The sequence below is a fragment of the Agrobacterium leguminum genome (assembly GCF_005144435.2).
In the GTDB taxonomy this organism is placed as follows: Bacteria; Pseudomonadota; Alphaproteobacteria; order Rhizobiales; family Rhizobiaceae; genus Agrobacterium; species Agrobacterium leguminum.
The window spans coordinates 801363-914301 of sequence record NZ_CP120212.1; the positions used below are offsets into that span (position 1 = coordinate 801363).

Annotated in this window: 115 protein-coding genes, 2 tRNA genes, 1 other RNA gene and 1 pseudogene (2 of these 119 only partly in view); 54 read left to right on the plus strand and 65 right to left on the minus strand. The window is 59.6% G+C overall.

Annotated elements, in window-relative coordinates; all coding sequences use genetic code 11:
* The 8 genes from CFBP4996_RS18205 to CFBP4996_RS18240 form a co-directional block, all read right to left on the minus strand.
* A protein-coding gene (locus CFBP4996_RS18205; RefSeq protein ID WP_080838219.1) for a phosphoadenosine phosphosulfate reductase domain-containing protein crosses the window boundary here: on the minus strand, positions 1-234 show its start. The gene continues 978 nt to the left of window position 1, outside the view; the window shows 234 of its 1212 coding nt (coding positions 1-234); it begins with the start codon at positions 232-234; its stop codon lies beyond the left edge, outside the window.
* Positions 231-2417: a DNA cytosine methyltransferase gene (locus CFBP4996_RS18210; protein ID WP_269831167.1), complete on the minus strand. Its 2187-nt coding sequence runs from the start codon at positions 2415-2417 to the stop codon at positions 231-233. The genes CFBP4996_RS18205 and CFBP4996_RS18210 overlap by 4 nt, the downstream gene beginning before the upstream one ends.
* A gap of 209 nt (positions 2418-2626) precedes the next feature.
* Positions 2627-2995, minus strand: a complete 369-nt coding sequence (locus tag CFBP4996_RS18215) for a hypothetical protein (RefSeq protein ID WP_080854291.1) — start codon at positions 2993-2995, stop codon at positions 2627-2629.
* Entirely contained in the window at positions 2995-3573 is a 579-nt protein-coding gene (locus CFBP4996_RS18220) for a hypothetical protein (RefSeq protein WP_080854290.1), read from the minus strand. The genes CFBP4996_RS18215 and CFBP4996_RS18220 overlap by 1 nt, the downstream gene beginning before the upstream one ends.
* Positions 3570-3920: a hypothetical protein gene (locus CFBP4996_RS18225; RefSeq protein WP_080854289.1), complete on the minus strand. Its 351-nt coding sequence runs from the start codon at positions 3918-3920 to the stop codon at positions 3570-3572. The genes CFBP4996_RS18220 and CFBP4996_RS18225 overlap by 4 nt, the downstream gene beginning before the upstream one ends.
* The gene (locus CFBP4996_RS18230) at positions 3917-6577 is read right to left on the minus strand and encodes a DNA methyltransferase (RefSeq protein WP_245310961.1); all 2661 of its coding nucleotides are present in this window, start codon (positions 6575-6577) and stop codon (positions 3917-3919) included. The genes CFBP4996_RS18225 and CFBP4996_RS18230 overlap by 4 nt, the downstream gene beginning before the upstream one ends.
* Before the next feature lie 130 nt (positions 6578-6707).
* Positions 6708-7100, minus strand: a complete 393-nt coding sequence (locus CFBP4996_RS18235) for a GNAT family N-acetyltransferase (protein ID WP_162936071.1) — start codon at positions 7098-7100, stop codon at positions 6708-6710.
* 53 nt (positions 7101-7153) lie between these two features.
* Positions 7154-7654 carry a hypothetical protein gene (locus CFBP4996_RS18240; RefSeq protein WP_080838244.1) on the minus strand — a complete coding sequence of 167 codons (501 nt, stop codon included), beginning with the start codon at positions 7652-7654 and terminating at the stop codon, positions 7154-7156.
* 145 nt (positions 7655-7799) lie between these two features.
* Between CFBP4996_RS18240 and CFBP4996_RS18245 the strand changes: the two genes are divergently transcribed.
* Entirely contained in the window at positions 7800-8096 is a 297-nt protein-coding gene (locus CFBP4996_RS18245; protein ID WP_080854285.1) for a hypothetical protein, read from the plus strand.
* A gap of 176 nt (positions 8097-8272) precedes the next feature.
* On the opposite strand, the gene CFBP4996_RS18250 is transcribed toward CFBP4996_RS18245, so the two are convergent.
* Positions 8273-8349: transfer RNA gene (locus tag CFBP4996_RS18250), tRNA-Met, on the minus strand.
* 351 nt (positions 8350-8700) lie between these two features.
* Between CFBP4996_RS18250 and CFBP4996_RS18255 the strand changes: the two genes are divergently transcribed.
* From CFBP4996_RS18255 to CFBP4996_RS18325, 15 genes and pseudogenes are all read left to right on the plus strand, one after another.
* Positions 8701-9402, plus strand: coding sequence for a S24 family peptidase (locus tag CFBP4996_RS18255; protein ID WP_080854284.1), 702 nt, complete (start codon positions 8701-8703; stop codon positions 9400-9402).
* A 559-nt stretch (positions 9403-9961) separates the two neighbouring features.
* Positions 9962-10147, plus strand: coding sequence for a hypothetical protein (locus CFBP4996_RS18260; protein ID WP_080854282.1), 186 nt, complete (start codon positions 9962-9964; stop codon positions 10145-10147).
* Positions 10148-10214: 67 nt separating this feature from the next.
* The gene (locus tag CFBP4996_RS18265; protein ID WP_080854281.1) at positions 10215-10403 is read left to right on the plus strand and encodes a hypothetical protein; all 189 of its coding nucleotides are present in this window, start codon (positions 10215-10217) and stop codon (positions 10401-10403) included.
* Positions 10400-11107 (plus strand): hypothetical protein, encoded by a 708-nt coding sequence (locus tag CFBP4996_RS18270; protein WP_205529288.1) that lies wholly within the window; start codon positions 10400-10402, stop codon positions 11105-11107. The genes CFBP4996_RS18265 and CFBP4996_RS18270 overlap by 4 nt, the downstream gene beginning before the upstream one ends.
* Positions 11104-11394 (plus strand): helix-turn-helix domain-containing protein, encoded by a 291-nt coding sequence (locus CFBP4996_RS18275; protein ID WP_080854280.1) that lies wholly within the window; start codon positions 11104-11106, stop codon positions 11392-11394. Before CFBP4996_RS18270 ends, CFBP4996_RS18275 begins: the two co-directional genes overlap by 4 nt.
* Entirely contained in the window at positions 11387-12565 is a 1179-nt protein-coding gene (locus tag CFBP4996_RS18280) for a DUF5131 family protein (protein ID WP_080854279.1), read from the plus strand. Before CFBP4996_RS18275 ends, CFBP4996_RS18280 begins: the two co-directional genes overlap by 8 nt.
* Positions 12565-13056 (plus strand): single-stranded DNA-binding protein, encoded by a 492-nt coding sequence (gene ssb / locus CFBP4996_RS18285; RefSeq protein WP_080854278.1) that lies wholly within the window; start codon positions 12565-12567, stop codon positions 13054-13056. The genes CFBP4996_RS18280 and ssb overlap by 1 nt, the downstream gene beginning before the upstream one ends.
* A 35-nt stretch (positions 13057-13091) precedes the next feature.
* The gene (locus CFBP4996_RS18290; RefSeq protein WP_080854277.1) at positions 13092-13448 is read left to right on the plus strand and encodes a YfdP family phage-associated protein; all 357 of its coding nucleotides are present in this window, start codon (positions 13092-13094) and stop codon (positions 13446-13448) included.
* Positions 13449-13472: 24 nt separating this feature from the next.
* On the plus strand, positions 13473-14402 hold the full coding sequence (locus tag CFBP4996_RS18295) for a DUF2303 family protein (protein ID WP_233283569.1): 930 nt from the start codon (positions 13473-13475) through the stop codon (positions 14400-14402).
* A gap of 14 nt (positions 14403-14416) precedes the next feature.
* Positions 14417-14926, plus strand: a complete 510-nt coding sequence (locus tag CFBP4996_RS18300; RefSeq protein WP_080854275.1) for a hypothetical protein — start codon at positions 14417-14419, stop codon at positions 14924-14926.
* 2 nt (positions 14927-14928) lie between these two features.
* Positions 14929-16041, plus strand: a complete 1113-nt coding sequence (gene dnaN, locus CFBP4996_RS18305) for a DNA polymerase III subunit beta (protein ID WP_080854274.1) — start codon at positions 14929-14931, stop codon at positions 16039-16041.
* Between the two features lie 10 nt (positions 16042-16051).
* Positions 16052-16600: a DUF551 domain-containing protein gene (locus CFBP4996_RS18310; RefSeq protein ID WP_162936070.1), complete on the plus strand. Its 549-nt coding sequence runs from the start codon at positions 16052-16054 to the stop codon at positions 16598-16600.
* Between the two features lie 540 nt (positions 16601-17140).
* Entirely contained in the window at positions 17141-17551 is a 411-nt protein-coding gene (locus tag CFBP4996_RS18315; protein WP_080854272.1) for a DUF4031 domain-containing protein, read from the plus strand.
* Positions 17548-18054: an ASCH domain-containing protein gene (locus CFBP4996_RS18320; protein WP_080854271.1), complete on the plus strand. Its 507-nt coding sequence runs from the start codon at positions 17548-17550 to the stop codon at positions 18052-18054. The genes CFBP4996_RS18315 and CFBP4996_RS18320 overlap by 4 nt, the downstream gene beginning before the upstream one ends.
* Positions 18055-18188: 134 nt before the next feature.
* Positions 18189-19205, plus strand: a pseudogene (locus CFBP4996_RS18325) (recombinase family protein); the annotation flags it as partial.
* Here CFBP4996_RS18325 and CFBP4996_RS18330 read toward each other — a convergent pair.
* The 28 genes from CFBP4996_RS18330 to ruvC all read right to left on the minus strand — a co-directional run bounded on the left by CFBP4996_RS18330 (position 19095) and on the right by ruvC (position 44670).
* Positions 19095-19541, minus strand: a complete 447-nt coding sequence (locus CFBP4996_RS18330; protein ID WP_233283570.1) for a hypothetical protein — start codon at positions 19539-19541, stop codon at positions 19095-19097. The pseudogene CFBP4996_RS18325 and the gene CFBP4996_RS18330 overlap by 111 nt on opposite strands.
* A 27-nt stretch (positions 19542-19568) precedes the next feature.
* Positions 19569-19712, minus strand: coding sequence for a hypothetical protein (locus tag CFBP4996_RS18335; RefSeq protein ID WP_233283571.1), 144 nt, complete (start codon positions 19710-19712; stop codon positions 19569-19571).
* Between the two features lie 46 nt (positions 19713-19758).
* Positions 19759-19835, minus strand: a tRNA-Met gene (locus tag CFBP4996_RS18340).
* A gap of 135 nt (positions 19836-19970) precedes the next feature.
* Positions 19971-21167 carry a tRNA 2-thiouridine(34) synthase MnmA gene (gene mnmA / locus CFBP4996_RS18345; protein WP_080854270.1) on the minus strand — a complete coding sequence of 399 codons (1197 nt, stop codon included), beginning with the start codon at positions 21165-21167 and terminating at the stop codon, positions 19971-19973.
* Between the two features lie 207 nt (positions 21168-21374).
* Entirely contained in the window at positions 21375-22565 is a 1191-nt protein-coding gene (locus CFBP4996_RS18350; protein WP_080854269.1) for an OpgC family protein, read from the minus strand.
* Positions 22566-23038: 473 nt separating this feature from the next.
* Complete coding sequence (locus CFBP4996_RS18355; RefSeq protein WP_035264190.1) at positions 23039-24112, minus strand: Tim44 domain-containing protein; 1074 nt, start codon at positions 24110-24112, stop codon at positions 23039-23041.
* A 224-nt stretch (positions 24113-24336) separates the two neighbouring features.
* A complete protein-coding gene (gene serA, locus CFBP4996_RS18360; protein WP_080854268.1) occupies positions 24337-25932 on the minus strand; it encodes a phosphoglycerate dehydrogenase in 1596 nt (531 codons plus the stop codon).
* Between the two features lie 82 nt (positions 25933-26014).
* Positions 26015-27193 (minus strand): phosphoserine transaminase, encoded by a 1179-nt coding sequence (locus CFBP4996_RS18365; RefSeq protein WP_080854267.1) that lies wholly within the window; start codon positions 27191-27193, stop codon positions 26015-26017.
* A gap of 212 nt (positions 27194-27405) precedes the next feature.
* The gene (locus CFBP4996_RS18370) at positions 27406-28251 is read right to left on the minus strand and encodes an outer membrane protein (RefSeq protein WP_080854266.1); all 846 of its coding nucleotides are present in this window, start codon (positions 28249-28251) and stop codon (positions 27406-27408) included.
* 187 nt (positions 28252-28438) lie between these two features.
* Complete coding sequence (gene glmM, locus CFBP4996_RS18375) at positions 28439-29791, minus strand: phosphoglucosamine mutase (protein ID WP_003523248.1); 1353 nt, start codon at positions 29789-29791, stop codon at positions 28439-28441.
* Positions 29792-29981: 190 nt separating this feature from the next.
* Positions 29982-31928, minus strand: a complete 1947-nt coding sequence (ftsH, locus tag CFBP4996_RS18380) for an ATP-dependent zinc metalloprotease FtsH (protein ID WP_003523247.1) — start codon at positions 31926-31928, stop codon at positions 29982-29984.
* A gap of 154 nt (positions 31929-32082) precedes the next feature.
* Positions 32083-33420: a tRNA lysidine(34) synthetase TilS gene (tilS, locus tag CFBP4996_RS18385; RefSeq protein WP_080854265.1), complete on the minus strand. Its 1338-nt coding sequence runs from the start codon at positions 33418-33420 to the stop codon at positions 32083-32085.
* A 27-nt stretch (positions 33421-33447) separates the two neighbouring features.
* Positions 33448-34464: a tol-pal system protein YbgF gene (ybgF, locus tag CFBP4996_RS18390; protein WP_162936069.1), complete on the minus strand. Its 1017-nt coding sequence runs from the start codon at positions 34462-34464 to the stop codon at positions 33448-33450.
* Between the two features lie 158 nt (positions 34465-34622).
* Positions 34623-35156 carry a peptidoglycan-associated lipoprotein Pal gene (gene pal / locus CFBP4996_RS18395; RefSeq protein WP_003506243.1) on the minus strand — a complete coding sequence of 178 codons (534 nt, stop codon included), beginning with the start codon at positions 35154-35156 and terminating at the stop codon, positions 34623-34625.
* A gap of 210 nt (positions 35157-35366) precedes the next feature.
* Entirely contained in the window at positions 35367-36674 is a 1308-nt protein-coding gene (gene tolB / locus CFBP4996_RS18400) for a Tol-Pal system beta propeller repeat protein TolB (protein ID WP_003523242.1), read from the minus strand.
* Between the two features lie 20 nt (positions 36675-36694).
* Positions 36695-37864, minus strand: a complete 1170-nt coding sequence (locus tag CFBP4996_RS18405) for a cell envelope integrity protein TolA (protein ID WP_003523241.1) — start codon at positions 37862-37864, stop codon at positions 36695-36697.
* A gap of 9 nt (positions 37865-37873) precedes the next feature.
* Entirely contained in the window at positions 37874-38332 is a 459-nt protein-coding gene (tolR, locus tag CFBP4996_RS18410; protein WP_003523240.1) for a protein TolR, read from the minus strand.
* A gap of 52 nt (positions 38333-38384) precedes the next feature.
* On the minus strand, positions 38385-39104 hold the full coding sequence (tolQ, locus tag CFBP4996_RS18415) for a protein TolQ (RefSeq protein ID WP_003523238.1): 720 nt from the start codon (positions 39102-39104) through the stop codon (positions 38385-38387).
* A 261-nt stretch (positions 39105-39365) separates the two neighbouring features.
* Positions 39366-39806, minus strand: a complete 441-nt coding sequence (gene ybgC, locus CFBP4996_RS18420) for a tol-pal system-associated acyl-CoA thioesterase (protein ID WP_020812213.1) — start codon at positions 39804-39806, stop codon at positions 39366-39368.
* Complete coding sequence (locus CFBP4996_RS18425; protein WP_080854264.1) at positions 39803-40339, minus strand: NUDIX hydrolase; 537 nt, start codon at positions 40337-40339, stop codon at positions 39803-39805. Before CFBP4996_RS18425 ends, ybgC begins: the two co-directional genes overlap by 4 nt.
* The gene (locus CFBP4996_RS18430) at positions 40336-40860 is read right to left on the minus strand and encodes an NUDIX hydrolase (RefSeq protein WP_080854263.1); all 525 of its coding nucleotides are present in this window, start codon (positions 40858-40860) and stop codon (positions 40336-40338) included. The genes CFBP4996_RS18425 and CFBP4996_RS18430 overlap by 4 nt, the downstream gene beginning before the upstream one ends.
* Complete coding sequence (locus tag CFBP4996_RS18435) at positions 40857-41423, minus strand: DinB family protein (protein WP_341715518.1); 567 nt, start codon at positions 41421-41423, stop codon at positions 40857-40859. The genes CFBP4996_RS18430 and CFBP4996_RS18435 overlap by 4 nt, the downstream gene beginning before the upstream one ends.
* Positions 41318-41686, minus strand: a complete 369-nt coding sequence (locus tag CFBP4996_RS29485; protein WP_341715519.1) for a hypervirulence associated TUDOR domain-containing protein — start codon at positions 41684-41686, stop codon at positions 41318-41320. Before CFBP4996_RS29485 ends, CFBP4996_RS18435 begins: the two co-directional genes overlap by 106 nt.
* A 46-nt stretch (positions 41687-41732) precedes the next feature.
* A complete protein-coding gene (gene ruvB / locus CFBP4996_RS18445) occupies positions 41733-42773 on the minus strand; it encodes a Holliday junction branch migration DNA helicase RuvB (RefSeq protein ID WP_003523226.1) in 1041 nt (346 codons plus the stop codon).
* A complete protein-coding gene (locus tag CFBP4996_RS18450) occupies positions 42770-43177 on the minus strand; it encodes a type II toxin-antitoxin system VapC family toxin (RefSeq protein WP_065656484.1) in 408 nt (135 codons plus the stop codon). The genes ruvB and CFBP4996_RS18450 overlap by 4 nt, the downstream gene beginning before the upstream one ends.
* Complete coding sequence (locus tag CFBP4996_RS18455) at positions 43174-43452, minus strand: AbrB/MazE/SpoVT family DNA-binding domain-containing protein (protein ID WP_003523219.1); 279 nt, start codon at positions 43450-43452, stop codon at positions 43174-43176. The genes CFBP4996_RS18450 and CFBP4996_RS18455 overlap by 4 nt, the downstream gene beginning before the upstream one ends.
* A gap of 55 nt (positions 43453-43507) precedes the next feature.
* A complete protein-coding gene (gene ruvA / locus CFBP4996_RS18460) occupies positions 43508-44125 on the minus strand; it encodes a Holliday junction branch migration protein RuvA (RefSeq protein WP_080854261.1) in 618 nt (205 codons plus the stop codon).
* A 32-nt stretch (positions 44126-44157) separates the two neighbouring features.
* The gene (ruvC, locus tag CFBP4996_RS18465) at positions 44158-44670 is read right to left on the minus strand and encodes a crossover junction endodeoxyribonuclease RuvC (protein WP_003523217.1); all 513 of its coding nucleotides are present in this window, start codon (positions 44668-44670) and stop codon (positions 44158-44160) included.
* Between the two features lie 246 nt (positions 44671-44916).
* Here ruvC and CFBP4996_RS18470 point away from each other — a divergent pair, with 246 nt between their 5' ends.
* Positions 44917-47226 carry a methyl-accepting chemotaxis protein gene (locus CFBP4996_RS18470; protein ID WP_080854260.1) on the plus strand — a complete coding sequence of 770 codons (2310 nt, stop codon included), beginning with the start codon at positions 44917-44919 and terminating at the stop codon, positions 47224-47226.
* Positions 47227-47354: 128 nt separating this feature from the next.
* Positions 47355-48356 carry an LLM class flavin-dependent oxidoreductase gene (locus tag CFBP4996_RS18475; RefSeq protein ID WP_080854259.1) on the plus strand — a complete coding sequence of 334 codons (1002 nt, stop codon included), beginning with the start codon at positions 47355-47357 and terminating at the stop codon, positions 48354-48356.
* A gap of 52 nt (positions 48357-48408) precedes the next feature.
* On the opposite strand, the gene CFBP4996_RS18480 is transcribed toward CFBP4996_RS18475, so the two are convergent.
* Positions 48409-49155, minus strand: a complete 747-nt coding sequence (locus tag CFBP4996_RS18480; protein ID WP_003523214.1) for a YebC/PmpR family DNA-binding transcriptional regulator — start codon at positions 49153-49155, stop codon at positions 48409-48411.
* A gap of 194 nt (positions 49156-49349) precedes the next feature.
* Here CFBP4996_RS18480 and CFBP4996_RS18485 point away from each other — a divergent pair, with 194 nt between their 5' ends.
* Positions 49350-49853, plus strand: coding sequence for a pyridoxamine 5'-phosphate oxidase family protein (locus CFBP4996_RS18485; protein ID WP_031234299.1), 504 nt, complete (start codon positions 49350-49352; stop codon positions 49851-49853).
* Between the two features lie 38 nt (positions 49854-49891).
* Here CFBP4996_RS18485 and CFBP4996_RS18490 read toward each other — a convergent pair whose 3' ends face one another.
* From CFBP4996_RS18490 to CFBP4996_RS18520, 7 genes are all read right to left on the minus strand, one after another.
* A complete protein-coding gene (locus CFBP4996_RS18490) occupies positions 49892-50734 on the minus strand; it encodes an MBL fold metallo-hydrolase (RefSeq protein ID WP_121490329.1) in 843 nt (280 codons plus the stop codon).
* Between the two features lie 113 nt (positions 50735-50847).
* Complete coding sequence (locus CFBP4996_RS18495; RefSeq protein ID WP_003523211.1) at positions 50848-51672, minus strand: TIGR00282 family metallophosphoesterase; 825 nt, start codon at positions 51670-51672, stop codon at positions 50848-50850.
* Positions 51673-51742: 70 nt separating this feature from the next.
* Complete coding sequence (locus CFBP4996_RS18500; protein WP_080854258.1) at positions 51743-52360, minus strand: 5-formyltetrahydrofolate cyclo-ligase; 618 nt, start codon at positions 52358-52360, stop codon at positions 51743-51745.
* Positions 52360-53622 (minus strand): hemolysin family protein, encoded by a 1263-nt coding sequence (locus tag CFBP4996_RS18505; RefSeq protein WP_003523208.1) that lies wholly within the window; start codon positions 53620-53622, stop codon positions 52360-52362. Before CFBP4996_RS18505 ends, CFBP4996_RS18500 begins: the two co-directional genes overlap by 1 nt.
* A 230-nt stretch (positions 53623-53852) precedes the next feature.
* Positions 53853-54011: non-coding RNA, 6S RNA (gene ssrS, locus CFBP4996_RS18510), on the minus strand.
* Between the two features lie 79 nt (positions 54012-54090).
* Complete coding sequence (locus CFBP4996_RS18515; protein ID WP_003523207.1) at positions 54091-54468, minus strand: cell division protein ZapA; 378 nt, start codon at positions 54466-54468, stop codon at positions 54091-54093.
* Between the two features lie 10 nt (positions 54469-54478).
* Positions 54479-54751 carry a DUF4164 domain-containing protein gene (locus CFBP4996_RS18520; RefSeq protein WP_035263131.1) on the minus strand — a complete coding sequence of 91 codons (273 nt, stop codon included), beginning with the start codon at positions 54749-54751 and terminating at the stop codon, positions 54479-54481.
* Positions 54752-55076: 325 nt separating this feature from the next.
* Between CFBP4996_RS18520 and tkt the strand changes: the two genes are divergently transcribed.
* Both tkt and gap read left to right on the plus strand, forming a co-directional pair.
* Complete coding sequence (tkt, locus tag CFBP4996_RS18525) at positions 55077-57059, plus strand: transketolase (RefSeq protein WP_020812225.1); 1983 nt, start codon at positions 55077-55079, stop codon at positions 57057-57059.
* Positions 57060-57121: 62 nt separating this feature from the next.
* The gene (gap, locus tag CFBP4996_RS18530) at positions 57122-58132 is read left to right on the plus strand and encodes a type I glyceraldehyde-3-phosphate dehydrogenase (RefSeq protein WP_003506200.1); all 1011 of its coding nucleotides are present in this window, start codon (positions 57122-57124) and stop codon (positions 58130-58132) included.
* A gap of 149 nt (positions 58133-58281) precedes the next feature.
* Here the strand turns inward: gap and CFBP4996_RS18535 are convergent, their stop codons facing one another.
* Positions 58282-58524 (minus strand): hypothetical protein, encoded by a 243-nt coding sequence (locus tag CFBP4996_RS18535; RefSeq protein WP_020812226.1) that lies wholly within the window; start codon positions 58522-58524, stop codon positions 58282-58284.
* 409 nt (positions 58525-58933) lie between these two features.
* Here CFBP4996_RS18535 and CFBP4996_RS18540 point away from each other — a divergent pair, with 409 nt between their 5' ends.
* The 11 genes from CFBP4996_RS18540 to CFBP4996_RS18590 all read left to right on the plus strand — a co-directional run bounded on the left by CFBP4996_RS18540 (position 58934) and on the right by CFBP4996_RS18590 (position 73148).
* On the plus strand, positions 58934-60799 hold the full coding sequence (locus tag CFBP4996_RS18540) for a potassium/proton antiporter (RefSeq protein ID WP_080854863.1): 1866 nt from the start codon (positions 58934-58936) through the stop codon (positions 60797-60799).
* A gap of 67 nt (positions 60800-60866) precedes the next feature.
* Positions 60867-62069 (plus strand): phosphoglycerate kinase, encoded by a 1203-nt coding sequence (locus CFBP4996_RS18545; RefSeq protein ID WP_080854256.1) that lies wholly within the window; start codon positions 60867-60869, stop codon positions 62067-62069.
* 191 nt (positions 62070-62260) lie between these two features.
* Complete coding sequence (locus CFBP4996_RS18550) at positions 62261-63286, plus strand: class I fructose-bisphosphate aldolase (RefSeq protein ID WP_003523197.1); 1026 nt, start codon at positions 62261-62263, stop codon at positions 63284-63286.
* Positions 63287-63965: 679 nt separating this feature from the next.
* Positions 63966-65843, plus strand: coding sequence for a TRAP transporter large permease (locus CFBP4996_RS18555; protein ID WP_080854255.1), 1878 nt, complete (start codon positions 63966-63968; stop codon positions 65841-65843).
* A gap of 66 nt (positions 65844-65909) precedes the next feature.
* Positions 65910-66920: a TRAP transporter substrate-binding protein gene (locus CFBP4996_RS18560; RefSeq protein WP_003520342.1), complete on the plus strand. Its 1011-nt coding sequence runs from the start codon at positions 65910-65912 to the stop codon at positions 66918-66920.
* Between the two features lie 76 nt (positions 66921-66996).
* Positions 66997-67800 carry an SDR family NAD(P)-dependent oxidoreductase gene (locus CFBP4996_RS18565; RefSeq protein ID WP_162936068.1) on the plus strand — a complete coding sequence of 268 codons (804 nt, stop codon included), beginning with the start codon at positions 66997-66999 and terminating at the stop codon, positions 67798-67800.
* A 1-nt stretch (position 67801) separates the two neighbouring features.
* Positions 67802-68659: an IclR family transcriptional regulator gene (locus CFBP4996_RS18570; RefSeq protein WP_020812231.1), complete on the plus strand. Its 858-nt coding sequence runs from the start codon at positions 67802-67804 to the stop codon at positions 68657-68659.
* A complete protein-coding gene (locus CFBP4996_RS18575) occupies positions 68656-69825 on the plus strand; it encodes an acetyl-CoA acetyltransferase (RefSeq protein ID WP_080854253.1) in 1170 nt (389 codons plus the stop codon). The genes CFBP4996_RS18570 and CFBP4996_RS18575 overlap by 4 nt, the downstream gene beginning before the upstream one ends.
* Positions 69822-71447, plus strand: a complete 1626-nt coding sequence (locus CFBP4996_RS18580) for an acyl-CoA synthetase (protein ID WP_080854252.1) — start codon at positions 69822-69824, stop codon at positions 71445-71447. Before CFBP4996_RS18575 ends, CFBP4996_RS18580 begins: the two co-directional genes overlap by 4 nt.
* 31 nt (positions 71448-71478) lie before the next feature.
* A complete protein-coding gene (locus tag CFBP4996_RS18585; RefSeq protein ID WP_080854251.1) occupies positions 71479-72258 on the plus strand; it encodes an SDR family NAD(P)-dependent oxidoreductase in 780 nt (259 codons plus the stop codon).
* Positions 72255-73148 (plus strand): PCC domain-containing protein, encoded by an 894-nt coding sequence (locus tag CFBP4996_RS18590; protein WP_080854250.1) that lies wholly within the window; start codon positions 72255-72257, stop codon positions 73146-73148. Before CFBP4996_RS18585 ends, CFBP4996_RS18590 begins: the two co-directional genes overlap by 4 nt.
* Positions 73149-73186: 38 nt before the next feature.
* On the opposite strand, the gene CFBP4996_RS18595 is transcribed toward CFBP4996_RS18590, so the two are convergent.
* Both CFBP4996_RS18595 and CFBP4996_RS18600 read right to left on the minus strand, forming a co-directional pair.
* The gene (locus CFBP4996_RS18595) at positions 73187-73594 is read right to left on the minus strand and encodes a PPC domain-containing DNA-binding protein (protein ID WP_162936067.1); all 408 of its coding nucleotides are present in this window, start codon (positions 73592-73594) and stop codon (positions 73187-73189) included.
* A complete protein-coding gene (locus CFBP4996_RS18600; RefSeq protein ID WP_059755816.1) occupies positions 73581-74147 on the minus strand; it encodes a PCC domain-containing protein in 567 nt (188 codons plus the stop codon). The genes CFBP4996_RS18595 and CFBP4996_RS18600 overlap by 14 nt, the downstream gene beginning before the upstream one ends.
* A gap of 161 nt (positions 74148-74308) precedes the next feature.
* Here CFBP4996_RS18600 and CFBP4996_RS18605 point away from each other — a divergent pair, with 161 nt between their 5' ends.
* Positions 74309-74794, plus strand: a complete 486-nt coding sequence (locus CFBP4996_RS18605) for an Lrp/AsnC family transcriptional regulator (protein ID WP_059755818.1) — start codon at positions 74309-74311, stop codon at positions 74792-74794.
* Positions 74795-74883: 89 nt separating this feature from the next.
* Here CFBP4996_RS18605 and CFBP4996_RS18610 read toward each other — a convergent pair whose 3' ends face one another.
* A complete protein-coding gene (locus CFBP4996_RS18610) occupies positions 74884-75039 on the minus strand; it encodes a hypothetical protein (protein WP_003520354.1) in 156 nt (51 codons plus the stop codon).
* Between the two features lie 137 nt (positions 75040-75176).
* Between CFBP4996_RS18610 and CFBP4996_RS18615 the strand changes: the two genes are divergently transcribed.
* The 3 genes from CFBP4996_RS18615 to rcdA all read left to right on the plus strand — a co-directional run bounded on the left by CFBP4996_RS18615 (position 75177) and on the right by rcdA (position 77574).
* Positions 75177-76466 (plus strand): MFS transporter, encoded by a 1290-nt coding sequence (locus tag CFBP4996_RS18615; protein WP_035262904.1) that lies wholly within the window; start codon positions 75177-75179, stop codon positions 76464-76466.
* The gene (locus CFBP4996_RS18620) at positions 76463-76654 is read left to right on the plus strand and encodes a DUF1192 domain-containing protein (protein WP_003506186.1); all 192 of its coding nucleotides are present in this window, start codon (positions 76463-76465) and stop codon (positions 76652-76654) included. Before CFBP4996_RS18615 ends, CFBP4996_RS18620 begins: the two co-directional genes overlap by 4 nt.
* A 404-nt stretch (positions 76655-77058) precedes the next feature.
* Positions 77059-77574, plus strand: a complete 516-nt coding sequence (gene rcdA / locus CFBP4996_RS18625) for a protease adaptor protein RcdA (protein ID WP_035262902.1) — start codon at positions 77059-77061, stop codon at positions 77572-77574.
* A 446-nt stretch (positions 77575-78020) separates the two neighbouring features.
* Here rcdA and rpmE read toward each other — a convergent pair whose 3' ends face one another.
* A complete protein-coding gene (gene rpmE / locus CFBP4996_RS18630) occupies positions 78021-78242 on the minus strand; it encodes a 50S ribosomal protein L31 (RefSeq protein ID WP_003497640.1) in 222 nt (73 codons plus the stop codon).
* 261 nt (positions 78243-78503) lie between these two features.
* On the opposite strand from rpmE, the gene CFBP4996_RS18635 reads away from it, so the two are divergent.
* On the plus strand, positions 78504-80303 hold the full coding sequence (locus CFBP4996_RS18635; RefSeq protein WP_080854249.1) for an ABC transporter transmembrane domain-containing protein: 1800 nt from the start codon (positions 78504-78506) through the stop codon (positions 80301-80303).
* A gap of 1 nt (position 80304) precedes the next feature.
* Here CFBP4996_RS18635 and CFBP4996_RS18640 read toward each other — a convergent pair whose 3' ends face one another.
* The 6 genes from CFBP4996_RS18640 to CFBP4996_RS18665 all read right to left on the minus strand — a co-directional run bounded on the left by CFBP4996_RS18640 (position 80305) and on the right by CFBP4996_RS18665 (position 87020).
* On the minus strand, positions 80305-81951 hold the full coding sequence (locus CFBP4996_RS18640; RefSeq protein ID WP_080854248.1) for an FAD-binding dehydrogenase: 1647 nt from the start codon (positions 81949-81951) through the stop codon (positions 80305-80307).
* Positions 81952-82040: 89 nt separating this feature from the next.
* Positions 82041-83072 (minus strand): peptidoglycan -binding protein, encoded by a 1032-nt coding sequence (locus CFBP4996_RS18645; protein ID WP_035262896.1) that lies wholly within the window; start codon positions 83070-83072, stop codon positions 82041-82043.
* A 2-nt stretch (positions 83073-83074) separates the two neighbouring features.
* Positions 83075-84091, minus strand: coding sequence for a hypothetical protein (locus tag CFBP4996_RS18650; protein WP_003520359.1), 1017 nt, complete (start codon positions 84089-84091; stop codon positions 83075-83077).
* Positions 84092-84292: 201 nt separating this feature from the next.
* Complete coding sequence (locus CFBP4996_RS18655; RefSeq protein ID WP_035262908.1) at positions 84293-85093, minus strand: inositol monophosphatase family protein; 801 nt, start codon at positions 85091-85093, stop codon at positions 84293-84295.
* A gap of 164 nt (positions 85094-85257) precedes the next feature.
* On the minus strand, positions 85258-86358 hold the full coding sequence (locus CFBP4996_RS18660; RefSeq protein ID WP_162936066.1) for a tetratricopeptide repeat protein: 1101 nt from the start codon (positions 86356-86358) through the stop codon (positions 85258-85260).
* Positions 86359-86366: 8 nt separating this feature from the next.
* A complete protein-coding gene (locus CFBP4996_RS18665; RefSeq protein WP_080854861.1) occupies positions 86367-87020 on the minus strand; it encodes a thiamine phosphate synthase in 654 nt (217 codons plus the stop codon).
* Positions 87021-87124: 104 nt separating this feature from the next.
* On the opposite strand from CFBP4996_RS18665, the gene CFBP4996_RS18670 reads away from it, so the two are divergent.
* Positions 87125-87889, plus strand: coding sequence for a sulfite exporter TauE/SafE family protein (locus CFBP4996_RS18670; RefSeq protein WP_003520365.1), 765 nt, complete (start codon positions 87125-87127; stop codon positions 87887-87889).
* 103 nt (positions 87890-87992) lie between these two features.
* Here the strand turns inward: CFBP4996_RS18670 and CFBP4996_RS18675 are convergent, their stop codons facing one another.
* The gene (locus tag CFBP4996_RS18675) at positions 87993-88169 is read right to left on the minus strand and encodes a YdcH family protein (protein WP_003506164.1); all 177 of its coding nucleotides are present in this window, start codon (positions 88167-88169) and stop codon (positions 87993-87995) included.
* 235 nt (positions 88170-88404) lie between these two features.
* On the opposite strand from CFBP4996_RS18675, the gene CFBP4996_RS18680 reads away from it, so the two are divergent.
* The 5 genes from CFBP4996_RS18680 to CFBP4996_RS18700 all read left to right on the plus strand — a co-directional run bounded on the left by CFBP4996_RS18680 (position 88405) and on the right by CFBP4996_RS18700 (position 91207).
* Positions 88405-88608: a YdcH family protein gene (locus CFBP4996_RS18680; protein ID WP_003497661.1), complete on the plus strand. Its 204-nt coding sequence runs from the start codon at positions 88405-88407 to the stop codon at positions 88606-88608.
* Between the two features lie 48 nt (positions 88609-88656).
* Positions 88657-89124 carry a 5-(carboxyamino)imidazole ribonucleotide mutase gene (gene purE, locus CFBP4996_RS18685; RefSeq protein WP_035236741.1) on the plus strand — a complete coding sequence of 156 codons (468 nt, stop codon included), beginning with the start codon at positions 88657-88659 and terminating at the stop codon, positions 89122-89124.
* 11 nt (positions 89125-89135) lie between these two features.
* A complete protein-coding gene (locus CFBP4996_RS18690; protein ID WP_080854246.1) occupies positions 89136-90212 on the plus strand; it encodes a 5-(carboxyamino)imidazole ribonucleotide synthase in 1077 nt (358 codons plus the stop codon).
* 147 nt (positions 90213-90359) lie between these two features.
* Positions 90360-90485: a type B 50S ribosomal protein L36 gene (ykgO, locus tag CFBP4996_RS18695; RefSeq protein ID WP_003497670.1), complete on the plus strand. Its 126-nt coding sequence runs from the start codon at positions 90360-90362 to the stop codon at positions 90483-90485.
* A 101-nt stretch (positions 90486-90586) separates the two neighbouring features.
* Entirely contained in the window at positions 90587-91207 is a 621-nt protein-coding gene (locus CFBP4996_RS18700) for a tetratricopeptide repeat protein (RefSeq protein WP_080854245.1), read from the plus strand.
* A gap of 68 nt (positions 91208-91275) precedes the next feature.
* On the opposite strand, the gene CFBP4996_RS18705 is transcribed toward CFBP4996_RS18700, so the two are convergent.
* The 3 genes from CFBP4996_RS18705 to CFBP4996_RS18715 form a co-directional block, all read right to left on the minus strand.
* Entirely contained in the window at positions 91276-91533 is a 258-nt protein-coding gene (locus tag CFBP4996_RS18705; protein WP_020812069.1) for a DUF2312 domain-containing protein, read from the minus strand.
* A 165-nt stretch (positions 91534-91698) separates the two neighbouring features.
* Complete coding sequence (locus tag CFBP4996_RS18710) at positions 91699-91986, minus strand: DUF1244 domain-containing protein (protein WP_080854244.1); 288 nt, start codon at positions 91984-91986, stop codon at positions 91699-91701.
* Between the two features lie 15 nt (positions 91987-92001).
* The gene (locus CFBP4996_RS18715; RefSeq protein ID WP_020012241.1) at positions 92002-92790 is read right to left on the minus strand and encodes an N-formylglutamate amidohydrolase; all 789 of its coding nucleotides are present in this window, start codon (positions 92788-92790) and stop codon (positions 92002-92004) included.
* Between the two features lie 291 nt (positions 92791-93081).
* On the opposite strand from CFBP4996_RS18715, the gene CFBP4996_RS18720 reads away from it, so the two are divergent.
* The gene (locus CFBP4996_RS18720) at positions 93082-93468 is read left to right on the plus strand and encodes a DUF1036 domain-containing protein (protein WP_020012242.1); all 387 of its coding nucleotides are present in this window, start codon (positions 93082-93084) and stop codon (positions 93466-93468) included.
* Positions 93468-94907: a pyruvate kinase gene (gene pyk, locus CFBP4996_RS18725; protein ID WP_003520375.1), complete on the plus strand. Its 1440-nt coding sequence runs from the start codon at positions 93468-93470 to the stop codon at positions 94905-94907. Before CFBP4996_RS18720 ends, pyk begins: the two co-directional genes overlap by 1 nt.
* 86 nt (positions 94908-94993) lie before the next feature.
* Here the strand turns inward: pyk and CFBP4996_RS18730 are convergent, their stop codons facing one another.
* Together CFBP4996_RS18730 and CFBP4996_RS18735 are read right to left on the minus strand one after the other, a co-directional pair.
* Positions 94994-96901 (minus strand): peptidoglycan L,D-endopeptidase MepK, encoded by a 1908-nt coding sequence (locus tag CFBP4996_RS18730; protein ID WP_035261053.1) that lies wholly within the window; start codon positions 96899-96901, stop codon positions 94994-94996.
* 175 nt (positions 96902-97076) lie between these two features.
* On the minus strand, positions 97077-98624 hold the full coding sequence (locus CFBP4996_RS18735) for a sigma-54-dependent transcriptional regulator (RefSeq protein ID WP_003520377.1): 1548 nt from the start codon (positions 98622-98624) through the stop codon (positions 97077-97079).
* Positions 98625-98793: 169 nt separating this feature from the next.
* On the opposite strand from CFBP4996_RS18735, the gene CFBP4996_RS18740 reads away from it, so the two are divergent.
* Positions 98794-100644 (plus strand): M3 family oligoendopeptidase, encoded by a 1851-nt coding sequence (locus tag CFBP4996_RS18740; RefSeq protein ID WP_080854243.1) that lies wholly within the window; start codon positions 98794-98796, stop codon positions 100642-100644.
* Between the two features lie 99 nt (positions 100645-100743).
* Positions 100744-101379, plus strand: coding sequence for an aminotransferase class IV family protein (locus CFBP4996_RS18745; RefSeq protein WP_080854242.1), 636 nt, complete (start codon positions 100744-100746; stop codon positions 101377-101379).
* Here the strand turns inward: CFBP4996_RS18745 and CFBP4996_RS18750 are convergent.
* On the minus strand, positions 101376-102284 hold the full coding sequence (locus tag CFBP4996_RS18750) for a sensor domain-containing diguanylate cyclase (RefSeq protein WP_080854241.1): 909 nt from the start codon (positions 102282-102284) through the stop codon (positions 101376-101378). The two genes, CFBP4996_RS18745 and CFBP4996_RS18750, sit on opposite strands and share 4 nt — an antisense overlap.
* Before the next feature lie 258 nt (positions 102285-102542).
* Between CFBP4996_RS18750 and CFBP4996_RS18755 the strand changes: the two genes are divergently transcribed.
* The 6 genes from CFBP4996_RS18755 (at position 102543) to CFBP4996_RS18780 (ending at position 109626) form a co-directional block, all read left to right on the plus strand.
* On the plus strand, positions 102543-103988 hold the full coding sequence (locus CFBP4996_RS18755) for a homospermidine synthase (RefSeq protein WP_080854240.1): 1446 nt from the start codon (positions 102543-102545) through the stop codon (positions 103986-103988).
* Between the two features lie 149 nt (positions 103989-104137).
* Entirely contained in the window at positions 104138-104512 is a 375-nt protein-coding gene (omp10, locus tag CFBP4996_RS18760; protein ID WP_003497694.1) for an outer membrane lipoprotein Omp10, read from the plus strand.
* 216 nt (positions 104513-104728) lie between these two features.
* Positions 104729-106663, plus strand: a complete 1935-nt coding sequence (locus CFBP4996_RS18765; RefSeq protein ID WP_080854239.1) for a 5'-nucleotidase C-terminal domain-containing protein — start codon at positions 104729-104731, stop codon at positions 106661-106663.
* Between the two features lie 354 nt (positions 106664-107017).
* The gene (gene hemH, locus CFBP4996_RS18770) at positions 107018-108052 is read left to right on the plus strand and encodes a ferrochelatase (RefSeq protein WP_059757715.1); all 1035 of its coding nucleotides are present in this window, start codon (positions 107018-107020) and stop codon (positions 108050-108052) included.
* A 57-nt stretch (positions 108053-108109) separates the two neighbouring features.
* Positions 108110-109159: an SPFH domain-containing protein gene (locus CFBP4996_RS18775; protein WP_059757718.1), complete on the plus strand. Its 1050-nt coding sequence runs from the start codon at positions 108110-108112 to the stop codon at positions 109157-109159.
* A 2-nt stretch (positions 109160-109161) separates the two neighbouring features.
* Entirely contained in the window at positions 109162-109626 is a 465-nt protein-coding gene (locus CFBP4996_RS18780) for an NfeD family protein (protein WP_080854238.1), read from the plus strand.
* Between the two features lie 34 nt (positions 109627-109660).
* On the opposite strand, the gene CFBP4996_RS18785 is transcribed toward CFBP4996_RS18780, so the two are convergent.
* Positions 109661-110656 carry a KpsF/GutQ family sugar-phosphate isomerase gene (locus CFBP4996_RS18785; RefSeq protein WP_003519544.1) on the minus strand — a complete coding sequence of 332 codons (996 nt, stop codon included), beginning with the start codon at positions 110654-110656 and terminating at the stop codon, positions 109661-109663.
* Between the two features lie 112 nt (positions 110657-110768).
* Positions 110769-111134, minus strand: a complete 366-nt coding sequence (locus CFBP4996_RS18790; protein WP_020809352.1) for a PAS domain-containing protein — start codon at positions 111132-111134, stop codon at positions 110769-110771.
* A 419-nt stretch (positions 111135-111553) separates the two neighbouring features.
* On the opposite strand from CFBP4996_RS18790, the gene uppP reads away from it, so the two are divergent.
* Positions 111554-112939: the 5' portion of a polysaccharide biosynthesis protein UppP gene (gene uppP / locus CFBP4996_RS18795; RefSeq protein ID WP_080854237.1), read on the plus strand. It continues 114 nt past the right edge of the window; only the first 1386 of its 1500 coding nucleotides appear in the window; it begins with the start codon at positions 111554-111556; the stop codon falls past the right edge of the window.

Here is a 112939-nt window from a genome sequence, read left to right on the forward strand (position 1 = left end):
CTCCTGGCGCGTGTCGGCATAAAAAACCGAAAGCGACTTCGGCTGTGCCAGCTGTCCAGTGTCCAACAGATGGAGGATAAGCGTCAGGGTCGCACTGCTGTCTTTCCCTCCGGACCAAGCTATGCCCCAGTGGTCATGGTCCGGGCCATATGCCTGCATGGATTGAAGAGTAAGCTCAACCGCATCGTCATAGACGAGGCGTTTTGAGCCTTCAAACAACGTTGGCTGCATCATGCCGCCACCTGCACGGCAACGAGATGATTACAATTCGCGCCTATTAGCGCTTCGGCCACAGGCGGGCTAACACTGTTCCCGACACAGGAGACCTGCACGGATTTCGGAAACGCTATCCACGTTTCCTTGCCGTCTTCCGACACCCAGACACCATCGATCTGATAATCGCCGGGGAAACCTTGCGCATTAAACAGTTCGCGCGGCGTAAGCATCCGCATGCCGATATCGACGATGACGAAGGTGTGCCCGTCGATTTCGAGGGTTACGAACTCGCGCTCATCCCAGAACCCGTGCACCCGCATGAAGGCAGCGACCTCGCGGGCGCGGGCCGCCTGCGCTTCCGTAAAGGGCGCCACATCAAGTGCTGCCTCGACATGGCCGTGCCGGTCTTTCGTGGTGATGGTGCGCGCCGGCTGATTTTCTTCGCCGCCATCACCCGTGCCGTAATAGGCCTGAAGGAATGGCGTTACCAGCTGCGACTTACCAGCACCATCAGCCATCACCGTCGCAGACGGACGGTCGATCTCGTGGCCGGTTGAGGTGCCGAATTGCCTCGCAACGAAGGCGGAGACAACGCCTTGCTGTGATCCGCTTTGCGTTGCGGTGGACATCGGCGCATCGGCAGGCCTGCCCGGATTGACGCCACCTTCGCGGCGACTGTCGTTATTGTGTTGGGCGACAAAGGCAACGGCGGCAGCGTGCTTGATGCCGCCAGCAACGACCGTTCCCAAAGGCTTGTCGATATCGAGGCATCGCGGAGATTGCCCATCCCGCTCGCCGTATCCCGTCTGGATCAGCGTTGGCACGATGACGCTGTTCTGATCCTTCTTGCTGGCCGTGATCGTATGGTGAGGATCTTCGACGGATCGATTGGACCCGCCATGTTGCGCGGCAGTGAGGACAGGTGCGACAAGGGAGAGGCCGGCGCCACCGGCGGTGATCGTATGCGTCGGCTCGTCAGCGCCATTAAAGGGCTTGCCGGCGTTGCGCATCGTCATCAGGTGCGGAGCGATCATGCCGAGCGGCGCTGCACCACCTGGCCTCTTGATATAGCTGTTCGCTGTAACGGTCGGCGCGGGCTCGCGCATGTCGCTGCCGGTTGCGCCAGTGTTGAAACGAATGACCGATGGCGCGACCACCGCATGCCGGTTCTCGCAAGGGATCGTCGATATCGGCTCAGACAGTTCCCGCGTCCGTTCCGCCCTCAGGTCGCCATGTCCGTAATAGCTGACCATGTGCGGGAGAACGACAGCCTTCTCACCACGGTTCGCCCCGGTCACCGTCTTGACAGGTTCATCGATATCCTCGCAGCGCGCACCATGCGTCAGGTTGACGATGAAAGGCCGCTCAGCATCGAGAACGTAGCGCTTCATGCCGCGCGCCACGCGAGCCATAGTATTGTCCGCCAGAGGCCTGATAGCCTTCAGACCATGCTTCTCGGCGATATCGGTCGAGCTATCGAAGATCGACGGGCACGGGATCGACCAGTCGATGCATTCCGCAGCGGTGCGCCATGGCAGTTTACGACCAGCAATAACGTCCGCATCATCGGGCGCGCCGTGCGTCGGTTGCGGCCAGACGATCTTTTGGCCATCGAAACGGATGATGACGAAAAGGCGCTTGCGGATCGTCGGTGCGCCATAATCGCAGGCGCGCAATTCCCGTTTTTCCAGCTTGCCGCCGAGGCGGCGAAGCTTCTTGCACCATTGCTGGAAGGTTTCCCCTTTCCGCTCCGGATCCGGCATCAATCCCCGGTCGGTCTGTACAAGTGGTCCCCAGGTCGCAAATTCCTCGACGTTCTCCATGATGATGACGTCGATCTTGCCGCCGCTTTTCTGGACACGCTCAACCCAGAACGGAATGACATGGGCGAGGTCTCGGATATTCCGCTCGACCGGCTTGCCACCCTTGGCCTTGCTGAAGTGCTTGCAATCGGGGGAGAACCAGGCAAGGCCGATGTGCTGGCCCGCCACATAGTCCAGCGGATCGACCTTGTAGATGTTTTCCGAGATGTGCAGCGTGTCGGGATGATTGGCAGCATGCAGGGCAAGGGCCTGCGGATTGTGATTGATGGCAAGGTCAGGTGAGCGGCCTAGCGCCAACTCAATTCCTGTGGAGGCGCCTCCGCCCCCCGCAAAGCTATCGACGATCAGCGGTAGGCCGTGGTTCCAACGGTTTTTAATCGAAAATTGCGGAGGCGGTGCGAGGTGATCAAGTAAGCTTTCAGCGTACATTGAGCGCTCCTTTTTCGGCCAACTGCTCAGATGCCGTCCGAGCAAAAAGAACGCATGGCGGAGACTGAAAAACTATCTCCATCGGAGAGCGCTCAATGTTTGTCAGATCCGCGACATCGCGCGGATGGTTGGCTGCATGTAGCGCCAACGGTTGAAGATCATGATTGACGTACGTGAAAAGATCGTTGGACGGCGTTTTGGCAAGCATTGGAAAACTCCGGTTGGCGAAGATCGGAAAGTTCAGCGTCACTTGCGATCCGCAGGCGCCCGCTGAGGAGGAATGCGTCCACGACCGTGCTCAGTTCTCGGCCGCTTTGGGTCGCAAACCAGCTGTCGCGCTCCGACAGTGCGATGAATGGTGTGCCGCGCGACCACCCGCGCAGGTGATGCGCCTTGGTGACCGACCGGATTTCATCGATGTTCGAAAGATGGATGCCGAAAGCATCAAGCGTCTTGCGGCACTCATAGAGGGTGGGCGCTATCACCAGCACGATGCGTGGGCGCCGGGTGGCAAGACGGCTCAACATCAGCCATCCCCTTTGGTAGCAGTAGAGACATCGCGAGGATCAATCGCCTCGGCAACGACTGCACCAACCTTGGTCAACTCGTAAGGCTGGATGAAACCTTGCTCCGCAACGCCTATGGGACGGACTAGGCCCTTCGCCTGCAGGTCTTTCAGGGCGTGCACGCCGTAGTTATGCCGAAGGCCTGTTTCGTCCTCGATCTGACCGCGCCGCCAGTGCGTCCGTCCGACCTTGGGTATCTTCGCAAGCACGCGGCAAGCATAAAGGTCGAGACCTTCCACGATCTCGTCGACCTGGCGAGGCGTGATGCGTTCGCCGCTATGGCGCGCGGTCTGCATCCGTTCCGGCATACAATACTTGTGGCGCTGCGCCAGATGTTCCGCGAGTACCATGGCCGAGATGCCGCAGAGCTGGAGGATGCGGCGGGCGGAATATCCCGCATCCGTCAGCATGCGGCATAGATCCGAGCGCATATGAGTTGGCAAACCATCGAACTTTTCAGGGGTCAAATCGAACGCACTGGGTGCGGCCGGATGTTTTCCCTGCACGGCATAATCCTTGAAAACCGTCACCATCGTCATGCGTAATTCCCCTGTCGTTCATGGTCTTGTGAATGTTGGGCGAGCAGCTTCCGCTCGTATTCGAGCCTCTTGTCGAGCCAGACCTCGATCTTGTCCCTGAGAGCTTCGTGGTCGTAAAAGAGGCCGCCGCGGAGACGGCGTTCGAACCACACCTGTTCAGCCGTAGACCGGCCGCCGGCTGCAAAATGCGTGAGGACGCTCTTCCCGTTTGGAATTTCCTCAATCTCGATGATGGAAGTGACGACCTGCACCCAGTCAGGAAGAGACGCAACGCGGCAGTAAAAAAACCGCTGTGCCGCCTGCTCCGCCCGATCCGTGACGATGTAGAGAGAGACCGGGTCGCTCACTCTGCAGCCTCCAACGTATCGAAAAGGCTTGGCATGTCTTTTTCACGGGCCATGGCCTCGACGTATTTGCAGCCATCGAGGAAGTATCCGGCGTTAAGTTCCGTCGCGACGGCTTTTCGCTCCAGCTTGATCGCTCGATAAGGCACGGTCATCAAGCCACCGAACGGATCGAACACCGTCTCACCCGGTTCGGAATACTGGGCGATGGCTCTATCGACGATGTCGAACTGAAGCGGGCAAAGGTGCATTTCCTTACCCGCCGCAGCCTGCAGCGTGTTCATCGAAAGCATGCGGGTGATATCGGTCCAGGTGCCATCATCCGTCGAGTGGGGCGGCAAAAGCATGAAGGTTGAGGGCAGCATGCCCCGCTCTTCCAGATGCTCGGCGATTTTTACGTGGTGCTCAAAATCATAGACTATCTCGAGAGAGTAGCGCTTCCACAGTTTGAAGATCTGGTGATGCTCCAAACCCGCCAATTCTCCGGTCGAGAGCAGACGATTGCCCGAGCTCGGCATGTATCCATGGGCGTCAAGCTGCCAACGGGCGCGGCTGTATCCCCCAGGATTGTCCCAATGACCCTGCTTCCATTCGCGTTTCTGTTTTTTGACAGGAGTATCGGCATATCCATTCGAACTATCGGACGGAGGCTTACGGAAGATCAGCAGATATTCCGGCAGGCCGTTGCCCATGCGGCTGCCGTCCTTGCATTGCTCAGACCATCCCAGCCGATACGTCTGGTTGTTTTCCCGGACAACATCCGTGGTGATCGTCTTGCGAGAGAGGAACGCGAACCCGTGCCGCTTGAACCGGGCGATGCAATCGTCGGAAAACGGGTAAACGGTTTGAAAGCCCAGACCCGTCATACCACCGGGAACGATGCGATCCTTCACATGGATTGCGGCGACACGTCCCGGCGCCAGGACCCGCAGCAATTCGGGTATGAGGAAATCCATCTGCTGCCAGAAATGCTCATTGTCTTCGGTATGACCGAAGTCGGCATAGTTCGGCGAATACTCGTATTGGGTGGAAAACGGGATCGACGTGACGATCAGGTCAACGCTATTGGAGCCCATCTTCTGGCACTCCATCACGCAATCATTGTTGACCAGCCGATAGCCCGGGCCGGAGACTTCGATCCGCTCAACGCCCATGGCGCGCGTGAGGGTTTCAGCCATCGCCGCGGACGACAGGCCATATTTGCGAATGATATCTGTCATGATTGCCATCTGCTCCACGTGGCGACGCCATTTGGCTTCGAGGTTGTCGCGCACCGGACGTTCCGCTTCGGTGTAGATGAGGTCGATGCGAACTTTGTGCGTCTGGAGAAAGCGCTGGATACGGTGAACCGCCTGGATGAAGTCATTGAACTTGTGACCAATGCCGAGGAAGATTGCCCACCAGCAATGACGCTGGAAATTGCAGCCCGAGCCGAGCATGACGGGCTTAGCTGCAATTTCGCGAATGCGGCCATGCGAGAAACCGACGATCGACTGTTCACGATCGTCGAGGTCCTGCGCGCCATAGACGCTGACAACGTCGGGTATGGCAGCCTCGATCGCCAGCCGCTCAGCCTCAAGATCGTGCCAGATAATGCGGTGTGCGCCGGGATCTTCGGCGCGCAGTTCCATCATCCTGGTAATGCGGATACCGAGGCTGTCGCGCTTCTCCCTTGCGGTGTCGGAAAGAGACGCTGCAGCATTACGCAGAAGGCGCCCCTGCCCGCTCTTTTCGGTACCGGCCGATGCGTGATCGGCGGGCAACTCATGCCAGCGCACCTCAATTTCCGGTAGCTCGTAACCTTCGTCAGAGCATCCGAGATCGGATGGCTTCTGGACAAACAGTCCCCAGCTTGCAACCCACAGCCAGAACTCGTGCTCCTTGTGCGGATGGATGGAGAGCGTGTCCGCCTTTTCCGAATTGCGCTTGAAAAACCGCGTTTTGGCCTGCCCGACATCCATGACTTCGAGGAAGGCGGAATAGGCCAGCAGTTCTACATACTGGTTTGGCGACGGTGTCGCCGTGGCGAGGAACTTGAACCGGATGCCATCAAACAGCCGCATGAACTCGCGGAATATCTTTGTCCCTCCGAACCCACGAAGGCAGGCAGCCTCGTCGAGCGACGCGACAGTGAACAGGCGGGGGTCAAGTTTCCCCTCGCGTACCGTCTCATAGTTCGTCATGTAAAGGCCAGCCTCGCCGGCTTCACCAATCGACCGGATGAAGGTGAGCGACGGAACGCGCTCGGGATGGCCGTCCTGCCAGGCATGAAGTTCGGCACGCTGCGCATCGGTGATACGAGGATGGATGCCGGTAACCAGCAATTCGCAGTCTTGCCGAAACTCTTGGCGAACCCCGAGAGGCAGCACCAGAAGCCCGCGCCCGCCGAACCGGGCAATGACAATGCGAAGAATTTCAATCTGGATCACGCTCTTGCCAAGCCCGAAGGCAGCGAAGATGGCCCGCCGCCCGCCTCGGCAGGCCCAGATGATGATCAGCTTCTGGTGAGGCTGGAGAATCGGATTGATCTCGTCAGCCGAGACTTCGAAACCACCCTCCTGGGCGATTGCGACTTTCGATGCGAGGAACTGATTATAATCGCGGAGCATCAATCTCGCTCCCCGATATGAGCGATTGCAGCCTTGATGGCAGCCAAGCAATCTTCCGCCGACGCACCATCGCTCCAGCGCTTTACCTGTCGACGGATTTCTTTCAGCTGGGCCTTTCGGCTTTCACCGACACGCTGGCGGAGACGATCACGATCGGCTTTCGATTTGCAGAGAGGCGGCGTCATCGCGTCGCCCTCCGCGCCAGGCGTTCCGAGAATACGAGCGCTTGCCCGTGCACTTCGGATGACATGAAAAATCCCGGCTCACGACGGACGAGCGAGCGCATCGGCATATTCGTCAGCAGTGTGCCGAAACTCATTTCGCGAAATTGCTGGCTAACGGCATGCGCGCGGGTTTCCAGCAACAATTGCCAGCCGACGTTCTGGCGTCGAAACTCGGGTTCGACAAAAAGCATATCAAGCCACAGCAGACCCGGCTCAGGCTCGTAGAAGACAGAAACACCGAGCCGCATAAAACCGTCCTGCGTCGCGCGGCGTGCGATCAACGCGGTTTCATGGCCCGTCAAAGATCTGCGGGTCGCGGGGATGGCGCCTTCCGTCTGGCCGCGCTCCATGCATTTCTGCGCATATACCAGCGTATCGTCTTCGCAGGGTTTCAGGAGGAAATTCATTGCTCCCCTCCCTTGACAACGCGGAGGCCAACTATCTCACCGCCGCGCGCGGCAACGACGGCCAAAGCCTGGCGGAATTTCGCCGTCGCCTGCTCAATCTCGTTCGAAATACGATCCATCTGCCGGCTTTCAGCCACACTGAAAAAACCGTCGGAAGAAGCAGCGGCGCTGCTCGACATGAGTTCCCCAACCTTGGCGATCAGTGCTGCCTTTGCCTGCTGGACGCAGATGTCGGCCTGACGATCAAGATCGGGATCCGATAGCCGACGGCCCGAAAGCTCTGCCATGGCAGAAGTCACGACCGGAACGCCACAGTCATCTTCGAGCGCATGCACAGCCGAAAGCGGCATCAACTCTGGATCAGCGGCATTATTCATGCGCCCGATGTGGCTTTTGGAGATGGAAGATATCTCGGCCGCGCGCTCGATGCCGCCGACGAGTTTGATCAGGTCACGCTGTGCGGACTTGATGCGGTGAAACCATGCGTCTTGGAACATGACAAAGCCTTTCCCGCGCTGGGAAATTTCCCTGCGTTTTCCCGTGGTGGGAATGAATTGAAAATGTGAGGTTCAGTGCGTCAGCAGATCACGGGGGATCACATGACGGAGACTTTCTTTTTTCAGCGCCGGAGGGCAGAACAGCATGCAACAGTCCGCTATCAACCTGGGGCAACTCATGACCGATATTCCCGCCGACGACGGCAGCCAGATCACGGGACGCATCTTCGCGCTGGAGATCATTCTCCGGCAACTTCTGGAGACGCACCCCGATATCGAAAACTTTCTGAACGAGACGGATGCACGCCTCGATCGACAGGAAGCCGCGCTTTTGAAGGCCGCCCCCAGCGAGGAGAAGTACATCGTCAACATGCTCGAAGGCGGGCGAATGACGGTGGACGAATTCCGCTTCCAGCTTGTCGGGCGGCGCACTCGGCGGTAGCCGGCACGGAAACCGCACGAGCAGACGCTCCGGAAGCAGTATCGCCGTTTCGGCAAGCGGTTTCGTCGAGGACCGGTCGCGACCGTAGCCCGACAGACGGAAAAAGGCGCATGACAGCCGGGACCCCCCAACCGTCATGCGCCAGCGTACTCCCGGGAGGAAAGGGAGCAGGTATCTGGTTGCGGAGGCGAGATTCGAACTCGCGATCTCGTGGTTATGAGCCACGCGGGATGACCTCTTCCCTACTCCGACATAAAAGGTTGGAAATAACTTCATCGTGCCGCCCCCTGTGGACGCGGAACACCTCGTGGCCAGTCCGATCCATCGGGCCAGTTCGAACTGAACCAGGCGACGACCTCGTCATACTTCTTCGCCGTGAACGTCTTACCGGAGCGAATGCGGGCAAAGAAACGGCTATCAGCGGCGCAATGCCTCCCAACAGTCGTCTCACCCAGTTCGCGGGCCGAGCAAAATGCTTCCGAAAGAGCCAACAGATGATTTGCAAGTTGAGTTTCCATGCACCCTTTATAGTGGGACGCATCCCACTTTGCAATAGGAAACATCCCATTGGCATTTGGAGGGGGAAATTTCCTATTATCGCAGCATGAGCACACTTCAAAAAATTGCGATCGAGCGACTGAAAGAACTGGATCTTGGGCCGGTGGAAGCCGCTGTGAAAGCGGGGATCGAGCGAACCTTCCTGCGCGATCTCGTCGATGGCAAAAAATCCACCGTCACGCTTAAAAAAATGCCTGATCTGGCCAAGGCTTTGCGCCTGGACGCCGATGCACTGATCAGAGGAGAGGTTGTGCGGCTGCCCGATGATGAAGAGCCGGTGGCCCAAACCATTACCAAACCGAACGCAAGCTTCCCCCCACGCTTCCAGAAGTTTGACGGCGACGGATACATACCCCTGCTCGGCCAATCGATTGGCGGGCCAAACGGCCGCTTCGTTCTAAATGGTTCTGAAGTCGGACGGCTATTCGTTCCCCCGATGCTGGAGGGCGTTGACGGCGCCTATGCTGTACGGGTTTACGGGACCTCCATGGAGCCCCGCTTCAAAGCCGGCGAAACTGTCTGGATTAACCCAAACGAGCCGGTACGCGCGGGCGATGACGTAATTGTCCAGGTCGCGACCGAAGAAGAAAATCAACGGGAAAGCTATATCAAGGAGTTTCGTTCACAGTCGAGCAAGGTGACGAGACTATGGCAGCACAATCCTGAGGATGACGAGCCGAACGAGGTGACTTTCCCGTCATCCAAGGTTTTCTCCATACATAAGATCGTTTTTCACGCCACTGTTTGACTGGCGTGACCCTCGATCCACTTCGGCCTTATAGTGAGGTTTCTATGCGTCGGCGGGACCTTAGGGCATTCAGAACAACGTATTTTACGACACAACTGCATGTAGTTGTGTACGCCTAAGGCTGCCGCCTCCCGCAGGTTCCTGTAGCCAAGCACGCGCGAGTGCCCGCAATCATCACAAGCCACATAAAGCGAGTCTAGCTCGATAACCAATCGCATGGCGTCTGGATGATTGACCGGCGGCGTTGCCATCTTCCTCTCCCGTTTGTTCTCATTTCGTTCACGCTAAAAAAGACATGACTTGCTGAAAGAGTCGAGTCCAAACTGATTCGTTTTCCGCACAGCTTCCCAAGCCACTCAATTCAAAAGGGAATTTCTGTCGTCGGGTGGGAAGCAAACAGACCGATAGGAAACATCCCACTTTTCCTATTGCTAAGTGGGATGTTTCCCACTATAACGCTGTTCATCCAAGCCGAACCACATGGCATGGAGACGACCGGATGGCGCCCACGTCCCCTGCCCCGCCATCCGGTCCAACCTTTCAGAGGATGGAGAGCGAAATGCAGAGCAAGGAAGAAAAACTCATTCAGGATATGGCTGACGCCATGCGCCGTTACGGCGACGGTTGCACCTCCGAGGAACTTAACCGTCATTTCACGCAAGCTGAAATCGCACGATACGGCGCCCGGGCAAGAGCCCGCGCCTACGATCAGTCTGTGCGGCAAATTCGCAAACGCGCTGCATAACGTCACGTCCGATTTCGGTGACCGCCTCAACTCAGGGGCGGCATCCGAAACGGATGGAGACGTTCCTATGATCCAAATCTTGCCGATGTGCGCTTCACCTAAAGAGCAGGTTCAAACCGAACTGCCGCACCGGGTCGACCTGCTTTGCCGCGTGCTTTTTGCGCTCGCTGTGTTCTTCGCACTGGTTTCAGCCACCGGTCTCATCTGTGGCGTGTCGATGCTTGCCAGCGACGCTATCGGAGGGATTGCGCGATGACTTCTATCTCGGCCCCTCGCCTCTGCAGCAAACGCATCGACTTCTTTCGGCCGGACGGTTCGTTGATGGACCTTGCGCATCCCGAAGCATGCGAGATCGATTTCAACGAAGTGGCCTTTGGCCTTGCCAAAATCAATCGCTTCACCGGCACCTATCCCGGCGTCGGTTACAGCGACGCCCAGCATTGCGTAATGGGCGCGCAAGCGCTTTTGCGTGAAGGGGAAGATGAACTCACCGCCGCGCTGTTCCTCCTGCACGATGCGCACGAATACAAGCTTGGTGACGACAGCCGCCCCAAACAGGATCTTGTGGCAGCGATGCTCGATGACTTTTCGCCGAAGGCCGCCGAAGCTTATCGATCCGTAGTCGCCTCTGCGAAATCCGGATGGGACAGCGCCATCTATGCGGCAGCAGGACTGCCCGCCCCAAGCGCATGGACGAAAAAGCAGTCGCATGCCGTCGAGCGCATGGATGTTCGCATGGCTGCTGCTGAAGCGGAGAGCCTGTTCGGTTCCGCCGCCCGCAAGAAGTATCCTCTGTCCAGGTTCCCAGCGCCATTAACAATCGGCGCGATCACGCCTTGGGCGCCGGCAAAAGCAGAAATCGCGTTTCTGGAAACCTTCGACCGGTTGATCGGCATTCAGCAACGCATGAACGCGGCGAACAATAACCTGATGCATCGGAAGATCGTGAGCGGTCGATGAAACAGGACGCTATCGAACTTGCAGACCGGATCATGCTGCCCCGCAGGCAGCGCCAGATCTTTCTGGCACTTGCTGAAGCCCGAAGCTTCCTTTCTGCCGATCAGCTCGCCGATCGCGTCTACAGCGACGACCCGGACGGCGGCCCGCTGGATGCCCGGGCTTGCACTTACGCATTCTTGAACCGCCTTCGCCGGTCGGTAGCTCCGCATGGCGTCTCAATCATCACCAGTCGCCATCTTGGTTATCGCCTTGAAATGCCGGCACGAGCGGAGGATCACCATGGCTGACGGGACACATATCGAGTGGACGGATGCGACGTGGAACCCGATTACCGGATGCTCCATCGTCTCTCCTGGTTGTACCAACTGTTATGCGATGAAGCTTGCCGGAACGCGCCTGAAGCATACCGACAGCCGGAGGGGTTTGACCACAGAAACGAAGGCCGGACCAGTGTGGAATGGCGACGTTCGCTTTAATGCCGAGTGGCTGACACAACCACTGCATTGGAAGCGACCTAGGAAAATCTTTGTCTGCGCTCATGGCGACCTATTTGCTGAAGGCGTTCCCGACGATTGGATCGACAAGGTTTTTGCGATCATGGCGCTTTCGCCGCAGCACACGTTTCAGGTCCTGACAAAACGACCTGAAACCATGTGGCAATACGTAAGCCATCCGGAAACGTATAGGAGAGTATATTCGATTGCATGCGACTTCGCGATTGAAATGTCGCTGAACGTCACTCTGATTGCCAACCGGTCGCATACCCAGTTCGCTCCATCGGGACCACGTGTTTTCCTTAACCAGTGGCCACTTACCAACCTATGGCTCGGCGTTTCCGCCGAAGACCAGAAGCGGGCAGATGAGCGTATTCCGGTGCTGCTGGAAACACCTGCCATAGTGAGATGGCTGAGTGCCGAGCCACTACTAGGTCCGCTCGACCTTGAAACTCTACGCCTGCAAAATGTCCTTAGCCCGCTCGACGCTCTTCGCGGTTCCACGTGGGAAGTGACGCGCGCCGGAAGGTTCTACCACGGACCGATCGACAGAACAAAACATCGCCGTCTGGACTGGGTTGTCGTTGGCGGCGAAAGCGGCTCTGGCGCACGCGCCGTACATCCAGCATGGGTGCGATCCATCCGCGAACAGTGTGCGGCAGCTGACGTACCGTTCTTTTTCAAACAGTGGGGCGCGTGGAAGCCAGTTCCGTGGAAGCTCGATCGCCACAGGGACGAGACCGACGCCGATTACATCGATCGGTCCGAGCGGGAATGCTCCACTCACGCAATCTCTCTGTCAGGACACCTGATTGAAATGGATCACAAGCCTTGGGCGTGGGCCAGAGTGCTCCCCGCCCCGGAAACGCACCATTCCGTCAAATTCGTCGGCAAAAAGGCCGCTGGGCGCCTTCTTGATGGCGTCGTTCATGACGCCTTCCCAAAAACCGAAAGGACAATCTGATGGCCGGTAGCGTCAACAAAGTCATTCTTATCGGACATCTCGGCGCCGATCCCGAAATCCGAAAGACACAAGCCGGGGCCAGCATCGCCAGCCTTCGCCTCGCGACTTCAGAAACCTGGCGGGACCGTGACAGCGGCGACCGCAAGGAGCGCACCGAGTGGCACAGCGTCGTCGTCTTCACCGAAGGTCTCGTCAAGGTTTGCGAGCAGTATCTGAAAAAGGGCTCAAAGGTTTACGTCGAGGGCAAGCTGCAAACCCGCAAGTGGCAGCATTCCGATGGTGGCGACCGCTACACAACCGAAGTGGTTCTGAACGGCTTCAACGCGACGCTGACCATGCTCGACAGTCAGGGCGGCGGCAATCGCCCGCCCCCGGCGTCCGATCCCGACCAGTACGGGCAACAATCCAGCCGACAATCCGGCTCAAGCGGTTCAAACCCGAGCACCGGCCGCGATTTCAGCCACGATATGGATGACGACATTCCGTTCTGAGGAACGGCTCACCTCTTTTTCAACCGGAGTAGACCATGCAGATCATCAGAGATGCGCAATCCCTCCTCGGCATGCTGGAAAGCGGCGATCTGAACGCCGAGCTCTCCATCAAGCTGACGGAAACCCTCGAAAAGCTGCTCGAGCTTTCGAATGACAGACCCAACGTCACTTACAAGGGTGGCGTTTCCCTCAAGCTCAACCTCGCCGTCAAGAACGGCATGGTCGAGATCAATGCGGAAATCCCGCCCCCGACGCTGCCAAAACTGCCCCGCAAGGCCTCGGTCTACTGGGTCATTGAAGGTGGCCGCCTGTCCACAGAGCATCCGCAGCAACACGACATGTTCCCCGGCCCGCGCGAAATCGACCGCAGCCGTCCCAACCTCAACCAGTAAGACAGCCAGGAAAGGAAACACCCAGTGGCTACTGATATGCTCAACGCATCCGCCGTCGCGGCGATTGCAAATCTTGCAACGGAAACCGGCCTCGATGTCCGCTTCATCGACGCCCCCAGCGATGCGGTTGGCGTCCCCAAGCAGGTTCCAGTCATTTTCGATCCGAAAGACGGTAGTGTCACCGGCACGAAAGATCTCTTCAACAGCTGGCGTACCAGCCCGGAAACGAAACTCGGGACGGCTCGCGTCACTACATTGGCGAGCTTCATCGAATTGGTTGACCGTCACAAGACTGAGCACTCTGTGATATTCGCGAACATGGACTGGCAAAAGCCGTCGCTCACAGCCGTGATCGACTATCACAAGAAAGAAAACGGCGGAGCAGCCGATAACGGCAAGCACCGCATCCAGTACGAGTTTCCACTCTCTGAGGAATGGAAGGCTTGGACTGCGATGAACGGCAAGGGAATATCCCAAACCGACTTTGCCGAATTCATCGAAGATCATATCGCCGATCTCGCTGCGCCCGACGAAGCCGAAGAACTCGAATTCCAGAACAAGTTCTCGTTCAAGGTTGCATTCCCGAACCAGCTCGTCACCCTCTCCCGCGGCCTTCTCGTCACGGCGGAGACACGTGTCAAGAATGTCGTGTCGCTGCAAAACGGCGCCGGCCAGATCGTGTTCGAGGAAGAGCATCAGACGCACGACAAGGAAGGCAACCGGATCGACGTGCCGGGCATGTTTATCCTCTCGGTTCCGCCCTTCTTCGAAGGGGAAACGGCACGCATTCCCGTGCGCCTCCGGTACCGCAAGACGGGTTCGGGTCTCGTCTGGTCGTTCCATCTCTATCGCCCCGATCACTACGTCACCAAACAGGTTCGCGATGACCTGACGCGCGCTGCAGCCGATACGGATTTGCCCAGCTTCCAGGGCACTCCGGAAATGCAGGCCTGATAGGAGCGGCAGCCATGACTTCAGAGAAAACCTGGTATCCGACGTTCATGATCGATGAAGTTTTGCCGACAGGTAAAGCTTCTCCTGAGGCATGGCTGCCCTATCTGACCACCGCTTCCGCAGGTCAAAAAGCGCTCTTTCTGCCAGGGCAAGAACTATCCTTCAGGTACGTAGAGCAGCGCGGCAACATCGAGATCGTCATCAACCCAGACGGTACCCATGGGAATACCCCAAGGTGCGCCCACACGCTCGAGATGTTTGATGGCGCGCGGCCGATCGAGCCTCAAGCCCAGGACGACGGGCGGCACGAAGCCAATTCCTTCTGGGAGTATGAAAGCGAGACATTCGCCGAAACGCTTGATGAATTCGCCAGCATTTATGCCGAGTGCCATCGCGAAAGCGAGCCCCTGAGTGTCGTTGTCGACACTTCCTACTGGTCACCGAAATTTCACTACCGGATTTCCGACGACTGCAAATCGCTCATCCAGCAACCAGCAAACGACGCCGAAAGCGCGGAGGAATAATCATGTTCACAGCCAGCAAATCAGCCCTTGCCGCCGCCCTTGCGCTTTCCAGCGATGTCGTCGAGCGGCGAAACACAATCCCGATCCTCGCCAACGTTGCGATCGAGCGGACGGATGACGGCTTGCGGGCTCGGGCAACCGATCTCGACACGGAAGCCATGGTCGAATTTTCGGCTACCGTCGCAATGGATTTTCAGCCGTTCAGCGTTCAAGCCCACCTGCTTCGCGATATTGTTCGAAAGCTTCCGGACGGCGCGGACATCGCGGCCGAGGCGAAAGAGCGCGAAGGCTCTCCCGATTCTGTTACCTTCAAGGCAGGACGGTCCCGGTTTTCATTGCAGGCTCTACCGCCCAGCGACCTGTCATCGATGGATGTCAGCAACCTGCCTCACAAGTTCACGATACCGGCGAAAGCCCTACAGTCAGCTATCGCAGCAGTAGGCTTTGCGATCTCAACCGAAGAGACGCGCTACTACCTGAATGGCATCTATATGCATCCCACGGCGGACGGCATGCTGTTCGTTGCGACCGACGGGCACCGCCTCGCAAAGCGGATCGTGATGATCGACCAGGTTCCCGCAGATGCGCCTGGCGTGATCATTCCGCGCAAGACGGTCGCGACACTCTCGAAGATCTTGCCGAAAGATGGTGACGTTTTCGTCGAGCTCAGCGACGCAAGGATTTGTTTCACCGTCGGCGGGACACGCCTCGTGTCGAAACTGATCGACGGCACTTTCCCTGACTATGTCCGGGTCATCCCCGCCAACAATGCTACCGACGTGACGGCGGATGCCAAAGCAATCGCCTCGGCCGTTGACCGTGTGTCGTCGGTTTCAACCGAGCGCGGCCGAGCGATGAAGTTCCACTTCTCCGAAGGCACGCTGAAGCTTCTCGTGACCAATCCTGATGCCGGCAGCGCGGAAGACGAAGTCGCGTATGAGGGGCAGGCCGAAATGGAAACGGGCTTCAACGCAAAATACGTCCTTGAGGCGCTTGAGCACCTGCCGGAAGGCACCGTTCGTATTGCCCTGGGCGAGAGCACCAGCCCGACGATCTTTCGCGCCGACGGTGATCATAAGGAAAATCTCATCGTGCTCATGCCGATGCGTGTGTGAGGCAATGAGAATGGACCGAACCACACTACAAGCGATGAACGTCATCCAGAACATGGCAACTCAGATTGAGATGGGCCATGGGAAGGTCGATGTCAGCAGGATAGAGCATGAAGGCCGTTCCGGCATTCTTTTCCGCCCAAGGGCTTCTGTCATCCCAGTCGGTCAGGAAGGGGATTTGCCTGCCGGGGAATATTGGCCAGTATCTGGTGACGTTGTAATCTGGATCGCCAATGAGGGCGGTGCAAAAGTTATCGAAAAATATCTCAACGACTTCCTGCCCGCCCTCTCCGCACAGGTGCAGGACGTGGCGGGGTGGCAGCCGATTGAGACCGCTCAGAAGAATGGGTGGAGCGCGCCTATCCTGACATGCCGCATGGGCGAGTTCACCGATTGGTTTGGGAAAGCGCCGGTAGGCGGCTACGCAGAACCACCAGAAACAGCTTATTGGAACGATGCTGGCGATTGCTGGACGCGCTGCCAAGCACCTCATGACGTATGGGAACCCACCCACTGGATGCCTCTCCACGCAGCACCTGCAAAGCAGGAGGGCGGCGAATGACTGATCGCTTCATCGGTGCGCATACAATCTTTGATGATGCTGGCAAGAGCCGCACTCCCTACATGCGGCGATATTGGATCGGGCGATTGCGCCTTCACATATTCTACCGCGGAGACAACGATCCTGATCACCACGACCACCCATGGGACTTCTGGACGTTCCCGCTAACCAGCTACGTCGAGGAAGTAGCGGAACCGATATGGATGAGCGGTCCGCTTCCGATGCAATACCATCCCCGACGCCAAGTCGTCCGCGCCTTCCGTCTACACTACAGGCCCGCCACGCATTGCCACCGTGTCCTTGGTCGATACACTACGTCTCTCGCTCTATACGGTGGCAAGGAGCGCAACCCACGCTTCGACCAACGCCGCATCATCACCCTTGTTTGGCGGGGCCGCTCCGGACGGGCGTGGGGCTTCCTCCGAAACCGGGATGGTCAATGGTGTTGGACACCGTGGCGCGACTACGTCTTCGGCGGCGGAAAGCATGCGCCATGCGAACCGGATCAAAACTACACCGCAGAAGCTGAGGGGATGAACCATGGCCGTCTACGTTGACGATGCGCGCCACAAATTCGGAAACATGGTGATGTGCCATCTTTGGGCAGACACCGACGCAGAGCTCCTCGCTATGGTCGACAAGATTGGCGTGCAGCGCAAATGGATACAGGGACACAAGACCTTATCATTCGGAAAGCATCGCGACGCCTCCTGGGTCCACTTCGACATTGCGCTCTCAAAAAAAGCCCTCGCGATCGCTGCTGGCGCGATACTCACCGACAAGTTTGGGCCTGTCGTTCACACCAGCCGTCTGCAAATCGCGTGGGGAAACGCCAACGATCGCCGCGATGTCGTGGAGCGCGCTGAAGCGATGATCCATCGGATCGAAAAATTGAGGGCGGGGCGCGGCATGATAGCTGAAACTAGCCATTCAAAGGGGTTGCCCGCATGATGTCATTCAACCTCCCCAAATTGGCCATCTCCGTTCGACAGCCTTGGGCATGGGCAATCGTCCACGCCGGTAAACCGGTCGAAAACCGAAGCTGGAAGAAAGGCAATCCCGGCCTGAAATTCCGTGGCGAATGCTGCGTCCACGCCTCCAAGGGTATGACACGCGCCGAGTACGAGGAAGCCTCGGAATTCATGGCTACCCTCGGCGTTACCTGCCCTGCCCCTAGCGACCTTAGGCGGGGCGGCATCATCGGTATCACGACCGTCGCCGATATCGTTACAGAACTCGACAGTCGCTGGTTCTTTGGGCCTAAAGGACTGTTGCTGAGGGACACTCGTCCGGTCGACTTCATTCCTTCGGTCGGCGCACTCGGATTTTTTGAGTGGAAACCAGCACCTGCAGATTCGGCAGAGGCGGCGCCGAAATGGCTCCAGCCTCAACCGAAAGCGGACCAACCCCAGCCCTCATCTCAACTTCAACTTTTTGGTTCACAGGGTGATTGAGCCAAAGCATCTCGACGCATGGAGGGCCAGACGATGACGCACGTCGATCCACGGTTACTTGCATTTGTCCGAGCTTTGGCGAAAGCTGATGCGCGTCGCGACAGGGCACTGGCAGCGGCGAATAGTGAGGAAGCATGCAAGAAAACAGAGCAGCCATTTATGCGAGGTTCTCAACTGATCTCCAAAACGAGCGGTCAGTTGACGATCAAATCGCTGTTTGCCGAGAGTTCGCAATTCGAAACGGTCTCGTTGTCGCAGGAGAATACTACGACAAAGCGCGCTCGGGTGCCTCGATCTTCGGACGAGACGGACTACTCGGCCTCATGGAAGATGCCAGAGCTGGCAAATTCAAAACCGTCATCGTCGAAGCCCTAGACCGCCTCTCACGCGACCAGGAAGATCTTGCTGGCCTGCACAAGCGGCTTGCATTCGCTGGCGTCGAGATCCTCGCCATTCATGACGGAAAAACAGACGCCATTCAGGTCGGTATTCGCGGCCTCGTATCCACCCTTTTCCTTGCAGACCTGAAAAACAAGATCCGCCGCGGCATGACTGGCGTTATTCGCGAAGGTCGGCACGCCGGCGGCAAGGCTTATGGCTATCAGCCGACACCAGGTCAACCCGGGGTCATGCAGATCTTCGAACCCGAAGCAGAGATCGTGCGGCGTATCTATAGAGAAACGATCGAAGGAAAGATGTCGCGTGAGATCGCCATCGGTTTGAACCAAGATAAGATCGCACCACCCAGAGGCACGCAATGGAATGCCAGCACGATCAACGGCTCTGCACAACGAGGTTACGGCATCATTCGTAATCCGCTCTACGCCGGAGAAATCGTCTGGAACCGAGTACATATGGTCCGCGACCCCGAAACGGGAAAGCGCATCAGCAGACCGAACCCAGAGAGCGAACACAAGCGAACTCCTGCCCCTCATTTGGCAATCGTAGACCGCGAGACGTATGACCAGGCACTTTCTATGCTCGAGGGAAAGAGCCGCCGGGGCCAGGGCGGGTCGAACACACGCCGACCAAAAAGACTTCTATCCGGAATTACCCGGTGCGGCCACTGCGGCGGCGGCATGTCTATACACGATCACCACGGGAAGACTGTCCGCATTCGTTGTTCGCGATCGACACAGAGCGGCATCTGCGGCAACAACAAACGATATCGCCTGGACAAAATAGAGAAGGCAGTGGTGACAGGCCTGAGAGATCAGTTGAACCACCCGGAGGTGCTGGTTGAGTATGTGAAGGCATATAGGGAAGAGAGACGGCTCGACGCTGATGCAGCCGTGCGAGAGCGCGCGTCCGTGGAGCGGCGCGTCGCGGATCTTGATGGCCAGCTTGATCGATTGATGAAGGCCATGACCCGAGGCATCTTGCCGATCGAAGCCGTCGAGGCGCAATACGCCCCACTGAAAGCCGAGAAAGAAGAACTGGAGAAGAAGCTGGTTGATATCCCGGCCGCTCCAGTTGTCGAACTGCATCCAGCAGCCATCACTCGCTACAAGAAATCAATCGATGCGCTCGCGGACCGTCTGGCGTCGCTCGACGACATTACCGATTCGGATGTGCACAAGGCGTTCCGCGATCTCGTAGACCATGTGACGATCATCGACAGGGAAGATGGAGGCGTTGAAGTGGAGATTGTCGGCCAACTCGCAGCGCTCGTTGGAAAGCAGGCTGAAATGTTGGGGGGACGTGTGGTAGCGGGAGAGGGACTTGAACCCCCGACACGCGGATTATGATTCCGCTGCTCTAACCACCTGAGCTACCCCGCCACAGGGGAAACGTGACAGTCATGTGACCGGCCGTTCCATCAGGATGAGCGGCTTATAAGGTGCCGCTCCCCAAAGTGTCAAGCGCAAGATGCGCAAAAAATTCGCTTTCCGCATCGCTGCAAAAAGCGAATGGTTTCAGGCGGCAACCGGCTTTTCCAGAAGCGCCTTCAGCGACGCCTCGGCTTCCGCCGAGCGTTCCGACCGTTCGATGAAACCGCCGCCGTAAACGCGGGCATCAGCGCCCGGCGCGGAATAAAGCACGCATGCCTGACCGGGAGCGACACCGGCCTCCCCGGTCATCAGGTCCACATAGATACCGTTTTCATCCGCATGCAGCATCGCTTCCGTCGGCGGGCGGGTGGAGCGCACCTTGGCGAAACAGGCAAAGCCCTGCCCGGCATCGTTCGCCAACTCGCCGTCGCCCAGCCAGTTCATGTCACGCAGATAGACCCGGCGGGTTTCCAGCGCTTCGCGCGGGCCAACGATGACCCGGCGGCCGCGCGCATCGAGATGCACCACATAAAGCGGCTCCCCGGTCGCGACACCAATGCCGCGGCGCTGGCCGATCGTATAATGCACGATGCCATCGTGGCGGCCGAGCACGCGCCCGTCGAGATGGACGATATCGCCTGCCAATGCCGCATTCGGCTTCAGCTTGTTGATGATATCGGTATATTTGCCCTGCGGCACGAAACAGATGTCCTGACTGTCAGCCTTCTTGGCGACGACAAGCCCCATATCTTCCGCCAGAGCGCGCGTTTCGGCCTTGGAGAGGCCACCGAGCGGAAAGCGCAGATAATCGATCTGTTCCTGCGTCGTGGCGAACAGGAACCAGCTCTGGTCACGGTCGCTGTCGATCGGCCGATAAAGCGCACGCCGCCCCGGCTGACCGGAAACGGGATTGGGACGCGAACGAATGTAATGGCCGGTCGCCAGCGCATCGGCGCCGAGTTCCTGCGCCGTGGCGAGCAGATCGGCGAATTTTACCGTCTGGTTGCAGGCCACGCAGGGGATCGGCGTTTCACCCATCGCATAGGCTTCGGCAAAGGGGTTGATGACGGTTTCGCGGAACCGCGCTTCGTAATCCAGCACATAGTGGGGAATGCCGAGCGTTTCGCAGACCCGGCGCGCATCGTCGATATCCTGCCCCGCGCAACAGGAGCCCGCGCGGTGCACGGCAGCACCGTGGTCGTAAAGCTGGAGGGTAATGCCGAGGACATCATAGCCCTCGCGCTTGAGGATACCGGCCACCACCGAAGAATCGACGCCACCGGACATGGCGACAACGATCCGGGTATCTTCCGGCCTCTTGTCAAAATCGAGCGTATTCACGTTTTTTCCCATCGTCAGTCATAACGGGGGTAAAGGCCCCGCCGCCTGTCGGTCATCCGCCGCGAGAAACCTGGCCATCAATCGGGCCGTCCTCTCTCGTCATCCTGCGGATTTAAGGGCTGCATATAGAAAGGAATGGCCGCGCACGCAAGTACGGGGCGGAAAACCGCCCCGCAAAGCCGTCAGATTCGGGCTGGGACCCGGCCGTCAGGCGCCGGCCGTCTTCTGGCCGCTGCTGCCGAACCACTTGTCGCGCTCCCGCCACAGGGCTGGCAGGGCCAGCAATCCGATAGCCGTGAAGGCGATCAGCGTCTTGTTGAGCTGCGACAGTTCCGCCGTGCGGCCGTCCAGATAATAGACGCCATAGACAATGGCCACGTGCCAGACATAGACCTGCAGCGAATGGCGGCCGAGCAATTGCAGGAACTTCAGCGACAGCACCCAGATCACCCCCTCGGCAATGGAGCGCACGAGCGGACGGTGGTGCTTCGGACCTGCGATCACCAGCCAGGTCAGGCCGACGCCGACGGCGAGGAAGTTGATGAGATAGACCGGGCCGAAATCGGCGCGGATTTCCATGGTGGAAAATTTGCCCATCATGAATTCCGGCATCAGGCCCCAGGCTGTGGCGATGCGCAGCGGCATGAAGAACAGGCAGATGACGAGTGCCGCCTTCGGCAGCCACGTGTGCTCAGGCGAGAAGATCGCCTTCCACGGAATGCGGTTCTGTGCCGTCATCGCGCCCATCACCAGCGCCGAATAGAATACGAGCTGCCAGCCGAGCAGGTTGAAGCTGACGCGAATGCCCTGCTCGTCCGCACCCTTCACGAGTTCGTTGAGCGGGGTCGTCACGATCTGCTGCAGGCCAAGCTGGCCGGCCATCCAGACCAGCAGGGAGCCGGCCATGACATAGGCCCACTTGCCATCAAGGCAGAGCTTCACCAGCACCGGTGCAAATATCATGTAAACGATATATTGCGGCAGAATATCCATGAAGGTCGGCTGGAACAGGAATGTCGCAATCGCCGCCAGTCGCAGCGGATCGTCGAACGACGTCATGCCGAGCCAGTTGTACCAGATATAGGGTGCATGCGGGATGACCATGCGGAAGAACAGCACGGCGATGACGAGACCCATCGCGTAACGATAAAGCTCCAGCGCCCGGTTCCAGATCATCTGCTTGCCGGCATCATAGCCGTATTTCATCATCTTGCGCGCATAGACCATGCCGATCAGCAGGCCGGACAGGAATACGAAGCCCTGAGCGTCCTCGACAAAGGCAAACTGCCGGTGATTGATTTCCACCAGCCAGAAGCCTCCGGCAAACACCAGATGGTTGATCAGCATGAAGACGAGGAAGTAACCACGCATCCCGTCGATCAGGTCAAAGCGTTTCATCTCGATAGCTCTCCGTTCTCGCAGGGCCTGCATTGCCCAGCCACCCAGCCCGGCTTGGGAGGGGCCGGGGATTGGATTGTCAACGCTGTTTTGCGCCTGAGGTTCCCTTTCCAAAGCGGTTTAGAACCGGCGCGAAAAGTCACATTGACGTGTATGCATTCTGGTTAGGGCGCAGGGACTGAATGCCGGATGAATAAAAAAAGGCAATTCCGTGAAGCGGATGAGCCATGCGCGGGTAACATGTCGCGGCAAGCAGGGCTCAAAGCCTTGCATAGCAGGGCGAAGCGGAATTCACCGCCGATAAGCGGGGGAGATATCACCCGTTAGATTTATCAGTCGTTTTTTGACCGCATCTTGCTGTCCCCTTGGCGGAGCGAGCGTCGGCGTGACCATGCTTTCTGGAAGTGAGACGAGCAAAGGCCCGGCGGTCACCAAACCGCCGGGCCTTTATCCGTTAAACACGTTCCGATTCGTCAGGCAGCCGCCTGAATAGCGGCCACCTGCCAGTTGTCGTTTCCGGGGCGGCGAACGAAGGTCCACATTTCCACCGCTTCAGAAGGCTGGTGCTCGTCACCTTCGATCACCTTGCCGGAGGTGCGGTCGCGCATCACGTCGATGGCGGAGTAGCGCATCGCCACCGTTGCATAATCCTGGCCCTCTTCGTGCCATGCTTCGGCAACGTCGCCCTGTAGCAGCGTCACATCGCGCACGTCGTTTTTCACGCCGCTCGTGGCGTTGTCGCTCAGTTCTTCTGCGAGGTAAGACATGGCTTCCGGCGTCGTCAGCTTGCGCAAGGTGCCGTAATCCTCGGCGGCATAGGCGGCCTGTACGTCTTCCAGCATTTTCTGGAAAGTTTCGAGATCGCCTTGGGTAATGCCGATTTCATCGCCTTCCGACATGGCATTAGCATGAGGCGCAGGCTTTGCCGTTGCGGCAGTGGCGGCCACACCGCCCGCAGCGCCGGCCAGCGCGCCGATCTTCGGAATCTTGAACGAGGAAGCGGTAGAACCCGCCTGCGAACCGCCATTATAGGAAGAACCGGAATGATCCGTGCGCTGCGACCCGCCGGCCGAGCCATAAGCGGGCTGGCCCTGACGGCGCGAGGCGAAGAAACGCATGGCGAGCATGACCAGAAGACCGATCAGCGCCACCTGCAACAGCATACCGAAGAAACCGGCCATGCCGCCAAAACCGCCACCCAGCAGCATGCCGAACAGACCGCCCATCAACAGGCCGCCCATCAAACCACCCATCATGCCGCCGAACAGGCCGCGATTCTGCTGCGGCGCCTGCGCGCCCGGACGGGCCGGCTGAGCAGCGCTCGGCGCTGCCTGATTGGTGTTGGGCGTCATGCTGCGGTTGATCGGTGCGGTCTGGCCGGGTGCAGTGCTGGTCGAAGGCGGAGCGGAATAGGTCCGCGTGCCGCGGCTGCCGAAACCGCCGCTGGCGCGACGCGCTTCTGCCATATCAACCGCCACGAAAGACACCGCGATACCAAGCGCGGCGACTGCGAACAAACCCTTGAAGCGCCGAAAGGCAGCAAACATCGTTATCTCCTGTTGGCCGCCCTCCCATGAGCGGCATGTCAGCAGGCGATATAGCAACTCATGATCATCATTTTTAGACCACTCGGCTTAAATTTTTTGTGATATACAACCAATGCGATAGTCGTTCTTATTTTGCGACGAAACAGACACTGGAAAAACCAAAAACCCGGCACAGGGTCTCCCCTGCGCCGGGCCTTATTGTCCCCTTGGGAGGAACGATAAGATCAGTCGACGTTGAAGGTCAGCGGCTTGACCTGGCGGATCGCCGGGTTGGCGCGCAGCTTGTCGAGCACGACTTCGGAAACCGGGCCATCGACATAAAGAAGTGCGATGGCGTCGCCGCCTTCCTTTTCACGGCCGAGCTGGAAGTTGGCGATGTTGACGCCAGCCTCGCCGAGCGTGGTGCCCATAAAGCCGATCATGCCGGGAACGTCGGTGTTGGTGATGTAGATCATATGCGATCCGACATCGGCATCCATGTTGATGTTCTTGATCTGGATGAAGCGCGGCTTGCCATCCGAGAACACCGTGCCGGCAACCGAGCGGATCTGGTTTTCCGTCTTGACCGTCAGCTTGATATAGCCGTCGTAAACGCCGGTCTTGTCGCGCTTGACCTCGGAAAGGATGATGCCCTTTTCCTTAATCATGACCGGGGCCGAAACCATGTTCACATCCGCAACCTGGCTGCGGATCAGGCCGGCCAGCAATGCACTGGTCAATGCCTTCGTGTTCATGCTGGCGGTTGCGCCGTCATAAAGGATTTCGATTTCCTTGGTGGCGCTTTCCTGCACCTGACCGACGAAGGAGCCGAGAACATCCGCAAGACGGATGAACGGCTTCAGGCGCGGTGCTTCTTCAGCCGTGATCGACGGCATGTTGATGGCGTTGGAAACCGCACCCTTGACGAGGTAATCCGACATCTGCTCGGCAACCTGAAGGGCGACGTTTTCCTGCGCTTCCGTGGTCGAAGCACCGAGATGCGGCGTGCAGACGACGTTCGGCAGGCCGAAAAGCGGGCTCTCGGTGGCGGGCTCGACTTCGAACACGTCGAAACCGGCGCCGGCGACATGGCCGGACTTGATGGCATCGGCAAGGGCAGCCTCATCCACCAGACCGCCACGGGCGCAGTTGACGATACGCACGCCCTTCTTGGTCTTGGCAAGGTTCTCTGCATTGAGGATGCCGCGCGTCTTGTCGGTCATCGGCACGTGCAGGGTGATGAAATCGGCCTGCGCCAGCAACTCGTCCAGCTCAACCTTGGTCACGCCCATTTCCTGTGCACGCTCGGGCGACAGAAAGGGGTCATAGGCCAGAACATGCATCTTGAGGCCGAGCGCACGCGAGCAGACGATGGAGCCGATATTGCCGGCACCGATGACGCCAAGCGTCTTGCCGGTGATTTCGACACCCATGAATTTCGACTTTTCCCACTTGCCGGCCTGCGTGGAGCTGTCAGCGGCCGGAAGCTGGCGGGCGACGGCGAACATCAGCGCAATCGCATGTTCGGCTGTCGTGATGGAGTTGCCGAAGGGCGTGTTCATGACGATGATACCGCGGCGCGAGGCAGCCGGAATATCGACATTGTCGACGCCGATGCCGGCGCGGCCGATGACCTTGAGGTTGGTCGCCGCCTCGATCAGCTTTTCCGTTGCCTTGGTGGCGGAACGGATGGCGAGACCATCGTAATTGCCGATGATTTCGGCGAGCTTGTCCTTGTCCTTACCGAGTTTCGGCTGGAAATCGACTTCGACGCCACGATCGCGGAAGATCTGGACGGCGGTTTCCGACAGTTCGTCGGATACGAGTACGCGAGGTGCCATGGTTCACGGGCTCCTTGAAAGCGGTGCAGTTTTGAAAACGGGGAATTTGCGGCCCTGCATCAGCGCAGGGCCGGTATCAAAATCAGGCGGCAGCCTTGGAAAGTGCTGCCTTCTGCGTCTGGTAGGCCCAGGCGAGCCAGGGCATGACGGCTTCCATATCCGCCGTCTCGATGGTCGCGCCGGCCCAGATGCGCAGGCCGGACGGGGCGTCGCGGTAAGCGCCGATATCGAGGGCGACATTTTCCTTTTCGAGCAGGGCGACGACGCCCTTGGCGAAATCGGCCTGTGCGGCTGCATCCAGCGCCTGCACCTCGGGATCGACGATCTTCAGGCAGACGGAAGTGTTGGAGCGGGTTTCCGGCTTTACGGCCAGGTTGGCGATCCAGTTGTTCTTCTCGATGAAGTCGTAAATGACCTTGGCATTGGCATCGGCACGGCCGATCAGCGCCTTGAGGCCACCAAGGTTCTTCGCCCACAGCAGCGCGTCGATATAATCTTCAACGCAGAGCATGGACGGCGTGTTGATGGTTTCGCCGGTGAAGATGCCTTCGATCAGCTTGCCGCCGGAGACCATGCGGAAGATTTTCGGCAGCGGCCATGCCGGCGCGTAGCTCAGCAGACGCTCGACAGCGCGGGGCGAAAGGATGATGACCCCATGGCCGCCCTCGCCGCCCAGAACCTTCTGCCAGGAGAAGGTAACGACGTCGAGTTTCGTAAAATCCATCTCCTGTGCGAAGGCCGCGGAAGTGGCGTCGCAGATGGTCAGACCCTTACGGTCAGCCGGAATGAAATCGGCATTGGGAACGCGAACGCCAGAGGTGGTGCCGTTCCAGGTGAAAACCACGTCGCGGTCGAAATCGACTTCGGCAAGGTTCGGCAGCAGGCCGTAATCGGCCTCGAATTTGCGGACGTCCTTCAGCTTCAGCTGCTTGACGACGTCGGTGACCCAGCCCGCGCCGAAGCTTTCCCAGGCGAGCATATCGACGCCGCGTTCACCGAGCAGCGACCAGAGCGCCATTTCAACGGCGCCGGTGTCGGATGCGGGAACGATACCGATGCGATAGTCGGCAGGAACGTTCAGAACTTCACGGGTGAGATCGATGGCCTGCTTCAGCTTGGCTTTGCCAACCTTGGCGCGATGCGAGCGACCGAGCGGCGCATCGGAGAGAGCATCTAGCGACCAACCGGGACGCTTCGAGCAGGGACCAGAGGAAAAATGCGTATTGCCCGGACGGACGTCCGGCTTCACGATATCTGTCATTTGACTACCCTTCCAGATAGGCGCTCCACGTTAGGGTGGAGTGTCCTGACGCCGTTGCTATTCCTCTCGCCGATCCCAGTCAAGCGGAATATGTCGCTACGCAGAAGAATTTTGGTCCATATGCGTCATGCCCCGTGTCAGATGCCGGTAAAACAAAACCGCCCGCACCCGGAGGATGCGGACAGTCTGAAACTACCAGCTGGGCGTGACGTTTATTTATAAACGGCAGGCTGCAGCGGAATATCGGCGGGCGGCATGTATTGCGCGGTATCGCAGCCATTGAAGACATAACGGCCACCGACGCGCACTTCATGCGAATAAAGGCCCTTGTCGCGGCCCGGACCGCCGCCATTCTCATAAGCGAACATATCGCCCTTGTTGATGTGGCGGAAACGATAGCCGATATCGGCCTTCAGGTTACAGGTGACGTCGATGGATGCGCCGGCCATCAGAGCGTAGGCGAAGCGCCATTTGCCCTTGCCGCCATGTTCGGTGGTCGGGTCGCAGCCCAGGCCGTTGACGCTGCAGGATGTGTTGCGCAGCTTGTCCCACTTGACGTAGGAGCCGCCGATACCGCCGCCGACATAAGGCGTCACCCGACCGTAAGTGCCGAGATCGACGTAGGCATTCGCCATCAGAGTATAGGCGCGAACCGAGCTAAGGTCCTCCGAGACGCAGCGACCGGGAACGGAACCGCAGAAACCGCTCGTGGAGCCGCGGAAATCTGACTTACCCATATAGTCGAAGGTCACGTCACTGCGAAAATAGTTGTTGAACTGATAACCGACACCGGCACCGATGACATAGCTGTCCTTGATCGTCGCGGTATCAAAATCCGCGAGATAGCCGCCGGGGCCGCCCTGATAATAATGGGCGCCGCGCAGCTTGTTGAAGGAATAACCGACATCACCGCGCAGATACCAGCCGCTTGCCTGGGTGATCTCGACTTCGGGGGCCTCGACATAGGCCGGTGCGGGCTCGGCTTGATAAAGATCGGCAGCGATAGCGCTTGTACCGGTCAGCAGGACGGCCAGAAATCCGGCCAGGGCGTTTTTCATGACTTCCACTCCAGAAGAGGCACGTGCGGTTTCGGCAGCAGATGCCAGTGAACTGTTCAGTCATGGAGATTGACGTAAAATGGTTAAGTCCCGATTAACCACGATCATTCACTATATTTATTAGGAAATACTCAAAGAAAAAGCCGGCTGCAGAGCCGGCTTTTTCAGGCGTTACTGTCGCGGAAGCTCACGCCGCCGAGCGGGCATTGGCGATGACGCCGACGAGATCGTTGACGATCTGCTCCACCTTCGCGCTGTCGTCGCCTTCTGCCATGACGCGGATCAGCGGCTCCGTACCGGAGGGACGGATGACGAGGCGGCCATTATTGGCCAATGCGCTTTCCGCATCCGCAATCGCCTGCTGCACGACCGGGTTTTCCAGCGGCTTGCCGCCGGAGATACGGACATTCTTCAAAAGCTGCGGCACCGGCTCGAACTTGCGGCAGACTTCGCTGACCGTGAGGCCGGAGCGCTTGACCTTGGCGAGAACCTGCAAGGCCGCAACAAGGCCATCGCCCGTCGTGCCATAATCCGACAGCACGATATGGCCCGACTGCTCGCCGCCGACATTGAAATTGTGGTTACGCATGTGTTCGACGACATAACGGTCACCCACCTTGGTACGGGCAAGGGTGAGGCCCTTGTCGCCTAGGAAGCGTTCAAGACCGAGATTCGACATGACGGTCGCCACGATACCACCGCCGCGCAGCGTGTTGTCGGCAGCCCAGCTATCGGCGATGACGGCCATCAGCTGGTCGCCATCGACGATCTCGCCACGCTCGTCAACGATGATGACGCGGTCCGCATCGCCATCGAGCGCGATGCCGATGTCGGCCCGTACTTCATGCACCTTCTTCTGCAGCGCTTCCGGGTGGGTGGAGCCGCATTCCAGATTGATATTGATGCCGTTCGGCTCATTGCCGATGGTGACGACTTCCGCGCCGAGTTCCCAGAGCGCAGCGGGCGCCACCTTGTAAGCCGCGCCATTGGCGCAGTCGATGGCGATCCGCAGTCCGCTCAGCGTCACATCGCGCGGCAGGGTGCGTTTGACGAATTCGATATAACGGTAGATGTCGCCATCCACACGCTTGGCGCGACCGATCTCACTCGGCTTGGCAAGCTGCGCATAGATATCCTTGTCGAGAAGGTCCTCGATCTCCAGTTCCAGCTCGTCGGAGAGCTTGTAACCATCCGGTCCGAAAAGCTTGATGCCGTTATCGGAGAAGGGATTGTGCGAGGCCGAGATCATCACACCGATATCGGCGCGCAGCGACCGGGTCAGCATGGCGACGGCGGGCGTCGGAATGGGGCCGAGCAGGAAGACATCGAGACCGGCGGCAGTGAAGCCGGCGACCAGCGCGTTTTCCAGCATATAACCGGAAAGACGCGTATCCTTGCCGATGACGACGCGATGGCGATGATGGCCACGGCGGAAGATCGTCCCGACCGCAATACCCACACGCATCGCCAGATCAGGCGTCATGGGAAATACGTTCGATTGTCCGCGGATACCATCGGTTCCGAAATAACGGCGTGCCATTTGAACTCCAAATCTTTTCCAGCATTCCGGCAAAAGCTGAAAACAGCCGGAAGCGTTTTTGGCTAGATGCCACAAACCACGATAAACAGCACGTAAATTAGCGCAAAAATGGCTTATATCTTGTTACCAAAATGAAAAGGCCACCCGGAAACCCGGATGGCCTTTTACAATTTTTAGCTTGCGCGAACGATCAATGCGGCTGCGGCTCCATGCCGCCTTCGGCCTCACCGTCGCCCTTTGCTTCGCTTGGGCCGTCCTTCTTGGTGCCTGCCTTCGGCACTGCCGAACCACGGCTGCCCGGAGAATCGTCACCCAGGTCGCGGGCGGGCTTCTCGCCCTTCAGCAGGGCCTTGATCTCGTCGCCCGTCAGGGTTTCGTATTCAAGCAGACCCTCGGCAATCGCAACGAAACCATCGTGGTTTTCCGTCAGGATGCGGCGCGCCTCGCCATAAGCCTCATCGATCAGGCGGCGAACTTCCGTATCGATGGTCTGGGCCGTCGCCTCGGAGACGTTCTTCGACTGCGAGACGGAATGGCCGAGGAAGACTTCCTGCTGGTTTTCACCATAGGACACCTGCCCGAGAGCATCGGAGAAGCCCCATTGCGTAACCATCGCGCGGGCAAGCTTGGTGGCCTGCTCAATATCCGAAGACGCGCCGGAGGTGATGTTTTCCTTGCCGAAGGTCAGTTCCTCGGCAACGCGGCCACCCATCATGATGACGAGACGCGACACCATCCATTTGTAGCTCATGGAGTAGCGGTCGCCTTCCGGCAGCTGCATGACCATGCCCAGTGCACGGCCGCGCGGGATGATCGTCGCCTTGTGCAGCGGATCGGCCACGGCAACCTTAAGCGCGGTGATGGCGTGTCCGGCTTCGTGATAGGCGGTCAATTTCTTCTCGGCCTCGGTCATGGCGGAGGAGCGGCGTTCCGCGCCCATCATGATCTTGTCCTTGGCGTCTTCGAATTCCTGCATGGTGACGACGCGCTTGTTGCGACGGGCAGCCATCAGGGCGGCTTCGTTGACGAGGTTCATCAGGTCCGCACCCGAAAAACCGGGTGTGCCTCGGGCCAGAACCTTGAGGTCGACATTCGGCGCCAGCGGCACGTTGCGGATATGCACCTTGAGAATGCGCTCGCGGCCAACGATGTCCGGGTTCGGCACGACGACCTGACGGTCGAAACGGCCGGGACGCAGAAGTGCGGGGTCGAGAACGTCGGGACGGTTGGTGGCGGCGATGAGGATGATGCCTTCATTCGCCTCGAAACCGTCCATCTCGACCAGCAGCTGGTTCAGCGTTTGCTCGCGCTCGTCGTTACCGCCGCCAAGACCGGCGCCGCGATGGCGGCCGACGGCGTCGATTTCGTCGATGAAGATGATGCAGGGCGCATTCTTCTTGGCCTGTTCGAACATGTCACGCACACGGCTTGCGCCGACGCCGACGAACATTTCCACGAAATCCGAACCGGAAATGGTGAAGAACGGTACATTGGCTTCGCCGGCGACGGAACGCGCCAGAAGGGTCTTACCCGTGCCGGGCGGGCCGACGAGCAACACACCGCGCGGAATTTTACCGCCGAGGCGCTGAAACTTCTGCGGATCGCGCAGGAATTCCACGATTTCCTCAAGGTCCTGCTTGGCTTCGTCCACGCCTGCAACGTCATCGAACGTCACGCGGCCATGGGCTTCCGTCAAAAGCTTGGCCTTGGACTTGCCAAAGCCCATCGCACCACGCGAACCGCCCTGCATCTGCCGCATGAAAAACAGCCAGACGCCGAGAATGAGGAACATCGGCAGAAGCGTGCCGAGATAGCTCAGGAAACCGGAGGAACCGTCGCTTTCGGGACGCGCCACGATGGTCACGTTCTTGCTCTGCAAGCGCTCCATCAGGCTGTCGTCGATGACGGGGGAATAGGTCTGAAAGGCCGTGCCGTTTTCGGTGTAGGTTCCGAGAACCCGGTTACCGGTGACGGTCACGTCGCGAACTCGCCCGGAATCCACATCGCGAAGAAACTGGGAATACGGAATTTCCCGCGAACCCGTTTGCGTCGGCGACGTCTGGAACATGCTGAACAATGCGATCAGCAAGAGGGCAATCACGGCCCACAAGGCGAAATTTCTGAAATTTGGGTTCATCGAACTCCCCGAACTCACACGGGCATATCTGCTGCCCGCTCTTACGTGCCCCTAACATAAGGACGACATCTGCCGTTGCCAAGGCAAAGCGCATTATCTGATGCGTTTTGGTATAAAAACTATTCCAAGGCAATTCACGAAAAAGAGGCCGGATTTAAACCGGGGGCTGTGGATATGCCGTCCGCCCGAATAAATTGGCGATTGCATTCGCCAACTCCAGGTCGAAACGCGACAGGAAAAGATCGAAAGGTGCGAGCCTCGGCGTGACGATGACGGCCGCCGTCCGCGAACCCGGCTCATCGGCCGCTGCGGCAATTTGCGGCAGCCCCGCCATCGCCTGTTTCGCCACCCCGGCCGGTACGGACGGAAAAAGCGCGGCCGCTTCCGCACCATCGCTCGCCCTGCGCGCTTTGACGTGCACTGGAAAAGCCGATCCGTTCTTTACGAGGAAACGATCGTCCCACAGCCTCTGTTCATGTGCGCCAATATCAAGCTCCGGCAGGTTTCGCTGCTCGCGGAACATATAAAGCCCGTCCCGCCGGCGATCGAGCAGGACGCGACCGACCGTCAGTCGCCCGCGTTCAGCCGTCTTGAGAAACCGCAGAACACGTTCCATGCTGCTTGCAGCCGGAAAATATGCCCTTCCGCCAAGGGTGGCAATCAGCGCCGCCAGCCCATGCCGGAACTCGGGAAGATCGGGATTGACACCATCGCTGGCCAATCTGGCGAGCGCAGCGTTTAAAACCTGTGTGTGACCGCGCAGGAAAGCAGCCGTTGTTTCGGAAAGCGCCTGCCTTTTGAGAGAGGTTTCCGCATCGATCCGGACAGGAGAGACGGGAAGCGCCTGCCGTACACGCACCCTCTCATATCGGGTATTTTCATTGCTCGGATCGTCAAACCAGCCGCGTGAGCGGGAGGACACATAGTCACGGATCGCCTGCCTCTCACACATCAGGAACGGCCGCAGGATCCAGTGGCGGCCATCGTATAAGACCGCATCCGCCATGCCGGAGAGACCGAGATTGTCAGAGCCGCCGCTACGGGCGGCGCGCATCGCCACGGTTTCGCGCTGGTCGCCGATTGTATGTCCCGTCACGACAAGATCAGCGCGGGTCTCGCGGGCGACCTCGGCAATCAGGCGGTAGCGGGCAAGCCGGGAGGCTTCGGAGAGGCCGGAGGCCGGTTTGGCACCGTCCCATCGGCGGGTAACGTGGGGGATGCCGAGTTCGGCGCAGAGCATCGCCACCTTGCCCGCCTCATCGGCGGATTCCGCTCTCAGCGCATGATCTACGGTGACGGCGGAAAGGCGCAAGCCATCCCGATCCATCTCCGCCATTGCCTCATGCAAGGCCAGCAACAGACCGGTGGAATCACTGCCTCCGGAGATTGCGACGAGGATATGGGCGGGTGTGTGGAGATTTTCGACAAAAGACCTTGCCGCCGCGAGCGGCGCAACAGTCTTTTCGTTCAGAATGCGGGCATCAACCGGCATGGAAATACCCGCGATCGCAGGGAAAAATCAGCAGCTCAGCCGTTTCTGTTCGCTGGCAACCTTGCTCAGCACGGTCTTGGAAGCATTGGGATAACGCTTCGGCACCTCGCGCAGCGTGGCGCAGGCGGTTTCGGTATTGTCGAGAGCGGCAAGCGACATGCCGAGCTTCATCAGCATTTCCGGCGCCTTCGGAGATTTGCCATAGGCCTGATGGCCGTTCAGGAAGGTCTTTGCGGCCTCATTGAACTTGCCCTGGGAATATTGCGCCTCGCCCAGCCAGAAGCTCGCATCCGCGGCCTTCGTGCCCTTGGGATAACCCTGCAGATATTGCTGGAACCCCTGTTCCGCCAGCTTGTAGTCACCGGAAAGAACATGGCCGTAAGCGGCCTGATAAATATCGCCTTCGCTGGTAAGCGCCGCCGTATTCACCGGATCCGTCTTGCGCTGGCTATTGCCCGTGCTGACGCCCGGAAGGCTGGCGGAGGAATTATTCGCGCCCTGATTCAACGTGCCGCCAACCGGCATTCCCTTGGAATCGAGTTCGATGGAGCCGAGCGTCGTCTCTCCCGGTGCGGCTGTCGGGGCGGTGGAGGGAGCAGACGGAGAAACGGAAGCGCCACCCTCGGGTGGCGTTTCGATGATCGTTGCAACGTCGTCGGTCGGCGGTGAGGCCGGATTGACCGGACTGGCTTCCGCCTTCTTTTTCGGCGCAGCGGTCGGGCTTGCACCCTTGCCGCCGGCATTGCCGCTCTCCAGTTCCTGGAAGCGGAACTCATTGTCTTCCTGCGCCTTGCGGATCGTTTCCTGCATCTGCAGAAGCTGGAAGCTCATTTCCTCGATACGGCCGTTGAGCTGCCGGATCTGTTCTTCAAGCTGCTGAACCCGATAGGCTTCATTGGCCTGAACCCGGACGACCGGGGGCTGCTGAGAGTTGATCGTGCCGAAGCTACCCCCCGCACCGAACAGCGGACCCGAAACGGCGATGCCGCTCAAGCCGGTGCAGGCTGCAAGCCCCAGCATTCCCGCCACGACAAGTTTCTTCATCTCATTCGTCCTGCCTTAACTGATTTGCACCGGAATGGCGCAAGCCGGATTTTTTCCATATCAACCGAAAAAGCAACTTAACTTCGGCCAAACTATGAAAAAAACAAAAGGCGGCCCAAAGACCGCCTTTCATTCAAGATCACAATAACGTCAGGCAATCACATGCCCGCGCCACCGAGAACCGTCACGGCGCGCCGGTTCTGCGACCAGCAGGAGATGTCGTCGCAAACGGCGACCGGCTTTTCCTTGCCGTAGGAGATCGTCTTCATGCGGTTTGCCGGAACACCCTGGGAAGCCAGGAAGTCGCGGGTTGCAGCCGCACGACGGGCGCCGAGCGCCAGGTTGTATTCGCGCGTGCCGCGTTCGTCGGCATGGCCTTCAACGGTGATGGCGTAGTTCGGATAACGGGCGAGCCACTGAGCCTGGCGCTGCAGGGTCTGCTGGGCGTCAGCGCGGATAGAGGTCGAGTCGGTGTCGAAGAAGATGCGGTCGCCGACATTGACCGTGAAGTCCTGCTGGGAGCCCGGCGTTGCGGAGCCCGCGCCACCAAGGCCAAGTTCACCGGCGCTGTTCGGCATGTTCTTCTTGTTCGCGCAGCCTGCGAGAGCGAGCGCGAGCGTCATGGCGATGACAGCCGGGTTACGGGCCAGTTTCTGCATGGGGCTGAGTGCCGAAATGTGTGTACGGCTCATCGCCGGTCTCTCCTTAGGATTTCAATAACGTTGCCGGACACTAACTGATCGCGGTTAATAGCCGGCAAACGCTTATGGTTAACAGAAAGGAAATGTCCCATTTTTTTGCTCCCTCACAACACTTTGCGGCAAGAAAGAGGCGCACTTCCCCATGGTATCAAGTAAAACATGACGGCGCCGGTTCATGCCGGCGCCGTCATGGCAGTCATATCAGTCCAGAAGCGGCGACCATGCCGGATCCGAAGCGAAAGTCGGCGTCTTGATGAGCTGCTCGTTGTAGCCCGTCAGGTCGATCGAATAGAGCTGCGGACCGCCCGCACCGGCGTTCTGACGGAAGAACATCAGCACGCGGCCGTTCGGCGCCCAGGTCGGGCCTTCATTGTGGAAACCGCTGGTCAGGATGCGCTCGCCCGAACCGTCGGTCTTCATCACGCCGATCGAGAACTTGCCGCCCGACTGCTTGGTGAAGGCGATCAGATCGCCGCGCGGCGACCAGACCGGCGTGGAATAGGAACCATCGCCGAAGGAAACGCGCTGCTGGCCGGAACCGTCGGCATTCATGACGTAAATCTGCTGGCGGCCGCCGCGGTCGCTTTCGAAGGCGACGCGCTGACCGTCGGGCGAATAGGACGGCGCCGTATCGATCGCCGACGTGTTCGTCAGCCGCGTCGTGGTGCGAGAGCGCAGGTCCATCGTGTAGATATTGGCATTGCCATCCTGCTGCAGACTCATGATGACCTTCTGGCCATCCGGAGAGAAGCGCGGCGAGAAGGTCATGCCGGGGAAATTGCCGACGACTTCGCGCTGTCCGGTTTCCAGCTGCAACAGATAAACGCGCGGCTGCTGGCCTTCGAAGGACATGTAGGTCACTTCCTGACGGTTCGGCGAGAAACGCGGCGTCAGGACGATGTCGTTCGAGTTGGTGAGGTTACGGACATTGAAGCCATCCTGGTCCATGATCGACAGCTGGCGCTTGCGGGCCGTCTTCGGGCCGCTTTCAGAGACGAAAACGACGCGGGTGTCGAAGTAGCCCTTTTCACCGGTGATGCGCTCATAGATGGCGTCGGCGATGATGTGGGCGACGCGACGCCAGTTTTCCGGCTGGGTAAAGAACTGCTGGCCAGTCATCTGCTGGTTGGCGAATGTATCCCACAGGCGGAATTCGGCGCGCAGGCGGCCATCGCTTTCACGCGTGACACGGCCGGTCACGAGCGCCTGTGCGTTGATGACCTTCCAGTCCTCGAAACGCGGCTGCTGATCCGGATTGCTGATCTTTTCGATGAAGGCGTTCTTGTTGACCGGCGCAAAAAGGCCGGAACGCTGCAGGTCGGCGGCAATGACCGCGGAAACCTGCGCGCCGATGCCGTCGCTCGACATGAAGTCGGTGATGGCGATGGGCAGCGGCTCGACATTGCCCTTGTTGATGTTGATTTCCACCCGCGCAAAAGCCGGTGCGGAGAAAACCGACATGAGGGCCGCGACAGCGAGCACCAGCCGGATCGGCGAAAATATCTTCATGTTGCCAGGCCTTTCAGCATTCATAGCAATTCACTGGGATCGAAGTTCACGACAACTTCGTTCCATGCGTCGTATTTGTCGGCAGGAAGGTTGGTGAACGGAGCAGAACGCATGATGGCGCGATAGGCTCCGCCGGAAAGAGCACGGCGCGTTCCTTCGGAACCGCCGGTCGCCTCGATCTCGGGCCGACCGATGATGGTTCCATCACGGTCGAGCTTCATGGTGACCCGGACGCGAACGTCCGAGGCATCCGCCATGCCGGGAATAATCTGCCAGTTCTTCTGGATCGCGCCGCGCAGCGCATCCATTTCCGTCTGGCTGAGCGTCGAACCGCCCGTCGTCTTCTTGCCGCCAAGCGAGGCCTGCTGGGTGGAGCGCTTGGCGCCGCCGCCCGAGGGGGCCTGCTTGTTCAAAAGCGCGGCGATATCGTCAGCGTTAAAATCGCTTTCCTTCGAGGAAGCCGATTTCGCAGTCTCCTGCTTCTTCTCGCCGGGCTTCTTGTCGGAAGGCTTGTCGGTGGACTTCGCCTGATCGGGCTTGGTCTCGGCCGGTTTTTCCGCGGGCTTCTGCTCGGCAGGCTTGGTCTCGGCCTGCTTCGGCTCTTCCGGCTTCGGCGGCTCGGGACGGGAATTCGGACGCGGCACGTTCTGCGGCACGGGGATTTCGGCCGGTTCCTGCTGCGCGGGCGGCGGCTCTTCCGCCTTGGTTTCCTGCGGCGGCGGCTCCGTCTTCGGCTGCGGCGCGATCTCGGGCTTGGTCTGCGGCAAGGCGGCCATTTCCTGCGGCTTCGGAGCCGAGGTTTCTTCCTTGACGATTTCCTTCACCTCGTTCGCCTTGGTGTCGACGACGGGTTGCGGCTTTTCCTGCTTTGGCGGAGCGGCGGCGCTGATATTGTCGTTAGGCTTGGTGGTCGGCGTCGGCGGCGCGTCAAGATCGACCGTGTTGTTGCCGACATTCTGGGCGTTCTCGACAATATCCGGACGCGTGGTCGGAACCGGGGCCGACTTTTCCGCTTTCGGCGCGTTCTTGTCGCCCTGCTGGATCTGGCTCAGCTCCTCGATGGGCACCAGTTCCACCGGCAGGGCCTCGGCCTGCGACACGTCAAGCGGCTCCGGCGAGCCCAGGGAAACGAGGGCGAAAGCCAGAAGCGACGCATGCACGATCGCGGATGTGGTAAGGCTGCCCTTCATCGTTTTACGTCAATTGTCCTGTTTCTGCTGGGTCACAAGGCCGATATTCTTGAAGCCCGCCGCCTGGATACGCGCCATCACATCGGCGACAACGCCGTAAGCGGCAACGGAATCCGCGCGCACGAAGATGCGTTCGTTATAACCTGTCGTGGCGATTGCCTGCAGCTTGTCGGCCACTTCGGCCGCCTGGATTTCCGTTTCCTGCAAATGGATCTGGCCATTGGCGTTGACGGAAATGGTGATCGGCTGCGTGTCCGAGTTCAGCGCATTGGCGGATGTCTGCGGCAGATCGATCGGCACGCCGACCGTCATCATCGGCGCCGCCACCATGAAGATGATGAGCAGCACGAGCATGACGTCGACCAGCGGCGTCACGTTGATCTCGCTGATCGCGCCGCCCCTGCGTCGTCCGCCGCGCCCCCGGCGTCCACCGGAACCGCCGCCGCTGCCACCTGCTGACATACCCATATCATTTACTCCATTTTGCCTTGCGGCAAATTACTGCACAGCATGCGGCCGCTTACTGGGCGGCCTGCCGCGTCTGAAGTTTTTCATCGATCTGGCGCGACAGGATCGCGGAGAACTCGTCGGCGAAACCTTCCATGCGGGCGGAAAGCTTGTGCGCGTCGGCCGTGAACTTGTTGTAGGCGATAACCGCGGGAATAGCCGCGACAAGGCCGATGGCCGTCGCCAGAAGCGCTTCGGCGATACCCGGCGCAACGACCGCAAGGTTGGTGGACTTCGAACCGGCAATTGCCTGGAACGAGGTCATGATACCCACAACCGTACCGAAAAGACCGATGAAGGGACCGGCCGAACCGATGGTGGCGAGCGAACCGAGGCGCGCCTCGTATTGTTCGCTTTCACGCGCCATGGTCACGTCCATCGCCCGGTCGATGCGCATCTGCAGACCGATGGGCGAACGTGCGCCGCGCTCGAAGGATTTCTTCCATTCGCGCATGGCGGAAACGAAAATCGCCGCAAGACCGCCATTCTGGCGTTCCGCCAGCGTGCGATAAAGCTCTTCGAGCGACTGGCCCGACCAGAAGACCTGTTCGAACTGGTCGAACTGGCGTCTTGCCTTGCCGAAGCTCACATATTTGTCGAAGACGATCGCCCACGTCCAGACCGAGGCGGCGATAAGTCCGATCATCACGAGCTTCACGATGAGGCCCGCCTGCATAAACAGTGCCCAGAGACTTACATCGTGCGTCGCCGCTGCCAAACCTGCCTGTTCCATAAATATCCAATCCCCGAATCCAAACGCCCGGTACGGGACCGGGCGATTCAAACGCGTGTTAACGCTCGAAGTCCTGCGGCAACGGCCGCCAACCCCTTAGCCATACCCCGATACTTGCCAGTAAGCCTTACTTGCCAATAAATTTGGTGAAAGGAAGGCGTGCGCCGCACAAATGCCAGTTGCTAAAGTAAGACACCATTATGGTTAAAGGAGTGTTACAGCAGGGCCACGCCGGATGGATTTACTGGACCGGGCCGCCAATTACTTCAGGAATTTTTCCGCGACTGTCTCTGGAAGACGCCTTGGGCGACCATTGGCGTTGATGACGGCGATGATGACCTTGGCGGCGACCAGCAGCGTTTCGCCGCGCCTGATTTCCTGATTGAGCACCATTTTCGCGCCGCCTGCCTTCTCGGTAACGGTAGTGATCGTCAGGACGTCATCCATCCGCGCCGGGCTTTTGAAATCGATCTCCATGCGATGAACGACGAAGACCAGCCCTTCCTCGTCAGCGGTCAGAAGCGCGCTTTGTTCGCAGCCGAGGCAACGCAGGTAGTCCGTGCGGCCGCGCTCGAGAAAATGCAGGTAACGCGCGTGATAAACGAGGCCGGAGAAATCCGTATCCTCGTAATAGACACGCTGCGTCAGGCGGTGGCCATGTTCGATAAGCTCACCCGAAAGCGAAACCACAAGCTCGCTCATACTATCTCCTTGGGAATTTCAACTGCATCGGGACGTCCTTCTCGGACGATAAGATGCTCATGCCGTTGCGGCAGCGCCTCGATACGCTCCGCGATGAAACGGGGCCTCAGATCGCTCTTCAGAAGCGCGGAAGGCTGCGCGGGCAGCCAGCGGAACTCCACCTCGACGCCATCCAGCACCCGATGCACGATATCGCTTTCATGGAACGGCAGGGGCTGTCGAAGCGAAACGAGATAATAAAATCCGAGTTCATGCGCCGCAAAATCATCATAGGCGAAAAAATTTTCGGCCGACCAGAGAAGACGCTCGACCGAGCAATCCCGGTCAAGCTCCTCGCCGATCTCGCGGATGATGGTTTCCTGCGAACTTTCGCCGATTTCGGCCCGCCCGCCGGGCAAGGCCCAATAACTGTCCTTCGCACCGCGCTGGACGAGAACATGACCGTTCTGAAAGATCAGCGCCGCCACGCGCATGCTGAAAAGCTGCGGTTTCCGGTCCAGCCGGATCATGTGGCGTTCGGGGGCAGAGGTCATTTATCGTCCAGATCGCCGTCATGCCAGACGAGGTGTCTCGTGGCCTTCGGCAGGTGCTCTATTTCGTCGGCGATGAAATAGGGCGGAATATCAAGCTCCGTCAATGCCTGCCGGGTTGCGGCGATCCAGCGGAACTCCAGTTCGTTATCGCCGTCCTGAACGCGGTGAATGATATCGGTCGGATGAAAGGCCAGCGTCTCCGGCAGGTCCATCAGGTAATAGAATCCGAGTTCGTGCCAGTCCTTGCCTTCGTAGTGGAAGAAATTTTCGACCGCCCAGAGAAGCCGCCCGATCTTGGCCTCGACGCCAAGCTCTTCCACCATTTCGCGTGCCAGCGTTTCTTCAGAGCGTTCGCCCATTTCGGCGCGGCCGCCCGGAAAGGTCCAGAATTTTTCATGCGACGCCCGGTGCACCAGCACGTGGCCATCGCGAAACGCCAGTCCCGCGACCCGCATCTGGAAAATGCGCTTCGGCTTGAACTTCATGCGGATGCGGGTGTCCTGCTTGGTATCGTGTGTCATGGCGCTGACCTGCGGGCTGGAAACATCAAATCGGTTTCCGTCCACCCTAGCGCATCCATCTCATCTTTTCTCGCCTTTGCGTCATCTCCCACAATGAATTCATCCAGTTGCGGCGGCTTGATCGCTGTGCCGGACAACATCGCATGCGCCTGCCCGCGATGATGCGTCTGGTGCTGGAAGAGATGCGACAGGATATCGTCGCAGCGATCCTGCTGGATACGCGCGCCGCGATGGATATTGACGTTAGCCGCAAGGCCGTCTTCATCGAGACTGTCGACAAATGCGATCAGCGCCTCGTCCAACTCCGTCTGGGCGACACGCAGATCCGCCATGGTGGCGAAAGGCTCTTCTTCGGCAAAGGCCGCAAGGCCGAGTGTGCCACCCTGCAGGGCATCGATATAAAAAAGGTCGACGGTGTAGATGTGGTTCAGCGTCGCGCGCAGCGTCGGAAAAAAACTCACACGGGAAGCCACAAACGCTTCCTGCGAAAGCTGATGACAGGCCCGATGCAGCCGAAAATTGGCCAGCCGATTGTTGCGCGCGAGTTTGCGGAAGACCCGCAGCGGATCGTAAGACATGAAGGCTCCTCCATTGCCGCCGAAGGACGGCGTCGTTCAAGCTCCGATCTGCTTTTCAGAACCCTGGCGCCGTCGTCCTGCTCGATCAGATAGGCAGACTCCTGCCTGCTTGCTTTCCGCTTTATTCTGGAACCGGCGATGGTGCGTTCGACATCGTCAGTGAAAGTCTCGACGATTTTACCTTCACCGGTACCACTGCCCCAGCTCCACCGGACCTTCGTGCCCTTGCGATACACCGACATGATCATCTCCGTGCCAAAGACGATCAAATGCCGGCACACCGGGCTTGTTCCCTCAATCCTCCTCCAGCGTCAGCCGGAACTGCGCCGCCTCGATATCCTTTGGCGGTTGCATGCCCAGATGTTTCCAGGCCGTGCCGGTCAGAATGCGGCCGCGCGGCGTGCGCTGGATGAAGCCCTGCTGGATCATATAGGGCTCGATGATGTCCTCGATGGCGTCGCGCGGCTCCGAAAGGCCGGCGGCGATGGTTTCGATGCCAACCGGGCCGCCGCCGAAATTGACCGCGATCATGGTCAGATACCGCATGTCGAGCTGGTCGAGACCCATTTTGTCGACCAGAAGCCGGGTCAAAGCCTCATCGGCAATCTCGCGGGTAACGGCTTCCGCCCGCGCCACCTCGGCGAAATCGCGCACGCGGCGCAATAGCCGTCCGGCGATACGCGGCGTGCCACGGGCACGCCTTGCCACCTCGCGCGCGCCCTCGTCGGTCATGTTCAACCCCATCAGCCGCGCTCCGCGCCGGACGATCAGTTCCAGCTCGTCGACGGTATAGAAAGCCAACCGGACGGGAATGCCGAAACGGTCGCGCAGCGGCGTCGTCAAAAGCCCAAGACGGGTCGTCGCGGCGACAAGGGTGAATTTGGAAAGATCGATCTTCACCGACCGCGCCGCCGGTCCTTCGCCGATGATGAGGTCGAGCTGGAAATCCTCCATTGCCGGATAGAGGATTTCTTCCACCGCCGGGTTGAGACGGTGGATTTCGTCGATGAAGAGTACGTCGCGCTCCTCGAGATTGGTCAGAAGCGCGGCGAGATCGCCCGCCTTGGCGATGACGGGGCCGGAGGTGGATTTGAAGTTGACGCCAAGTTCCTTGGCCATGATCTGCGCCAGCGTGGTCTTGCCGAGACCGGGCGGGCCGACGAACAACACGTGATCCAGCGCTTCGCCGCGGTTCTTGGCCGCCTCGATAAATACCTTGAGATTGGCGCGGGCCTCCGCCTGGCCAGTAAAATCGTCCAGCGACTGCGGGCGCAGGGTAGTGTCGATATCCTCACCGCGCTTTTCGGGGGTGATCAGCCTTGCCGCATCACTCATGTCAGAAGTTCCATTCCGGGCAGCTTGCGAGCAGCCTTTTTGTCAAACGTATATGTCGCCACGCAGCCATTGACCCTGTTGCTTTCCGATACAATCGCGTCGGAAAAATCCGCATTTGTATTCCGGCATATGTCGATGGCATTGCCAATCGCCTCATAATCCGGAATTTCCAGTTCCCGCCGCTCAAGCATAAGCTGGAAAAACTCCAGAACGGCGCTTTTAGGATAACCGTAGAACTGGCCTAGTACCCACGCCGTCTCCAAAATCACAGCAAGACTTACAAGCAGGGTTTCTCCGTCCTCAAGCCGTGTAAGAAGACGCTTCACCGTTTCTTTTTGTTCGACATCGTCATCTACCACGATACGGAGCAGAATATTCGTGTCTATTCCGAAACGGCTGGTCATTCGTCTTCCGTCTTACCCGTAGAACGCTTGTACCGCGCAACGGCTCCCTCACCAATCGCGTCATTCATCTGCTCGACGGTAAGCTTTTTGCCATTCGGAGGTTTACCGAGAATTCCGGCCAGATCGGCAAGAGATTTATTGCGAGGGACAACGATCATCTCCCCGTTACGAACCCAGGCGTAACATTTGTCGCCAGGCTTGATTTTCAATTGTTCGCGCACGTTCTTGGGAACTGTCATCTGCCCTTTGGAGGTGATTGTCACCTGAAAGCCCATGCCGCTACCCTTTTCTTACTTTTTACCCATTGTAAGGAATTTAGCATTAAGCGCATCAACGCGAAAGCTCTTTCAGCCCGAGCCGGATCAGCTTGGCGCTGTCGCCGCCCTCCCCCCCGTTTTTCAGCGCGGCGGCAACCGCATTGGCGGCCTGGTCGCGCGAATAGCCGAGATTGGTGAGCGCGGAAACGGCATCCGCCACCGGTGCGGATGTGACGCCTTCGCCAAGCTCCTGCTTGAGGCCGATCGAGGCGGAAGCCTCTCCTGCGAAGGCCGGCGCCTTGTTGCGAAGCTCGGTCACAAGGCGCACCGCCACCTTCGGCCCGACGCCCGGCGCGCGGGAGATCATCGTTTTGTCCTGTAGCGCAATGGCATTGGCCAGTTCGGAGGGTGACAGCGTGGAAAGAACGGCCAAGGCCACTTTCGAGCCCACGCCCTGCACGCTCTGCAGCAGGTTGAACCATTCTCGCTCCAGCGCCGAGAGGAACCCGAAGAGCTTCAGCTGATCCTCACGCACATAGGTTTCGATGAACAGCACCACCGCTTCCCCGACGGAGCCGATTTTCGACAGCGTGCGCGCCGAACAATAGGCGACGTAACAGACGCCGTGCACATCCACCAGCACATAGTCCGCGCCGATTTCCTCGATGCTGCCTTTCAGTTTTCCGATCATGATGCCGCCCGTTGCAATGAGACTTTAAATATTCAACCGGCCGCCAGCAGTCGCCGCATCCTGTCACCGCCGCGATTATGGGCGTGGCAGATTGCGATGGCGAGCGCGTCCGCCGCATCGTTACCCTTGAATTCGGCCTTCGGCATCAGGATTTTCAGCATCATGTGAATTTGCTGCTTTTCGCCGTGCCCGACACCGATGACGGCCTTCTTCACCGCGTTCGGCGCATATTCGAAGACCGGCAACCCTGCGCGCGCCGGAACCAGCATGGCGATGCCGCGCGCCTGGCCGAGTTTCAGGGTCGCAACCGCATCCTTGTTCACGAAAGTCTGTTCCACCGCCGCTTCATCAGGCTGGTGGCTGTGCACAATATCCGCCAGCCCGTCATGCAGCTGGCAGAGCCGCGAGGCCAGATCCATATCACCGTCCGACGTCACCGTGCCGGAGGCGACAAACCGCAGGCTGTTGCCGAGGGTGTCGATCACCCCCCAGCCGGTGCGCCTTAATCCGGGGTCAATGCCGATGATTCGAATCGTCTTTTGCATGAGGCACCTTATCTTTCCGGCTGCGACCCTGCCAGCGATAAGTGAACAAAACGACAACATTCATCAAATTTGCAGTGCAGCATTTACCTCTGCTTAAACCGCGTACCGCATTGTTCCCCCACAAAATCAAAAAAGGGGAGCTGCGGACATGATGATCCGCAGCATAATATTTGAGCCATATCAGCCATCCGGTGGCGCCACATGCTTGGCGCGGGAACTGATCCGGCATTGGGGGCTGTATCGGCCATGCTGAACCGTTTTCATTCCATATCTACCAAAGTGCTGGCGATTTTCCTGGCGCTTATGGCGATCTCGACCGGGGCTCTGACACTTCTCGGCTATCAAAGCAGCAGCGGCGTTCTCGAAGAACAGGCATCGAAATCCATGGAGAGCATTCTCGTCTTTCGCGGCGACATGCTTCAGGAGCGTCTTGAGCAGCTGAAAACGCAGGCGGATTCCATCGCCAAGATCGAATCCCTGCAGATGGCCGTCGTCTCCATGCGCAGCGGCTGGGCGACCGTGCAGAAGAACTCCGGCGACGCGAAGGCGGAACTGCAGCGCGTCTTCGTCAAGGAAAACCCCTTCGGCGAAAAAGAAAAGCTGATCAAGCCGGAAAGCCCCAGCGGCTTTTATTATTCGACCCATGAGAAGACCCAGACGGATATTGGCGGTTATCTGCAGGGAACGCCGTTCAGCGACGTTCTCTTCATCGATCCCGCAGGCACGGTCTATTACTCTTACCTGAAAGGATCGGCTTTCGGGGAAACCGTCGCAGGCGGCGCCTGGGCGGAAAGCGGCCTCGGCGCGGCCTTCGCACGCGGCGCCGCGAATGCCGAAAAGGCCGTGAACGACGTGGCGCAGACCAGCTTCTCCGGCCTGCGCATCGATGCAGCCACGAAAGAGGCCGGCATTTATTTCGGCGTTCCGGTCGTCAAATTCGGCGCTTTCAAGGGCATCGTCCTCTTCCGGGTCAAGGAAGAGGTCTTCAGCCAGATCCTCACAAAGGGTGTGACGGCCGGCAGTTCCGAACAATCCGCAATCGTTTCCGCCGATGGCAAGGTTATCGGCGTGGAGGGTAACAGGCTGGTTGGCCTCGATCCGGCAATCTATGGTTTCCATGGGCAGGCGCTGAATACGACGGGCATGACGATTGCCAAGATCGACCGTGCCGATGGCGAGGCCAATGCCTATGCCCGCCCCTTCTCCTTTGCCGGGGAAAAATATCTCGCGGTGGAAAGCATGCTGCGCAGCGAATTGAATGCAGGCTCGGTTTCGATTGCCGGCACGCTTGCCGTAATCGGCCTTTGCGTTCTGGCGGCCATGTGCGCGGCGACGGCCTTCTTCGCGCGGCGCCTGTTCGCAGCGCTGGAAAAGCTTGCGGGACTGACCGGTGAAGTGGCCGCAGGCCGTCTCGATGCGGAGATCGGCAATCGGGACCGAAAGGACGAGATCGGCCGCATGGCACGGGCGCTCGGCAGTTTCCGCGAAAAGCTCATCCTGCAGCGGGAGATGGAAGAAACCGCATCGCGCACGCGGGAGGAAGCCGAAACGGCCCGCCGCGCGCATCTTGCGGAACGGGAGGCCGAGGCCGGCACTCTGCAGATGGTCGTGCGGTCTCTGGATGAAGGTCTCGACCGGCTGGCGAACGGCAATCTCGCCTATCGTATCGAAACCGTCTTCCCCGACGATCTCGAAAGCCTGCGCCATAACTTCAACACGGCGCTTTCCCGGCTCAGCGAAACCATGCAGGCCATCGGCGGCAATTCCGCCGCGGTTCGTGGCGGTTCCGAGGAGATGCGGGTGGGGGCCGACCAACTCGCCGAACGCACCGAGCGGCAGGCAGCCTCCATCACCGAAACGGCAAGCGCCATCAAGGCGATCACCGAAGCCGTCCGCGACCAGATCGAACGCGCCGAACAGGCAACGCGGATCGCCCGCGATGCCAGCACGGAGGCCACGGCATCCAGCCGCGTGATGGAGCAGACCATCGCCGCCATGGAGGCGATCCAGACCTCATCACGCCAGATCAACCAGATCATCGGCGTCATCGATGAAATCGCCTTCCAGACCAATCTTCTCGCCCTCAATGCCGGCGTGGAGGCAGCCCGTGCGGGCGAAGCCGGCAAAGGCTTTGCGGTCGTGGCGCAGGAGGTGCGCGAACTGGCGCAGCGTTCGGCGGCGGCCGCAAAGGAGATTACCAGTCTGCTGAAACGCTCCACCGACGAGGTTTCCGCTGGCGTGGGGCTGGTGGAAAAAGCAGGCACGTCGCTTTCCGGCATCGGCAAGCATGTGCAGACCATCAGCGCGCGCATCGAGGAGATCATGGACTCCACCCGCGAGGAAGCGCACACGCTCTCGGAAATCAACAGCACCGTCGCCAGCCTCGACACCATGACCCAGCAGAATGCCGCCATGGTGGAAGAAACGACGGCCGCCATTCACAATCTCGCCTCCGAAGCGGGTGAAATGGATGGCAGGCTTGGACAATTCACGCTGGCTTCCGACCGGGATGCGGCTGGTCATCGCGACGCCCGACAAATTCGGCGGGCAGGCTGAGAAAGAAATGGGCCTCTTCGGAGGCCCAATTTTTTTGAACCATCCTTCAATTCTGCGCGACTTCACTGGTAAATCGGGACACGCGCCTTACATCCGCAGCAAAGATTTCAATTTCGCAGGAGCGTCGGATGATCCCCTTTTCCATTCTCGACCTTTCGCCCATCGGCGAAGGCGAGAGCGTCAGCGAGGCGCTTGAAAATTCCCGCCGAATGGCGATCAAGGCCGAAGAACACGGCTATAACCGCATCTGGCTGGCGGAGCACCACGGCATGCCGGGCATTGCCAGTGCGGCAACGTCGCTGGTCATCGCCCATGTGGGCGCGGCCACGAAACATATCCGCGTCGGTTCCGGCGGCATCATGTTGCCCAACCACTCCCCGCTCGTCATCGCCGAGCAGTTCGGCACGCTTGCGGCGCTGCTTCCCGGCCGTGTCGATCTCGGTCTCGGCCGTGCGCCCGGAACCGACATGCGCACGGCACGGGCGCTGCGCCGCAATCTCGATGCCGGCGCGGAAAATTTCCCGCACGATATTGTCGAACTCCAGCGTTACCTCGGCCCGCCGCAGCAGGATCAGGCCATTCTCGCCGTGCCGGGCATGAATTCCAACGTGCCGATCTGGCTGCTCGGCTCCAGCACCTATAGCGCACATCTCGCCGCAGCCCTCGGCCTGCCCTATTCCTTCGCCTCGCATTTCGCGCCCGATATGCTGATGGGAGCGATCCATATCTATCGCGAACGCTTCCAGCCCTCCGAAGTACTGGACAAGCCCTATGTGATGGTGGGTGTGATGGGTGTCGGCGCCGATACGGACGAGGAGGCGCAACATCTCTTCACCTCGTCGCAGCAGCAATTCGTCAACCTGCGCCGCAACGTGCGCACGCAGTTTCCGAAGCCGGTGCATAGCATGGACGATTACTGGAACGAGATGGAACGTTTCTCTGTCGAACACACGCTGCGTTTCGCAGCCGTGGGCTCGCCTGAGACGATCCAGCGCCATCTCGACGGTTTCCTGGCGGAAACGCAGGCGGATGAGCTGATCGTTTCCATGCCGATCCATGACATCGAAAAGCGGCTGCGATCCGTGGAGATTTTTGCCGACGTGCGGACCTCCATAAAGAAGGCCGCCTAAACAAAAAGCCCCGGAGCGGACGCTACCGGGGCTTTTTTTGAAATATGAGACGTCAGGCGGAAAGCTTGGCGAGAATTTCTTCGGACACTTCGAAGTTGGAATAGACGTTCTGCACGTCGTCATCGTCTTCGAGATTGTCGATGAGCTTCATCAGCGACTGCGCCTTTTCTTCATCCACCGGCACCGTGTTCTGCGGCTTCCAGATGGCCTTGACGCTTTCGGCTTCGCCCAGCACGCCTTCCAGCGCCTTGGAAACCTCGTTCATCGCTTCGAAACCGCAGATGATGGTGTGGCCGTCTTCGGAAGATTCGACGTCGTCGGCACCGGCCTCGATGGCGGCTTCCATGACCTTGTCGGCATCGCCGACTTCAGCCTTGTAGGAGATTTCGCCGACGCGGTCGAAGGAGAAGGAGACCGAACCGGTTTCGCCAAGCGCACCACCGGCCTTGGTGAAGATGGAGCGAACGTTGGAGGCGGTGCGGTTGCGGTTGTCCGTCAGGGCCTCGACGATAACGGCAACGCCGCCCGGGCCGTAACCCTCGTAGCGGACTTCATCATAGTTTTCGCCATCGGCGCCGGAGGCCTTCTTGATCGCACGCTCGATATTGTCCTTCGGCATGGACTGGGCCTTGGCGTTCTGGATTGCCAGACGCAGGCGCGGGTTCATGTTCGGGTCGGGCATGCCCGTCTTTGCCGCAACGGTGATTTCGCGCGCAAGCTTGGAAAACATTTTGGACCGCACGGAGTCCTGCTTGCCCTTGCGGTGCATGATGTTCTTGAACTGTGAATGACCAGCCATGGAAAACCTGATTGTCGTAATTTGGAGATTGCGGGCCTTATAAGTGCGATAGGCGCGCCATTCAACCCCGCAAGCGCTTTCTCTTGCCGCAACAACGGAAGGAACTGATTTATCCGCTCTTCGTTCTGATCATGAACGCGGCGGAACAGGGCTTTTTTCCTCCGTCGCAGCATGACACCCGAAGGAGAAAACATATGGTCAGCCTGACTGAAGCACGAGAAGCACCGGCCCGCCAGCTCTGGGACGAGATCAATTCCGTCCATGCCGGCATGCTCGGGCTGGAGGGACTGCACAACCACATGCAGCCCATGGCGCCTCATGCTGACCCCAAGACCAACACCATCTGGTTTTTCTCCAAAAAAGACACCGATCTGGTGAAATCGCTGAAATCCGGCTCCCGGGCGCATTTCTGCGTGGTGGGCAAGGACCATGACTACCACGCCTGCCTTTCAGGCATCCTCGAAGCGCGCGACGACAAAACCAAGATCGACGAATATTGGAACTCCGTCACGGCGGCCTGGTATGAGCACGGCAAAAGCGACCCGCAACTGACAATGCTGGCGTTGCATGTCGACGATGCCGATATCTGGGCTTCGACGGACAGCACGCTGAAATTCGGCTGGGAAATCGCCAAGGCGAACATGTCGGATGACAAGACGCCTGACGTCGGCGTCCGCCAGCATCTCACCTTTGCCTGAGAAACGGCTCCCCCCGGCTTTCCTCGCCCGTCGCCATGCTACATGCCTTTCGGCACCAGTATCTGCGGCTGGCGGGGAAGGTTCCTCATCGAAACCCGGATCACCGGATCGGTCGCATAGGCAATACGGAAACTTTCGCCGAACATCGTCAGAAACTGCTCCAGCGGCGGGCCGGTGCGGTGCATCGGCAGGATCAGCGCGGAGCGCAGGCGCTTGACCACCCGGCTCATGCTGTCGGCCCCCATGGTCAGCCCGCCATCCACCGGCACCATCAGGACATCCAGGCGGCCGATCTCGGCATAATGCGTATCCGTCAACTCATGATGCAGATGCCCGAGATGGCCGATGCACAGCCCGGCAACCTCGAAGATGAAGATGGAATTGCCGTTCTCCTGAAAGGACTCGTAATCGCCCCAGCGGTTGCGGATATCGGTTGCGACATTGCGGATATAGACATCGCCCACCAGAACCTTGTGCTCGGCCTTTTCTCCCGGCGTATCGCTCCAGCCATGCAGTACATATTGAATGGCCGGGTCCGGACTGAGGGTAAAATGCGTCGAATGCGCCCGGTTCATCGTCACCACCGTCGGCGTGACGGGCGGACGATAGACGCCGTTATAATCGGTGGCGATAGTCACACCGCCGGGGCTTTCGATGAGATAGGTGGAATGGCCGATGAAGCTGATCTTCACCTCTTCCTTTGCCGCAGCTTGCGCCAGCTGAACACCCGGCGGATTGAAGCTCGCGAACATGACGCCCGGAATGTTGCTGGCGATCGCCTGGCACTGGCTGACGGGAGGACGGCTCGCCGTCTGGGAGAAGGCCGCTCCCGAACAGGCGATCAGCCCCGTTATTGCAAGCATTAGCACGCGCAGCATCATGCCACTCCCCTGAACTTGCGAAGCTGAGAGGATGGGACAGGTTTTGGCGAGCGTCCAGTTACAAGAGTAACGGAAGGCTTACACTCTCGTCATTGTGAACGCTTCGGGGAAGATTAAACCCAGAAGGACGGCAGGGTTTCCGAAAGTCGCGGTCCGATGCGCAGCGGCGCAATCTTTTCCGCAAGTCCGGTTCGGTCGGAAATCTCAACGCCGACACCGCAGATCGTTGCAGGTCCGCTCGCAGCCTCGAAACGGCCCTTCGGCATTTTGGAAATGAAGCGGTTGATCGGCTCTTCCTTCTCCATGCCAAGCGAGCTGTCATAATCGCCGCACATGCCGGCATCCGACATGTAGGCGGTTCCACCGTTCAATATCTGCGCGTCGGCGGTCGGAACATGGGTGTGGGTGCCGACAACGAAACTAGCGCGCCCATCGACGAAATGGCCGAAACACTGTTTTTCGCTGGTCGCTTCCGCGTGGAAATCGAAAATAATGGCGTCGGCCTGTTCCTTCAGCGGGCAGGCGGCAAGAATGTTTTCCGCCGACTTGAAGGGATCGTCCAGTTCCGGATGCATGAAGACCCGGCCCATGATGTTGGCAACCAGTATGCGCGCGCCGTTGCGGGCATAAAAAATGCCCGAGCCCTTGCCCGGCGTACCATCCGGATAATTGGCGGGCCGCAGGAACTGATCGTGGCGCTCACAGAAGGAAACCGCTTCCTTCTGGTCCCAGACGTGGTTGCCGGTCGTCACCACATCGGCGCCGGCATTGATGGTCTCGAGATAGATATCTTCGGTAATACCGAAACCGCCGGCAGCGTTTTCACCGTTGACGATGACGAAATCCAGCTTCAGGTCGGAAATCAGCCCCGGCAATCGTTCCCAGACAGCCGTGCGTCCGGTCTTGCCAACCATATCTCCGAGAAAAAGAAGTCTCATTCACCGCCCCGTTTTGCGTATGTTCTTTGGATTTCGTCCCTCTAGCGGGTAATCCGTCTTTTAAAAAGTGCTAAAGCGCCGTTTGCCCGTTATCAGACATCAACGGCTGGCCGGAAAACCAGCGCAGGCCGCTCTCCGTCAAAATGGCATGAAGCGGCACATCGTGGGGTTCTGCCGGTACCGACGGCACTTCCTGACAGTCAAAGGCGACGCCGATGAGAATGGGAAACCGACCTTTGCCATGCAACCGCGCAATGGCGCGGTCATAATGGCCCGCGCCATAACCGACCCGCTGACCTTTGCCATCGAAGACGGAAAGAGGCACGAGCAGAATATCCGGATCGAGAACCTCCGCATCCTCGCTCGGGCCGGTCGTGCCGAAGCCGGTCTTCACCAGCGGCGTATCCGTTTCAAAGGCGCGGAAGACAATGGTTTCACGATCCAGCACAACGGGCAGGACAAGACGCCCGCCCCTTCTCCGCAACGCTTCCATCAGCGGCCGGGTATCGGCCTCGGAGCGGATCGGCATGAAGCCGGAAATTACGGTGCCCGGCGCAAAGGGGATGCCGGAGGCGCCATGGGCCGTCATGGACTGGCTCTTCTGCTGGCGCTCCGCCAGCGTCAGCGCATCGCGCGCGGCGAGCCTTTCGCCGCGCAGCCTTGCTTTTTCGGCAACGTCACCGGGCATCAGGCGGCCCGGCTCACGAGAACCTTGTCGATGCGGTGGCCATCGAGATCGATAACCTCGAAACGCCAACCATTGCGGGTGACATGTTCGCCAAGTTCCGGCAGGCGGCGGAACTCGTCCAGAACCAGACCGGCAACGGTTTCGAACTCGGCATCCTCGTCGATCTGGAAACCCATGCGATAGGCGAACTCGTCGGCGGGCATCCAGCCGGCGACGAGGAACGAACCGTCCTCGCGCTCGACCATGGCCGGCTCCTCGTCATCATCTTCCTGGAACGCGCCGGTGATGGCTTCCAGCACGTCGCCGGAACTGATGATGCCTTCGAAATGGCCGTATTCGTCGTAAACCAGCACCATATGTACGGTGGAGCGACGCAGCGACTGGATGACATCCACCGCGCTCGTCAGATCCGATACGACCGGCACTTCCCGCAGAAGCTCGCGAATGTTGAGTTCCTTGCCGGAAGCCAGCGCATCGAAAGCGTCCTTGGCGAAAAGCACGCCGAGAATTTCATCCGAGGCGCCGTTGCGCACCGGCAGGCGCGAACGCTGCGTCTGGCGAAGCTGCTCGCGGATTTCTTCGGCGCTGTCTTCGATATCGACCACTTCCACATCGCGTCGCGGCGTCATCAGGCCGCGCGCATTGCGGTCGGCAAGGCGCATGACGCTGGTGATCATCGCCGATTCCTCGGTCTCGATCACACCGGCACTGTGGGCTTCGGCCAGAACCGTGCGGATTTCATCGTCGGTGACCGACGCGTTGGATTCACCGCTATGGCCGAGAAGCGCCAGAACGGCCTTGCCCGACCGGTCGAGCAGCCACACCAGCGGCGCGCCGACCTTGGACAGCAGCATCATGGTGGGGGCGACGCGGGCGGCGACCTTTTCGGGATCGCGCAGCGCAATCTGCTTGGGCACCAGTTCCCCGACGATCAGCGACAGATAGGTGATGGCGACGACCACCGAGCCGACGCCGAGCGCATCGGCGGCACGGTCGGGAACGCCCTGCTCCAGAAGCCACGCGGTGAAGCGGGCGCCGAGCGTGGCGCCGGAAAAAGCGCCGGAAAGGACGCCGACCAGCGTGATGCCGATCTGCACCGTGGAAAGAAAGCGTCCGGGATTTTCGGAAAGGCTGAGCGCCAGTGTGGCGCCCTTGCTGCCTTGTGTGGCAAGCACTTTGAGCCTCGCCGGTCTGGAGGAGACAACGGCAAGCTCGGACATGGCAAGCACACCGTTCAATACGGTGAGCAGGACCACGATCATAATTTCAGTAAACAAGTTTAGCTCTTTGGGCTGTTGAACGGCACGTCGCGGTTTTGACCGCAGCGCCCTTTTTTAAAGGGCATGACAGACATACCAATCCGGATAATAGGGAATTGTTCCGCCATTGCAATGACGGCAATATAAAAAAGCCGTGTCCGGCAGCTATGAAAAATGACTGTCGAATATATCAAGGAATCAGGGAAGCCCCGGAGGTTGATCCGAAACTTCAAGCGCGATCCACGGCGACCGATGGAGATTTACGATCCTGGGCGCCTACAAAAGTAGGTGGGCACCGTGTGTCCAGCCCCACGGGACTGGCCAGGGACAGCTCCCTTTGGATCGAGTATGGCCCCAGGGATTGTGGTTCCTGTCGGGAAGCGCAGAACGCATCCAAGATATAGGACGGATCGGAGAAAACCGCCAGAGGGCAGCGCGCGAAATTTTGCCGCCTCAGAACTGTTCAGGCCATCAATGCGCGGCGGGCTTCGGCCGCGCCAGCAGTTTTTCGGTGATCCCGTTCAGGCGGTCGGCCAGATCGCCGATGGCGAGCGCCACCATCTCGTCCGATTTCGCCCGGTGCTCGGCCATGCCGTCGCGGTTGCGGGAAAGGGATGCGACCTCCCCTTCCAGCTTCTCGATCTTGCGATTGAGTTCGGAAAGCTCGTCCATCACCATGATGCCCGCCATAACGGTCAGGCGAAGATCGCCGATTTCGCCGAACTGGCTCTTGAGGTGCCCGACATACCGGTCGAACCTCGTTGCGAGATCGGTCAGATGGTCTTCCTGCCCCGCCTCGCACGCCATGCGATAGGCCTTGCCGTCGATCATAACTGTGACTTGCGCCATGAGCCCGCTCCTATCGATCCAGCACCGCGCGGATCGTCTCCATCGCCGTTACCAGCCGGCGGGAAACCTCGCGGTTGACTTCTTCAAGACGATTGGCGCGAAACTCGGCCTGATCCAGCTCATGCGCGAGCCTTGCGCGGTCGACATGGACCCGCTTGACCTCGTTATCGATCTCGCCCGTCTCCCTTTGCCGCTCGATACGCATATCGATGGCATTTTCGAGATTTGTGATGGCAGCATTCAGCTCCGTCAGCGCAGATTGTACGGTCTTGTCAGCCGACATCGTTTTTTCCAACTCGCACGCCACCGGCCGAATCGTCCGGTTTCAGGCCTTTTCAACAATCACGAGGTTATTACCCGATTTACCATCCCGTCAATCAAACCAGTGCATTGAGACGTTTTGCTCTGTGGATGAACGAAGAGGCGGCAGCGCCTATCGCACGGATTTTGTCAGGATGCCCGATTTTCTAAACGATTTTTTCTCCCTCAGCGAACCGCAAACGCCCGTGGATTTATTGACTTGCCGGCCTCACCTGCTATGGATCAACCCGCTTTTTGGATAGTTGCGTAAAACTATCTCCTTTCACCCGGAAACAGACGGAAAAGCCATGATTTCTCGCGACAAACACAACCGGATGGCAAATGCGATCCGATTTCTTGCCATGGATGCAGTGGAGAAGGCCAATTCCGGCCATCCCGGTCTGCCGATGGGCGCCGCTGATGTCGCCACCGTTCTCTTCACCCGTTACCTGAAATTCGATCCCAAGGCGCCGCTCTGGGCGGATCGCGACCGCTTCGTGCTGTCGGCAGGTCATGGCTCGATGCTTCTTTACTCGCTGCTCTATTTGACGGGCTACGAGGACATGACGATCGACGAGATCAAGCGTTTCCGCCAGTTCGGTTCCAAGACCGCCGGCCACCCCGAATACGGCCACGCGACCGGCATCGAAACGACGACCGGCCCGCTCGGCCAGGGCATCGCGAACGCCGTCGGCATGGCAATCGCTGAGCGCAAGCTGGAAGAGGAGTTCGGTTCCGACCTGCAGAGCCACTTCACCTATGTGCTTTGCGGCGACGGCTGCCTCATGGAAGGCATCAGCCACGAAGCCATCGCGCTTGCCGGCCACCTGAAGCTCAACAAGCTCGTTCTGTTCTGGGATGACAACAACATCACCATCGACGGCGAAGTCGGCCTCTCCGACAGCACCGACCAGATCGCCCGCTTCCAGGCCGTTCACTGGAACACCATCCGCGTCGATGGCCACGATCCGGACGCGATTGCCGCCGCCATCGAAGCCGCGCAGAAATCCGACCGCCCGACCTTCATCGCCTGCAAGACCGTCATCGGCTTCGGCGCGCCCAACAAGCAGGGCACCCACAAGGTTCACGGCAACCCGCTCGGTGCCGAAGAAATCGCCGCCACCCGCAAGCATCTGAACTGGGAAGCGGAAGCCTTCGTCGTTCCGGAAGACGTGCTGGATGCATGGCGTCTTGCCGGCCTGCGCTCCACCAAGACCCGCCAGGACTGGGAAGCCCGCCTTGAAGCCGCTGAAGCCGGCAAGAAGGCCGAGTTCAAGCGCCGCTTCGCCGGCGACCTGCCCGGCAATTTCGACAGCGCCATCGATGCCTTCAAGAAGAAGATCATCGAGAACAACCCGACCGTCGCCACCCGCAAAGCTTCGGAAGATTCGCTCGAAGTCATCAACGGCGTCCTGCCGGAAATGATCGGCGGTTCGGCTGACCTGACGCCGTCCAACAACACCAAGACCAGCCAGATGAAGTCCATCACGCCGACGGACTTCTCCGGCCGCTATCTGCATTACGGCATCCGCGAGCACGGCATGGCGGCGGCGATGAACGGCATCGCGCTCCATGGCGGTCTCATCCCCTATGCCGGCGGCTTCCTGATCTTCTCGGATTATTGCCGCCCGTCGATCCGCCTTGCAGCGCTCATGGGCATCCGTGTCGTTCACGTTCTGACGCATGATTCCATCGGCGTCGGCGAAGACGGCCCGACCCACCAGCCGGTGGAGCAGATCGCAGCGCTACGCGCCATTCCGAACCTGCTCGTCTTCCGCCCGGCGGATGAAACCGAAACGGCGGAATGCTGGCAGCTCGCGCTGGAACAGAAGCATCGTCCTTCCGCGCTGGCCCTTACCCGCCAGAACCTTGCGCCCTCGCGCAAGGAATATGAAGAGAAGAACCTGTCTGCTTACGGCGCTTACGAACTCGTCTCCGCCAGCGACGCCAAGGTTTCGATCTTCGCATCCGGTTCGGAAGTCGAAGTGGCGCTGAAGGCCGCCGCAACGTTGAAGGACAACGGCGTTTCCGTCCGTGTCGTTTCCGTTCCCTGCTTCGAGCTTTTCAAGGAACAGCCGGAAACCTATCGCAACGCCATCATCGGCAAGGCTCCGGTCAAGATCGCGGTCGAAGCCGCCATCCGCCAGGGCTGGGATTATTTCATCGGTAACGACGGTGCTTTCGTCGGCATGCACTCCTTTGGAGCGTCTGCGCCGGCGAAGGATCTCTTCAAGCACTTCGGCATCACGGCGGAAGCCGTCGTCGCCGCAGTCGAGGCAAAACTTGCGTGAGGGCTTCCCAGGCCCTCACCATTCAGCAAAGACCACGCCCATTCTTGTTCGGGAGACTGTAAATGACTGTAAAAGTTGCCATTAACGGCTTCGGCCGCATCGGCCGCAACGTCCTGCGTGCCATCGTCGAATCCGGCCGCACCGATATCGAAGTCGTTGCCATCAACGACCTCGGCCCGGTTGAGACCAACGCACACCTGCTGCGTTACGATTCGATCCACGGCAAGTTCCCGGCCGATGTGAAGGTCGAAGGCGACACGATCATCGTTGGCGGCGGCAAGCCGATCAAGGTTACCGCCGTTCGCGATCCGGCAACGCTGCCGCACAAGGAACTCGGTGTCGACATCGCGCTGGAATGCACTGGTATCTTCACCGCCCGCGACAAGGCCGCAGCACACCTGACGGCTGGCGCAAAGCGCGTCATCGTTTCCGCTCCGGCTGACGGCGCAGACCTCACCGTCGTCTTCGGCGTCAATGACGACCAGCTGACGAAGGACCATCTGGTCATTTCCAACGCCTCCTGCACCACCAACTGCCTCGTGCCGGTCGTGAAGGTTCTCGATGACGTCGTCGGCATCGATCATGGCTTCATGACCACGATCCACTCCTACACGGGCGACCAGCCGACGCTGGACACCATGCACAAGGATCTGTATCGCGCCCGCGCCGCAGCCCTTTCCATGATCCCGACCTCGACGGGCGCCGCCAAGGCCGTTGGCCTCGTTCTGCCGCACCTCAAGGGCAAGCTGGACGGCACCTCGATCCGCGTTCCGACCCCGAACGTTTCGGTCGTCGACTTCAAGTTCATCGCCAAGCGCGACACGACGGTTGAGGAAATCAACGAGGCGATCAAGTCTGCCGCCAACGGCAAGCTGAAGGGCATTCTCGGCTACACCGAGGAGCCGCTGGTTTCCCGCGACTTCAACCACGACAGCCATTCCTCAATCTTCGCGATCGACCAGACCAAGGTCATGGAAGGCAAGTTCGTGCGCGTTCTGTCCTGGTACGACAACGAGTGGGGCTTCTCCAACCGCATGTCGGACACGGCCGTCGCATTTGCGAAGACCATCTAAGCGGGCATCGCTTTCATAAAAAACCGGCAGGAGCGATCCTGCCGGCGTCGATCCCGAAGCAAGGCGGGGCGCTTGGGATCGAAAACCGTCACTGGCCAAGCGACGATGCAAGCCATCCCTCAACCAGCCGGAAGAGGTGCGCGCATTCGTCATTTTCTATTGTTGATAATGACCGGACCGGAATTCCCGGCACTGCTCCAGATCGTATCGAAAGTCTGTTGCCTCAATTCGCTTTGCTGCATGGAGAGTTTCATCATGCAGTCGGCGAAATCCCGCGAGCCTTCGTAATAGCCGAAGACGCGACAGCGCTCCCGTTGCGCGGCCATGTTTTCTGCCGTCTGCTCCGTACTCGAGCAACCCGAAACTATCGGGCCGGCCGCCAGCAGCATCATAAAGGTAGATATCCGTTTCATCCGATCGCTCCGATAATGGGTAAAAGCAATTCGGAGGCGAGAACTAACGCAGCTGCATTGTCTCTATGTTACGTTGAAACACCGGCGGATGAATTGTTTGTGCAGGGTATGCGCCGCTTCTCCAGGCCTTGCATGTTTTCCCTGCACGCCGAAAAAATTCCCATTTCCTGCCTTTGTCTGGTCCACTTTGGGACGGACAAGAAACACAGGGATAACGGTCGTGCGCAATGCACTTCGGCCCTGCCGTATCATTCGATACACCCCGCCTTGCGTCGCCTCTCAACGCCACCCGAAACAGCGCTGACAGACCGCAACCCGTGGCGCATTGACTGCAGACGCGCAGAGCATTCATTGCAGCGGTCAACGCGGTTTGAATGAGGCGGTGGACGTGGAATCATTTTATCTTCTGTTGCTGGTCGCAACTGTTCTCGTTCTCGTCGCCGCCTTTTCCAGCCTTATCGCCTTCCGGTTCGGCGCGCCCCTCCTCCTGCTTTTCCTGATGATCGGCCTTGTGGCTGGTGTGGACGGTCTCGGCATAGAATTCACCAACAATCCACTGGCCTATATGCTTGGGTCGCTTGTGCTCGCCGTCATCCTCTTTGATTCCGGGTTCGGCACCTCCATCCAGTCCTTCCGGCTTTCCGCAGCACCCGCCGTCGCTCTCGCCACAGTCGGCGTCATCCTCACATCCGTCTTTTTTGCCGGCGCGGCGGCCCTGCTGCTCGGGCTTTCCTGGCTGGAAGGCCTGCTGCTTGGCGCCATCGTCGCTTCCACCGATGCGGCGGCCGTGTTCTTCCTGCTGCGCATCGGCGGCATCCATATCCGCGATCAGGTGCGTTCGACGCTGGAAGTCGAATCCGGTACCAACGATCCGATGGCGATCTTCCTCACCATCGCCCTGGTCGAAATCATCGCCAAGGGTCAGGGGCTGGCCGGCATCGATAGCGGGTTTCTGCTGCTTTTCATCGAGCAGATGGGACTTGGCGTGGTTTTCGGCCTGCTCGGCGGCGTCATGATCGCCACCGTCGTCAACCGTTTCGCCGCCGACCGCGGGCTGGCGCCGATCTTCGTGCTGGCGCTGGCGCTGCTGGTCTTCTCCTTCACCGGCACAATTGGCGGCAGCGGTTTTCTGGCGGTCTATGTGGCTGGCATCGTTGCCGGCAACCGCCGGATCTTCGCCAAGGAAACCATTCGCCGTTTCCATGAGGGGCTGACCTGGCTTGCCCAGATCATCATGTTCCTGATGCTCGGCCTGCTCGCCACCCCGTCGCAATTTCCGGCCATCGCCATTCCCGCCGTGCTGCTTGCGCTGTTCCTGATCTTCGTCGCCCGCCCGCTCGCGGTCTGGCTCAGCCTGATGCCCTTCAACTATACCCAGCAGGAAACCTCCTTCGTCGCCTGGGTGGGCCTGCGCGGTGCCGTCTCCATCCTGCTCGCCATCATGCCCATTCTCGGCGGCCTTGACGATGCGCAGATCTATTTCAACGCCGCCTTCATCATCGTGCTGGTGTCGCTGCTGGTGCAGGGCTGGACCATCAAGCCGGTGGCGACACGACTCGGGCTGATCGTGCCGCCGCGCATGGGCGAAGTGGACAAGCTGGAAGTCGACCTGCCCGGCACCGCCAATCACGAACTGATTTCCTACCGGGTCGCCAAGGGTAGCGCCATCATGCAGGGCGAGCGTATTCCGCGCTGGGCCATGCCCTCGCTGGTGGTGCGCGACGGCAAATCGATCCGCTATCAATATGCCGGGCGGCTGCGGGAGAACGATCTCGTCTACCTCTTCATCGCCCCCGGCTATTCCCGCCTGATCGACCGACTGTTCGCCAGCGCCCTGCCGGTTGCCGATGACGACGCCGATTTCTTCGGCACCTTCGCGATCTCGCCCGCCCGTCCGGCGAAGGAACTGGACGCAGCCTATGGTCCCGGCCTGCTTTCGCCCGCCGAACAGGCGATGAGCGTCGCGGAACTCATCGAGGCCCGTCTTGCCGGAAAGGCCGATTATGCCGACCGCGTGCGCCTCGGCTCCATCGTGCTGATCGTTCGCACACTGGACGAACACGAGGCGATAACCGGTGTGGGCATCTCCCTCGAACCGGTGGAACCGGCTACCAGCCTGCCGATCTTCATCAGCTTTTCGGAAATCCTCAATCGTGTGCGCAACCATCTGGCAGAGAAGCGCCAGCCACACTCCGCCAGCGTTGAAGAAAGTGCCCCCGCCGCTCCGAATACAGTGAGAGAAAATGAGGCCTGACCGGCTTGCGTCGTCAATCAGGCATAGTATGGTCCGTGCCGAACTCGCAACAAATCAGGATCGACCTATGCCCGCTTTCAAGACCCTCGACGACCTCAACGACATTGCCGGAAAGCGCGTTCTCGTCCGCGTTGATCTCAACGTGCCGGTCGCAGATGGCAAGGTGACAGACGCAACCCGTATCGAACGCGTTGCGCCGACCATTCTGGAACTGTCCTCCAAGGGCGCGAAAGTCATTCTGCTTGCCCATTTCGGCCGTCCGAAGGGCGAACCGGTGGCCGATATGTCGCTTTCCCAGATCGTACCCGCCGTCGAGGAAGTATTGGATCACGCCGTTTCCTTCGCGACCGACTGCATCGGCGCACCTGCGGCGGATGCCGTCGCGAAACTGAACGATGGCGATATCCTGCTTCTGGAAAACACCCGTTTCCATAAGGGCGAGGAAAAGAACGATCCGGCCTTCGTCGAAGCTCTGGCAGCCAATGGCGATATCTACGTGAACGACGCCTTCTCCGCCGCCCACCGCGCCCACGCTTCCACCGAAGGCCTTGCACGCCACCTGCCCGCCTATGCTGGCCGCACCATGCAGGCTGAGCTTGAGGCCCTGGAAAAAGGCCTCGGCCAGCCAGTCCGTCCGGTCGTCGCCATCGTCGGTGGCGCCAAGGTTTCGAGCAAGATCGATCTGCTGATGAACCTCGTCAAGAAGGTCGATGCCCTTGTCATCGGCGGCGGCATGGCCAACACCTTCCTCGCCGCCCGCGGCGCACAGGTCGGCAAATCGCTTTGCGAGCACGATCTCGCCGAGACCGCAAAGCAGATCATGATCGAGGCTGCGACATCCGGCTGCGCCATCGTGCTGCCGGAGGACGGCGTCGTCGCCCGCGAATTCAAGGCCGGTGCGGCCAATGAAATCGTCGACATCAACGCCATTCCCACCGATGCCATGGTTCTCGATGTCGGCCCAAAATCGGTTGAAAGCATCAAGGCCTGGATTTCCCGCGCCGAAACGCTGGTCTGGAACGGCCCGCTCGGCGCCTTCGAAATCGAGCCCTTCGACGCGGCGACCGTTGCCGCTGCAAAACACGCGGCGGAATGCACCAAGGCCGGCAAGCTCGTCTCCGTCGCCGGCGGCGGCGACACCGTAGCCGCGCTCAACCATGCCGGTGTTTCCGAGGATTTCTCCTATGTTTCGACGGCCGGCGGCGCCTTCCTCGAATGGATGGAAGGCAAGGAATTGCCGGGCGTTGCCATCCTGACCGCCGCCAAGTAAACTCACCCTACTTGCCTGACACGAGGCCGGACAAGCCATGCTTGTCCGGCCTTGCTTTTTGGTAAGCGGCACCGGGAGGAAAAGTTTCAAACGATTGAAATCATTTCAATCGTTTCAATGAGTTAGCGTGCCATTTCCCTGCCCTGGAACTTCTGTTATCGGAAATTTATTGTGCCTTGGGAGAATAGCAAATGACCGAACGTCTCGAAGACATCGCAATCAAAATGGTCGCCGACGGCAAGGGCCTGCTCGCCGCCGACGAATCCACGGGAACGATCAAAAAGCGTTTCGACAGCATCAATCTGGAGTCCACCGAGACCGCCCGCCGCGATTATCGCGAGATGCTGTTCCGTTCCGACGACGCCATGAAGAAATACATCTCCGGCGTCATCCTTTATGAAGAGACCCTGTTCCAGAAGGCCGCCGACGGCACGCCTTTCGTGGATATCATCAAGGCGGCCGGCAGCCTGCCGGGCATCAAGGTGGATATCGGCGCCAAGCCGATGGCTTTCCACCCGCATGAATTCATCACCGAAGGCCTCGACGGTCTTTACGAGCGCCTGCGCAAGTATCATGAGGCCGGTGCCCGTTTCGCCAAATGGCGCGGCGTCATCACCATCGGTGAGCAGCGTCCGAGCTGGGGTTCGATCAAGGCAAACTCCCAGTCGCTCGCCCGTTACGCCGCTCTCTGCCAACAGGCGGATATCGTGCCGATCGTGGAGCCGGAAGTGCTGATGGACGGCGAGCCGGGCACGCATGACATCGACCGCTGTGCGGAAGTCACGCAATGGGTTCTCCAGACCGTTTTCGCGGACCTGTTCGACGCCCGTGTGAACCTTGAAGGCATGATCCTCAAGCCGAACATGATCATCGACGGCAAGAAGGCCCGCAAGGCTTCCGTTGAGGAAGTAGCGGAAAAGACCGTGAAGGTTCTGAAGGCGACCGTGCCTTCCGCCGTTCCGGGCATCGCCTTCCTTTCCGGCGGCCAGTCCTCCGAAGAGGCAACGGCGCATCTCTCCGCCATGAATGCCGGCTACGACCTGCCCTGGTCGCTGACCTATTCCTACGGCCGCGCGCTTCAGGATACGGCCCTCAAGACATGGGGCGGCAAGCAGGAAAATGTCGCCGCCGGCCAGCGCGCCTTCACGCACCGCGCCGCGATGAACAGCCTCGCCGCCAAGGGTAACTGGAAGCAGGAACTCGAAAAGGCAGCCTGAGGCTGACAGAGAACATCAGATAAACAGCAGCCGCCCTAACGGGCGGCTGCTTCGTTTGATAAAGCAATATCATCCGTATTCCGTCACCCGGACCAATCGTCTTTCATTTTACCTGACTGACAATTCTCAACCGTTTTGATTGTGCATCGCTACCTGCGTGGAAGCATGTCCACCATGGGCAGCCTTATCCGCTCAAGTCGTGCGACCTGACGACTTTATGACCGTCATTGCCGCCATAGACAGCGGATGCGCTCCTCGACTTCTCCAGCGCATAGCGCCAGACCATCCGGATCGCCCGGCATCATAAGCGCTTTCGTCTCGACCGGCTTCCGAAAAGCCCCGGAAATTGCTGCGCGCTCGTTACATCACAGATAAATTTCAATCAATTATAGTATGATCCACTATGTGGACCTATAAACACGCGATGAAAACCACGCAATACTGCATTTATACAGTTGATTTTGGCACTTTTCCTGTGTATCCCGAATGCATAGTTTTTTAACGGTCCATATTGTGGAGGCAATATACCGCTAGTTTCAGGCTTTTGGAGGGGTCTGGCCGGTCTGGCAATGACAGATATATCCTGATGCGTCGGTCATGATATTGGCCTCGGCGCGGATAACTCTCTTTGTCTGCCGCAGTCCGTTGCGAAGGTTGTTCTGTGGGAGAGGAGGCCCCGATGACCATGACCGCAAACGCGAATGACGACGTATTTGTACTCGATGGAGAGCTTTTGCATACCGGGCCGGTAACAGGCTCGTGGTTCATGCGACCCATCGAGGCCGTGGCGGCGGTGCTGCTGGCGGTGATGATCGGCCTGCTTCTGCTGGGCGTGACATCGCGCTATGCCCTGCATTTGCCAATCGTCTGGATCGATGAAACGGCGTCGTTGAGCTTCCTGTGGTTTGCCATGCTGGGTGCGGCAATTGCCATCGATCGTAGCGAGCACCTGCGCCTGACGCTGTTTCTCAACATGTTTCCGCAGCGCATTCTGGGTTATGTCAATTCACTCGCTTTGGTGTTGGTGGCGACATTTCTTGCGGCGATTATCAAGCCGGCGATAGAATATGCCATTGAGGAATGGGTCGTCACCTCGGCGGCGCTGAATATTCCAATGTCCTTCCGCGCCGCGGCCTTGCCGGTTGGCGCCTGTCTAATGCTGCTGCTGGTCCTCAACAACCTCTTCCGCAGAGAAAATCTGCGGGACATCATCGCAGCCGTTGTCACCGTCGCGCTCGCCTCCGGCCTGCTCTATCTGGCATCGCCGACGCTCGAAACTTTCGGCAATTTCAATCTGGCGATCTTCCTCGGCCTGTTCGTGGCGGTGTTTCTGGTGCTGGGCGTACCGATCGCCTTCTGTTTCGGCCTTGGAACCCTCGCCTACCTGACCTTTACCACCTGGGTTCCGACCATCGTGATGATCGGGCGCATTGACGAGGGCATGTCGGGCATCATTCTGCTGTCGGTTCCGGTTTTCGTGCTGCTGGGCTGTGTGCTCGATGCCACCGGCATGGGCAAGGCGATTGTCGAACTGCTATCCTCGATGTTCGGCCATATTCGCGCCGGCATGTCCTATGTGCTGCTCGGCTCGCTGTTTCTGGTCTCGGGCATTTCCGGCTCCAAGGTTTCGGATATGGCGACGGTTGCACCGGCGTTGTTTCCGGAAATGAAGCGCCGTGGCCACAAGCCCAAGGAAATGATTGCGCTGCTCGCCACCGGCGCCGCCATGGCCGATACGGTTCCGCCCTCCATCGTGTTGATCGTTCTCGGTTCGGCGGCGGGCGTGTCGATTGCCGGCCTGTTCACTTCCGGCTTCATGATCGCCATGGTGCTGCTTCTGGTACTGGCCGTTCTGGCCCGCTGGAAGGCGCGGCATGAAAACATGGAAGGCGCAAAACGCACCCCATGGCCTCTGGTCGGCAAGGCGGCCCTGGTTGCCGCACCGGCGCTGGTTCTGCCCTTCCTCATCCGCAGCCTCGTCGGCGGCGGCGTGGCGACGGCAACCGAGGTTTCCACCATTGCCGTGCTCTATGCGATGATTATCGGTGCGGTGCTTTATGGCGGTATCAGCCTCAAAAAGCTTTATTCCATGCTGGTGGAGACGGCAGCCCTTTCCGGGGCGATCCTGCTGATCCTCGGCTGCGCCTCGGCCATGGCCTGGGGGCTGACACAGAGCGGCTTTGCCTTCCAGCTGACCGCGATGATCACCGATCTGCCGGGCGGCTGGATGACCTATATGGTCGTGTCGATCCTGATTTTCATGATCCTCGGCTGCGTGCTGGAAGGCCTGCCGGCAATCGTATTGCTTGCACCGATCATGTTCCCCATTGCCCGCACGCTTGGCATCAACGACATCCATTATTCGATGGTGGTGGTGGTCGCCATGAATATCGGCCTGATGGCGCCGCCCATCGGCATCGGTTTCTATATCGCCTGCAAGATAGGCAATGTTTCGCCTGATGAGGCCATGGGCGCCATCTGGCCCTATCTCGCAGCCATGGTCATCGGTCTGCTGCTGATTGCGGCAATTCCGGGCTTCTCGACAATTCTGCTCTGAGACCGTGGCGGGTCCACCCGCCACGCCGATGAATGACACATGCTTTTATTTTGGGAGGAGAAAGCAATGAATATCAACAGACGTACCGTGTTGGCCGGCGCCGGCTCTGCCGTTCTTGCCACCGCTTTTGTGTCGCGCGCACGCGCTGCGCAATTCAATTATAAATATGCCAACAACCTGCCTGCCGCGCACCCCATGAACATCCGCGCCAAGGAAGCGGCTGACCGTATCGCCAAGGAAACCGACGGCCAGGTGAATATCAACATCTTCCCCAGCAGCCAGTTGGGTGCCGATACCGATGTGTTGAGCCAGGTACGCTCTGGCGGCGTTGAATTCTTTACGCTTTCGCCACTGATCCTGTCGACGCTGGTGCCGAATGCATCCATCAGCGGCATCGGCTTCGCCTTCCCGAACTACGATTCGGTTTGGGCGGCCATGGATGGCGATCTCGGCAAATATGTACGCGGCGAAATCGCCAAGCAGAACCTCGTTGCCATGGACACCATCTGGGATAACGGCTTCCGCCAGATCACCAGCGCGTCCAAGCCCATCGCCACGCCGGCCGATCTCGAAAGCTTCAAGATCCGCGTGCCGGTAAGCCCGCTCTGGACCTCGATGTTCAAGGCCTTCAAGTCGGCCCCTGCCTCGATCAATTTCGCTGAAGTCTACACCGCCTTGCAGACCGGCGTTGTCGATGGCCAGGAAAACCCGCTGGCGATCATTTCCACCGCCAAGCTGTTCGAAGTGCAGAAATTCTGCTCGGTCACCAACCATATGTGGGACGGCTTCTGGTTCCTCGCGAACAAGCGCGCCTGGGAGCGCCTGCCGGATGACCTGCGCGCCATCGTTGCCAAAAACCTCAATCAGGCCGGCAAGGACGAGCGGGCCGATGTGGCGAAACTCAATGCCTCGGTGAAGGAAGACCTGATTGCCAAGGGCATGACCTTCAACGACACCGACGCCTCACTCTTCCGTGCAACCCTCAAGGAAGCCGGTTTCTATTCCGAATGGAAGGGCAAATATGGCGATGAAGCCTGGGCCATTCTCGAAAAGGCCGTTGGCGCCAGCCTGACCTGATCGGTCCGCTGAATAACTGGCCCCGCATCAGGCGGGGCCGACCCGACTATTTCTGACGATTGTAATGGAGACTGTTTTGACAGGTCGCCTGACGGGAAAACGCGCCATTGTTTTTGGCGCAGGATCATCTGGTCCGGGTTTCGGCAATGGCAAGGCTGCGGCCGTGCAATTCGCCCGCGAAGGCGCACGCGTGGCCTGTGTCGACCTCTCCGCTGACGCGGCAGAGGAAACCGCGCAGATCATTCGAGGCGAAGGTTTCGAGGCGATTGCGGTTGCTGCCGATGTCACGGAACTCGATTCCGTATCTGCCACGGTTGCGCGAACCTGCGAGGTCTTCGGCGGCATCGATATCCTGCACAACAATGTCGGCGTGACCCATATGGGCGGCCCGGTCGAGCTGGACGAGGAACGTTTTCGAGCCTCGGTCGACCTCAATATCGGCTCCGTTTATCGCACCGCCAAGGCGGTGCTGCCGGTGATGCTGGCGCAGGGCGGCGGGGCCATCGTCAACATCTCATCGCTCGCCTCCATTCGCTGGACCGGCTATCCCTATTTCGCCTATTACGCCATGAAAGCCGCCGTAAACCAGGCAACCGTGGCGCTGGCCATGCAATATGCCCGCCAGGGCATTCGCGCCAATTGCGTTCTGCCCGGAATGATCGACACGCCGCTGATCTACAAGCAGATCAGCAATCAATATGCCTCCGTCGAGGATATGGTGGCAGCGCGCAATGCCGCGGTCCCGGTCGGCCGCATGGGCGATGCCTTCGATATCGCCCATGCGGCAGTCTTTCTGGCATCCGATGAAGCCAAGTTCATCACCGGCATCTGCCTGCCGGTCGATGGCGGGCAAAGCTGTGCGGTGGGAGCGTTTTCCTGATATGGCCACGATGATCCCGACGGAAAACGACCTGACAGGCGCGCGCGCGGTAGACCGGGCGCTGGGGCTTCTATCGATGGTGGGGCGTCATGCCGAACGCGGTGTGGCGCTTTCGGTCATCGTCACCGAAAGCGGGCTGAACAAGCCCACGGCCCGCCGCCTGCTGCTGGCGCTGATCCGCGCAGGCCTGGTGGAGCAGGATGAGGAAACGCGCCGTTATTATCTGGGCGAGGAAGCCTATGTGCTGGGCAGCCTGTCATCGCGCCGTTTCGGCTTGCTGCAGATGGCCCAGGACAGTCTGACGCGCATTTCCCGCCGCACCGAGGATTCGAGCTTCCTTTCCGTGCGTCGCGATACATTTGCATTGTGCCTCTATCGCGAAGAAGGCACCTGGCCGGTGCGCACCCATGCGCTTCAGGCCGGTTTCGAGCACCCGCTGGGCATTGGCGCGGGATCGCTCGCCATGCTGGCGGCGCTGCCCGATGCCGAGGTGGAAAGCGTCATTGCCGCCAATAGCGGGCTGATTGCCGCGAACTATCCCGGCATCACGTTGGACGGGCTGCGCCGCGATGTCGAATTGACGAGAACCAATGGTTATTCGCTCAATCCGGGTCTGATCCTCTCGAATTCCTGGGGTATCGGCGTTGCCATCCGAACACCGGATGGCGCGGTGGCGGGGGCGTTGAGCATTGCCGCCGTCGACAGCCGCATGCGGCCGGAGCGCCAGCCGGAACTGGCGGCGGTGCTGCGCGAGGAAGTGACCCGCATCGAGACACGCATTGCGGAAATGATGGCCAGCCGCGCCCGCACGCGCGGCGAAGGCGACGCGAAACGGCAAACAAGGAGAACGAGCAAATGAGCAAAGCGCAGATCGTCGGCTGGGCGCATTCGCCTTTCGGCAAATCGGCCCTTGAAAATACCGAACAACTGATGGCTTCGGTCGTGGCGCCGGCCATCGATCATGCCGGCGTCGAGGTTGGCGATATAGACGGCATTTTCGTCGGCGTGATGAATAACGGTTTCTCGAAACAGGATTTCCAGGGCGCGCTGGTGGCCATGGGCGATGAGCGCCTCGCCTATACGCCCGCAGTGCGTTTCGAGAATGCCTGCTCGACGGGATCGGCCGCCCTTTACAGCGCCATGGATTTCATCGAGGCCGGGCGTGGACGCATCGCGCTCGTTGTCGGCGCCGAAAAAATGACGGCGCTGCCAACCGCCGAGGTGGGTGAAATCCTGCTATCCGCCTGCTACCGCGCTGAGGAAGCCGATATTTCCGGCGGCTTTGCCGGCCAGTTCGGGCGTATCGCTGAAGCCTATTTCCAGCGCTATGGCGATCGCTCGGAAGAACTGGCGATGATCGCCGCCAAGAACCACGCCAATGGCGCGGTCAATCCCTATGCCCATATGCGCAAGGATTTCGGCTTCGATTTCTGCAACACGGTATCGGAGAAGAACCCTTACGTCGCAGGCCCGCTGCGCCGCACCGATTGCTCGCTGATTTCCGATGGCGCTGCCGCCATCATTCTGGCCGATGAGGAAACCGCAGCGACACTCAACCGGGCCATCGGTTTCAGGGGCCGCAAGCATGTCAATGACATTCTGGCGCTCAGCCGCCGCGATCCGCTGGCCTTCGAGGGCGCGCGCCGCGCCTGGGCAGGTTCGCTGGAACTCGCCGGGGCGACGCTCGACGACCTCTCCTTCGTCGAAACCCATGATTGCTTCACCATTGCCGAACTCATCGAATATGAGGCCATGGGATTGGCGAAGCCCGGTGAAGGCCACCGGGTGGTGCGCGAAGGCACGGCTCTGAAAACCGGGCGCCTGCCGATCAACCCCTCCGGCGGGCTGAAATCCAAGGGACATCCGGTTGGAGCAACCGGGGTCTCCATGCATGTCATGGCGGCGATGCAATTGATGGGTGAAGCGGGCGACATGCAGATCCCCGACGCCTCGCTTGCCGGTATTTTCAACATGGGGGGAACTGCGGTTGCCAACTATGTCTCGATCATGGAGCGCGTGAAATGACGATACATCCTCCAGGCGGGGTTGCGCCTTCGACCACGCGGGTCATGAATCTCTCGCATTTCCTGACCCAGGCAGCGCGCCGCAACCCCGCCGACATCGGTTTCGTATGGGGTGACAAGAGCTGGACATGGGCTGAAATGGACGCCCGCGTCGATGCCATGGCGCAGGCGCTGGTAACGGAATTCGGCGTCAGGAAAGGTGACCGCATTCTGGTGCAGTCTTCCAACAACAACCAGATGTTCGAATCCATGTTCGCCTGCTTCCGCGTGGGCGCAGTGTGGGTGCCGACCAATTATCGCCAGTCGCCCGATGAGGTGGCCTATCTGGCGAAAGCCAGCGGCGCACGCGGCATGATCTGCGCCAGCGCTTTTCCCGAGCATGCAAGGGCCAGCCGGGAGGCGACCGCGATCGATTTCACCATCGCCATTGGCACGGCCGAATTCGGCGAGGACTACGATACCATCGTGGCCCGTCATCTGGGCCAGAAAGTCAAAAGCCAGGCGGTGGATCGGGACGATCCCTGCTGGTTCTTCTTCACCTCCGGCACGACGGGTCGGCCCAAGGCTGCGGTGCTGACCCATGGGCAGATGGCCTTCGTCATCACCAACCATCTTTGCGATCTGATGCCCGGCACCGGACCGGGCGACGCTTCCATCGTCGTTGCGCCGCTTTCGCATGGCGCGGGCATTCACCAGCTGGTGCAGGTGGCGCATGGGGCAAAAACGGTGCTTCCGGCTACGGAAAAACTCGATGTGCCCGCGGTGTGGGCGCTGATCGAGAAATGGCGCGTCACCAATGCCTTTACCGTGCCAACTATTCTGAAAATGCTGATCGAAGACCCTTCCGTGGATCGTTTCGATCATTCCTCGCTGCGCTACGTCATCTATGCCGGTGCGCCCATGTATCGCGCCGATCAGAAACGGGCGCTCGCCAAGCTCGGCCCGGTGCTCGTGCAATATTTCGGCCTGGGCGAAGTGACCGGCAACATCACCGTGCTGCCGCCTTCCTTCCACGCCGCCGAGGACGGCCCGGAGGCGCGGGTCGGCACCTGCGGCTTCGATCGCACCGGCATGGAAGTGCAAATCCAGAACGATGCGGGCGAGGAGCTTCAGGCCGGTGAAACCGGCGAAATCTGCGTGATCGGCCCTGCTGTTTTCGCGGGTTATTACGATAATCCCGATGCCAATGCCAAAGCCTTCCGCAACGGCTGGTTCCGCACCGGCGATCTTGGCCACCGCGACGAGAACGGTTTCGTCTACATCACCGGCCGCGCCTCCGACATGTATATTTCCGGCGGCTCGAACATCTATCCGCGTGAGATCGAGGAGAAAATCCTCATGCACCCGGATATTAGCGAGACAGCGGTTCTGGGCGTGCCGGACGCGGTGTGGGGCGAGGTCGGCGTCGCCGTCTGCGTGGCGCGGGAGGGCGCGGATATCGCCGGCATCGACCTGAAAGCCTATCTCGACGGCAAGATGGCCCGTTACAAGCTGCCGAAAGCCGTTGTGTTCTGGGATGCCATGCCGAAATCCGCCTATGGCAAGATCACCAAGAAGATGATCCGCGAGGAGCTGGAAAAGCGCGGCCAGATGCCGGTTTTCGAGGAAAAACTGACCGGCTGAAGGCCGTAACGCATAACCGGGAGGAGACGGTATGACACAGCAGACGAGAGAGATGAAAGGCGCTGTCGCCATCACCGGCGGCGCATCGGGTATCGGCTTTTCCACGGCGCAGCTGTTGATGGCGCGCGGCTGGCAGCCATGGCTTTTGGACCTCAAACGTGAGGCGCTGGATGCGGCCTGCGAAAAACTCGGGATCGATGCTTCGCGCGGCATCGTCTGCAACGTGGCGGATGAGGCGTCGATAGAAGAGGCTTTCGCCGCCTTGACGGCAGGCGGCGCCGATCATGCCGTTGATCTGGTGGCCGTCGTCAACAGCGCCGGCATCGGCATCGACAAGCTTTCCGTCGATACCAGCGTGGAAGAATTCCGTCGCATCGTTGACGTTAATCTCGTCGGCAGCTTCGCCGTGGCCCGCACCGCTGCGCGTTACTGGCTGGACCGCGCAATTTCCGGTTCGATCGTCAATATCAGCTCGGTCTCCGGCATGTGCGGCAATCGTGGTCGCAGCGCCTATGGCGCTTCAAAAGGCGGCGTCAATCTTCTGACGATGGTTATGGCAAACGAGCTGGGGCAATCTGGGATTCGCGTCAATGCGATTGCGCCCGGCCCCGTCGATACCCCCCTCACCCAGGCGGTTCATACGGAGAATGTTCGCAGCCAATGGCACAGCCGCGTTCCCATGCACCGCTATGGCAGGACGGACGAGATCGCCTCTGCCGTGGCTTTCCTTGTGTCGGACGATGCGAGCTACATCAACGGACAGGTGCTGGCCGTAGACGGTGGCTTCATTACCGCAGGGCTTGCAGTATGAAGATACTGCCCCCGAAGGGGCTTCCGCGCAGCATCGTCCATCCGGGGCCGGCAACACCCGAACGCTTCCGCGTCGTCGGCTGCCACGCCCATCCGGTCACGCTGAATGCCAGACCCGGTGTCTGCGTCAACCAGGCGATTGCAGAAGCCTTTGTCGAACAGGGTTTCGATGGCGGTTATGTCAGACTGAAAAATGTGCCGATGAAGCGGTTGCACTATGTGATGCCCGCAGCCGCACCCGATGACGCCCATGCCGCCTGGTATAGCGAAACATTCTCCATGCCGGGAGGTACAATCATCGATGCCGGCCTGCATATGGGGCGACGCGACGGTCAGCCGTTCCTGCACTGCCATGGTTCGTGGAAAAGTGCCGAAGGCGTTCTCTCCATGGGCCACCTGCTGCCTTTAGAGTCCGAATTTGCCGAAGAAACGCCGCTCGAGGCGCTGGCGCTGGATGGCGCAATTCTGGACGTGCAGAAGGATGAGGAAACCAATTTCCCCCTCTTCACGCCCATCGCGCAACCGCGCAACCGGAAGGATGCAGGGCTCCGGGCGCTGTTGTGCACCGTGCGGCCCAATACCGATATCTGCACGGCGCTTGAAGCCGCCTGCAGACAGTTCAACCTGAAGGAGGCCGAGGTCAATGGTATCGGCAGCCTGATCGGCGCGGATTATGAAGACGGAACAAGTCTCACCGCCTATGCCAGCGAAATCCTCATCCGCAATGGCCGCATCCACCCCTTCGCCACGGGTGGCGAACGGGCAATGCTGGATATTGCGATGGTCGATCTTACCACGCGGATCAGCGGCGGGCGGCTGGTGCGCGGCAAGAACCCGGTCTGCGTCACTTTCGAACTGCTTCTGACCGAAAGACAGGGGGCGGCCGCATGAGTTGCGCCGTGCAACTCCACCGCCCGCCTTACCGTACCTCACGCCGCCTGCGGCTTTTCCGCAGGCAACCATTCTTCCAGCGTCACCTCGAAGGTCATGCACACGGGGTTGGCGCCGGCGATGAAGGGACCGCCGTAAACCGCGCCATCTGTATCGGCGACAACGCCGGTCAACGCGGCGCGCAGGGAGCCATCCGGCTGGGCGCGCACCTCACCGGCAATCGAAACGATTTCAACGGCAGGACCGCTTATCTGCAAAAACGCGCCGCTGCGGGTGCCGAGGCACGCATCCACCAGACTGCCCAGCGCGCCGCGCACGAAGGCGTTGCGGAAACCTTCAGCCAGGCACAATTTCTCGACGCCGAGCACGAGGTCTTCATTGGGTGCGATGCGGGCATAGGCCACGCGACCCATGGAGCCGGATTCGACAATGTTATGCGTGTTCATCGGCGCGCTCCGTGCGGTTCCTGGGTTGAAGAAGGGGAATATTGGTTTCGGGATCGAAGGACTGCTGCAGCACGAAACTGTCGAGCGAGGTCACAAGTGCGGAAATGCCGCCTTCTCCGACGATACAGGATTCCGTCAGCAAATGGCCGCCTTTGACCACACCCGCCGCAGTCCGCATGGCGGCATGGCAATGCACGATCGGCTCGCCCTTCATGCTCCGCCCCAGCGTGGCGTTGCCGAAAACCAGCCAGGCCGCCCCGGCATCGATGGGTTTCGTATAGGCGATGACCGCCCTGCCGGAAGGATCGGGTGGAGCCACGCAATAGGACAGGATGTCGAAATAACCGCCGAGAATGGTCAAAGAAGCATTTTCGATGCCGTTTTCGGCCAAAGACCGCACTATTCCATCGTAGAGGCTACAGCCAGGCGCGATGAACAGCCGCATATGGCGCGCAGACGGCGAGCGCAGGCTATTGATACGCACCGGCGAAGAAATACCGGGGTGTATCAGCGTTCTCGGCCTTGGAAAATGCTGTTGCTGTGTTGGTGCCATGCCTGCTCCTCCCTGCTGCCTGTACCTTGCAGTACGGTACTCAAAGACCAGCCAAAGGTGCTTTCGAAAGGCGCCGCCAAAGTGCCCTTCGGAAAACACTTCTTTCGCGAGCGGCCCCACGGACGGCAGATTTTTTTGCGATATATTTCAGGGGGACCGACATGACGAAGCCGCTGGACAGAATTGACCGCAAAATATTGCGGGCCCTGCTGGAGAACGGCAGGCTGAGCAATACGGAACTATCGGAAAAGGTGGGGCTGTCGCCCAGCCCTTGCTGGCAGCGCGTCAAGCGGCTGGAAGACGAAGGGGTCATTCGCGGTTATACCGCCATTCTCGATCAGGCCCACCTGGGACTGACCGAGACGGTGATCATCGAGGTCATGCTGGAGCGTCACGACGATGAGGTTCTGGAACGTTTCGGTAAGGCCATGGCCGCTCTTCCCGAAGTGCTGGAAGCCTATCTGACGACCGGCGAATATGATTATCTCATCAAGGTGGCGGTGGCGGGAACCGCGGGCTACGAGCAGTTTCTGCGCCGCAAGCTTTACAAGATCGAGGGTGTGCGCCATTCCCGCTCCTGTTTCGCACTTAAATGCCTCAAGCACACATTGTCAGTTGTGCCCGATGCCGAGCCTCCATCTGGCTGAATGGGCCTGACCGGGGACAGGAATGGTACGGTGGAGAGATTTTCGCACTTTGCCAGCCCTTGAAACCATTCCGACGGGCGGCTTTTTCGTTACGGGCGCAGAAGCAGCGTCACCGACCAGATGACAAAGGCGGCAACCGCGATCTTCCAGCAATCGCCTCTTTTTTTCAGGCCCGGCAGACCGAGCGGCCGGATGATCTGGACCACCATGGCCAGCAGTAAAAAAAGGCCGATCGCCTTCGTCATTTATTGAGCCTTTTCTTTATTTCTGCATCGTCACAGGCTGGACATTTTTACCGTTCACCAGAAGAGTGCAACTCATTCGGGTAACGCCCGTCCTATGACCTGTCCGACCGTCCGTCCGAACGCATGAGAGTGTTTTCATGAGCAGAAATCTTCTACCCGTATTCGCTCTTTTATCCAGCACTCTGTTTCTTTTTCTCGGCAACGGCCTTCAGGGCCTCGTGCTGCCGGTGCGTGGTTCGGCGGAAGGTTACTCCAATGAAATTCTTGGCTTTCTGGGCACCTCCTGGGCGGCGGGATTCGTCGTCGGTTGCTTTGTCGCGCCTGCCATCGTGCGCCGCGCTGGCCATGTGCGGGCATTCGGGTCCTTCGTGGCGCTGGTGTGCCTGACGGTGCTGATGACCGGCCTCATCATCGACGACACCTCATGGATCGCGCTGCGCGCGCTTACCGGTTTCTGCACGGCCGGAACCTCGATGATCATCGAAAGCTGGCTGAATGAGCGCGCCACCAATGAAAGTCGTGGCATGATCTTCTCGCTCTATATCGCCATCACACTGCTCGGCGTCGTGGCGGGGCAGATGATCGTGCCGATGGGGGATATCAGCAATACCTCGCTGTTCATGATCTGCGGCATCATCTATTGCATCGCGATTTTGCCGGCGACGCTTTCGAAGGCGGCGAGCCCACAACCGTTGCAGAAGGTGAAGCTGGATCTGCCGGCCCTTTACCGCAACTCACCGGTTTCCTTCATCGGCATTTTGATGATCGGCATTGCCAACGGCGCTTATGGTACGCTCGGCGCCGTCTTCGGTGCGCGGGCAGGGCTGGACCCGACCATGATCGCCATCATGGTGTCCGTCACGATTTTCGTCGGTGCGCTGGCGCAATTTCCCGCAGGCCGGCTTTCAGACCGGATAGACCGCCGCTATGTGCTGGCCGGGCTGGCCGGGCTTGGCGCGGTCGCGGGCCTGGCTGTCGCGGTGGTCCAGCCGCATGATGTCTATGTGCTGATTTCGATGATCGCCATTTATGGCGCCGCCGCCAACGCGCTCTATCCCATCGCCGTGGCACATGCCAACGACTTCGCCGCGTCGGAAGACTTCGTCAAGGTTTCCGGTGGTCTGCTGCTGCTTTACGGCATCGGCACCATCATCGGCCCGACGCTCGGCGGCGCGATCATGACCCATTTCGGCCCCTATGCGCTGTTTCTGGTGACGGCTGTGGCGCATCTGCTCATCACCGCCTATGCCATCATCAGAAGCCGCCGGCGCGCAGCACTTTCAACCGAGGAAAAAGACAATTTCTCGACGATGATGCCGACGACACCCTCACCGCTTGTCACGCCGGAAAGTATTGCGCTTGACCCGCGCGCGCCGCAATATCCAGGCGACGATGGCGACTATGTGGAAAAAGGAGCAGGCATATGAGCCTCTTTGACGATGACCGTCCGCAAAAACCGGCAGCGCATGAGATCGGAGGCGATCTCAGCCTTCTTTCCGTGGACGAGCTGAGCAGCCGTATCGATCTTCTGCAGGCCGAAATCACCCGACTCGAAGAGGAGAGGACACGGAAATCCGCCGGAAGGCAGGCGGCGGAAAATCTCTTCCGATCCTGATGCGCACTGCAGAATAGGTACACGACTGCACTTCCGCTTCTGAAAGCTACGGCTCAGCCAGCGCCCGAAAATGAATATTGCGGGGCAGTCTTTCGTTTACCATTAACCAAAAATTAAGCTTTCTGAGAGATTACTATACATGTCCAGTTCTTCTGGACCTCAGGCATCTTCTCCATACGGCGAATTGGTCTGATTTTTCTCCCTGTTTTACCTTGAGAGCCGCTTTCGCGGCTCTTTTTTTGCCGCTGGCCGGTTTCCGTAAAACTGTGGGTATTAACCCTTCTTTAATAATTGCCTTGCGCATTTCAGGTAAAGATACCATCCTGAAAACACTAAAGGCCGGAACAAAATATCCGGGTCGTCGTTGCCTGACAGTGTGGTGCGTGAGCAGGGATTTAAAGAAAATGTCGGAACAGGTTTTAAATACCATAAGCTTTGCGGGTCGCGCGGCTGCTTCCAACCAGTTCAAGACCCTCTATACCGAAGGCATGACCTTGGTTGAGGAAACGGCAAGTTATCTCGACGGCGCCGGCCGCGCCGCCTCCAAGGTGCTGCCGCGTATGGCGTCGGTGCTTTATGCGGCGGAATCGATGCGCCTCACCACCCGCCTGATGCAGATGGCCTCCTGGCTGCTTCTGCAGCGCGCCGTCAACAACGGCGAAATGACCCGCGATCAGGTTCTGAACGAAAAGAACAAGGTGCGACTCGACAGCTTCAACGTCGACCGCAACGCGCCCGGCTGGAACGACCTGCCGGAATCCTTCCGCGATCTTATCGAGCGCTCGCTGCGTCTCCAGAACCGCATCGCCCTGCTCGACCGCGAAATCTATCGTCCGTCCGAAGCCGCCAAGGTGCCGGACAATGAAAATAGCGTGCAGGCGCAGCTCAACCTTCTGCGCACGGCTTTCTCGATCAACTGAGAAAAGACGACCTTATCCGGACAATTTGAAAAGCAGGCTCACCGGCCTGCTTTTTTGTTTCTAACAATAGAACAGCGAGACGCCGAAATATTGCCCTCGTTTAAAGCGACAAACGGTCATCAACATTAACGACCTTTAATTCTGCATTGTCTTAATAATTTGTGTTTCAGTATAGCGCTGAAATCTTCCGAAGAGGAAAATATGCGTTTTTTAATGTATATTGCAGTGGCGTCTGGATGGGCATTGCTCATTGCTGCTTATATTTGTTTGAAGCCACTTTTGGACGCAAGCGACCGTATCGACCGTTGCTCTGATGATTCCTCACCGGCGTATATTCGCAATGAGGCTGCAAGAGCTGCTGCCTGCAACTGATCAAGGCGGAGAAACGCAACAAAAAAGCCCGGCAAAACCGGGCTTTTTTTTTAAACGATCCGTCCGCAAGAGGATCAGAGGCCGAGGCCGCCGAAACGCTTGTTGAACTTGGAAACGCGACCACCGCGGTCCATAAGCTGCTGGTTGCCGCCCGTCCATGCCGGATGGGACTTGGGGTCGATTTCAAGGTTCATGACGGCGCCTTCCGAACCCCAGGTGGAGCGGGTTTCGTATTCGGTGCCATCGGTCATGACCACCTTGATCGTGTGATAATCGGGATGGATATCAGCCTTCATGACAATCTTCCTGGTTAAGTGACGTGCGGTCCATTTGCCGCAATTGCGTCAACTGAGCCATTTCAATAAATGAAGCCATAGACCAGATGGGCTATGGCTTCCCAATTCGATGCGGAGCCTATACATGAAGGTCGCCCAGATAACAAGAGCCTGCTATCCCCTTGTGAAAGGAGATGGCCAAAGGGGGCGGGAATTTTGCCGCACACCGGAAATTCACCCGCAAAAGGCCCAAAACGGCAGGGATTGAGGAGCATAGAGGACGTGGCAGACATTGACGAGCAGAAAGCGGCGAAACAAAGAAGCCTGAAGCCGCTTCTTGGCCTGTTTCCCTATCTACGGCGTTACCGCGGCCTGATGGCGGCCGCCCTTTTCGCTCTCGTGCTTTCTTCCGCCACGACACTCGCCCTGCCGCTTGCCGTTCGCCGCATTATCGATCACGGTTTCCAGACGCCGGATGGCGGCATGATCAACAGCTATTTCGCCATGCTTCTGGCGATTGCCGTTGTCCTCGCGCTCGCCAGCGCCATGCGTTATTATTACGTCATGACCATCGGTGAAAGGGTCGTCGCCGATCTGCGCCGCGATGTCTTTGCCCACCTCACCACCCTGTCGCAGCAGTTTTTCGATAGCAATCGATCGGGCGAACTCACCTCGCGGCTGACCGCCGATACCGTGCAGATTCGCTCGGCTTTCGGCTCGTCCGCCTCGGTAGCGCTGCGCAATATCATCATGTGCTGCGGCGCGGTGGCGATGATGATCTATACCAGCCCCGGCCTTTCCGGCCTTGCGCTGCTTGCCATTCCCTTCATCGTTTTTCCGCTGATCGCCTTCGGGCGCTCGGTTCGCGCCCGCTCCCGCACCACGCAGGACACATTGGCCAATTCCGCCGCCTATGCTTCCGAGACGATTGCGGCGAGCCGCACCGTGCAATCCTTTAATGCCGAGCAATTGGCAAATACCCGTTATGGCGTCTCCGTGGAAGCCGCCTATCAGGGCGCACGCGCCGCCATCGGCGCCCGCTCCATCCTCACCGCCGTCGCCATCGCGCTGGTCTTCGGCAGCGTCGTCGGCATTCTCTGGTATGGCGCGCAAAGCGTGCTGTCGGGCACTATGACGGCCGGTACGCTCGGCCAGTTCGTGCTTTATTCGGTCATCGCGGCAAGCGGTCTCGGTCAGCTCTCGGAAGTCTGGGGTGAACTGGCGCAGGCGGGCGGTGCGGCCGAACGGCTTTCCGAACTGCTGAACGAGCACTCACCCGTCGCGGAACCCACATCGCCCGTCGCCATGCCGCAGCCGCCGCGCGGCGAGACGGAATTCGAGAATGTCGATTTTGTCTATCCGCTCGCGACAGGACGGCCGATCGTTTCCGGCCTCTCCTTCAAGGTCAGCACCGGCGAAACCGTCGCCATCGTCGGACCTTCCGGTGCCGGCAAGAGCACGGTCTTTTCGCTGCTGATGCGCTTTTACGATCCGCAGCAGGGCCGCATCACCGTCGATGGCACGGATATTCGCGACGTCACCCTTGCCGATCTGCGCGCGCGCCTGTCCATCGTTCCGCAGGATGTGGCGATATTCGCCTCCTCCATCCACGACAATATCGCCTTTGGCCGACCTGACGCGACACGCGAGGAGGTGCGCATCGCCGCCATCGCCGCACAGGCCGACAGCTTCATCGAACGTCTCACCGACGGATATGATACGCAGGTGGGTGAACGCGGCGTGACGCTTTCCGGCGGCCAGCGCCAGCGCATCGCCATTGCCCGCGCCATCCTGCGCGATGCGCCAATCCTGCTGCTGGACGAAGCCACCTCGGCGCTGGATGCGGAAAGCGAAACGCTGGTGCAGAAGGCGCTCGATGAGCTGATGAAAACCCGCACCACCATCGTCATCGCTCACCGCCTCGCCACCGTGCTGAAGGCCGACCGTATTCTGGTGATGGATGAAGGCCGCATCATCGAAGAAGGCACGCATCAGAGCCTCATTCGCCAGAATGGTCTTTATGCGCGGCTTGCCCGGCTGCAATTCCAGACCGGGCCAGACGAATTGCGCGCCCAGGCCTAGATCACGCCAGTACTTTGCGCCCCGCAACGCGGCCGGAAAACAGGCAGCCGCCAAGGAACGTGCCCTCCAGCGCATTATAGCCATGCATGCCGCCGCCACCGAAACCCGCCACTTCTCCGGCGGCATAAAGGCCCGGCACCGGCGCACCGGCAGCATCCAGCACCCGCGCTTCAAGATCGGTGTGAAGGCCGCCAAGCGTCTTGCGCGTCAGCACATGCAGGCGCACGGCAATCAACGGTCCCATTGCAGGATCGAGCAGCCGGTGCGGTTTTGCCGTCCGCATCAGCCGGTCGCCGAGATAACGGCGCGCGCCGTGGATGGCCGTTACCTGCGCATCCTTGCTGAAACCGTTTTCGATTTCGCGGTCGCGCGCCTCTATCTGCCGGCGGATATGGTCTATATGCAGCCGGTCGTCGCCGCTGATGGCATTCATCGCCGTCACGAGTTCTTCGAGCGTATCCCGAACGGCGAAATCTTCGCCGCGCTCCATGAAGGCACGCACCGGTCCCGGTGGTTCCTTGCCCAGTCTTTTGAGCAGCAGCCTTATATCCTTGCCGGTCAGATCCGGATTCTGCTCCGAGCCTGAAAGCGCAAATTCCTTTTTGATGATCGCCTTGGTCAGAATGAACCAGCTATGGCCGCTGCCGCGTTCGCCAAGCATTTTTAGCGTACCGAGCGTATCGAAACCCGGCATTGCGGGGGCGGCGAGGCGGTTTCCATCCGCATCGCACCAGAAGGACGAGGGGCCGGGCAGGATGCGGATACCGTGACCCGGCCAGATCGGATCGTGGTTCTTCACACCCTCGGTATAATGCCACATGCGGTCACGGTTGATGACGGCTCCGCCGGCGGTTTCCGTAATGGCGATCATGCGGCCATCCACATGCGCGGGAACACCGCAGACCATGCTGGCAGGAGGCTCGCCCAGCCGTTCCACCGGCCAGTTGCGCCGCACCAGTTCCTGATTGCCGCCGATACCGCCGGAGCTGACGATAACCGCCGCAGCGGCGAAGGTAAAATCGCCCTGCGTTTCCCGGCTGCTCTCCTGCCCACGTTGCACCGGGTCGGACGCTAGAATCGCACCCGAAACGCCGGTCACCCGACCGTCGGCGATCTCCAGACGATCAACCCGGTGGCGAAAGCGAAAGGTCAGCCGGCCTGTTGCCGCCATCGCCTTCGCCTTTTTTACGAAAGGCGCAAGTACGCCCGGACCCGTGCCCCAGGTTACATGGAAACGCGGAACGGAATTGCCGTGGCCGTGGGCAAGGCTGCCACCGCGCTCGGCCCAGCCGACAACGGGAAACCAGCGCATGCCCATGCGGTGCAACCATTCGCGTTTCTCACCGGCAGCAAAATCGAGATAGGCCTCCGCCCAGCGGCGCGGCCAATAATCCTCCGGACGGTCGAAACCGGCCGAACCGAACCAGTCCTGTCTTGCAAGATCGAGACTGTCTCGCACCCGCATCCGGCGCTGTTCGGGACTATCGACGAAAAACAGACCGCCCAGCGACCAGAAGGCCTGCCCGCCAAGGTTCTGCTCACCCTCCTGATCCACGACGCAGACGCTGAAACCCCGCTCAGCCGCCTCGGTTGCCGCCACCAGCCCGGCAAGCCCCGCGCCGACAACGATCACATCATAGCCTTCCATCAGCCCCTCCCAGATATGACGGAATTACTTTTACGCGAACGTAAATTTACTTTCATCAGAAGGCAACCGCGATGACGCGGTCCGCAATTTCAACGCTCGGTAAGCTTGAGTTCGATACGGCGGTTCTGCTGCCGTGCTTCCGGCGTATCGCCTTCGGCAATCGGCTGATATTCGCCGAAACCGGCGGCGACCAGCCGGTTTGCCGGCACGCCCTTAGAGATCAGGAATTTCACCACCGAAGTGGCGCGGGCCGAGGAGAGTTCCCAATTGTCCCGGTAACGCCCGGAACCGGAAAGCTGGACATTATCCGTATGACCATCCACGCGCAGCACCCAGTTGATCTCAGCCGGGATTTCCTTGGCAAGATCGAGCAGCGCGACAGCCAGCTTCTCCATCTCCGCCTGTCCTTCCGGGTTGAGTTCATTGCCGCCGGAGGGGAAGAGCACTTCGGACTGGAAGACGAACCGGTCACCGACGATGCGGATGTTTTCGCGGTCCGACAGGATTTCGCGCAGCCGCCCGAAGAAATCGGACCGATAGCGGTTCAGTTCCTGCACCCGCTGCGCCAGCGCGACATTGAGGCGGCGGCCGAGATCGGCGATCTTGACCTGAGAAGAAGCATCCTTGGCCTCCGATGCCTGAAGCGCGGCTTCGACCGAGGCGATCTGCGCTCTCAGCGCCGCAATCTGCTGGTTGAGCAATTCGATCTGCGCGGAGGCACGGGAATTGGCCTGTTTCTGGTCGTCCAGTTCGCCGGTCAGGCTACCGATCCGGGCATTGGCGCTTGCGTTGTTGCCAGATCCCGCATCAAGAAGCGACTGCAGGCGCGAGCGCTCGTTTTCGGATGCGGCAAGGGTGGATTGCAGGCTCGCGAGTGCGTCCTCAATATCCTGCTTGTTGCCTTTTTCCATGGCCAGAAGTTCGGTCAGTTCGGCAATCTGGCTGTTGAGGCGTGTCAGCACCTCGTCCTTGCCGGTGATTTCCCGCGACAGAACGAATTGCGCCAGCACGAAGACCGTGAGCAGAAACATGATGGCCATGAGCAGCGTCGACAGTGCATCGACGAAACCCGGCCAATAGTCCACACCCCTGTCGCGGCGGCGGTTGCGCGCAAGCGCCATGGCTACTCGCTCCCGTTATCGTGCCGGGTGCGTCCGGAAGATTTCGTGTCGCTGTCGATCCGCGCCGACAGCCGGTCGAGCGTGCGGCGGAGCGATTTCGATTCTTCCTGCTGCGCTTCGATCCAGTCTCGCAACATCTGCTGTTCGCTGCGCATGTTCTTGACCAGGCCCTGAATGCCTTCGGCAAGGCTGGTCATGGCCGCAAGCGAACGCTCGGTGCTGACCACGGCGCCGGGTTCGCCCTTGAACTCCCGCGGCCCTTCCGTCGTATCCGTCACCGAGGAAAGCCAGTTTTCGAGCTGTGTATAGAAACGGTTCTGGGCGCGGCCGGCCTGAAGATCGAGGAAACCGAGAATCAGCGACCCCGAAAGACCGAGCAGCGACGAGGAAAAGGCCGTTCCCATGCCCGCCAGCGGCGCAGTCAGGCCGGCCTTGAGGGAGCCGAGAATATCGTTGCTGTCGCCGGCGCTCGGATCGAGCGACTGGATGACATTGCTGATGGCGCCAATGGTGCCGATCAGGCCCCAGAAGGTGCCGAGCAGGCCGAGAAACACCAGCAGGCCGACAAGATAACGCGATGTGTCACGTGTCTCGTCTAGGCGCGTCGCGATGGAATCGAGGATCGTCCGCTGCGTAACGGCAGAGAGCCGGACTTCGCCACGCTTGCCGATCAGCGTGCTCATCGGCGCAAGCAGCTTGGGCGCACGGCCGACCTTTTCGACGCTGCCGGCAGCACGAAAGGCATTGAACCAGCGAACTTCGGAACGCAGGCTCATCGTCTGCGTGAACACCAGAATGATGCCGATGGCCAGCACACCGAGAATGAAGCCGTTGAGCCCCGGATTGGTCATGAAAGCGGTGTGGGCCTGCCGGTAAAGAATGGCCGCCAGAAAGCCCACGAGGATCAGAAACAGAACCATCGTCCAGAGAAACGGTGTCGGGCTGGACAGCTTGTGGCTGTATTGCCGTGTGGTCACCGGTTTCTCGACGCCAAGATCGAGCAGCTCCGAATCCGCCATAACGTTCGCATTCCCTCTGGTCAGCTATCCAGCGGAAGCTATTTGAAAATTGCGACGATTTGAAGCGAAAAGCCGGTCTTTCGTCACAGGCGTTTCACGAAAACAGCCTGGAACCGGACGACGGAAAACAAAAACACCCGGCGAATATTCGCCGGGCGTCTAAAACTTGCAGAAAACGGCAGGTTTTCCGCCGAAAACCAATCAGCGGCCCGGAATGGGACGGTTGGCGACCTCGACGAGCGCCTTGTGGATATATTCATTGCCGGCAGCGACGGAGCTGCTGCCGAAGATATCCGTGCCGCCCTTGATGTCGGAGGCGAAACCACCGGCTTCACGAATCAGCACGAGGCCTGCCGCCATGTCCCATGGCGAAAGATCGGCTTCCCAGAAACCATCCAGACGACCAGCGGCGACATAAGCGAGATCGAGCGAAGCCGCACCCATGCGGCGGATGCCGGCTGCCTCACCCATGACGTGGCGAAGTTCGACCAGGAACTTGCCGTGATTGCCACGGCCGAGATGCGGCACGCCGCAGCCGATGACGCAATCGGTCAGCGCCTTGCGCGCAGCGACACGGATGCGGCGATCGTTGAGGAACGCACCGCCGCCGCGCTCGGCAGTGTAGAGTTCGTCGGTGGCCGGATTGAAGATCACGCCGGCGACGACTTCACCGTTACGCTCGAGCGCGATGGAAACCGCGAAATGCGGAATGCCGTGCAGGAAGTTGGTGGTGCCATCCAGCGGATCGACGATCCAGCGATGTGCGCCGTCCGTGCCCTTTTCCTCGCCGCCTTCTTCACCAAGGAAGTCGTAGGTCGGGCGGGCCTTCATCAGCTCGTCGCGCACGATCTTCTCGGCTTTCAGGTCCGCCTGCGAGACGAAATCGCTCGGTCCCTTGACCGAGACCTGAAGGTTCTGCACTTCACCGAAGTCACGCGACAAAGACTTACCCGCCTTGATGGCGGCCTGAACCATGACATTGAGAAGGGCTGAACGGGCCATCGATGTTGTTTCCTGGAAAGCTTGCGAACCGCCCGGAAGCTCACCGGGCAGGCACGTCATTATTTTCTTGAATTGAAAGTTTGCGGTTCAAGACCACAAAACGCGCGGAAATTCAAGGCAAAAAGCCCATGGGTCAATGCCGGCGCAGGAAGGCTCCCCTTCCATCACGTCGGGCGGAAACGATTTGCGGCCTCAATCGCCTTCTTCTGCTGCTCGTCGGTGATGCCGAGATAAAAGTCCTCGAGAGACGGATCCTTCAGCCCGGCGCGGCGGGAAAGCACATACCATTTGGCCGCTTCGACCGGATCGGGCCGGGTGCCGAGCGCCTGAATGTAAAGATGCGCCACCTTGTTCTGCGCCACGACATTGCCGCGCTGTGCCGCACCGTAGAGCCAGCGGAAGCCCTCATCCAGATTGCGCTCACCGCCGAAACCATTGACCAGCCAGATGCCGAGATCGACCTGCGCCGTATCGTATCCAGCCTTCGCGGCCCGCGTCAGCCAGTCCCGCGCCTTAGCCTTCTTCTCGGCGGGCACATCCTTGAGCGACCAGTAAATCTGCGACACCGCATATTGCGCATCGGCAATGCCCTGTTCGGCGGATTTCTCATAGAACGGCAAAGCCATCAGCAGGCCCTTGGCGCCGGGATTTTCCGAAACCAGTATCTGGCCCCAGTTGAACTGGGCAGAGGCGTTGCCGGCTTCCGCCGCACGGCGCATGAAATCGTCAGCTTTCGCCTTGTCGCGGGTGACGAATTTGCCTTCCATCAGGATCAGCGCGAATTTGAACATGGCGACGGGATCGCCACCCTGAGCCGCCTGCTGGTACCAGAAAGCAGCCGTCTTCTCGTCACGGGCGATGCCCAGACCACGCGACATCATTTCCGCCACCAGCGTCTGGGCGGCTGCGTCACCGTTCTGCGCGCGGTTCAGCGCCTTGTCGAGCGCCTGCACATATTCGCCGCGCTGGAAATGCCCATAAGCTTCGTCCACCCGGCCCTTGAATTCCTTTTCAGGCGGCAGCGCCGGCAATTCCGCGCCCATGCGCTGATAGACATTCACGCCTGCCGACGGCTGCAAGTCTTTCTGCTCTTCGGATTGCACCCTGCCCTGACGGGTAGGCTGAGCCTCATTTTCCAGCTGGCGGGACAGCGCATTGCTTTCGCTCTGTGGCCCGGACTGGGCAAAAGCGACAACCGCCGGCGCGCCGAAAGCGAGCGCCAGCAGCGAAACGGAAAGGCAGAGGTGAACCGAGCGCATGATCATCGCCTGTATCAACCGTCAAACCGTGGCGCTTTTTCGTCAAGCAGGGCGTTGATTTCAGAAACGGCCTGGGCGGCGCCACTGGCGTTATCGAAAACACCGCTGCGCATCGCCACGAACTCCACACCGGTTTCGGCCACGGCAACCACCGAGGAAATATCCGTACCACCCATGACGATCGCCGGGATTTCGATCATCGAGGCCCACCACTCGCCGAGCGCCAGGTTTTTGGGGTGGGCCTCCGGCTTGATGTCGCCTTCGAGCTTTCCGAAAAACACATAATCCGGATTGGCCTCGCCCTGCTCCAGCGCCTTGTGGCGGTCATCCGCATTGCCGCCGCCGACGATGAGCTTCGGCGTGAATTTTTCCACGGCCTCGGCAAGCGCCTCGCCATTGCCAACCACATGCAGGCCATCCGCCTTCACGCGACCGGCAACGCGGCTGTCACCGGCGATGAGCGCTGCCGCACCTGCCTTCTGGACAAGCGGCACGATCAGCTCGGCGCGTTTCTGGAAAGCGGCGTCATCCAGACCATATTGCGGAATGATGACGGAAGCGACATCGCCGCCCCGCAATGCGTCTTCCACCTCTGTCGCCTGCTTTTGCGCGTCGTCCGATTGCGGAACGATCAGGACAAGGCGGCAACGATCTTCAACTAGGGTCATCGGTTCGTCCATTTCAGACAGAAGACGCTTACCGCGCAATCTGCACTCGTTTTCACATGACAAATCCGATAAACCGGACCGGCGAAAGGATCAACCGTCCATCCATGCTCACCGATTTTCATTTTTATCTCGTCGCCATCCCCGCAGTCGTGCTCGTCGGCCTTTCCAAGGGCGGGCTGGGCGGCGCTCTCGCCCTGATGGGCGTGCCGCTGATGGCGCTTGCCGTATCGCCCGTGCAGGCGGCGGCCATCTTCCTGCCAATCCTGATCGTCATGGATATCGTGGCGCTTTTTGCCTGGCGGCACTACAACCACCGGGAAACGCTCCTCATCATGCTGCCGGGCGCAATCGCCGGTATCGCGCTCGGCTGGGCGACCTCGAGCCTCATTTCCGCGGACGCCATGCGCCTTGTCGTCGCCTCTGTCACGATCCTGTTCGTGCTGCGTTATTTCTATGAGAGCTTCAAAAGCCGCAAAGGCCAGGAAATTCCGGCCAAGCCGCAAAGACCGGCTGCTGCAACCCTCTGGTCCAGCCTGTCGGGTTATGCGAGTTTCGTGGCTCATGCGGGCGGTCCGCCCTTCCAGATCTATGTTCTGCCGCTGAAGCTCGATCCGAAGACCTATACCGGCATGAGCGTGCGCTTCTTCGCCATCATGAATGCGATCAAGCTCATTCCCTATTTCGCGCTCGGCGCGCTGGACGCCACCAACCTCAAAACATCGGCAAGCTTGCTGCCGGTGGCGATGCTGGCGACGCTTGCCGGCGCCAGGGTGGTGAAATATCTGAAACCGGCCGTGTTTTACCCACTCATGTATGCCATGGCGCTGATTGCGGCGCTTAAACTGCTGTGGGACGGACTGCCGTTCTAAATCCGACAATAAAAAAGCTCTGGCAGCAGGTTTTCGCCGCCAGAGCTCGAAAGGCTCAGACCGTCGACCCTTCATTCATCGAAGGCCGACGGTCTGGCATAAATCAATGTCTTGTCGAGGCCTTGAGCCTCTGCAGTTCATCCTTCAGGCGCAGTTTTCGACGTTTAAGGTCCGCGATCTCTCTATCGTCAGACGACGGGGAAGCAAGAATACTTTCGAGCTCCTCCTCCAGAGCACCGTGTTTCTTTTCGAGCGATGCAATATGAGCCTGAATGGTCATGCGGCACGTCCTTCCTTTTTGAACCTACCTCCAGCTCTCCATCGCTGGAGTTTCAGGTTTGCGACGACAATGTGACACGGATCGACCGGCTTGTCGAAGGCGAAATGAAGGCAATAAGTGGGCAATTTGGTCGCAAGGGATAACTTCCCGTTACCGCGATTTGATGATAGAGCCTCCAGAACGGATGACATACGCGCCGGACACTCTCCGGCTGGCATAAAATGGGGATGACGAGATGCCCGATCAGGACCAGGCGGACATCAGGCTCACGCTGGCGCGGCTGCGCCAGGAGCATGAGGATTATGACGCGGCGATCAACGCGATGATCCAGACCAGCTGCGATGCGCTGAGAATACAGCGCATGAAAAAGAAGAAGCTGGCCGTCAAGGACAAGATGACCCAGCTCGAAGACCAGGTCATTCCCGATATCATCGCCTGAGCCCGGAGACATTACGTGACAGCAGAAACGCCCCCCGTCGCCATCATCATGGGCAGCCAGTCTGACTGGGAGACCATGAAGAACGCCGCCGATACGCTGGATGCGCTCGACATCGAATATGAAGCCCGCATCATTTCCGCCCACCGCACCCCGGACCGGCTTTATGACTTCGCCAATGGCGCGAAGGACGAAGGCTTCAAGGTCATCATCGCGGGTGCGGGCGGCGCCGCCCATCTGCCGGGCATGACGGCCGCCATGACGCCGCTTCCGGTCTTCGGCGTTCCGGTTCAGTCCAAGACCATGTCCGGTCAGGACAGCCTCTATTCCATCGTGCAGATGCCCGCCGGTATTCCGGTCGGAACGCTCGCGATCGGCAAGGCCGGCGCGATTAACGCCGCCCTTCTCGCCGCCGCGGTTCTGGCGCTGAGCGACGAGGACCTCGCCGACCGGCTGGATGCCTGGCGGGCGCGCCAGTCTGCGGCTGTCGCGGAATACCCCATGGACAGCGCCCAGTGACGACAAAAGTGATGGCAAAGACGACCAACCTGACCATCGGCATCATCGGTGGCGGGCAGCTCGGGCGTATGCTGGCGATGGCCGCAGCCCGTCTCAACCACCGTACCATCGTACTGGAACCGCAGGCCGATTGTCCGGCCGCGCAGGCCTGCAACGAGCAGATCGTGGCGGAATATGACGACGAAAACGCGCTTGCGGAACTCGCAAGCCGTTGCGATGTCGTGACCTACGAATTCGAGAACGTGCCTGTCGCGGCCGCCGAAAAGCTCAGCCTCTCCGTTCCCGTCTATCCGCCTCCAAAAGCGCTCAGCGCCTCGCAGGACCGGTTGACGGAAAAACGCTTCCTCAACGGCTGCGGCATCCCGACCGCCGATTTCCGCGCCGTGGACAGCCAGGAAGAGCTGGAGGCCGCATTGGCCGCCTTCGGCGGCAAGGGCGTGCTGAAAACCCGCCGCATGGGTTATGACGGCAAGGGCCAGCGTCTTTTTCGGGGCGGGGAAGACCTCACAGGCGCCTTTGCGGCGCTCGGCGGCGTGCCGCTGATTCTCGAAAGCTTCATCTCCTTCGAGCGGGAAATTTCGATCATTGCCGCCCGTTTCCTGGATGGGACCGTCACCTGTTACGATCCCGCCGAGAATGTCCATCTGAACGGCATTCTGCACACATCAACCGTTCCGGCAGCGCTCTCCAATGCCGCGAAAGCGGTCGCCGTGGAGTCAGCAGAGAAGCTTCTGGCGGCGCTGGAATATGTCGGCGTCATCGGCATCGAATTCTTCGTCCTGCCGGATGGTTCGCTGGTTGCCAATGAAATGGCGCCGCGCGTTCACAATACCGGCCACTGGACGGAGGCGGCCTGCGTAATCTCGCAATTCGAGCAGCATATCCGGGCCGTATCGGGCCTTACACCCGGCAGCACGGATCGCCATTCGGATTGCGTCATGACCAACCTCATCGGCGACGACATCGACGATGTACCGGCATGGCTGTCGAAAAAAGACTGTCTCGTGCATCTCTACGGCAAGACGGAAGCACGGCCGGGCCGCAAGATGGGCCATGTGACCCAGCTTTTGCGCACAGGAAAAGCCTAGTCTTTTAAGGCAAAGACACGGGCAAGTGTTGACAGGCAGGGCTCAAACGGGTATCTGCCTGCCAACCGAAAAGAGCGCGCCCCGTTGCGCGCTTTTGATTGTTTGAATAAGCACGGCAGAAACCGTGCAAAACTGCGGACCAGTAAAATGAAGATCAAGAATTCGCTTAAAGCGCTTAAGGCCCGTCATCGCGATAACCGCCTGGTTCGCCGCAAGGGCCGCGTCTACATCATCAACAAGCAGAACCCGCGCTTCAAGGCTCGTCAGGGCTGATTGACTGCGACTGCGGTTCGCGATCAAGCTCGCGGATCACTTTGTTGACAGAGCAGAAGTTTGCATTTGATATTGGGCGCAGTCGGGTTAAGCTTTAACCCATGCGCCCAAATCGTTTTTGCACGGCTATCATCCTCGTCCAGGGCTTCCTGTTTTCAAGCCTCCCGCTTTCGGGAATGGCTGACATTGCCCATGCGGCGGACGGGCAACCGCCAGCTGTTGCGGACTCCGCGCCCTCACCCGCCAAGACGATCGACACACTTTTTGCATCGCTGAAAAAAGAACGGAATGCGGTCAAGGCGCGCAGCATCGCCAATCAGATCGCCTCCGAATGGAATGATTCCGGCAGCGCAACGGTCAATCTACTGATGCAATGGGCGGGCGAAGCCGCCGACGAAAAGCGCAACGCCGCCGCTTATGATTTTCTCGATCAGGTCATTCTGCTCGATCCGGACTATGTGCAGGCGCCCTATCGCCGCGCCATGGTGCATTTTGCCGATGGCGACACCCGCAAGGCGATGGCGGATATCAACCTGACGCTGGAAAGGGAACCGCGCTATTTCCCGGCGCTGGCAAGCCTTGCCAACATCCTCGAAGCCTCGGGCCGCGACGAGCTGGCGCTGAAGGCGTGGGAACGTTATCTGGCGCTTTACCCCGCCGACAAGGACGCCCGCAAGGAGGCCGTCGACCTTTCGGAAAAGCTGGCCGGCACGCGCGGCTGAATTCGCGAGATGCTCAAACAAAAATCGCCGCAAAAGCGGCGATTTTTCATTGAGGCGTTTTCAGCCGATCATTCCATGCCGAGCGCGGCCATATAGGTCTGGAGAATCGTTTCCTCCTCGATGCGCTCATTGGCATCCTTCTTGCGCAGGCGAATGATGGTGCGGATCGCCTTGGTGTCGTAACCACGGCCCTTCGCCTCGCCCATGACATCCTTGATATCGCCCTGAATGGCGGCCTTTTCTTCTTCGAGGCGCTCGACGCGCTCGATGAACTGGCGCAGTTCCGCGGCGGCGACGGTTTCGGTGGTGCTCGTATCGTCCATCATATCATCCTTCATTGGCGGCCCGCATGCGAGCCTTGTTCATTATATCCGGGCGAAGCCTTCGCCGGCCGCTGCCGGCGGGCAGCAGAATTCCGGCCTGTGAACTGCCCACTGAAAGGCGTCGCGTCAAGTCGTTTCCGTCGATCGGGGTTATTCCCTGGGCCTGTTCTACTCGAAGGCGGCTTTCTGGGCATCACTCGCCTCCGCCTGATATTTTTCCTTCCAGTCCTCATAGGGCATCCCGTAGACGATTTCCCGGGACTCTTCCTTGCTGAGCGGAACACCGGCCTCCTCGGCCGCTTCCCGGTACCAGTTGGAAAGGCAGTTGCGGCAAAAGCCGGCGAGATTCATCAGGTCGATGTTCTGCACGTCGTGACGTTCGCGAAGGTGCTGCACGAGACGGCGAAATGCCGCCGCCTCGAATTCGACCTGCCGATTGTCGTTTTCATTCGTCATGGCAAAACTCCAGACTCAATAGGGGCCGGTGCGGGAGGCGAACAGCTGATATTCATGCAGGACGGGATCGTCGTTCATTGCGGCGAAAATGGGAGCGAGTCGGTCCGACCATTCGGCGATCCCCTCTTCATTTGCGATCAGATCCTGCCGAACCTCGAGAAGCGCATGCGGTATGCCCTTCATCATGCAATGGCGATACATGGTATCTCCCTTGAGCGCCCCGTCATAGGGTTCGTTGTCGCCGACGAGGATGTCGCCCGTGGCGCGCAGATGCGCCAGAAGCGGATCGACCGCACGATGATCCGTATCCCACAGAACCGCCGCATGCCACGGCCGCGGCGTTTCCTTCCAGAATGGCGTGTAGGAATGCAGCGACAGAACCAGCGGCGCTTCTTCCGAGGCCTCGGCCACGCCGGTCAGCACACGGTCCACGGCATTGTGATAGGGCCGGTGAAAAATCTCGATCCGCCTTTGCCATTCCTCGTCCGAAATCGGATGGTTGCCGGGGATGATCGCCCCGTCCGAAATCTTCATGATGAGAGTGGGATCATCCTCGCCGCGATTCGGATCGATCAGCAGCCGAGAAAACCGCCCGAGCACCGCCGGCACGCCAAGGCGCGCGGCAAGTGAGCGCGTCAGCCCCTCTATACCGATATCAAATGCGATATGGCGATGAAAAGCGGTTTGCGGAAGGCCAAGTTTGCCGTAGTGTGCCGGCAGGAGGTTCATGGCATGGTCCGCCAGAAGAACCATGCCTTTGTCATAATCGCCTTCTATGATTTCATAGGGTATGAAGTCGTTCATCGATGATTTTCTGGGGCAGGATTGAGGAGAGAAGCTTGATGGCATGGCTTGAGGCCGGGCGCAAGTTGCGGCGAAAGAACAGCCATCTACCTTATCGCACTCACGATCCCACGAACAATATAATCGATTAAAATCGCGTTGACTTTCTTGGGCGGCCACGCCAAGAAGTGTGTTCATTATAACCATGGAATCCGGATGGAAGCCGTGACTCAGTCATCTCTCGCTCTTCCTCGCCACTTTCGGCATATCGCCCGTCTTTTTTCCGCAGCGGCATTGTTTCTGACCCCGTTCATGATCGCGGCGCCCGCGCATGCGGATTTTCGCGTGTGCAACAGCACGCAGAACCTCGTGGGGGTCGCAATCGGCTACCGGGCACAGGAGGGCTGGGTCAGCGAAGGCTGGTGGCAGGTCCCCTCCTCGACCTGCGCGACGCTGATCGAGGGTGAGCTGCAGTCACGTTATTATTATCTCTATGCCGAAGATGCCGCCCATGGCGGCCGCTGGACCGGTGACGTCAACATGTGCGTGGCGGAAAACGAGTTCAAGATCAACGGCGTGGACGATTGTTTTGCCCGCAGCTTCCAGAGAATGGGTTTCAAGGAATATGACACGGGCAGACAGGGCAGCTGGATGGTCCAGCTCTCCGATACGCCAGGCACACAGGGAAATCAAAACTGATGAAGCGTAACCGCAAAGTCAAAATTCTTGCAACTCTCGGCCCGGCCTCTTCCGAAGAGGCGATGATCGAGAAGCTGCATCTTGCTGGCGCAGATCTTTTCCGGATCAACATGAGCCATGCGAGCCACGACGTGATGCGGACGCTCATTCAGCGTATCCGTTCTGTCGAGAGCCGTACCGGCCGCCCCATCGGCATTCTGGCCGACCTGCAGGGTCCCAAGCTGCGCGTCGGAAAATTCGCCGAAGGCAAGGTCGAACTCGTTCCGGGCCAGACCTTCACGCTGGACAATAACGACACGCCCGGTGACAACACCCGCGTTTTCCTTCCCCATCCGGAAATTCTCGAGGCGGTCAAGCCCGGCCATCGCCTGCTGATCGACGACGGCAAGCTGCATCTGCGCGCTGAAAAGAGCGACGGCAAAAGCATCGTCACCACCGTCATTTCCGGCACCCGCATTTCTGACCGCAAGGGCATCAGCCTGCCGGATACGTTGCTCGGCGTCGGCGTTCTGACCGACAAGGACCGCGTCGATCTCGACGCCGTTCTCGCCACCGGCGAAGTCGACTGGGTGGCGCTTTCCTTCGTCCAGCGTCCGGAAGACCTTGCGGAAGTGCGCAAGATCGCACGCGGCCGCGTCGGCCTGATGTCCAAGATCGAAAAGCCGCAGGCTGTCGAGCGCATCGAGGAAATCATCGAGCTTTCCGACGCACTGATGGTCGCCCGTGGCGATCTCGGCGTCGAAATGCCGCTGGAAGCCGTTCCGGGCATCCAGAAGCAGCTGACCCGCGCCTGCCGCCGCGCCGGCAAGCCGGTCGTGGTCGCCACGCAGATGCTGGAATCGATGATCACAGCGCCTGTACCGACCCGCGCCGAAGTCTCCGACGTCGCCACCGCCGTCTTCGAAGGCGCGGACGCCATCATGCTTTCTGCTGAATCCGCCTCCGGCGACTATCCGGTCGAAGCGGTTTCCACCATGGCCTCCATTGCCAGCACGGTGGAGCAGGACCCCTATTATTCCAATATCATCTATGCGCAGCGCGCCCAGCCGGAACCGACCGGTGCCGACGCCATTTCGCTTGCCGCCCGCCAGATCGCCGAAACGCTGAAGCTTGCGGCGATCGTCACCTATACGTCCTCGGGCACGACCGGCTTGCGCGCCGCGCGCGAACGGCCGCAGGTTCCGATCATCGCACTGTCGCCGATCATCCAGACCGCCCGCCGCCTGTCTGTCGTCTGGGGCCTGCACTGCGTCGTCACCGGCGATGCCAGCGACCTCGACGACATGGTGAACCGCGCTTGTCGCATCGTGGTTTCCGAAGGTTTCGGCAAGCCGGGCGATCGTATCATCATCTCCGCAGGCGTGCCGCTCGGCACTCCCGGCGCAACCAACATGGTCCGCATCGCCTATATCGGCTCAGACGGCCAAAGCGGCGTCTAAAGCTTCAATATCCCGCATAAAAAAAACCCGCCGGTAACGGCGGGTTTTTTGTTGGCCTCTCGGCCGTCTTACTTATGAAAGCAGGCTCAGTGCATCTTCACCGGCGTGCTGAAGCGGCTGGATTCGATGGCAACGGCACCGGGCTTGAAGCTCGCCGAGGTGGCGGAAGCCGACATGTCGCTGCTGAGCATGCGGTTGGCGACAACACGCGGCGCCTTCACCGAGCGCCCAGTCGTACCCTTGTTCTGGTTGAGCGCCCAATCCGAAATCAGATCCTGCGTCAGGCGTCCACCGCCCACCATGGCCTGCTGGGAAACGGCGGCATCCTGCCTGCTCGGGCGCGAACCCTTGGTCGGCATGCCGGCGCTGAGGCCGCCATTGATGGCGGGCTTCAGGTCGAAAGCATCACCGAAGCCAGCCTGCGGTTCAGCCTTGGCCGTTTCAGCGGGTGCGACGGTAACCTTGTGGTTGACGGCGGCCGGGAATGGCGCGGCTGTCGGCATGGCAGCCGACTGGACCTGCGACCGGGCGGCCTGACCGCTCTGTTCAAGAGCCGCAACCACCGTCGGCGAAAGCGTATCCTCCTGCGCCTCGGCGAGATCGTCCTCACCTTCGGGGTCGGCATTGGCCGCCGCCAGCAGGGCTTCCGCCACGGCCGGACGATTTGCGGGAACCGGAACAGAAGCGAGTTCGCCGGTCGCAGCCGGTGTCGCACCATCTGCGGAAGCCGTCAGGATCGATCCTTCCGCATCACCTTTCATGCCACGGGGCCCAAGAAGTGTAGGCACCGGCACGGATACTTCAGCCAGATCGGCAAATTGCTGGCGCTCGGCCGGCGCGGAAGCCGGAGTCGGCGTGGTCGCTGCCTGCAGGGCATCCTGTGCGGCATTGCGGGCCGGCGAATAAAGCGCGGTCGCAAGGCCGGTATTGGCTGGCGGCTGGTTGCCGAAGGCAGGTCGGGCCGTCGGCAGCGGCGCATCGTTCACGCCGGGAAGCGCCTGTGCCGAAGCAACTGCAATTGTGGGTTCAGGCTCGGGAGCCGCCTGCTGCGGAGCCGCCGGACGGGCGACAGCCGGGCGTTCTGCGGGCTCCGGCGCTGCGATGCTATCGGGATCTTCATCCTCGTCGCCGCCACCGCCAAAGAGGGCCTGCAACAGGGTCTTGCGCTTGCCGCCGCCAGATGAGGCAGGGCCGGCACCGGCGCTGGAAGCAACCTGAATGGAGGAGGAGCTGACGCGCTTCTTGTAATCGGCAAGCGCCTGCTCGTAACCGGGAAGCGGCTTGCCGTCGGAAGGAAGATGCAGCGTATTGCCGTTCGGGAAGATGCGGACGAGTTCCTGGCGGCTCATGCGCGGCCAGGCGCGAACGCCGCCGACATCCATGTGCACGAAGGGAGAGCCCGACGTCGGATAGAAACCGACGCCACCGATCTGCATCTGCATACCGATTTCACGAAGGCGAGCGAGCTTCACACCGGGGATATAAAAATCCATGGCCTTGCCGAGCATGTGCTGGCTTTTTTCCGCGACACCCTTGGTGCGTGTCCGCAGCAAACCGTTGGTCTCCGGCGAGCGGAAGGCCGAAACGACGTTGATATAGTCGGTCGCGCCGCTGCGGCGATAAACTTCCCAGACGAGATCGAAAAGGCGCGGGTCCATGCGTGTCGGCTGGTTGCGACGCCAGTCACGCAGGAAGCGGTTCAGCTCCTGCAGACCTTTCTGGTCATATTTTCCATTGCGCTTGAAGGTGATGACCGCCTTCTCGCGTGTATGGATATAATACAGTTTGAGGCTGCGCGTCTCGGCGGCGGCTTCCGTCGCCGAAACACCTACGAAAGGCATTGCGGCGAGCATCAGGCAGGCAAAGGTGACAGCGCGCGCCGACAGCTTCGTGCATATATCCTTGATCAAGCCGCGCGCGATCTTTGTCGAAAGCGCGTTATTCCGATGCAGATATGGCAATTCGATCCCCGCCTGGAAGACAATTTCTGTCACATTGCCTCAAATGAACGTCAAATACGGTGACACGATGGCAAAATTGCCACACACATACAACCTTCCTCTACATAGTGAATCAGCCACTAACAAGAGGTTTATAGACGGTAAGCGGATATCCTTGCTCAGAAGTTAACGAATTTACGATCTGCCTTCGAATGCGGGGTTTGTGCGGTCAGGCTGCATCTCGAAGGGGATCGTCGGGATCGATGCCATAATCCTTCAGCTTTCGGTAAAGAGTCGAACGGCCGATGCCGAGCTTTCTGGCGACCTGGCTCATCTGCCCGCGATAGAAGCGCAGGGCGAAACGGATGAGCTCCTCCTCGATCTCGGCCAGTTTGCGGATATTGCCCGATTCATCCATACTGGAGATCAGGTTTCCGCCCCGGTAGATGGTGGTGGAAATATCCGACGGCTCCTCGATGACGGCGTGGTTTTCAGCGGCCGGTGGCGGAGCCGGTGAATAGGCCGCAAGCTTCAGCGACGCTCCCGATGGTGTGCGGATGACATCGTCCGCATCGTCGCCGGTCGAAAATTCCGGCAGCTGAAGCGCGATCTGCGGAAAATCGGAATCCGACAGTTCCTCGCCCTGCGAGAGCACCACGGCGCGGAAGACGGCGTTTTCAAGCTGGCGGATATTGCCCGGCCAGTCATAGGCCGTCAGCAGCGCCAGCGCGCTGGCGTTGAGGCCGACGGGATTGGGCAATTTCTGTTCCGCCGAAAAGCGCTCGGCGAAAACCCGCGCCAGATGGGGAATATCTTCCTTGCGGCGGCGCAGCGCCGGAATGGTGATCGGGAAGACGTTGAGGCGATAATAAAGGTCTTCGCGGAAGCGACCTTCCTTCACCTCTTCGATAAGGTTCTTGTTGGTGGCGGAGATCAGCCGCACATTCACCTTCTGCACCCGCGCGGAGCCGACGGTTTCGATTTCACCCTGCTGGACCGCGCGGAGCAGCTTCACCTGCACGTCCAGCGGCAGATCGCCGATTTCGTCGAGGAACAGCGTGCCGCCATCCGCCTCCATGAATTTGCCGACATGTTTTTCCGTCGCGCCCGTGAAGGCTCCCTTTTCGTGGCCGAAGAGGATGCTTTCCACGAGATTATGGGGAATGGCGCCGCAATTGACGGTGATGAACGGCTTGCTCGCCCTGTCGCCGGCCGACTGGATGGCGCGGGCGACCATTTCCTTGCCCACACCGGATTCGCCTTCCAGCACCACGGGAATGCTGGACTGGGCGGCGCGCTGCGCGAGTTCAATGACCCTCAGCATTGCGGGGCTTGCGGAAACGATATCGGTAAAATTCACTGCATTGCTCCGTCCGCGCCGGCCCGTGCGGGCCTTTGCCTCTCTCCTGTCGAGCTTGAGCGCATTGGAGATGGCAGCGCCGATCCTTTCCGGCGAAACCGGCTTGACGACAAAATCGAAAGCGCCGGCGCGCATGGCCTGCACGACGGTATCGATGCCGCCCTGCCCCGTCTGGACAATGACGGGAACATCGGTGCCGAGTTCGCCGATAGCTTTGAGAAAGGTAAGCCCGTCCATTTCAGGCATCATGAGGTCGAGGACGATGACATTGATCTCGCCGCTATACTGCTTGAGCAATTCCAGCCCCGCCTTGCCGTTTTCGGCGAGCAAGGCGAGATGCCCATAACGTTCCACCGCATTTTTGAGCAGGCGGCGCTGGACGGGATCATCGTCTATCACGAGAACATGCGCGGTCATTTTTAGCTCCGGTTTCCGGTTTATGGACCTGCTTCATGCGGTCCCTTATTCCGCACTCTGGCATGGGAGACTTGAACATCCAGTTTTGAGAATTGCTTGCATTTTATCCATTGTCGCGGGAAACAAGGTCCCCATATGCTTCGCACGCATAATCAGAAGGACACGTTCGATGACCCTCAACTGCCCTACCCCGCAACCCGTCTTCTCCCTTGCCGAAACCGCCGGTCCGGCGCTTGGCGACCTGCCCGGCTGGAAGCTCTCGGACCTCTATCCGTCGGGCGATTCGCCGGAATACAAGGGCGATCTCGACAAGGCGGCGTCGATGGCGGCGGCTTTCGAGAAGAAATGGAAGGGCAAGCTTGAAGCTGCCGCGAAGGCGACGGGCGAAAACGGCATCGGTGCCGCGCTCAGGGAATATGAAGCGCTGGACGATCTCATCGGCCGCATCGGCTCCTTTGCCGGGCTCACCTATTTTTCCGATACGTCGAACCCGGCAAACGGCAAACTTTACGGCGATGCCCAGGCGAAGCTGACGGATATTTCCTCCCATCTCCTGTTCTTCACCCTTGAGCTCAACCGCATCGACGACGCCACGATGGACGCCTGCATGGCGAATGACGCCGCAGCGGGTCACTACCGCCCATGGCTGGTGGATTTGCGCAAGGACAAGCCGCACCAGCTCGACGACCAGCTGGAACAGCTTTTCCTCGAAAAATCGATGACCAGCGCGGCGGCCTTCAACCGTCTGTTCGACGAGACGATGGCCGATCTGCGTTTCGACATTGACGGCGCGAGCCTGCCGCTGGAAGTGACGCTCAACATGCTGCAGGAGCCGGAGCCGGAAACCCGCAAGAAAGCGGCTCAGGCGCTGAGCGCCACCTTCAAGGACAATCTGCGCGTCTTCACGCTCATCACCAACACGCTTGCCAAGGACAAGGATATTTCCGACCGCTGGCGCAAATTCGAGGATATTGCCGATAGCCGCCATCTCGCCAACCGCGTCGAGCGCGAGGTGGTCGATGCCTTGGCGGCGGCGGTCAAGAAGGCCTATCCGCGCCTCTCGCATCGTTATTACGCCATGAAGGCGAAATGGCTCGGCATGGAGCAGATGAATTATTGGGACCGCAACGCGCCGCTTCCCGATACATCGAACACGATCATTCCCTGGGATGAGGCAAAGGACACCGTGCTTTCCGCCTATGGCAATTTCGCCCCCGAGATGGCCGATATTGCCCGCCGTTTCTTCGATGAAGAATGGATCGACGCGCCGGCCCGCCCCGGCAAGGCGCCGGGCGCCTTTGCGCATCCGACCGTGCCCTCAGCCCATCCTTATGTGCTGGTCAACTATCTCGGCAAACCGCGTGACGTGATGACGCTTGCCCACGAACTCGGCCACGGCGTTCATCAGGTTCTGGCCGGCGAACAGGGCGCCTTGATGTGCGCGACGCCGCTGACGCTTGCCGAGACCGCCTCCGTCTTCGGGGAAATGCTGACCTTCCGCAAGCTGCTCGACGACACCAGGGACATCCGGGAACGCAAGGCCATGCTCGCCCGCAAGGTCGAGGACATGATCAACACGGTCGTGCGCCAGATCGCTTTTTATGAATTCGAGCGCAAACTGCACACGGCCCGCAAACAGGGAGAACTGACCTCCGAGCAGATCGGCGAATTGTGGCTGTCCGTTCAGGCCGAGAGCCTGGGCCCGGCAATCCGGATTTCCGAAGGCTACGAGACATGGTGGACCTACATCCCCCATTTCATTCACTCGCCCTTTTATGTTTATGCCTATGCCTTCGGCGACTGCCTGGTGAACTCGCTCTATGCGGTTTACCAGAAGGCCGAGACGGGTTTTCAGGAGAAATATTTCGAGCTCCTGAAGGCGGGCGGCACCAAGCACCATTCGGAGCTTCTGAAACCCTTCGGCCTCGATGCGACCGATCCCTCCTTCTGGGACAAGGGGCTTTCGATGATCGAGGGGCTGATCGACGAGCTCGAAGCGCTGGATAACAAACAGGCTTAATCTCTTCCGCCGGCAGGGCTATCCTATTTCGGACAAGCTTTGCCGGTTGATATTGCCGGCGGAAGACACCGGCAACAATTCAGGCGACGAGCACAGGCAATGAAACGCAAACCCGCCGATCTGACCTTGAGGGAAACCCTGCGCTGGGAGCCGCAGACCGGCTTTCAGCGCATCGACCAGCATATGCGCCGATTGCTGCGCTCCGCCGACGCGCTCGGTTTTCGCGCGCCGGTCAATGCGGTTCAGGTGCTGGAAAAGAAGGTGGGCGGCGAAAAGCCGCTCTGCGTCAGGCTGGTGATGAACTACAAGGGCGAACTCGATATCGAAACCGCCGACTTCCAGCTCTTGCGGCAGGATGCCGTCTGGCGGGTTCGCATCGCCCGGCAGACCACGCTCGATTCCTCCGACACCTTCTATCGCCACAAGTCCTCACGCCGCGAGCCCTATGATGCCGCCCGGGCCGAATTTTCAGCCGGGGAGGCCGACGAGGTGCTGCTGCTCAACGAGCGCGGCGAGTTGTGCGAGGGATCGTCGACCAGCATTTTCGTCGAAATGCCGGATGGGCAATTACTGACGCCGCCGCTCGACAGCGGCATTCTGCCGGGTGTGCTGCGCGCCGATCTGATCCGCGAACGCAGGGCGCGCGGACAGGCTCTGAAACCGGAAGACGTTGCCGGCCGAAAGCTCTTCGTCGGCAATTCGCTGCATGGGTTGATTGCGGCGGAACTCGTCTAAACAGTCACCGCCAGAAGCCGGTCGCGGCCTTTTTCCTTGGCCGCATAAAGAGCCTGATCCGCCCGCATGAAAACATCGTCGGCGCTTTCGGGCGTGCGATAGACCGTCAGCCCGGCCGAGCAGCTGTAGGAAAAATCCGGAAATTCGGAGAGGGGCCTCGAAAGGCGCACCTTCTGCAGCAGCCGTTCGACGATCTCCCGGCCCTCGGCGACCGTGCTGCGCGGCAGGATGAGCATGAATTCCTCACCGCCGATCCTGCCGAAACAATCCACCCGCCGGATGACGGAATGGGCGATGCCGACGAAATCGCGAAGCACCGCATCCCCGCATTTATGACCGAAACGATCGTTGATCTGCTTGAAGAAATCGATATCGAGCGTGCAGAGGCAAAAAGGCGTTTCCAGCCCCTTGGCAACCCGCTCCACCTGCAAAGCCAGCTTGGCGAAAACGAAACGGCGGTTTGCCGTTCCCGTCAATTCATCCGTCTGCGAGGCGCGGACTGCCAGATCCCGATCCTGCCGCAGCGTTCTGTAACCCTGGCGCAATTCGGTGACGTCGCTTGCAACACACAGCATCCAGCCATCCTGCTGCACCGTTTCCGTCATCCAGAACCAGCGGCCGTCATGCATATCCATCTCAAAGGCGCGGTAAGGCAGCTTGCCGCGCCGGGACTGCGCTGACAGCAGCCATCCCTCGAAATCATTATTGCGCACGACGACACCGGTGCGCAGCCGGTGGTTCAGCCGCATGATATCCGCCCAGGTCGGGAAATCGCCGGCGGCGAGCTGAAAGCTTTCCCGAAACGACGGATTGGCATGGCGCAACCGGTCCTCGGAATCGTAAAGCGCAATAAGAACGGGGGTGGCACTCTGAAGCGCTGCGACACGCTCGATAAGATTATTCAACAGGCAACTCCCCCGTGATGGCGAAAATTCCCCCGTCGTCATCCGGCCAAAGCCCCCAAGCCTTTGGACATAGAGAGGAAAAGAAGAACTTAATTATAAACGCACTCTCTAAAATGCGAAGAGGCAGAATGCGGTGGAAAGGGTGCGCGCGACCGCCTTGCCGTCGCCATCGTCATATGTCCGTCATCCACCTGCCCTTTATTGTGGCACGCTTTTGTGATCTAGCTTACTTATTGGCTGAAAAAGGAAAATTGACGAATGACGGATGCAAACCACCCGATTTACGGCGATATTGACGGCCCCATCATCATGATCGGCTTCGGCTCCATCGGGCGCGGTACTCTTCCGTTGATCGAACGTCATTTCAATTTCGACAGGACCCGGCTCGTCGTCATCGACCCACGCGAAGACATCGCCGCCTTTCTGGCCGAGAGGAACATCCGCCATATCCAGACGCATCTGACCAAGGAAAACTACCGCGAGATTCTCAAGCCGCTCCTCAAGGGCGTTCAGGGCCAGGGCTTCTGCGTCAATCTCTCGGTCGATGCCGCCTCCGTCGATCTGATGCGGATCTGTCGCAAGCATGGCATGCTTTACATCGACACGGTCGTCGAACCTTGGCCCGGGTTTTATTTCGACGCCGATGCCGACAATGCGGCCAGAACCAATTATTCGCTACGCGAGACCATGTTGAAGGAGAGGGCGCGCAAGCCGGGCGGCACGACGGCGGTTTCCACCTGCGGCGCCAATCCGGGCATGGTGTCCTGGTTCGTGAAACAGGCACTCGTCAATCTCGCCAAAGATACCGGCCTCGACATCGAGGAGCCGCAGCCGCATGACCGCGATGGCTGGGCAAAGCTGATGAAGCGGCTTGGCGTCAAGGGCGTTCACGTGGCCGAACGCGACACCCAGCGGGCGAAAGAACCCAAGCCCTTCGGCGCTTTCTGGAACACATGGTCCGTCGAAGGTTTTATCGCGGAAGGTTTTCAGCCGGCCGAACTCGGCTGGGGAACGCATGAAAACTGGATGCCGAAAAACGCGAAAAAGCAGAAAAAGGGAAGCAAGGCGGCGATCTATCTCGATCAGCCCGGCGCCAATACGCGGGTGCGCACATGGTGCCCGGGCCTTGGGCCGCAATACGGATTTCTCGTCACGCATAACGAAGCGATTTCGATTTCCGACTATTTCACCGTCCGCAACGAAGATGGCGACGTGACCTATCGGCCGACCTGCCATTATGCCTACCATCCCTGCAATGACGCCATTCTTTCCCTGCATGAGCTTTTCGGCAATGGCGGCACCCCTCAGCCGATCCAGCATGTGCTCGGCGAAGACGAGCTTGTCGACGGCGCCGATGAACTCGGCGTTCTTCTTTATGGTCATGACAGGAATGCCTATTGGTATGGCTCGCGGTTGAGCCTGCAGGAAGCACGCTCCCTCGCCCCCAACCAGAATGCGACCGGATTGCAGGTCAGTTCCGCTGTGCTCGCGGGCATGGTCTGGGCGATTGAGAACCCGCAGGCCGGCATCGTCGAGGCGGATGAAATGGATTACCGCCGTTGCCTCGAGGTGCAGCGCCCCTATCTCGGACCCGTCGAGGGACATTATACCGACTGGAAGCCGACCGATGGCCGCCCCGGCCTGTTTCCCGACAATATCGATACGTCCGATCCCTGGCAGTTTCGCAACATTCTCGTGCGCTGACGGGACGGAGTCTCATATTTGTCACGCCGGGGCTTTCCTGCACGACATCAGGAACCGGGGAGAGCGAACAACGTTGCCTTGAAATAAGCAACGCTTCGCGGCATGGTCGAAGCACAGAAGGTTTCATCGAATCGCAGGAGAACAGGCTCATGAACTTCAAGACAAGCGCTGCTTTGCTTTCAGCCGCCATCGCGGTGTCTTCATGCGTCGCGCCGGGTCCCTCCCAGCAGACCTCGATGGCGCCTTCGCTTGCCCGCGGCCCGGCCGTCGACGGTCGCTGGATCGACCGCAACGGCATCGTATCGACGTTCCAAAACGGAGCCTTCTCCACCCGTTCGACCGACACAAACACGCTTCTGGCCTCCGGCACCTATGTAACGATTTCGCCGACGCTTTACGAAATCAACATGACCTCACTGGTGCGCAACACGCAGTCGCGCGTCAACTGCGCCCTCGTCTCCCCGTCACAATTGAACTGCACGACAGACACGAACAGCCAGTTCTCGCTGACGCGCCAAGGCTGATAACGTCACCTTTTCAAAGAGATGATCTTCTGGAACGCACGCCTCAGGCGTGCGTTTTTGTTTATTGTGCGCCTGTCATAATTTCGCTTGCGGCGACTGCCGCTAAATGGAAACATCGCGCTTTGAAAGACTGACATGATTTCAGATTAGAAAATGAGCACGGCCGGAGGATGATCGACCGGCCCGGGCTTCCGCTTTGAACAGGAGAGAGGGACCATGAAGAAAATTTTGGGACTGGGCATGCTGAGCGTTTCGGCGATAACGCTTTCGGCTGGAGCGGCTCTGGCCGATTACGAGCTCAACATTCTTCACATCAACGATTTTCACTCCCGTATCGAATCGATCAACAAGTTCGACTCGACCTGCTCGGCGGAAGAAGAAGGCAAAAACGAATGCTTCGGCGGCGCCGCCCGTCTTCTGACCGCAATCAATCAGACCCGTGATGCCCTGAAGGCCCAAGGCAAGAATGTCCTCCTGCTCAATGCCGGCGACAATTTCCAGGGATCGCTGTTCTACACCACCTACAAGGGCACGGTGGAAGCGGAAGTGCTGAACGCCATGAAGTTCGACGCCATGACCGTCGGCAATCATGAGTTCGACGACAGCGAAGACGGACTTGCCGGCTTCCTCGACAAGGTGCAGTTCCCCGTCGTGACCGCCAATGTGGTGGCAACCGCCGCCTCGAAAATCGGCGACCGCGTCAAGCCGTCCATCGTGCTCGAAGTCGGCGGACAGAAAATCGGCATCGTCGGCGCGGTGGCCAACGACACGGCTGAACTGGCAACGCCCGGTCCCAATATCACCATCGCCGAAGATGTCGCGAAAATCAGCGAGCAGGTGCAGAAGCTGAAGCAGGACGGTGTCGACAAGATCATCGCGCTGACCCATGTCGGCTATCCGCGCGATCTCGAATTCATCGCCAAAATCCCTGACGTCGACGTCGTGGTCGGCGGCCACACACATACGTTGCTTTCCAACACCGACCAGAAGGCCGAAGGTCCCTATCCCACCCTCGTCGACAATCCCGGCGGCTACAAGGTTCCGGTCGTTCAGGCCGGGCAGTACAGCAAATATCTGGGCGACCTCAAAGTGGTCTTCGACGACAGTGGCGTGGTCAAGGAAAGCAAGGGCGATCCCATCCTGATCGACTCCTCCTTCAAGCCCGATGAAGCCACGCTGAAGCGCATCGATGAGCTGAAGGCGCCGATCGAGGCTCTGAAATCGAAGGTCGTCGGCTCCTCGGAAGGCCCGATCGAGGGGGACCGCAAGGTTTGCCGCGTGAAGGAATGCTCCATGGGCAATCTGGTGGCCGATGCGACGCTTGCCCGCGTCAAGGATCAGGGCGTGACCATCGCTTTCGCCAATAGCGGCGGCCTGCGCTCCTCCATCGATGCCGGCGATGTCTCCATGGGCGAAGTGCTGACGGTTCTGCCGTTCCAGAACACCGTCGCGACCTTCCAGCTGAAGGGCGAGGACATTCGCGCCGCCCTCGAAAACGGCGTCAGCCAGATCGACGACGGCGCGGGTCGTTTCATGCAGGTCTCCGGCCTGAAATATTCCTTCGACCGCTCCAAGCCGGCCGGCGGCCGTGTCGTTTCGGTCGAGGTCAAGGAAGGCGACGCCTTCGTGCCCCTCGATCCTGCCAAGACGTATATCGTCGCGGCCAATAATTACGTTCGTACCGGCGGCGACGGCTTCAAGGTCTTTGCTACCAAGGCCATCAACGCCTATGACTTCGGCCCCAACCTCGAGGAAGCCGTTGCGGCCTATATCACCGCCAACAGCCCTTATAAGCCCTACACGGATGGCCGCATCAGCGAAGTAACGCCTGCCGGTTATGTCGCTCCGCCAAAGCCTGCGGCACCTGCACCGGCCGCACCTGCGCCGACCGCTACACCCGCTCCCGCAGCACCTGCCGCTACTGCACCTGCTGCCACAGCACCGGCCGCCACGGCTCCGGCCACGACGACGCCCGCCGCTGCCGCTGCAGCCGCCAGCAAATATGTCGTTGAAAAGGGCGACTCGCTCTGGAAGATCGCAGCGGAGAAATATGGCGACGGCGCTCTCTGGAGCAGGATTGCCAAGGCAAACACGCTGAAGCATCCGAACCACATCGAGATCGGCGAGGAGCTGGAACTGCCGGCTCAATAAGCCGGACGGGAACGGGCAGGGCAATTTGCCGCAGACAGGAAGCCGGCCCTCGGAGATCGGGGCCGGCTTCTTATTTTTCTTTTAAAAACAATTCTTTACAGATCAAATTTTGGCGAAGGACATCCTGCAGCGCCTCCCGCCCCGGAAATAGCCTCCGCCGGTGGTTCAATCCTGAAAAATTTCGTCTAGAACACGTGAACAAATTGACGGCACGAGCGTATAGCTCGGGCATTGCCGGCCCAACCCCGTCGCGGTTTGCGTTCGGCACGCATAAACAGAAGATGGAGCGTTTCCGCCCTTATCCGAAACGGAACCGCTCCTCACGCAACCAGTCCGAGTTTCAGGGTGTCATTCATGGCGACAGAACTATCCGCACTCCCCGCAAACCATCCCCGCACGGCATTTGGCAAGGTCGGCGTCCTGCTCGTCAACCTCGGCACGCCTGACGGGACGGACTATTGGCCGATGCGCCGTTATCTGGCGGAATTCCTGAGCGACAAGCGGGTAATCGAATGGTCGCGTCTCTACTGGTATCCGATCCTTTACGGCATTGTTCTCAACAAGCGCCCGCAGAAAGTCGGCAAGGCCTATGAGGAAATCTGGAACCACGAGCGCAATGAAAGCTATCTGCGCACCTATACTCGCAGCCAGGGCGAGCTGCTGGCGGAAGCGCTGAAGGACCTGCCCAATGTCGCGGTCGACTGGGGCATGCGTTACGGCCAGCCCTCCATCGCCTCGAAGATCGATGCGCTGAAGGAACAGGGTTGCGAAAAAATCCTGCTTTTCCCGCTTTACCCGCAATATGCCGCATCGACCACGGCAACCGTGAACGACAAGGCTTTCGAGCATTTGATGAAGCTGCGCTGGCAGCCCGCCATCCGCACCGTACCGCCCTATCACGACGATCCGGCCTATATCGAAGCGCTCGCCACCTCCGTCAAAAACCATCTGGCGACGCTGGACTGGGAGCCGGAAATGCTGATCACCTCTTTCCACGGCATTCCGCAATCCTATTTCAAAAAGGGCGATCCCTATTATTGTCACTGCCAGAAAACCGCCAGGCTGCTGCGCGAGGCGCTGGGGCGGACAGAGAAAAATTTCATGATCACCTTCCAGTCGCGTTTCGGACCGGAAGAATGGTTGCAGCCCTATACCGACAAGACCGTGGAAAAGCTGGCCTCGGAAGGCATCAAGCGCATCGCCGTGATGAATCCCGGCTTCGTTTCGGATTGTCTTGAGACACTGGAAGAAATCGCCGGTGAAGCGGGCGAGATTTTCCTGCATAATGGCGGAGAGAAATTTACCCATATTCCCTGCCTGAACGACAGCGCCGAGGGCATGAATGTTCTCGAAAAGGTTGTGCGGCGGGAGTTGCAAGGATGGGTGTAATCTTGCCATAACGATGCCGAGGTAAAACCCGGACGGTTCTGATCAGGAGGAAAAGTGATGATTGCATTGGGCGGTTTCGACATCGTCGTCATGGCAGCGGTGGTTCTCGTTATTCTGGTGCTGTTTGCCGGCATCAAGACCGTGCCCCAGGGGCATCGCTACACGGTTGAACGGTTCGGGCGCTACACCCGCACGCTCGAGCCGGGCCTGAACCTCATCGTGCCGTTCTTCGAAACCATCGGTTCGAAAATGAACGTGATGGAGCAGGTCCTGCATATACCGACACAGGAAGTCATTACCCGCGACAATGCCAGCGTCTCCGCCGACGCCGTCACCTTCTATCAGGTCCTCAATGCCGCGCAGGCCGCTTACCAGATCGCCAATCTGGAAATGGCCATCGAAAACCTCACCATGACCAATATCCGTTCGGTGATGGGCTCGATGGACCTCGACGAATTGCTGTCGAACCGCGACGCCATCAACGATCGCCTGCTGCGCGTGGTGGACGAGGCGGTGGGACCATGGGGCATCAAAGTCACCCGCATCGAAATCAAGGACATTGCACCGCCGAAAGATCTCGTCGATTCCATGGCGCGGCAGATGAAGGCCGAGCGCGAAAAACGCGCGCAGGTGCTGGAAGCCGAAGGCGCCCGCAATGCCCAGATTCTGCGCGCGGAAGGCGCAAAGCAATCCGCCATTCTGGAGGCGGAAGGCCAGCGCGAAGCGGCGTTCCGCGATGCCGAGGCGCGCGAGCGTCTGGCCGAGGCTGAAGCCAACGCCACCCGCATGGTCTCGGAAGCCATCGCCGCCGGCAATGTCCACGCCATCAACTATTTCGTCGCCCAGAAATATACCGAGGCTCTGGCGGAGATCGGCACGGCGAAGAATTCCAAGATCGTACTGATGCCGATGGAGGCTTCGGCGCTGATCGGTTCCCTCGGCGGCATCGGCACGATTGCGAAAGAGGTCTTCGGCGACAGGGGCGATGCGCCGACTGCCCCTGCCCCGTCCACATCGTCCCGCTCCGTGCCGCCGACGCGGCCTTCCGGCCAGAGCATCAACGTCACGATCCCCGGTAATCCCTTCGGCTCTTCATCGGAGAAGTGATGATGTTGCAACGGCTTGCCACTGAGCTGGGACCATGGAGCTGGTGGATCGTCGCCTTCATGCTTCTGGCCGCCGAACTCATCGCTCCCGGCGTGTTCCTGATCTGGATCGGCCTCGCCGCGCTGGTCATCGGCGCGGTCTCGCTGCTTTTGTGGGATGCGGTATTCTGGGCCTGGCAATTGCAGCTGGTGCTGTTTGCCGCGCTTTCCGTCGTCTTCGCCCTGCTCGGCCGGAAATATTTCGGCAGGAACCGGGCGGCAAGCGACGAACCCTTCCTCAACCAGCGAGAAGCAAGCCTTGTCGGCCGCACCGCGACCCTTCAGGAACCGATTGTCGAAGGGCGTGGCCGCATCAGGCTGGACGATACCTGGTGGCCGGTCAACGGCGAAGACCTGCCGGCCGGCACCCGGGTGAGGATCGCTTCCGCACGCGGACGCACGCTGACAATCGAGCCGTTGAACCGATAGATTCAGACCAGCTTTTTCAGGATCGGCGGTGGCTTCAAGCCACGCCAATTCTCAAGAGATCGTGGAAATGCACCAGCCCGATGGGCCGGTTGTCGTCATCGATGACAATCAGCGCGCCAATGTGGAATTTTTCCAGCGTTGCCAGCGCGCTGGTCGCCAGCACCGATTTTTTGACGGTCTTCGGCGTGCGGGTCATGATGTCATCGACCGTCATCTCGGCGAGGTTGCGCGACAGGTTGCGCGCCATATCGCCCTCGGTGACGATGCCGCACAGGCGGCCATCCTCGTCCAGAATGCCGACACAGCCGAAATGCTTGCGGGAGAGAACCCCGACCGCTTCCGGCATGGCCGTTCCCTTGTTGACGAGCGGCACACGATCACCGGTATGCATGATATCGCTGACCAGCGTCAGGCTCGCCCCCAGCTTGCCGCCGGGATGAAACACCTTGAAATCGCCAGCAGTGAAATTGCGCGCCTCCAGCAGCGCAACAGCAAGGGCATCGCCCAGCGCAAGCTGCATCAACGTAGAGGTCGTAGGCGCAAGGCCGAGCGGGCAGGCTTCCTGCTCATTGGGAACCAGCAGCACGATATCGGAAGCCTGCGCCAGCGATGAATTTTCCGAACAGGTGAGCGCGATCAGCGGAATGGAGAAACGGCGCGAATAGTTGATGATGCTGCGCAGTTCCGCGCTTTCACCGCCCTTGGAAATGGCCAGCACCACATCGTCGCCGCCGATCATGCCCAGATCGCCGTGATTGGCCTCTGCCGCATGCACAAAAAAGGCAGGCGTTCCGGTGGAGGCGAAGGTGGCCGCAAGCTTCGCGCCTATGTGGCCGCTTTTCCCGACCCCGGTAATGATGAGACGGCCATTGGACTGGCCGATGGTCTCAATCGCCTTGCAGAATGGGTCGGAAAGACCGTTCCTCAGAGCATCCTCAAGGGCGGCAAGGCCAGCCCGCTCCATCGAAATCGTCCGCACGGCGGATTCGATGGCATTGTCTTCGACCAGTTTGACGGCGCGCGTAATCATGGCCGACTGTTACTCTTTCAGTCGGAATAAGTCCACTCTCCAGCCGGCCAGCGCCGGGTTTTAGTAGATGTCGTCCGAAAATGCTCAACGGTGTCGGTACAACGACATGTCATCAATGACGCCGATCCGGCGGAGAAATCTCCTCCATCGTTCCAAGCCGCTTGAAAGGGATGTTTTCCTCGTCGACCAGATATCGCCCGAGCGTCCTTACCCATGAGACCGAGCCGTCGCTGCGGCGCACGGCATATTCCTGATTATAAAAACTCGCGGCCTTGAGGGTAATCAAAGCCGTTTCAATCACACGGTTTCGATGATCCAGGTCCACTTTTTCAAGCATCTGAAAAATGCTGATGCCCTGCATCGCCTGCCGCAGTGGAATCCCGAAGAGTTCAGCACATACTTCGTCTAGATAGAAACGGTCATTGGTAATATCCCAACAATAAAAACCGACCTGCTTGGTGTTCAAAACGGGATTCATGAAACGACGCTGTCACACAAAATAAAATTCAATACCACTTGCTGAGCAATAGAAGATCAGCCCCTATAAACTATAGGGCGATTCCGTGCCGAATTGAAACGTTTTAATCTTCTCATATTAGGAATATTTTGCATTCTTGACCATTTTCCTCCAGTCATGGTGACGGGGGAAATCGGCCCGCCGGGTCCGATGATCGGCGCCGTTGGCTTTGCGCCCCTGCCATAACACTGAAATCCCGGCGATCTTTATCAACTGTTAACCATAAAAAACCTATTGTTAAAGCGATGTTAAAACTTGCGTCGCCTGTCTGGTCCCTGGTTTCTTCACGTCATTTCATCGGCCTGTCACTCATCGGGCCTGAGGAGATGTCTTGGTGGCCCTTCGATCCGGCATCGGCCAAACTCGCCGGGTGAAAAGGAATGAACGTGAAGGGCACCGCCACACGTCTGCCGACGTCGCGGAAAGCAGCAACCCTGCTGCTCGCCTGCACGATTTTTTGCCCGCAGGGAAGCGCCTTCGCGCAGACTGCAACGACAGCCATACCCGTCTTGCCGGGCGCCGCTTCTGCCGTCGACGGAGCAGCTTCACCCACGCCGGCGACGGACAGTGGGGTGAGCACTGGCACTGTCCCGGCCACAGCTACGCCCACGCCGGCACCGCAACTCTGGCGTCCGTCCAACAATCCCGGCGATCCGATTTACGAACAGCAGGACGACGCAGGCCAACCCTATGCCGAGGCCGAAAACCCCTATGAGCCGACGGTGGACGGTGGCGAAAATCCACGGATAGCGACCGAACCCGGCCAGACGCCCGGCATCCGGCTCGGCACATTCCTGCTGCGGCCTTCGATCAGCCAGACGATCAATACGGAAAAGCAGACGAATACCGGCGGTCCTTCCAGACGCAACTATCTGACGACAGGCATACGCGGTACGCTCACCAGCGACTGGTCCCGTCACGCCTTGACGGTGACGGGCGACGGCGCCTGGGAGAGGAACTTCGGCAGCGACAAGGACGGCGAAGAACCCCGGGCCAGGATAGAGGCCGATCTGCGCCTTGATCTCGGCGAAGAAACGACGGCCAATCTCAAGGCCGGTTACGAATTCAGCCGCGAAGACACGACGGACCCCAATGCTCTCACCGGCGCTGCCGTGCAGGGCGGCGAACACCGCTTCACCAGCAGCGCATCGATAGAGCGGGATTTCGGCAAGCTGCGCAGTCTGGCGGCGCTCGATCTGTCGCGCACGGTCTATACGGATGCGAAAGGCGTCGACGGCCGGCCGATCAGCCTCAGTGACCGCGACCAGAACGGCGCGAACCTGCGCGGACGCATCGGTTATGAATTGTCGCCGGCGCTCATCCCCTTCCTCGAACTGAATGCCGGGACGACCAAATATGACAGGCGTCTCGACAATTCGGGCTATGCCCGCTCCTCCAATGCCTATGGGGCGAAGGTCGGCGCGGAAATCGATCTTGGCGAGAAGACCCGTGGCGAGGCCGCCATCGGCTATCTGCGCAAGCAATATGACGACGATCGCCTCGCCTCGATCGGCGCATTGACGCTGGATGGCGAACTCAACTGGTCACCCCAGCGCGGCACCAATGTCAATCTCGGCCTGCGCACGACGATAGAGGACTTTGCCGGCGGACCGCAGGGTGGCTGGGTTTCCTATCGGCTGGATGCCGGCCTGACCCACGAATTGCGCAGCAACCTCGTTGCCCGCCTGACGGGGCAGATCGTGCATCGCACATTCCCCTCTTCCGACACGGAAAATGCCGTGGAATATACCGCAGGCGCCGGCCTG

Bases quoted from the DNA above. Each gene is read 5' to 3' on its own strand.
- CFBP4996_RS18215 (WP_080854291.1), bottom strand. From the start codon at position 2,995: ATGTTGAGCCGTCTTGCCACCCGGCGCCCACGCATCGTGCTGGTGATA.
- CFBP4996_RS18220 (WP_080854290.1), bottom strand. From the start codon at position 3,573: ATGACGATGGTGACGGTTTTCAAGGATTATGCCGTGCAGGGAAAACAT.
- CFBP4996_RS18235 (WP_162936071.1), bottom strand. From the start codon at position 7,100: ATGGAGCGCGGCCAGACGGAAGGCGCCATCCCCGCGACCCGCAGATCT.
- CFBP4996_RS18240 (WP_080838244.1), bottom strand. From the start codon at position 7,654: ATGTTCCAAGACGCATGGTTTCACCGCATCAAGTCCGCACAGCGTGAC.
- CFBP4996_RS18245 (WP_080854285.1), top strand. From the start codon at position 7,800: ATGCAACAGTCCGCTATCAACCTGGGGCAACTCATGACCGATATTCCC.
- CFBP4996_RS18255 (WP_080854284.1), top strand. From the start codon at position 8,701: ATGAGCACACTTCAAAAAATTGCGATCGAGCGACTGAAAGAACTGGAT.
- CFBP4996_RS18260 (WP_080854282.1), top strand. From the start codon at position 9,962: ATGCAGAGCAAGGAAGAAAAACTCATTCAGGATATGGCTGACGCCATG.
- CFBP4996_RS18265 (WP_080854281.1), top strand. From the start codon at position 10,215: ATGATCCAAATCTTGCCGATGTGCGCTTCACCTAAAGAGCAGGTTCAA.
- CFBP4996_RS18270 (WP_205529288.1), top strand. From the start codon at position 10,400: ATGACTTCTATCTCGGCCCCTCGCCTCTGCAGCAAACGCATCGACTTC.
- CFBP4996_RS18275 (WP_080854280.1), top strand. From the start codon at position 11,104: ATGAAACAGGACGCTATCGAACTTGCAGACCGGATCATGCTGCCCCGC.
- CFBP4996_RS18280 (WP_080854279.1), top strand. From the start codon at position 11,387: ATGGCTGACGGGACACATATCGAGTGGACGGATGCGACGTGGAACCCG.
- ssb (WP_080854278.1), top strand. From the start codon at position 12,565: ATGGCCGGTAGCGTCAACAAAGTCATTCTTATCGGACATCTCGGCGCC.
- CFBP4996_RS18290 (WP_080854277.1), top strand. From the start codon at position 13,092: ATGCAGATCATCAGAGATGCGCAATCCCTCCTCGGCATGCTGGAAAGC.
- CFBP4996_RS18300 (WP_080854275.1), top strand. From the start codon at position 14,417: ATGACTTCAGAGAAAACCTGGTATCCGACGTTCATGATCGATGAAGTT.
- dnaN (WP_080854274.1), top strand. From the start codon at position 14,929: ATGTTCACAGCCAGCAAATCAGCCCTTGCCGCCGCCCTTGCGCTTTCC.
- CFBP4996_RS18310 (WP_162936070.1), top strand. From the start codon at position 16,052: ATGGACCGAACCACACTACAAGCGATGAACGTCATCCAGAACATGGCA.
- CFBP4996_RS18315 (WP_080854272.1), top strand. From the start codon at position 17,141: ATGGCCGTCTACGTTGACGATGCGCGCCACAAATTCGGAAACATGGTG.
- CFBP4996_RS18320 (WP_080854271.1), top strand. From the start codon at position 17,548: ATGATGTCATTCAACCTCCCCAAATTGGCCATCTCCGTTCGACAGCCT.
- CFBP4996_RS18330 (WP_233283570.1), bottom strand. From the start codon at position 19,541: ATGCAGTTCGACAACTGGAGCGGCCGGGATATCAACCAGCTTCTTCTC.
- CFBP4996_RS18350 (WP_080854269.1), bottom strand. From the start codon at position 22,565: ATGAAACGCTTTGACCTGATCGACGGGATGCGTGGTTACTTCCTCGTC.
- CFBP4996_RS18355 (WP_035264190.1), bottom strand. From the start codon at position 24,112: ATGTTTGCTGCCTTTCGGCGCTTCAAGGGTTTGTTCGCAGTCGCCGCG.
- serA (WP_080854268.1), bottom strand. From the start codon at position 25,932: ATGGCACCTCGCGTACTCGTATCCGACGAACTGTCGGAAACCGCCGTC.
- CFBP4996_RS18365 (WP_080854267.1), bottom strand. From the start codon at position 27,193: ATGACAGATATCGTGAAGCCGGACGTCCGTCCGGGCAATACGCATTTT.
- CFBP4996_RS18370 (WP_080854266.1), bottom strand. From the start codon at position 28,251: ATGAAAAACGCCCTGGCCGGATTTCTGGCCGTCCTGCTGACCGGTACA.
- glmM (WP_003523248.1), bottom strand. From the start codon at position 29,791: ATGGCACGCCGTTATTTCGGAACCGATGGTATCCGCGGACAATCGAAC.
- ftsH (WP_003523247.1), bottom strand. From the start codon at position 31,928: ATGAACCCAAATTTCAGAAATTTCGCCTTGTGGGCCGTGATTGCCCTC.
- tilS (WP_080854265.1), bottom strand. From the start codon at position 33,420: ATGCCGGTTGATGCCCGCATTCTGAACGAAAAGACTGTTGCGCCGCTC.
- ybgF (WP_162936069.1), bottom strand. From the start codon at position 34,464: ATGAAGAAACTTGTCGTGGCGGGAATGCTGGGGCTTGCAGCCTGCACC.
- pal (WP_003506243.1), bottom strand. From the start codon at position 35,156: ATGAGCCGTACACACATTTCGGCACTCAGCCCCATGCAGAAACTGGCC.
- tolB (WP_003523242.1), bottom strand. From the start codon at position 36,674: ATGAAGATATTTTCGCCGATCCGGCTGGTGCTCGCTGTCGCGGCCCTC.
- CFBP4996_RS18405 (WP_003523241.1), bottom strand. From the start codon at position 37,864: ATGAAGGGCAGCCTTACCACATCCGCGATCGTGCATGCGTCGCTTCTG.
- tolR (WP_003523240.1), bottom strand. From the start codon at position 38,332: ATGGGTATGTCAGCAGGTGGCAGCGGCGGCGGTTCCGGTGGACGCCGG.
- tolQ (WP_003523238.1), bottom strand. From the start codon at position 39,104: ATGGAACAGGCAGGTTTGGCAGCGGCGACGCACGATGTAAGTCTCTGG.
- ybgC (WP_020812213.1), bottom strand. From the start codon at position 39,806: ATGAGCGAGCTTGTGGTTTCGCTTTCGGGTGAGCTTATCGAACATGGC.
- CFBP4996_RS18425 (WP_080854264.1), bottom strand. From the start codon at position 40,339: ATGACCTCTGCCCCCGAACGCCACATGATCCGGCTGGACCGGAAACCG.
- CFBP4996_RS18430 (WP_080854263.1), bottom strand. From the start codon at position 40,860: ATGACACACGATACCAAGCAGGACACCCGCATCCGCATGAAGTTCAAG.
- CFBP4996_RS29485 (WP_341715519.1), bottom strand. From the start codon at position 41,686: ATGATCATGTCGGTGTATCGCAAGGGCACGAAGGTCCGGTGGAGCTGG.
- ruvB (WP_003523226.1), bottom strand. From the start codon at position 42,773: ATGAGTGATGCGGCAAGGCTGATCACCCCCGAAAAGCGCGGTGAGGAT.
- CFBP4996_RS18450 (WP_065656484.1), bottom strand. From the start codon at position 43,177: ATGACCAGCCGTTTCGGAATAGACACGAATATTCTGCTCCGTATCGTG.
- CFBP4996_RS18455 (WP_003523219.1), bottom strand. From the start codon at position 43,452: ATGGGCTTTCAGGTGACAATCACCTCCAAAGGGCAGATGACAGTTCCC.
- ruvA (WP_080854261.1), bottom strand. From the start codon at position 44,125: ATGATCGGAAAACTGAAAGGCAGCATCGAGGAAATCGGCGCGGACTAT.
- ruvC (WP_003523217.1), bottom strand. From the start codon at position 44,670: ATGCAAAAGACGATTCGAATCATCGGCATTGACCCCGGATTAAGGCGC.
- CFBP4996_RS18470 (WP_080854260.1), top strand. From the start codon at position 44,917: ATGCTGAACCGTTTTCATTCCATATCTACCAAAGTGCTGGCGATTTTC.
- CFBP4996_RS18475 (WP_080854259.1), top strand. From the start codon at position 47,355: ATGATCCCCTTTTCCATTCTCGACCTTTCGCCCATCGGCGAAGGCGAG.
- CFBP4996_RS18480 (WP_003523214.1), bottom strand. From the start codon at position 49,155: ATGGCTGGTCATTCACAGTTCAAGAACATCATGCACCGCAAGGGCAAG.
- CFBP4996_RS18485 (WP_031234299.1), top strand. From the start codon at position 49,350: ATGGTCAGCCTGACTGAAGCACGAGAAGCACCGGCCCGCCAGCTCTGG.
- CFBP4996_RS18490 (WP_121490329.1), bottom strand. From the start codon at position 50,734: ATGATGCTGCGCGTGCTAATGCTTGCAATAACGGGGCTGATCGCCTGT.
- CFBP4996_RS18495 (WP_003523211.1), bottom strand. From the start codon at position 51,672: ATGAGACTTCTTTTTCTCGGAGATATGGTTGGCAAGACCGGACGCACG.
- CFBP4996_RS18500 (WP_080854258.1), bottom strand. From the start codon at position 52,360: ATGCCCGGTGACGTTGCCGAAAAAGCAAGGCTGCGCGGCGAAAGGCTC.
- CFBP4996_RS18505 (WP_003523208.1), bottom strand. From the start codon at position 53,622: ATGATCGTGGTCCTGCTCACCGTATTGAACGGTGTGCTTGCCATGTCC.
- CFBP4996_RS18515 (WP_003523207.1), bottom strand. From the start codon at position 54,468: ATGGCGCAAGTCACAGTTATGATCGACGGCAAGGCCTATCGCATGGCG.
- CFBP4996_RS18520 (WP_035263131.1), bottom strand. From the start codon at position 54,751: ATGTCGGCTGACAAGACCGTACAATCTGCGCTGACGGAGCTGAATGCT.
- tkt (WP_020812225.1), top strand. From the start codon at position 55,077: ATGATTTCTCGCGACAAACACAACCGGATGGCAAATGCGATCCGATTT.
- gap (WP_003506200.1), top strand. From the start codon at position 57,122: ATGACTGTAAAAGTTGCCATTAACGGCTTCGGCCGCATCGGCCGCAAC.
- CFBP4996_RS18535 (WP_020812226.1), bottom strand. From the start codon at position 58,524: ATGATGCTGCTGGCGGCCGGCCCGATAGTTTCGGGTTGCTCGAGTACG.
- CFBP4996_RS18545 (WP_080854256.1), top strand. From the start codon at position 60,867: ATGCCCGCTTTCAAGACCCTCGACGACCTCAACGACATTGCCGGAAAG.
- CFBP4996_RS18550 (WP_003523197.1), top strand. From the start codon at position 62,261: ATGACCGAACGTCTCGAAGACATCGCAATCAAAATGGTCGCCGACGGC.
- CFBP4996_RS18555 (WP_080854255.1), top strand. From the start codon at position 63,966: ATGACCATGACCGCAAACGCGAATGACGACGTATTTGTACTCGATGGA.
- CFBP4996_RS18560 (WP_003520342.1), top strand. From the start codon at position 65,910: ATGAATATCAACAGACGTACCGTGTTGGCCGGCGCCGGCTCTGCCGTT.
- CFBP4996_RS18570 (WP_020812231.1), top strand. From the start codon at position 67,802: ATGGCCACGATGATCCCGACGGAAAACGACCTGACAGGCGCGCGCGCG.
- CFBP4996_RS18575 (WP_080854253.1), top strand. From the start codon at position 68,656: ATGAGCAAAGCGCAGATCGTCGGCTGGGCGCATTCGCCTTTCGGCAAA.
- CFBP4996_RS18580 (WP_080854252.1), top strand. From the start codon at position 69,822: ATGACGATACATCCTCCAGGCGGGGTTGCGCCTTCGACCACGCGGGTC.
- CFBP4996_RS18585 (WP_080854251.1), top strand. From the start codon at position 71,479: ATGACACAGCAGACGAGAGAGATGAAAGGCGCTGTCGCCATCACCGGC.
- CFBP4996_RS18590 (WP_080854250.1), top strand. From the start codon at position 72,255: ATGAAGATACTGCCCCCGAAGGGGCTTCCGCGCAGCATCGTCCATCCG.
- CFBP4996_RS18595 (WP_162936067.1), bottom strand. From the start codon at position 73,594: ATGAACACGCATAACATTGTCGAATCCGGCTCCATGGGTCGCGTGGCC.
- CFBP4996_RS18600 (WP_059755816.1), bottom strand. From the start codon at position 74,147: ATGGCACCAACACAGCAACAGCATTTTCCAAGGCCGAGAACGCTGATA.
- CFBP4996_RS18605 (WP_059755818.1), top strand. From the start codon at position 74,309: ATGACGAAGCCGCTGGACAGAATTGACCGCAAAATATTGCGGGCCCTG.
- CFBP4996_RS18610 (WP_003520354.1), bottom strand. From the start codon at position 75,039: ATGACGAAGGCGATCGGCCTTTTTTTACTGCTGGCCATGGTGGTCCAG.
- CFBP4996_RS18615 (WP_035262904.1), top strand. From the start codon at position 75,177: ATGAGCAGAAATCTTCTACCCGTATTCGCTCTTTTATCCAGCACTCTG.
- CFBP4996_RS18620 (WP_003506186.1), top strand. From the start codon at position 76,463: ATGAGCCTCTTTGACGATGACCGTCCGCAAAAACCGGCAGCGCATGAG.
- rcdA (WP_035262902.1), top strand. From the start codon at position 77,059: ATGTCGGAACAGGTTTTAAATACCATAAGCTTTGCGGGTCGCGCGGCT.
- rpmE (WP_003497640.1), bottom strand. From the start codon at position 78,242: ATGAAGGCTGATATCCATCCCGATTATCACACGATCAAGGTGGTCATG.
- CFBP4996_RS18640 (WP_080854248.1), bottom strand. From the start codon at position 81,951: ATGGAAGGCTATGATGTGATCGTTGTCGGCGCGGGGCTTGCCGGGCTG.
- CFBP4996_RS18645 (WP_035262896.1), bottom strand. From the start codon at position 83,072: ATGGCGCTTGCGCGCAACCGCCGCCGCGACAGGGGTGTGGACTATTGG.
- CFBP4996_RS18650 (WP_003520359.1), bottom strand. From the start codon at position 84,091: ATGGCGGATTCGGAGCTGCTCGATCTTGGCGTCGAGAAACCGGTGACC.
- CFBP4996_RS18655 (WP_035262908.1), bottom strand. From the start codon at position 85,093: ATGGCCCGTTCAGCCCTTCTCAATGTCATGGTTCAGGCCGCCATCAAG.
- CFBP4996_RS18660 (WP_162936066.1), bottom strand. From the start codon at position 86,358: ATGATCATGCGCTCGGTTCACCTCTGCCTTTCCGTTTCGCTGCTGGCG.
- CFBP4996_RS18665 (WP_080854861.1), bottom strand. From the start codon at position 87,020: ATGACCCTAGTTGAAGATCGTTGCCGCCTTGTCCTGATCGTTCCGCAA.
- CFBP4996_RS18670 (WP_003520365.1), top strand. From the start codon at position 87,125: ATGCTCACCGATTTTCATTTTTATCTCGTCGCCATCCCCGCAGTCGTG.
- CFBP4996_RS18675 (WP_003506164.1), bottom strand. From the start codon at position 88,169: ATGACCATTCAGGCTCATATTGCATCGCTCGAAAAGAAACACGGTGCT.
- CFBP4996_RS18680 (WP_003497661.1), top strand. From the start codon at position 88,405: ATGCCCGATCAGGACCAGGCGGACATCAGGCTCACGCTGGCGCGGCTG.
- purE (WP_035236741.1), top strand. From the start codon at position 88,657: ATGGGCAGCCAGTCTGACTGGGAGACCATGAAGAACGCCGCCGATACG.
- CFBP4996_RS18690 (WP_080854246.1), top strand. From the start codon at position 89,136: ATGGCAAAGACGACCAACCTGACCATCGGCATCATCGGTGGCGGGCAG.
- ykgO (WP_003497670.1), top strand. From the start codon at position 90,360: ATGAAGATCAAGAATTCGCTTAAAGCGCTTAAGGCCCGTCATCGCGAT.
- CFBP4996_RS18700 (WP_080854245.1), top strand. From the start codon at position 90,587: ATGCGCCCAAATCGTTTTTGCACGGCTATCATCCTCGTCCAGGGCTTC.
- CFBP4996_RS18705 (WP_020812069.1), bottom strand. From the start codon at position 91,533: ATGATGGACGATACGAGCACCACCGAAACCGTCGCCGCCGCGGAACTG.
- CFBP4996_RS18710 (WP_080854244.1), bottom strand. From the start codon at position 91,986: ATGACGAATGAAAACGACAATCGGCAGGTCGAATTCGAGGCGGCGGCA.
- CFBP4996_RS18715 (WP_020012241.1), bottom strand. From the start codon at position 92,790: ATGAACGACTTCATACCCTATGAAATCATAGAAGGCGATTATGACAAA.
- CFBP4996_RS18720 (WP_020012242.1), top strand. From the start codon at position 93,082: ATGATCGCGGCGCCCGCGCATGCGGATTTTCGCGTGTGCAACAGCACG.
- pyk (WP_003520375.1), top strand. From the start codon at position 93,468: ATGAAGCGTAACCGCAAAGTCAAAATTCTTGCAACTCTCGGCCCGGCC.
- CFBP4996_RS18735 (WP_003520377.1), bottom strand. From the start codon at position 98,624: ATGACCGCGCATGTTCTCGTGATAGACGATGATCCCGTCCAGCGCCGC.
- CFBP4996_RS18740 (WP_080854243.1), top strand. From the start codon at position 98,794: ATGACCCTCAACTGCCCTACCCCGCAACCCGTCTTCTCCCTTGCCGAA.
- CFBP4996_RS18745 (WP_080854242.1), top strand. From the start codon at position 100,744: ATGAAACGCAAACCCGCCGATCTGACCTTGAGGGAAACCCTGCGCTGG.
- CFBP4996_RS18755 (WP_080854240.1), top strand. From the start codon at position 102,543: ATGACGGATGCAAACCACCCGATTTACGGCGATATTGACGGCCCCATC.
- omp10 (WP_003497694.1), top strand. From the start codon at position 104,138: ATGAACTTCAAGACAAGCGCTGCTTTGCTTTCAGCCGCCATCGCGGTG.
- CFBP4996_RS18765 (WP_080854239.1), top strand. From the start codon at position 104,729: ATGAAGAAAATTTTGGGACTGGGCATGCTGAGCGTTTCGGCGATAACG.
- hemH (WP_059757715.1), top strand. From the start codon at position 107,018: ATGGCGACAGAACTATCCGCACTCCCCGCAAACCATCCCCGCACGGCA.
- CFBP4996_RS18775 (WP_059757718.1), top strand. From the start codon at position 108,110: ATGATTGCATTGGGCGGTTTCGACATCGTCGTCATGGCAGCGGTGGTT.
- CFBP4996_RS18780 (WP_080854238.1), top strand. From the start codon at position 109,162: ATGTTGCAACGGCTTGCCACTGAGCTGGGACCATGGAGCTGGTGGATC.
- CFBP4996_RS18785 (WP_003519544.1), bottom strand. From the start codon at position 110,656: ATGATTACGCGCGCCGTCAAACTGGTCGAAGACAATGCCATCGAATCC.
- CFBP4996_RS18790 (WP_020809352.1), bottom strand. From the start codon at position 111,134: ATGAATCCCGTTTTGAACACCAAGCAGGTCGGTTTTTATTGTTGGGAT.